We start from the raw sequence: 115343 nt of genomic DNA, 5'->3' as shown, positions 1-115343 counted from the left end.
AGAACGAGAATAAGAACGATTTTTCAAGGTGGCGATCGCACAAATCAGATGTTCTTTAAATTATATGTATGGTGCGTTAATAATGCACCATACCTCTTAAGAAGCGATCGAAATGACAATAATTTACCGTCGCTGCCTCCGTCTGATAATTACAATTATTAAACCAATAACTAGAGCTGCAAGTACAATTTTAGAAACAGGTGCAAGGTATTCCTCTACTATTTGGTAGTGATCTCCCAAGATGTATCCAGCAGCAGTTAAAAGTCCTACCCACAATATCGTTCCGACAGTTGAGTAGATCAGGAACGGTACTACATGCATATCACCGATTCCGGCGGGAAGTGAAATCAAAGTGCGTACCCCAGGAACCATGCGACACAGAAGTACTGCCTTCACCCCATGCTTGTCAAACCAGTGTTTCGATCTGTCGATATCTTTACCAGTAATAGTTATCCATTTACCGTATTTATCTGCCCAAAGCTTCAATCGTTCTTCGCCTAAGAATTTTCCTGCATAGTACCAAGGTAACGCCCCGATGACAGTTCCTATTACACCTGCTGCGATCGCCCCTACAATATTCAACTTACCTTGTGCTGCGGTAAAACCCGCCAATGGCATGATCAGTTCTGAAGGAATGGGAGGAAAAAGGTTTTCTAAAAACATCAACAATCCGATTCCCAAATAACCAAGGGAAGTCATGATATTTACAATCCATTCAGTCATTGAACTGCCTCGACAAGAACGTTGAATATGCAATAGGGTGGGCATTGCCCACCCTACATCCTAGATCCCTAAGAGAATCTCAGATCGATTATGTTCCAGAAGTCCAAGAATTGATGTATTCAACTTGTTCTGGTGTGAGAGTATCAACGCTGATACCCATTGCTTGCAGTTTCAAACGAGCAATTTCTTGGTCAACTTCAACTGGGATGGAATGTAAGCCAGGGGCGAGTTTACCTTTGTTTTTTACTAGATATTCGCAAGCCATAGCTTGGTTAGCAAAACTCATATCCATGACAGCACTGGGGTGTCCTTCTGCTGCTGCCAAGTTTACCAGTCTGCCTTCACCGATGACGACAACTGACTTGCCGCTGTTGAGTTTGTACTGTTCGGTAAAAGGACGAACGTTTTTGACTTCTGCTGCTTTAGATTTTAAAGACTTAAGGTCAATTTCAATATCAAAGTGACCGGAGTTACAAACGATCGCGCCGTCTTTCATTACGTCGAAATGTTCGCTACGAATAACGTGTTTGTTACCTGTAACCGTAATGAAGATATCTCCTTGAGGTGCAGCTTCTGCCATTGGGAGGACGCGGAAACCATCCATTACTGCTTCAATTGCCTTAATTGGGTCGATTTCGGTCACGATGACATTAGCACCCATGCCACGCGCCCGTAGTGCCGTACCCTTACCGCACCAACCGTAACCAGCAACAATTACAGTCTTGCCAGCGAGCAGAATATTGGTAGCGCGAACGATCCCATCTAGGGTAGATTGACCCGTACCGTAACGATTATCAAAGAAATGCTTAGTATCGGCATCGTTTACATTCACTGCTGGGAATGTCAGTACGCCATCCTTTAACATCGCTTGCAAGCGAACGATACCCGTAGTGGTTTCTTCGGTTGTACCGATTAAGTCAGCGATTTGGTTTTGCCGCTCTTGAATTAAAGTTGCAACTACGTCACTGCCATCATCGATGATAATGTTGGGGCGATGATCGAGAGCGATTTGGACGTGTTTGTTATACGTGGCGTTGTCTTCCCCTTTGATGGCAAAGACAGGAATGCCATGATCTACAACTAAGCTAGCTGCTACATCATCTTGAGTAGACAGGGGGTTGCTAGCAATTAAAACGGCATCTGCACCACCAGCTTTGAGGGCGATCGCCAAGTGTGCTGTTTCTGTAGTGACATGACAACAAGCGACCAAGCGAATTCCGGCAAAAGGCTTTTCTTGGGCAAAGCGATCGCGGATCTGCCGTAACACTGGCATCTCGCGCCCAGCCCATTCAATCCGCTGCTTACCTAAGGTTGCTAGAGCAGGATCTTTGATTTCGTACTTTAGTTTATCGAGAGCAACCGTCATGTAGTTAATTCCTAAAGAGTTAATTTAGGTGGTCTTACTTAGCTTAACTGCATTTTTCTAGAAGGGGAATTATTACCTGAACATCTAGTACAGCACGTATACCCCTTGCAAAAATACCAGTCTAGACTATGAAGACCAGCTAACAGCCGTCAACCCATCAATAGCTGTTACGCGCAAAATTTACACTTATTTCATACTTTAGCGAACAAACTTTATGTTTTTTTAATCAGTGGCTAGTAAGTAGTGACTAGTGACTAGAAAAGAACCCAGCCAAAGCGCCACTATAGAGCATTTTGACTCTGCTGTTTTAGCAGCAGCTAATGACAAGAATTGAGTTCAGTCACCAGCCACCAGCCACCAGCCACCAGCCACTCACTACTCACTTCCCAACAACCATCCTTCATCTAGTAATGTGTATAAGTGTGAAAAGTAGGAGGTGTGGACGTGCGCTCTCAAATTCAGGCGATCGCTAAACCAAAAAGCAGACGACGGCTAGTCATGTGTTTCACTTGTGGCATTTTGGGTTCAATCGTGCTGAATGCTTCAGTTATTGCCCCCACTCTAGCCAAGCCGACACAACCAGCGAATTTACAGCAATCGTTACCTATTCCAGGTTTACATTCACTCGATCTCCCAGGAATCGACAATTTTCTATCTGCTTACCAACCAACTCGCGATCGCAATAATCCTCAAAGACAGATCTATACTGACTGGATTACCTTAGATGGTCGTCGTTTGTTTCAGGTTACGGCATCTTCTAGGGAGGAGTTAGCTAAGCGGGTCAATGAGGTGCAGTCAAACTTAGAAAAAATTAGCGAAGATTACTTTGCCAGCAATTCTGAGGAGGAACTGGAAGTCAAATCTCAACGCCAAACGATTACGGATGCAAATAGTCCCACGGGTGTATCTCAAACTCTGCCAGCCATTTCGATTAATCAGCAGTATCTCTTCACTCCCACCGATTTAGATGCTGAGGTTCAAGGAGAAACAAGCGTGCAAAATTTGGCACGCAAATTAGTACAATCTCTGCCACAAGAGCTGAAAGCGGCAAAAGAGGAACGAAAACCTCAAGTTTTGATCCGCCGAGGTGCGATCGCCACTGGAATTTTTGTGGGTATCGTAGTGGCTAGCTGGGGAATTCGCCGTTGGCGCGATCGTTTAGATCGAGTCATACCAATTTCGACGACTCCCACAGATCCCTCAGAGTCAGTCACGACACAATTAACGCAGCAACAGCAAAATAACTTACGAGAAGTCAGGCGAAGAATATTTCAGCTATCTCAAACTGGCGTATGGGTTGGCGGAACGCTGGTAATTTTAGGGTTGTTCCCTTACACGCGGTTTATTCCAGTTTGGATTCTAGCGATACTCCAAATTCCAATCGTCAGAATTCCCGCCGTGATTGGACTTGTCTCAATTGGAGCCTATGTCGCCACTCGCGCCAGCTATGTTGCGATCGATCGCTTTACTCATGCACTGGCGAATAATGCCTTATTAGGCGCTCAAGACTACGTACGCTTGCAACTGCGGGTAATGACAATTTCTGGTGTTGCTAAAAGCGTGACCACTATTAGTATTGTCGCTTTGGGCTTACTACTTGTCCTTTCAACTCTGGGTGTAGATTTAGTTCCAGTGTTAGCTGGTGCGGGGCTACTTGGTGTAGCCATATCTCTAGCATCCCAAAGTTTAATTAAAGATGCGATCAATGGCTTTTTGATTATTGTAGAAGACCAGTACGCCGTAGGTGACGTAATTAACGTCGGTACTTTTGGCGGTTTGGTAGAAAATCTCAATCTGCGAATCACTCAGTTACGCGATGCTGAAGGTAGATTAATTACTATTCCCAATAGTGAAATTAAAATTGTGGCAAACCTTTCTAGTCGGTGGTCGCGTGCCGATTTAAGTATACCCGTTGCTTACAATGCCAATCTCGACCAAGCATTATTTTTAATTGAGGAGGTGGGTGTAGAAATGGATCGAGATCCCCAGTGGCGAGATCAAATTCTAGAAAGACCAGAAGTACTAGGAGTTGATAATTTTGGCGATCGCGGTTTAATTATTCGGGTTTGGATTAAAACCCAACCCCTCAAACAATGGGATGTAGCCAGAGAATATCGCCGTCGATTGAAAAAGGCTTTCGATATCGCCGATATTGCTATTCCCGTACCGCAACAAGCTGTCTGGGTACATACTCCTTCTGTTTTACGATCGCACCTCGATACTAATGACACTTCTAAGGTTGGGAAGTAATTTTTGTGGAGAAGCGCTATAGCGCTTCTCTACCTATTTCCCATAACTGATAACTGATTCCTCACAATTTCCTCAAATTATTTTTATATATTGAACATTGACTCGATTCATCAATAATTACGAATTACGAATTACGAATTGCAAAGGCGGTTGTTATGTTCCAGAAAATTTTGGTTGCAGTAGATACGTCAAAAAGTAGCAAACAGGTGTTCGATACAGCTTTGTCTTTAGCTAAGGCAAACAACGCCAGCCTGATGTTGTTGCACGTAGTATCGGAAGAAGAACTTGGCAGCCCTACACCGATTTTACCGAGCTTGGAATACTATCCATCGGTGTATGAAAAAAATATGGAATTGTACCAACAGCAGCGAGAAGCGTTTACAAAACAAGGTTTGGACATGTTGCGATCGCGCCATCAAGAAGCAATGGCTGCTGGGCTCAACGTGGAATTTCGGCAACTATCAGGTAGTCCTGGGCGGCTGATTTGCGACTTTGCTTTGGCTTGGAAGGCAGATTTAATTGTCACCGGACGCAGGGGACGCAGGGGTTTATCTGAATTTTTTATGGGTAGTGTCAGCAATTACGTCTTGCATCACGCTTCTTGTTCTGTCTTAACGGTACAGTCCCCAGCGCAGCCAGCAGAGAAACTACAGTCGGCTGAACGTGAAGTATCACTCGGATACAAGTCTAGCAATTGAAAATCGCGGCAAGGTTTGTACAGCGGAAACATTGTGGTGAGGCGGTTTCCGCGCCCTGTAGCAACTGGCGAGTCATTTCCGATCGCTAAGGTTTTGATATATTAGGCGATCGGCTTTTCCCATGTAACAAATTCTTGCTACTTGTAAACTTAAGCGATTCCTATAAAGTAGCTTGATTAAAGATCGGCTTGATAGCAATTTTTGGATTGCATTTCCTCTGTATTTTGCTCGTTAATTGCTATCTTCTATCGCCAGGGAAAAGCTAGTTAGCAATGAAAATCTTAGTTGTAGAAGATGACGAGTTAGTCGCCCATGCACTAACTGCCGTTCTCACCAACCACAACTATGCAGTTGAGGTTGCTGTCGATGGTCTTGCTGCTTGGGATTTAGTCCAAGCTTTCGACTATGACTTAATCGTACTGGATGTCGTCATACCTAAACTGGATGGCATTAGTCTCTGCCGTCAAATCAGAGCTAAAGGTTTGTCAATGCCAATTTTATTGTTAACTGGTCGAGATAGCAGCCATGAGAAGGCAATTGGATTAGATGCGGGTGCAGATGACTACTTAATTAAACCTTTTGATGAAGAAGAGTTAGTTGCAAGGGTACGAGCGCTATTGCGTCGTAGCGGTTTAGTTTCCCCGCCAGTACTAAAGTGGGGCGACTTGCAATTAGATCCGAGTAGTTGTGAGGCAACCTATCGTCAAAAGCATTTGTCATTAACTCCCAAGGAATACGCGCTTTTAGAGCTGTTTTTACGTAACAGTCGCCGCGTTTTTAGTTGCGGCACGATCTTGGAACATCTCTGGTCTTATGAAGACCTTCCCAGCGAAGAAGCCGTGCGAACTCATATTAAAGGATTGCGGCAAAAACTCAAAGCCGCAGGAGCTAATAGCGATCTGCTTGAAACTGTCTACGGCATTGGGTATCGTCTCAAGCCTTTGGAGAAGAGAGCTGAGGGGGCTGAGGAAGCTGAGGGAGCTGAGGGGCAGAGGAGCAGGGGAGCAAGACAAGTCACAAGTCACTCCTCATTCCGAATTCCGAATTCCGAATTCCGAATTCTCCCCACTCACCACTCAACACTATCGGCAGTTGCAGGAATTTGGCATAAATTTAAGCCCAGGATTGCAGAACAGATTGGCGTGTTGGAGCAAGCATCTGCTGCTGTCAGCGCAAATAATGCCTTGTCTCCAGAACTGCTCGAATCAGCACGAAAAGAAGCGCATACCCTAGCAGGATCGTTAGGAACTTTCGGCTTGGCGCAAGGATCGAAACTGGCAAAAGAAATTGAGCAGATGCTAAAAGGCGATCGCGCTGTCTTGCTATCTGAGGCAACAAATTTTTGCCGTCTAGTGTTGGCTCTGCGTCAAGAAATTGAGCAGAAAGGAGAAGCAGGTAAGCCACAAGCAGATTCAGAGCAACCATTGCTACTGATAGTCAATCGCGAACGCTCGATCGCCCAACAGTTAACCGCAGCAGCTACAGACAGAGGATTTAGGGTCGCGATCGCTAATAACCTCGATACTGCTAGAAACAAGCTTTACCAAGAGCATCCCAGTATTGTTCTGCTCGATCCTGATATCTGTCCGCGTCATGAAGAGAGTTTGAGCTTGCTAGCGGAACTGAAGCAGCGTCAGCCACCCGTACCAGTGCTAGTTTTGACCGAGCAAACAGACTTGAGCCATCGGCTGCAAATTGCTCGTAGTGGTGGATGCACCTTTTTGCAAAAGCCTATGCCTGCCGCACAAGTACTAGATGCAGTGGCACAAGCATTAGAAAATGCACCCCATGCAGAAGCTCATCTACTTGTTGTGGACGACGATCCAAAAATCCTCGCAGTGTTACCAGCATTGCTCAATCCTTGGGGATTGAAAGTGACAACTTTAGAAGATCCGCGTCGGTTCTGGGAAACTTTAGAAGCCACTGCACCGGATCTGTTGATCCTAGATGTGGAAATGCCCTATGTTAATGGCATCGACCTATGCCAGGTGGTACGTAACGAGCCGCGCTGGAGCGATCTACCAATTTTATTTTTGACAGTCCATCACGATGCCGACATTGTAGATCGGGTTTTTAGTGCTGGTGCAGATGATTTTGTGAGTAAGCCGATCGTGGGTTCCGAACTCGTGACTCGGATCGTCAATCGCTTAGAGCGGATAAAACTACTACACCGGATTAACCAAGTCAGAGCAACGAACACTGTCGAAAGCGAAAATCGCTGCAAGCTGAACGAGCAACTCCAATCAGAGTTAAACGAGCGCCAGCGCACCCAAGCAGCATTACAAAATTCTCAAGCCTTATTTGCCGGAATCGTCGCAATAGCCGATGACGCGATTATTTCAATCGATAGCAATCAACGCATCACCTTGTTTAACTCTGGAGCCGAGAGAATATTCGGCTACTCAGCAGCAGAAGCGATCGGACAACCGCTCGACTTGTTACTACCAATGCGTTTTGCTACCGCACATCGTCAGCACGTAGATGAATTCGGTCAATCCCCAAATTCAGCTCGCCGGATGGGAGAACGACGCGAAATTTACGGTTGCCGCAAGGATGGGACTGAATTTCCTGCCGAGGCGAGTATCTCCAAGTTAAATTTGGGAGGAAAAACAGTATATACGGTTTACTTGCATGATGTGAGCGATCGCAAGCAAATCGAGCGGATGAAAGATGAGTTTATTTCCGTTGTCAGTCACGAACTCCGCACGCCTTTAACGTCGATTCACGGTTCTTTAGGGATGCTTGCTAGTGGTTTACTCCAGCCAGACTCACCGCAGGGACAACGCTTATTGCAAATTGCCACCGATAGCACCGAACGCCTAGTACGTTTGATCAACGACATTCTCGATATCGAGCGGATCGAGTCGGGTAAGGTGAAGATGGAAAAAGAAAGCTGCGATGTTACCGAGTTGATAACTGAAGCAGTGAACGTGATGCAGCCTCTCGCCGACAAAGCTGGAATTACCTTATCTGTTTCTAGCCTACCGATCCAGGTATGGGCAGATCCAGACCGCATCGTGCAAACTCTCACCAATCTACTTTCTAACGCAATTAAATTTTCCCCTAGTGGTAGTACGGTTTGGTTGAGTGTGGAATTAGGAGCGAGGAGCGAGGAGCGAGGAGCGAGAGAAACTGAAGTAGAGAGAACTGGAAGAGCTGGGAACACAGGGGGAGACATCCAAAATCCAAAATTCAAAATCCAAAATTCAAACTTCTCCGATCCCCTCGCTCCTTGCTCCTCACTCCTCACCCCTCATATCACATTCCAAGTGAAAGACACTGGACGCGGTATTCCAGCCGACAAACTCGATAGTATATTTGAACGATTTCAACAAGTTGACTCAACAGATTCCCGCAAGCATGATGGGACTGGTTTAGGGTTGGCAATTTGCCGCAGTATCGTACAACAGCATGACGGGCGCATTTGGGTTGAAAGCGTTCTGGGTGAAGGCAGTACTTTTTACTTTACGCTGCCTATCCTACAAGCTAAGTCTAGTCGCGAGGCAGATAACTCTTTAACTCCTCCCTCAATCCTTACTCCTGACTCGTCTCCCCTCATACTTATCTGTGACGACGATCCTCATGTTGGGACTGAACTACAAACCTTGCTTGAGCATAAAGGCTATCGCACGGTCGTCGTGCATTCCGGGCAAGAAGCGATCGCCTCTACTGCTACCCTACATCCTGATGCAATTTTACTAGATTTGCTGATGCCAAAAATGAATGGCTGGGAGGTGATGGCAAAGCTGAAAGAGCGATCGGATACGAAAGACATTCCCATCGTCATTTGTAGTATTTGCGCTCCTAGTCAGAGTCCGCTCAGTCAAAATTCGAGCGCTTGGGTGAGTAAGCCAGTTGATGAAAACTCGCTGTTTGACTCTCTCAAGCTAGCTCTGGCTAAAAACGCTCGACCAGTCCGGGTATTGCTGGTTGAGGATGATGCCGAGTTAGCCGAACTTTTGCTCGCACTGCTTAAAAGTCATAATATTGAAACTTTTCTTGCCAAAAATGGACGCGAAGCAATTCGTTTAAGTCAAGAAATCAAACCCGATCTACTGATTCTCGATCTAATTTTGCCTCAAGTGGATGGATTTGGTGTCGTTGAGTGGCTGCATCAACACGATCGCCTTTACAGTATTCCTTTAGTCGTCTATTCTGCCAAAGACCTCGACCAGTCGGAGCGAAATCGGCTCAAGCTAGGACATACGGAGTTTCTGACCAAAGGACGAGTCTCTCCTCAAGAATTCGAGCAAAGGGTATTGGAGTTAATCGGACAAATGACTCAAAGCAAACCGCACGACGCTAGCAACGACAAATAAGAAATTTTTGGTACTGGAAAAGCGATCGCCATTGGCATATTTGGTAATAGTAATATGGCGATCGCTCTTTACTCTCTATTTCGTCACTATGCGCGTCATCATTCAGCGAGTTAAATCTTCTTACGTCACCGTTGGCGAACAAACTATTGGCAAAATTGGACGGGGTTTAAACTTGCTGGTGGGAATTGCCGATACTGATACGGAAGCAGAACTGGACTGGATGGCACGTAAATGTTTGGAATTGCGTCTATTTGGTGCTGAGGAAGGGAACGATCGCTGGCAAAAATCCGTCACAGAAATCGATGGCGAACTCTTAGTTGTCAGTCAGTTTACTCTGTATGGCGATTGTCGTAAAGGTCGCCGCCCTTCCTTCGACCGCTCGGCTGCACCAGAAGCAGCGAAAAACCTATACAATCTGTTTGTGGAAAAGCTACGCGACAGTGGTTTAAAAGTAGAAACGGGAGAGTTTGGCGCGATGATGCATGTTTTTATTGATAATGATGGTCCCGTGACTTTGCTACTAGAGCGAGAAGCCATATAAAAAAGTCAAAAGTCAAAAGTCAAAAGTCAAAATTATTGATTCATGATGTTAAATAAAGTTATCGTGAAAAGAATGCAGATATTTTTTGCATTCTTATTTTTGTTTGCAATATTAACAAAATTAGAGACTAATTCTTGGAACGATGCTTCCAGAATGGCAACGATTGAGTCATTGGTGGACTTTCATACTTTTAGTATCGATCGCTCTACTTATATCTGGACTGGCGATAAATATTTCTATCAAAATCATTTTTATTCTGACAAGCCACCAATTATGGCTTTGTATAGTTCGGTATTTTATTTATTTCTAAAATCTGTCTTTAACCTGACTATTGCCACACATCAATCTGTGACTTACTTTTTGTTAACAGTACTAATTATGGGCGTTATGTCCAGCTTAGGACTAGTTTGCTTGTACGAGATTTTTAAATTCTTTCGGATTGACGAGCAGTGGACAAATATTGTGCTGCTTCTGGCGGGGGCGGGAACGCTAGTTCTACCATATTCAATTGTTTTTAACAATCATGCTTTTAGTGGCAGTCTTTTACTCTTCAGCTTTTACTTTTTATTACTCAGACGACACGAAGTAAGAAATGCCGCGATCGCCGGATTTTTTATTGCTTTTGCTGGCAGCACTGATATTACAATGTTCGCCTTAATTCCGTTGTATTCTATTTTGTTATTTAATCAGTGTCATCGAGCTAAGCTTTCTTTCGTTTTGGCTTGTATTCCGATGATATTACTTTATATATGGTTGAATTTTTATACTTCTGGCAGTATCATTCCTCCAGCAATGAATGCTAAGTTATGGGACTATCCGGGGTCTTATTTTGGTGCAGGTAATCTTTCAGGATTGGTAGGACACGATTTACAAAGTTTAGCTATTTATGCTTTTCATATGCTTTTTGGTAGTAGAGGTCTGCTATCCTATACCCCAATTTTATTATTTGCAATTTATGGCTGGAGTAGAGCGATAATGCAACCAGGTTTTAAATATAAAAAAGAGTATTTATTCATTGCTGCGATTTGTTTAGCTTACGTGATGTTTTATATTTTTCGTAGCAATAACTATAGCGGTCATAGTTATGGAGTCAGATGGTTCGCTTCAATTATGTTATTAGCGTGCGTGCCGTTAACTCACGTTCTCGAACCCATCCAAAAATCAAAGCTGCTGCGAGGAATTTTTCTAGCGATCGCCTCAGTTTCAATTCTAATTTCCTTAGTAGGTACGATCGCACCATTTGGGGGAATTAATGTCAACGGTTACAGTTCATTTTTTCTGAATCTAGAACTGTGGCAGAAACAACTGTTATGGGACAAAGTAAAAGTTATCGCAGCTGCGATCTCGGTATACGCAACATTCGCTTGGTTTTGGAGACAATTCATTTCAGATTTGGGTAGGCGATCGCCATCTCTGTAGCGGCAGGTTCGCAACAATTTGTATTGTTTGATTTAAATATATCGGTAAATCCGTTTTGGCGATCGGGCGGGTTTATCAAACATGTTTGTGATTTGCCGATCAAATCGACAAACCCGCCCCTACAAATGCACTGGTCACTGGTTACTGGTCACTGATAACTGTTTTCCTCGTGGCGATCGGGCGGGTTTATCAAGCATGTTTGTGATTTGCCGATCGGATCGATAAACCCGCCCCTACAAATGCACTGGTCACTGGTCACTGTTTTCCTCGTGGCGATCGGGCGGGTTTATCAAACATGTTTGTGATTTGCCGATCAAATCGACAAACCCGCCCCTACAAATGCACTGGTCACTGGTTACTGGTCACTGATAACTGTTTTCCTCGTGGCGATCGGGCGGGTTTATCAAGCATGTTTGTGATTTGCCGATCAAATCGACAAACCCGCCCCTACAAATGCACTGGTCACTGGTTACTGGTCACTGATAACTGTTTTCCCCGGATTGCCAAATCTAACAATTCTATCGGATGCATGACCGAAATCTTTTTCTCTTGTAATTTCAAATGCTTGCTTATTTGCAGGGTACAACCAGGATTGGCAGATGCGATCAAATTCGCACCTGTATTTAATAAATTTTGGACTTTTTGCTGACCTAATTCATCGGCAACATCTGGTTGCAACATATTGTAAACTCCAGCGCTGCCACAACACAAAGCTGCGTCGATTGGTTCGCGCAACTGCACTCCTGGGATTTGTCGCAACAACTGACGGGGTTGGACGCTAATTTTTTGCCCGTGCAATAAATGACAAGCATCCTGATAAACCAGAGTTAAAGGTTTTTCAGATAAGGGTGAAAGTTTTGTCGTTAAGCCGACAGTAGCGAGAAACTCTTGTACGTCCTTGACATTGGCTGCAAATGCTTGTGCTTTTTCCCGATATTCTGGATCGTCTTGCAATAAGTGTCCGTACTCTTTCAAAGTATGACCGCAGCCAGCAGCGTTAATAATGACCGCATCTACGCCTGTATCGGCAAAAGCATCTATCATCTGTCTGGCTAGTGCTTTCGCCTGTTCTTCTTGTCCCTGGTGATGCGGTAGCGCCGCACAGCAGCCTTGAGATTTGGGGATGACGACTTCACAGCCATTTGCTGTTAATACCCTGACAGTAGCTTCATTAATGGGAGAGAAAAATAGCCGTTGGACGCAACCTAAAATTACTCCTACCCGATAGCGCTTTTCTCCCTGTGCTGGAATTATCGTAGGCAAATCGTCCCGAAAAGATTTCAGCGTAATTTTAGGCAATATCGATTCCATCGCCGCCAATCTAGGAGAAATGTATTTCAAGATTTTGGTAGCGCGGACGAGTTTTTGCACGCCTAACAATTGATACAAAAATAAAGGCACTAGCATCCACCGCAGGCGATGGGGATAGGGGAAGAAGGAGAAAATAAGCTTTCTGTAGAGGCGATCGCCTAAACTACGAGGATAGTTGCGTTCTACTTGGGGACGAGTGGCAGAAATTAATTTGTCATACTGCACCCCTGAAGGACAAGTGGTGACGCAAGCAAGGCATCCCAAACAAGAATCAAAGTGTTCTACTGTAGCGGTATTGAGAGCAATTTCGCCTTCGTTAATTGCGTCCATCAGGTAGATTCTACCTCTAGGCGAATCCATCTCTTTGCCAATGACGCGATAACTAGGACAAGTAGATAGGCAAAAGCCGCAGTGAACGCAGGTATCGATGAGTTTCGGATCGGGGGATGTTGTGAATCGAACCCTCTTAAATTCTTAATCGACCCCGTTTCTGGATCTATTAAATGATTATTTAAAGGATTTTCTGAAGTTTGCATAGTGGTTGATGGTTGATAGTTGATAGTTGATGGTTGATAGCGATCGACAATTAACTATCAACAATTAACTAATGTTTATTAAATCTCGCCGACAAACCTTTGCGGACTCAAAACATTTTTTGGATCGAACTGTTGTTTTATGCGTCGCATTAAATCTAAAGCATTGCCTCGATAACCCCAGACATCAAGCTGCTGCTTAAATACTGCTGGGGCTTCTAAAACAGACAAATAACCTCCTTGATTTTGGCAGTGAGTTCTCATACTTAAAACCGTGTTTGCCTTGACACTAGTGTTGTCAAATCTGATAACTCCCAAACCGCTACCAACATGGATTGTACCGATCGCCGATTCTGGAGCAACCCGATCTAAATAGAGCAAAGTTGCAACAGCAGTTGCTGGTAATACTCCTATTTTGCAAGTAACTGCTTGCATTGGTTGAGGAGAACGTATTTGTACTTGTAATTGTTGCCATAAGTCAGCTTCGTCCGCATCTGAGTAGGTGGTGCTTTGCAATCCCAATTGTTGTCCCATTTCTACTAGCCGTGCGGTTTGTTCTCGGACGCTAGCACTCAGGCTTTGAAAGCGAACCATTAATCCTAGTCCTTGACCTATTCCTATGGTAGTGACTAGATGAGAAGATAGCAGGTCGGCTTGGGTGGGAGTTAACGCCGAACTCCTGATTTTAGATGTCGCTTGGGCGATCGCCTCAGCCGTGCCTGTCAGCGTCACCGTCCCGGATGCGGGTGGTAGGGGGTAAACCCGTAGTGTTACCTGGGCGATCGCGCCTAGCGTGCCGTAAGAACCTGTAAATAGCTTCATTAAGTCGTAGCCAGCGACGTTTTTCACGACTCGTCCCCCAGCTTTGGCAATTTCTCCATCAGCACGGACAAAGGAAATACCTAGTAGCTGATCGCGCACGCCGCCGTAACGTTGTCGGAGTGAATTGGTATCAGCCGTGGCGACAATGCCCCCGATTGTAGCTGATTCTGGTGCGGTGGGGTCGAGGGCAAGAAATTGTCCTGTAGGGGCTAACACTGCTTGTAGATCGGCAAATTTCATCCCCGCTTCTACAGTTACGGTTAAATCTCCGACAGCGTGTTGGATGAGTCGGTTTAGGCGTGCGGTACTGACAAGCACTTGGATATTTTTTGCCAGTCCTCCCCAGCTGAGTTTTGTACCGCTGCCATAGACTAAAATTCGCCAGTTGTTGCTGTCGGTATATGCCATGACTGCTGCTAGTTCGGCTGGCGTTTGGGGATAGACAATGCAGCTAGGTGCGATATTGGAGGCGATCGCCCCCTGGATGTGTTCTTGTCGCATCGCATCTATATCTTCCCATTCCAAGACAGATTCTGGGCTGACAATAGCTGCAAGTTGGGTCGCGATCGCTTTCATCAGTAATTTTACTCATCCTGAAAATTTCGGAACTGGACTAATCTAACAACAGTGGTTTTGCTCGTAATCTCTACGAGGCGATGCTAAAAAGCCGCAGTAACTAAAAGTTAACCATGTTACTACCCCCAATTCCTAGACGCTCGTGGTTGCCAATGGCGATTTTGCTATTGGCAGGGTATGCAGGTAATTATTTCAGCTTGCCGCTCTTTTTTGGCGTAGATTTTTTGTTTGGTAGTATTTCTGTTTTATTAGTAGTGCGCTTTTTCGGTATTCGCTGGGGAACAATTGCCGCAGCGATCGCCTCCGTACACACTTTCTTTCTCTGGAATCATCCCTACGCCGCGATCGTTTTGATTGGCGAAGCATTATTTATTGGTTTACTGTGGCGCAACCAAAGACAAAGTTTGGTGCTATTAGATGTCATTTACTGGCTGGTGTTGGGTATCCCGTTGGTGTGGCTGTTTTATTCCCGCTTGTTACACGTCGATTCGGCTCAAACTTGGTTAGTGGTGTTGAAACAGTCTGTCAATGGCATTTTTAACTCTATTATCGCTAGCTTGGCAATTAATTACTTACCTATTTCTAGATGGGTGAGTCGTGCCCAAGTCAGGCATACTCCATCCATGCGACAGGTTTTGTTATCTCTTTGTGCGACTTCCTGTTTTTTACCTGCACTAATTTTAGTTGTTTTAGATTGCAATTTGGTTTCCCAACAGATCCACAACACAATTCAAGTTGAACTTAAAGATACTGCTCAAGAGGTGATAGCTGGTTTGGCAGATCGCCAGCGTGAATATTTAAATGTTTTATCTCAACTCGGTCAATTAGCTACTAATAATACGACCGCTAACGCGCCTTCAACGCAATTACAGCACAGCCTGGAGTTGCTACAGCAAGTTTATCCCGAATTAATTCTATTACAAGTTATTAATGCTACCGATACTATTGTTGCCTCTGCACCCCAAATCGATCCAGCCTTAACTTCACCTGGCAAATTAGATGCACAGCACATAAAGACTTTAAAGCAGATCGAAACTAGTCTCAAACCCACTATAGGCAACGTCCACATCCATCCGAATGAACGAATTCCCCAAATCGATATTGGCGTACCGATACTAACTAACAATCGCTTATCTGGTGTAGTATACGCTCACCTCAACCTCTCCTATTTAGAGAACTTTTTGCGATCGCAGCTTTCTCACAGAGTTCACCAAATTATTCTTCTCGACTCTCATAACCAGATCGTTGCCAGTAGCGATTCTAAATTACAACTGATGCAAAATTTCGATCGCCTGCGTGGGGGAGAAATGCGATCGCTGAGTCAAAAGACAGCCAGTGGAAATATATATTTTGAAAATACATACCTATGGTTACCACCTAAAGGCAAACTTCCGGCGATGGTACGCTGGCGACGCTCTCTATATGTTAAAGAACAGCCGCTGAACGATCGTTCTCAATGGAAACTTATTTTAGAAATTCCGGCTGCACCTTATATCGACCACCTACAGCAAACTTATATTAACGACCTTACTTTCATGCTAGTTACGGTATTGATTGTTTTAATTGGCGGCATACTACTCAGCCGTAAATTAGCAAATCCATTAACCCAGTTAGCTACTGTAACTACAGATTTATCCTCCCAATTGCCAGAAAATAACTTGATGCAATTTCCTACTAGTCAGGTAGTAGAAATTAATTCGTTGATTGGGAATTTTCAGTTCATGACGGTGGCTTTAAATGAAAAGTTTCAAGAAGTGCAGGCAGCAAACGAATCTCTACAACAAAGAGTCCAAGAGCGTACCAAAGAACTATTGCGAACTAATCGAAAATTAGAGCGTGAAATTAACGAGCGTCAGCAAGCTGATGCGGCTCTCCGAGAGAGTGAAGAACGCTATAGAGATTTATTTGAAAATGCTAGCGATCTAATTCAAAGTGTTACACCAGACGGTCATTTAGTATATGTAAATCGAGCCTGGAAAGAAACTTTAGATTATAGTGAAGATGAAATTTCTCGTTTGAGAATTTTTGATGTTATTCATCCCGATAATTTAGAGCATTGCCAGAAAACTTTTCGGGAAGTCATGTCAGGAAAACAGATTTCGGAAATAGAAACGGCATTTATAACTAAACAAGGTGAGAAAGTTTGGGTTGCAGGTAGTATTAATTGTAAAATTATCAATGGTAAGCCAATCGCTACCCGTGGTATATTTCGCAATATCACAGAACGAAAGTTAGCCGAAGCTGAGATGATTTACGCTTTAGAAAAAGAGAAACAGTTAGTAGAACTGAAATCGCGATTTATTACTACAGCATCTCACGAATTTCGGACTCCGCTAACAACAATTCTAATGTCAGCTAAGCTACTCGAACAATTTGGCGATCGCGCTTCAGAAGATAAAAAACGCATGTATCTCGATCGAATTCAAATTGCTACCAAACGCATGACACAATTGTTAGATGATGTTTTACTGATTGGTAAAGCTGAAGCCGAAAAACTCGAATTCAATCCCACACCAGTACCCTTAGAACAATTTTGCCATGACTTAGTAGAAGAAATGCGGATGAGTGCTAGTAGCAAACACTCAATTATTTTTACCAGTCAAGCACAACCGATAACTGCTAATGTCGATGAAAAATTGCTCCGTTATATTTTGAGTAACTTACTTTCCAATGCAATTAAATACTCGCCTAAAGGCGGTGACATCGATTTAAGCTTATCTATTGAAGCCAGAAAAGCTACTTTCTCCATCCGCGATCGAGGAATTGGTATTCCGGCTCAAGATATAGAACAACTCTTCCATTCTTTTCATCGTGGTAGTAACGTAGAAAATATCTCTGGTACGGGCTTGGGAATGTCTATTGTCAAACAGTGTGTAGACTTGCACAGCGGCGAAATTAGCGTCACTAGTGAAGTTGGAATAGGAACGACTTTTGTTGTGACTCTGCCAATATAATCAGTTATCGGTAACTAGTCGCTAGTGACTAGTTACTGAAATTGAATCTAGCCACTAGCCACTAGCCACTCACCAACTACCCATTACTTTTCCATCTGTTGCAAAATCTGCTCTACATAACTTATGCCTGTTGAGTTGTTTTGTGTGGAGTAGAGATCTTTGGCTTTATGCAAAGATGCTTGTGCTTCGGACAAATTTCCTTGACTCCAAAATGCTACACCGAGATTTTGGTAAGAGGTTGGATCGTTGGGTTTGAGTTGAATTGCTTGTCGAAAAGCAGCGATCGCTTCTGCAAATTTGCCTTGACTACCGAGGGCGATTCCTAAATTATTGTAGGTTTCAAAATTACGCGGATTGATGGCAAGAGCATGTTTGAAGGCGTTTTCTGCTTGGATGTACTGTTGCTGATTGCCAAAAGCAAGCCCTAAATTATTGTGAGCGTTTTCGTACTGAGGATAAATTTCAATTGCTTGATTGAAAGCCGCGATCGCTTCTGAGAATTTTCCTTGTTCGGCTAACTCTACGCCTCGATTGTTGTGCGTTGCTGCTACCTGTAGGTTTTCTTGCGGTTTGATTTGCCTTGGTAACGTTTCTATAGCATAACTAGGTTGCATCCCTAGCATCAGTATGCTGACACCGACAAATGCAGCTCGGAATTTTGTCAAGAAAGCCTGTGGTACTCTCATCGCTACCTTCCTAGCAACTTCTCGCCAATTCCATTGTAGGCTTAGACAGTTATCAGTGTAGAGACGTTACGTGTAACGTCTCTACTTGTTGTTACTTAGAAACCTGTGGCTTTTCTACCGAAGTTTGGGCTTTACCGTTCTTAGCATTACCGTGCGTGTGTCCGTTGCCGTTGCGGGGTTGAATTACGCCATATCCACCATGATTGCGTTCGTAAATGACGTTTATTTCTCCAGTTTCGGCATTGCGGAACATATAAAAATCGTGATCGACGAGTTGTAGTTGTTCTAGGGCTTCATTCAGTGTCATTGGTGGCATGGCGAAGTATTTCGTGCGGACGACTTCGCTAGGTAATTCGGGAGTGCGATCGCCAATCAAATCATTAACAACAGGTGGTTCTACTGCCTCTAAGCTAGTTTTTGGCTGAGTTTTCTTGTCTTGCAATTTTTCTTTATACTTGCGTAGCTGTCGGGCAATTTTATCGGCGACTAGATCGATGCTGGCGTATAAGTTCTCGCTACTTTCCTCTGCCCGAATTACAGTTCCGTTGGCGTAAATTGTGACTTCCGCTGCTTGTTTTGGGTTGATCCTGGGATTGCGGGCTACTGACAAATGAACATCTACTTCAGTGGTTAGAGTTTGAAAATGATTGACTGCCTTTTCTATTTTCTGATTCACGTACTCGCGAATGGCATCGGTGATTTCGATGTTTTTGCCATGGATCACAAGCTTCATATTTAATTCTCCCGATGGATACGAACCAAATTTGTGTTAGGTTAAATACAAAGCAGCAACAATTTGCTGTCAGTGTCTACTTACTAAAAGCCCGAATTCTGGTGTTTTAAGTACTCCAGAAATCAATCGATTGGTGCGCTTTTTGTCACCATTTAACCACGCTTTAGTTTATCAACTTCGCTATTTTGCGATGAAAATTTACCAGTCGCACTTCCTGACGAAAAGGGTTTGTTCCTGCTAATAAACTACAGGTATTTCCCAGTTGGAGGGCGATCTGGGATTTTTCCTAGTAGAATCTCGACTTTCACATCGAGTCTGGCGTGGTGGTAAAGCCTTCCTCCCTGCTGTGTTTGTGTTTCTACTTTCAAGTTAGCACTTTGTATTCTGGAAAACAGAGAGGTTTTAGTTCTTTTTAATATCCTTCGCATTCCTTGACATTTCTTGATGTAGTCAATCGCAAATGCAATAAAATTTGGTAAAAAATACGCTTGAACTTTTTTGCGATCGCTTGTAATCATCTCCATGAAACGCCATCAATGCTATCTTTATAATTACGGACTCGTCTGTTATGCTGAGGCTTGGAATTGGCAAAAACATCTGTTGCAACAGCGCCGCCAAGATCCCGATTTACCTGATGTCTTAATTTTGCTAGAACACCCGCCAGTCTACACTTTAGGACACGGAGCTAGTTTAGATTTTCTGCAATTCGACCTTGACAAAAGTGCAGAAAAAGTATACAGGATAGAAAGAGGTGGAGAGGTAACTTATCACTGTCCCGGTCAACTGGTAGGCTACCCGATTTTAAATCTGCAATTCCACCACAAAGATTTGCACTGGTATTTGCGGCAGCTAGAAGAAGTCTTAATTCGCGTATTAGCAGTGTACGGGTTGCAGGGCGATCGCGTCCCTGGTTTAACTGGGGTATGGTTGGAAGGATATAAAGTCGCCGCGATCGGGATTAAAGTCAGTCGCTGGGTGACAATGCATGGTTTTGCTTTGAATGTCTGTCCCGATATGGCAGGTTTCAGTAAAATTGTCCCCTGCGGGATTGCCGATAAACCCGTGGGTAGTTTAGCTCAATGGATACCAGATATTCAACTAGAGCAGGTGAAATTGCAAGTTGCGCGATCGTTTGCAGAGGTATTTGAAGTAGATTTAGTAGAGCAAAAAGGATTGGAAGAAGATATAGATCGATACAGTTTGGTTAAAAACGATAGATCCTCAAAGATTCCCCCTAGCCTGCCTTGAGAAGGGGGAACAATGCCCCCTTTTTAAGGGGGGTTGGGGGATCGAGATCTGAATCTTCAATTGGGTAACTCCCAATCACCTAATCATTTCTCATACCATCAGGTAAATAAACACCTTTAAGATCTGCACCGCGCAGATTAGTTCCTGCTAATTTTGCCCCTTGCAAATTTGCATCTTGTAGAGAAGCATTTCGTAAATCGGCATTTCTTAAGTTTGTATTTCCCAAATAAGCATCATCTAGTACAGCATCTCGGAGAATCGCCCGTTGAAAATTAGCATCTTGAAGATTAGCATTTTCTAATATTGCGAGTTGCAAATCGGCATCTCGAAAATTAACGCCCCTGAGATAAGCAGTATCTAGTTTTGCACCTCGAAGACTGCTACCCTCTAGATTGGCATTTTCCAGGTTTACTTTTTCTAAGTTGGCATTATTCAAGTTAGCATTGTCTAAATCGACAGATCTCAGGTAAGAATTTTCTAATTTCGCACCTCGAAGATTGCTACTTGCTAAATTAGCATTTTCTAAATTTGTATTTTCTAAGTCAGCATTTTCTAAGTTGGCATAACTAAGATCGGCATTTCTCATATTTGCACCTCTCAGTTTTGCACCCCTCAATTTTGCACCTTGAAGCTCGGCATTTTCTAGGTTACATCCTTCACATTCATTAGTAGATAGTAACTGTTCGATCGCGCTATTTTGTTGCTTAACTAATTGAACGCTGCGATCGCTCGATCGGATGCTGGGATTGTAGGGTGCGATCGGTGGATCGTTCGCGTAAGCCAGTAAACTTAGTATAGGAGCTAACATCGCGTATAAAATCCTGAAGCGATCGGTTATTAATTTTTAGTCTAATCTTTTCGGAAATAGACAGTATATTTTTCCCGCCAAATCTTATTTTTACGAGCTTTCGCCTTACTCCAACAATCATTTAGCTTGCATACATAGAAAAAATTAATTAACTCAAAAATTAACAAACTGCGGCTGGGTAGAAGTGATACAATCGACAACCATAGCTAGGGGTGTCTGGGAAACCAGGCTGAGACAGTCCCTTAGAACCTGAGACTGGGTAATACCAGCGGAGGGAAGCTGTTTATGCGAGGAACTCGAAATGCGTACAGAATGGATCGCGAAGCGTCGCGGGCAAGATAACGTGTCTCAAATGCACTTTGCCCGTAAAGGTGTAATAACCGAAGAAATGCATCATGTCGCCCGACGGGAGAATTTACCCGTGGAGTTGATTCGAGATGAAGTAGCGCGGGGACGCATGATTATCCCTGCCAATATCAATCATCCCAATTTGGAACCGATGTGTATTGGCATCGCCTCCAAATGTAAGGTGAATGCTAATCTTGGTGCTTCACCCAACTCTTCCAACCTAGATGAAGAAGTTGCCAAGCTCAATCTAGCGGTAAAATATGGAGCCGATACCGTCATGGACTTATCCACAGGCGGCGGTAACTTAGATGAAATTCGCACTGCAATTATTAACGCTTCTCCGGTGCCAATTGGCACTGTACCAGTCTATCAAGCTTTAGAAAGCGTCCACGGTAGTATTGAAAAGCTCACTGCGGAAGATTTTCTCCACATCATCGAGAAACACGCCCAGCAAGGTGTAGACTATATGACAATTCATGCTGGGATTTTAATCGAGCATTTGCCATTAGTCAAAAACCGAATTACCGGAATTGTCTCCCGTGGTGGAGGTATTTTAGCGCGGTGGATGTTGCACCATCACAAACAAAATCCGCTGTACACGCACTTGCGCGACATTATCGAGATTTTTAAGAAATACGACGTGTCCTTTAGTTTGGGTGACTCTCTACGCCCTGGCTGTCTCCACGATGCATCCGACGAGGCACAGTTAGCAGAATTAAAAACTTTGGGACAACTGACTCGTAAAGCCTGGGAACACGATGTCCAAGTCATGGTAGAAGGACCAGGACACGTCCCGATGGATCAAATTGAATTTAACGTCCGCAAGCAGATGGAAGAGTGTTCGGAAGCACCTTTTTACGTGCTGGGACCACTGGTAACGGATATTGCCCCAGGCTACGACCATATCACTTCTGCGATCGGGGCAGCAATGGCAGGTTGGTATGGTACGGCAATGTTATGCTATGTCACACCTAAAGAACATTTGGGCTTACCCGATGCGGAAGACGTGCGGAATGGTTTGATTGCCTACAAAATCGCCGCTCACGCTGCGGACGTGGCAAGACACCGCATCGGTGCTAGAGATAGGGATGACGAGCTTTCAACCGCCCGTTACAATTTCGACTGGAATCGTCAGTTTGAATTATCCCTCGATCCAGACAGGGCAAAGGAATATCACGACGAAACCCTGCCAGCAGATATTTATAAAACTGCTGAATTCTGCTCGATGTGCGGTCCCAAATTCTGCCCGATGCAAACAAAAGTTGATGCTGACGCGCTGACGGAACTAGAAAAGTTCTTGGCACGAGAAACTGTGAAAGGATAGTGGTGAGTGGTGCGTGAAGAAGGGGTGTAGGGTGTAGGGTGTGGGGTGTGGGAAATTTGTTTTTGGTTGTTGGTTGTTGGTTGTTGGTTGTCGCTCCCTCAACTTCGCGACTCTCCTTCAGCTCCCTCAGCCCCCTCAGCCCCCTCAGCTCTCTTAATTGTGTCTCCTCAGATATAAGACAAGTTTGCCCTCGTCGCTTTAAAATCTTTGCAGAACATAGGGTAGGATTGTCTGTCTCGCCCTAATTGTTGCTCGTTAAATTGACTAAAAATGCTTTCTTTATCCGAACAAGTTGTATTAATTACTGGTGCTTCTACTGGCATTGGGGCAGCACTGGCAAAAATTTTAGCAGAACGATTTAAGACGATTCGCTTAGTCTTGGCAGCTAGAGATGCAGACAAGTTGGAAAAGGTCGCTAGTCACTGTCGGCAATTAGGGGCAGAAGTTCTCATCGTTCCCACAGATTTAGCACAGACTGACCAAGTTGAAGCCCTAGCCCAAGCCGCGATCGCAAAATTCGGTCGCGTTGATGCTTTAGTTAATAATGCTGGCTACGGACAGATGGGACCCATAGAACTCATTCCCCACGAAGCTGCTGCCAGACAATTTCAAATCAACGTGCTAGCACCCTTAGCGCTGATCCGCAGCTTAATTCCGCTGATGCGCGATCGCGGTGGTGGCAGAATTATCAATATTAGTTCGCTGGGTGGTAGGATGGCTTTCCCGTTTGGCGGTTTGTATAGTGGTTCAAAATTTGCCCTCGAGGGACTCAGCGATGCTTTGCGCATGGAACTAGCACCATTCAATATTAAAGTCAGCGTCATCGAACCAGGTCCAGTCAGCACGGATTTTTTTGCCGCCGCCGCCCAAGCTGTAGAATCAACCGTAGCCACTCCCGAACGCACCCCCTATCGCGCTGCTTTTGAAAAATTAAAAGATTTAGAGAAACACACGAGTAGCCGTGCTTGGAGTGCCGAACGAGTTGCAGAAGCAATTGTTAAAGCACTGACAGATTCTCATCCCCGCCCGCGCTATATTGCAGCAACAGGGGGAAATTTTTTGGTGTTTATGATGACGAAAGTTTTATCAACTAAAGTTGTCGATCGCTTTTGGCAGCGATTTTATGGCATTAACCTTGTAGCGCAAGATTGGCAAAAGCATCGTTTAGGCTTGAAGGATGAAGTATAAATGAATTGGTAATTGGTAATTGGTAGTTGGTAGTTGGTAGTTCTCGATCGCTACCCTAATCCCTTAGTGCTAAATCCTAATCCCTCCTGACCCATTACCCATTACCTATTACCTATTACCATCAAAAAATGGATCTACTAGAGTATCAAGCTAAAGAATGGTTTCGCGAGATTGGTATTCCAGTTTTACCTTCCCAAAGAATCGATCGTCCCCGCGATTTGAAGGGGTTGAAGATTCCCTATCCAGTAGTACTCAAATCGCAAGTGCGGACGGGAGGTAGGGGAAAAGCTGGGGGAGTAAAGATCGTCACGAATACGATCGACGCGATCGCTGCGGCACAAACGATCTTCAATTTACCAATTTTAGGGGAATTTCCTGAAGTTTTACTAGCGGAGGCAAAATACAACTCCGATCGCGAGTTTTACCTAGCCATAGTTATCGATGCAGTTGCTCGCCGTCCGTTGCTTCTGGGTTCTACGCAAGGGGGAGTCGATGTTGAATCCAATCCAGAAGCTTTACAACAAGTCATAGTCGAACGAGATTTTTCACCCTTTTATGCCCGCCGATTAGCAGTCAAAATGGGCTTGCAGGGAGATGCACTGGCATCGGTCAGCGCTATCGTGGAAAAAATGTACGGTTTATTCGTGCAGAAAGATTTGGATTTGATCGAAATCAATCCTTTAGGGGTCAGTTCGACTGGGGAGTTAATGGCATTGGATGGTAAAGTTACTGTCAACGACCAAGCGATCGCCCGCCATCCCGATATTTTGATGATGGCAGAAAAAAAAGCTAGCCGTCCTAACGGTTATCCATCAGTCGCTCAAGTTGGCAAGTGGAATGAGGTAGATAAGTCGGGAAATATTGCAATTTTGGGCAATGGTGCGGGGTTATTGATGGCAACTTTAGATTTGATCGCCACAGCCAGTCACCGCAAACCATCTGTTTGCTTAAATGTGGGACATGGAAGAATTGGCGCAAATGGGGGGTTGAATTTTTGCGATCGCGTCGTCCAAGGTCTAGAATTGATCGCTCAAGATAAATCTATCCATGCGATCTTAGTTAATATTCTTTGTAGCGTGCCGACAACTGTAGAAGTGGCTGAGGCGATCGCGACTTTCGTACAACAGCACGACAATAAGACGCACAAAACTCGTTCTCATGCCCAATACCCTAAACTAGTCGTGCGCTTGGCAGGAACGGATTTAGCAGATGCCAAAGCAAAGCTAGATGCGGTACAAGTCTCTTCAATGGAAGATTTAGACGAAGCGATCGCCCAAGCCGTCCGTGTTGCGAAAAGTTCGTTGCCTAAAAGAAGTGAGTGATGAAATTAAAGCCTGATAGTAAAGTTTTAATTCAGGGCATGACAGCATCGCTCTGGTCGCCCTACATTGCTCGTATGCAAGCCTACGGGACGCAGATTGTTGCCGCAGTTAGTCCTGGTCAAACGACATCTATTGACGATTTACCCGTGTTCGATTTGGTCGAACAGGCAGTAGCGGCAGTTGGGGCGATCGATACGACGATTATTTTCGTCCCTCCCTATCAAGCTTTAGATGCTGCGTTAGAGGCGATCGCTTCTGGGATAAAACAAATTATTATCATCTCTGCTGGCGTACCTCCTTTGGATATGGTGCGCTTGTTGCGTAAAGCAGAGGCAAACGAAACCATAATTGTAGGACCAAACAGTCCGGGTATTATCATTCCTGGCAAATTACTTTTGGGAACCCATGCCAGTGAATTTTATACTCCAGGTTCGATTGGTATTGTCAGTCGCAGCACGACTCTGACTTACGAAATTGCCTTGGGATTGACTAAAGCCGGGTTAGGGCAGTCAATTGCTGTCAGTATTGGCAGTGATGCAATTATTGGTTCTTCTTTTCTACAATGGCTGCAAATTTTCGATGAAGACGATACTACAGAAGCGATCGTTTTAGTCGGGGAACCTGGGGGAAATAGCGAAGAAGCTGCGGCGCGTTACATTGCCGAGGCGATCGATAAACCAGTTATAGCCTACATTGCTGGCTGTCATGCACCAGCTGGCAAACACTGGGGGCATACTGGGACGCTAGCAGCCGTGGTTGGCAGAGGAGATAATGTCGGTACGGCAAAAAGCAAGTTAGAAGCTTTCAAAGCGGCAAAAGTTCCAGTTGCAGAACGCCCCTCGCAAATTGCTGAATTGGTGAAAAAGGCATTAAAGAAAAAATAAAAGATGCAGTTTGATACTTCCGAATTGACTCGAAATCTTTGATGAATAGAGAACAGGGAAAAGTCAAGGATATGAAATCTAGATGACTCAACCCACACTAAACACCCAAGGCTTAATGGCGGCTCTATGTGCCGCAGCTACTTGGGGTATGGTAGGTGTATTTGTCCGCTGGCTTCCAGGATGGTCTGCTTTTGCAGTTTTGGCAGGTCGCTTTCTGGTTGCCACTGTTGCAATGCTGCCGATCCTTTTTCTAGCGCCGAGTGTCCGACACGATCTGATTCGCTCCCTTCGCACTTCAACGATCTGGTGGCTGAGTTTGCCAGCTATTGGGGGTTATGTCTTAGGCACGACGGCATTTCAGCTAGCACCTGTGGGAGAAGTGACATTATTATTCACAACCTCACCCTTGTTTATTATTGCCTACAAATATGTTGTGCGCTTACACGTTAAACGAAATGAAGGCTTTGGAATGCTGCTGGCTATGGCTGGAGCCAGTGCGATCGTGCTGCCTCAGCTATCTACCGATCGCGCTGTCTCTTGGGCAACTCTAGCAGGCTACCTTTTGGCATTAGGTGCTGCTGGTTTGATCGCAATTTATACACTTTGGTTTAATGCATTTGCTCAGCAAAACATTGCGCCAAAATCGATAAATGTGGTTTTTCTGACCTGTTTGCTAGGAACTGGAGTTTAGACTAGTTTCCGGTGCGAAACTTAAAAGTCTTACAGTGATTGAGATAGAACTTTTAGGTACTCAATCCGAGTTGGGCTGGTGAGAGGTGTTACGAAAGAAATATCATATCGAGCAAAAATTTAGAACTTTGCTGCAATTAACTGGAAAGATGGATGCTGAAATGGTTGAGATTGACCAGATTCTCGATGATGAGAACCTATTAGAGTTAGTTGAAGCTGACTTATCTCTCGCGTTCTTCTCATGCAACCAAAACCGGCAGAAATTCAACTCCTGTAGAAGTTATACTACGGATGATAGTTCTGAAACACTTACGCTGCCTGAGTTACGAAAAGACCATCAAAAACGTAAGTGAAAGTTTAGTTCTAAGACAATTCTGCCGAGTATATTTTCAGCCACTACCGAACAAGAGTACGCGCTTTTCGTTGGTCGAATCAAATAAGTGAAACAACTTTGAAGAAACTGAATCAACGACTGACGCAAATGGCTATCGAGCTGCAATTAACTAAAGCACAAAAGATGAGAACAGACGGAACAGTAGGAGCCACAAATATTCACTTTCCTTCTGATAATAGCTTATTAGTAGATGGGGTGAGAGTTATGAGCCGTCTGTTGTACAAGGCTAAAGAAATTCTGAGTTCAAACTCAAAAATTCATCCTCGATTATTCCAAAACCGTTACCGGACAGCTAGAAAAATTTCTCGCAATATTGATAGTCTATCTCAAGCTCGAAGCCAGTGGGGTCGTCAAAATAGAGAACAAGCTTATCGCCGATTACTTGAAGTAACTCAAGCTAGTCTTAAACAAGCTCAAAAGGTACAGGTTCTTCTCAAGGATTCAACCGATTTAAAAGCGGCAAAAGTTGGTCGAGCTTTAGCTATTTTTATTCCTCGCGTCACACAAGTTATTGCTCAGTCATCTCGCCGTGTTTTACGTCAAGAAAGAGTTCCGGCTCATGAAAAACTCGTGAGTATCTTTGAAGCTCATACTGACATTATCTGTCGAGGAAAACCTAATTTATCAACAGAATTTGGACATAAAGTTTGGTTAGATGAAGTTGATGGAGGGCTAATCAGTAATTATCGAGTTCTCAAAGGTAATCCTCACGATACGCAACAGTGGGTTGAGAGCCTTGACCAGCATCTACAAATTTTTGGTCGTCCACCCAAGCAAGCAAGCGCCGACCGAGGAGTTTATTCTCACCCAAATGAAAACTATGCTCAAAAATTAGGAGTCAAACAAGTAATCCTCCCCAAGGGAGGCTATAAGAGTAAAGAAAGAGATAATTTTGAAAGAAAGAGAAATTTTCAGAAAGGTCGCCGCTGGCATAACGGGATAGAAGGACGTATAAGTGTTCTCACACATATGCTTTGGATTAGAACGATGTTTATACAAAACTAGTAGAGGTTTTGAACGTTGGGTAGGATGGGGAATCATCGCTCATAATTTGGCTAGCATGAGGAGAAATTTGAGCAAAACTGATAAAAATACTTGAAATATTAACTATTTATTTTGGAATTGCTAGAGCTAGTTAATCACCATCTAAAATAGTTGGTATTATTCAACTATTGAAATATTTATTAATCTTCTCGAAATGAATTCATTCACAAAATCTTATTAACAATATGCAGAGCTACACTAATTTTTTCACTGATACTTTCTCATGTTTTGCACCGGAAACTAGTCTAATCTCCAATTTTGGAGTTACGCGCTTGAAAATTGAGATCTCGATCCCCCCTAGCCCCCCTTTTGAAGGGGGAATGAATGCCCCCTTTTTAAGGGGGTTGGGGGATCGGCTACTGCTGCGGTACGCGCCAAACATCAATTGTGCCATTACCAGTCCCGCTAACTAATGTTTGTCCCCTGGGACTGAAGGCGACGGCATTAAAATAGTCTGCATTTCCTGTCACGTAGCCGATTAAGGTGTGGCGTAACTTGCCTGTCTCCAGATTCCACAGCTTGACAATGCGATCGCTACTGTTACTTGCCAGTGTTTTACCATCAGAGCCGATCGCAACAGAAGTGACTACGCTGCGATCGCTGCTCAAGGTACGAACGAGCTGACCCGTATTCAGATTCCACAGTTTAATTGTCCCATCACTACTGCCACTAGCAATTTGTCCGTTGTTGCTCGTAGCTAGGGAAAACACATTTCCAGCACCACTGATAGTCCGAATTAACTTGCCTGTATCCAGATTCCACAACTTAATCGTCTCGTCGCTGCTACCAGTGGCAAGAATTTGTCCATCGCGGCTGATGGCAACAGCATTGACATCGCCGGAATGTCCGTTGAGGTTATGTCGCAATTGACCTGTATTCAAATTCCACAGCTTGACAATTCCGTCATTGCTCCCACTTGCCAAAGTTTGTCCGTCGGTCGCGATCGCCACTGAATTAACATGGTTTAATCCGCCACTGAGAGTTTGGATCAGTTTACCCGTGTGAGGATTCCACAACTTGATCGTGCGATCGCCACTCCCACTAGCAAGAATTTCTCCATCTGGACTCATCGTTAGGGAATGGACGTGACCTGAATGTCCGGTTAAAAGACGCTGTAGTTTGCCCGTATTAAAATCCCAAATCTTAATTGACCCATCACCGCTACCAGTAGCAAACGTTTGCCCATCAGAGCTGAAAGTGACACAATTATAGTTACTAAAAATCGGCGCGTTTACACTCAGAGGAGCGCGGTGAGCATCAACTGAGCGCCCACCTGCCGATCTTTCTAGTAGCAAGCTGCTCGGTAAACTCCGCATCACCGCAAATACATCGGCTGGAAATACTCCAAATCGACTGTAGGCATAGATTTGAGTTCCAAGCAAAAAAAGTAGAAGAGTTGCACCACCTGCAACTAAAGCACTGAGATTGCGCGGATGTAATCTAATTGGTGGTAGCGATCGCCTGCGGGTAGGAGTAGAACTAAAGCGTTGAAGTTGTTGTAAGTCGTATAGTACTTTGTCTGCTGATTGGTAGCGATCGCTTATTTGGGAACGCACCATCTTGTCTAAAATTGCTGCTAGGTGAGGTGAAACTTGGGCGCGATCGCGCCAGATAACTTCCCCATCTGCATCTTCGCTTAATTCGCTTGGCGCTACTCCAGTCAAAGCTTGAATTGCCGACATTCCCAGCGCATAAATATCGCTAGCATAACGCGGTCTGCCTCTGGCTTGCTCGATTGGCATATATCCCGGTGTGCCGATCGCGCGCGTGAAAGTAACTTGTCCGTTTCCAACAACTATCTGAGTATTAACTTGCTTAACTGCCCCAAAGTCAATTAAGATCGATTTCCCATCTTTGTGTCGTCGAATGATATTACTGGGTTTGATATCTCGATGAATGACTTGACTCTGGTGGACAAAATTCAAAATTTCTAGTACATCTACAAGCAGATTGAATACCTCTGCTTCTGGTAGCTGCTGACCGTCTGCCAGTAACGTACTTAAGGGATAACCTTCAACGAGTTCCTGTACTAAATAAAATTCTTCGTTTTCAATAAAATAATCGAGTAAGTCTGGAGTTTTCTCGTGTCTTCTTCCCAAACTTTCTAAAACTCTAGCTTCAGAATCAAATAATAGCTTTGCTTCTCGTAATGTATTTGGATCGTTGCTTGCTGGTTTCAACCGTTTCACCACGCACTGTCTTTTCATTCTGCGCAGGTCTTCAGCAAGGTAGGTTTCCCCATAGTAGCCGCGTCCCAATTGGCTAATAATGCTGTAGCGCCCGTCTAGCAGTGTACCTAGCATTAGTCGATCTTATCCAGCAGCAGAGCGTCCATATTGTTACCGAGTCAGCGATCGCAGTTAAACTCCAAAGTACGCATTCCTTCTGCCCCTGTCATCTGTCCTCTGCCTTATTTTCACTTTGACGAAGCTAATTTATCTGCAATGCGGGTAGTTTCTGGCAGACGATATTTTGGCGTACATTGCAAAACATAATCGATCGCAGTGGTTAAGCTGACTCGATGCCCGCTAGAAATATAGAGTGGTTTTGTCCCAGTTCTGGTTCTAAGTACTGCACCAATAGTTTCTCCTTTATCGGTTAATAGTTGCCAACTACCTCGTGCTTCTGGGACTTCTTGATGTTTGCCAATCAGTAGAGACTTTGCCACACCTATAGTTGGTATATCCACAATTAACCCTAAATGACAAGCGATTCCAAATCGACGCGGATGAGCAATTCCCTGACCGTCACACAAAATTATATCGGGCGTAATGTTAATTTTTTCCAGAGCATCAAGAACGGCAGGAACTTCCCGAAATGATAAGAATCCTGGGATATAGGGAAAACTTGTCGGACGACGCGCGATCGCTGTTTCTTGGAGTTGCAGACTGGGAAAACTTAGCACGGCAACCGCAGCTCGACTTATCGTACCATCTGCCTCAAAACCCATATCTACACCTGCAACATACTGTACTGGTGTCGGAATTTTATCTGTAGTAATAATTTCACCTCGTAATTTTTCTTGAATTGCGATCGCTTCTGCTGTAGTTAAAGCCCAAGTATGGCGTTGGTTAATTTTCATGAATCAGTTGTCAGTTGTCAGTTATCACTTATCAGTGTAGAGACGTTATATGTAACGTCTCTACAAAGTTATCAGTTATCAGCAACCAGTTATCAATAACTCAGGAAGATGCTTATCTTAAGATTTTTAGCAATTTTCCCCAAATTCTATTATTTGAGCGCTTAATACAATTAAAACCAAACAGTACGGATTAATAATGAATAATTGGTATTGAATAACTAAATGAACAAGTAGACAGCGACTTGACTTTTCACCTAACCACTAGCCAAAGCGCCACTAGCCACTAATTTTATGAGAAACAGCGATTATCTTAAAACAAGTTTGCCCTTTGCTGGCGGGATCGTTCTATTAATTGTTGCATTCATCTTTCGTCCTTTTGCGATCGTTAATGCAGGGCAAAGAGGCGTAATGATGCAATTTGGCAAAGTTCAAGAGGGAATTCTGGATGAAGGATTACATGCGATCGTACCTTTTGTTACCACAGTTAAAACTTTGAGCGTGCGCGTTCAGAAAAGCAGTTTTAATGCTGATGCTGCTTCTAAAGACTTGCAAAAAGTCACCACAGAACTAGCTGTTAACTGGCACATCGATCCTACACAGGTCAATAAGATTTTTCAACGAGTCGGAGATGAAGAACAAATTGTTGACGGGATCGTTACTCCAGCCGTCTCTGAAGTTCTCAAAGCGGCAACTGCAAAAAAAACTGCGGAAGAAATTATTACCAAAAGAACAGACTTAAAAGCAGAAATTGACGATGCTCTAAAATCTCGTCTGGGAGATTATGGAGTCATGGTAGACGACGTTTCTCTAGTGAATTTTTCCTTCTCGCCAGAGTTTAGCAAAGCTATTGAGTCAAAACAAATTGCCGAACAGGAAGCCAAGCAAGCAGATTTTGTTGCTTTAAAAGCGACAAAAGAAGCGCAAGCAGAAGTTAACCGTGCTAAAGGACAAGCAGAAGCGCAAAGATTGCAGCGACTTACTTTGACTCCAGAAATACTGCAAAAACAAGCGATTGAAAAATGGGATGGGCGTTTCCCTACAGTTATGAGCGGTAACAGTAGTCTACCTTTAATAAATATCAATCCTGCCGATTTGAACAATAAGAAATAATTATGAGCGATCGGTTGATGGTTGACTGATAACTGTACGGGCGGGTTTTGACTCTCGAACTACTGTTTTAATGGTTAATCTGTTGGCTAAACCCGCCCCTACAATAACTGATAACTGTTACTTAAACTTTTTGCTTGCATTCATAATATCTCTTGTACTCTTCGTCTAAATTCTCTCCATTGGGAAACTTTTTATACAATTTTTTTTTGCTGGAGTAGCTGCAAGCTCTTATGTTAGTTATTGATATTTAAAAATTACATAAAAACATTTATACTTAACTTTCTTTTGTTCTACGTAAAATGAATGCCTATCTCTAAAGATATAAGCCAACTGGTATAGTGAGACACTTTTTATTTGTGCTAGCTACCTTAATACTAGTTAGTGGATAGAACGTTCTATTTAATAGCACCAGTCTTGGTGGAATGCATTAGTTACTGGGTGCGGGTGCTGTCTTTTAAGCCCCGCTTGCCCATTTCACCTGACTGCGATGCTTCAGAGTGAGTCCATAAGATTGTCCAAATCAAAAAGGAATAAGGCAAAACAATGAAACCGCTGATTTCCCCAGAAGAACTTGCGACTTTAGTGCAGCAGGAGTCAATAGCGATCGTTGACACTCGCGCTCCAGAAGAGTACGCAATTGCCCATATTCCTGGCGCAGTCAATATTCGCGAGATTTTTACTTATTTAGCTGCCTCTACACCTGAAGGATTGAATAGCCTGCACGCGGAATTTGCCAAACTTTTAGGCGTAGCTGGTATTTCAGGTAGAGAAAAGATTGTCATCTACGAAGAGGCGATGAATAAAGGCTTTGGACAATCTTGTCGAGGATACTTTCTGCTGAAGTATTTTGGTTGTCAGCAAGTATCCGTATTGCATGGCGGTTATCAAGCTTGGTTGAAGATGGGGTTACCGACAACTGCGGAAGTTCCTACACCAGAACCAACAACGTTTGTGATGGACATCGATCCGGCAATTATGGTGACTACAGAACAGATGTTGCAGTCTTTGGACGACCCAGCCATTATCAAGTTAGACGTGCGCGATCGCGATGAGTGGATGGGTGACAGTTCTTCCCCTTATGGTGTAGATTTCTGTCCCCGCAAAGGTAGGATTCCCGGTGCGGTTTGGATTGAGTGGTATGACTTCATGGTTCCCAATACTGAAATTCCTACACTCCGTTCCAAAGAAGAAGTTTTAGCGATGTGTGAGAAGGTGGGCATTACTCCAGAATCAACGGTGTATGTCTACTGTTTCAAAGGCTCTCGCGCCTCCAACACCTTAATCGCCCTTCAAGAAGCGGGGATTAAAAACGTGAGAAACTATTTTGCTTCATGGAATGAATGGTCTCGCGATCCATCTTTGCCAATTGAGACAGGCAAACCAGCGACCAGTAACCAGTTACCAGTGAGCAGTTATCAGTAATCAGGAAGCAGGAGTTGTAGGGGCGGGTTTAGCAAAAGGTTCACAGGTTTTGACAATAAATCTTGGTTCAAAACCCGCCCGTACAAGGGTCATTCCGAATTACCAATTACCAATTACCAATTACCAATTACCGCTTGCCTTTGCAACTGGTACATGCGATCGAACAATTGCCAGCAATATTTTTCTGACAAGCCGCAAGTTACTGCACCTCTAAGGACTACATCAAAATACCAGTCGTTAGGGGCATTTCTGTTGCTAGTTTATTCACGACAACGTATGTCCGCACGCCTTTGTACAGACGTTCTCGGCTGTGGACGCTGATTCTTTCGTGACGATACCAATTTTCAGCGACTCCCTCACGGCGATCGAGGGCTTGGCTCAGGCGTTTTGGTAGCATGTACAATACCCCTTCCACGCTAGCTGTTTTATCGGGGACGACATCCAATACACCAGAGTTTCGTAACGGAGAATAGGAATAAAAGCCCAACCTATAGCCTTTGAGAGTCGCAGGACCGATCGCGTATACGTGTGTTTTTTCACCGAGCGATCGCTTTAAATCTACCGGACACATACAAGAGCCGTAAGCAAAATAGTAAAACATCGGTTCGCGTTGCTGTTGCTGACTCAAATAGGCATTGCCGATCGCGTTTTTACCGATAGTTTCATCAGTACTTGCTACCCAGTCTTGTAATTGTCCTAGCCCGCTCATAAGCTGATGGTAGTAAAAAGTCAAAAGTTAAAAGGCAAAAGGCTGAAAGCTACAACACGCTCAAGTTTAGCTCACTGCATGGTGCAAATTAGATGTGCTACAGCTGACTCGCTATGAGCATTATCTTATCAGACACTCTAATTTAAAGCAACGTATCCCGATAAGATAACCGTAGATTATGATTAGTTGTTAGTTGTTGGTTGTTGGCTGTTGGTTGTTAGTTGTTGGTTGTTAGTTGTTGGTTGTTTTTCTCCCTCAGCAACCTTGCGCTCCCTCAGCTCCCTCAGCTCTCTTTCCCCTGTTCCCTTACATAGACAAACTCAGTTGAGAACCATTTTGAGTCTTGACGACTTCGATCCGGGCTTGGAAAGCTTCTTTGAAATAGGGCATGTGCGTCACTGCCAGAATGCAAGAAAAGTCAGCAGCGATCGCGTTGACTGCGGCAATTAGGCGATCGCACCCTTCTTGGTCTTGCGTACCAAACCCCTCATCAACAATCAATAATTGTAAAGATGCTCCTGCTCTTTGGGCTAACAATCTCGCCAGGGCTAGTCTAATGGCAAAATTGATCCGAAATGCCTCGCCGCCAGAGTAGGTTTCGTAAGGTCTGGTTCCCCGTGCATCGGCAATTAAAATATCTAAGGTATCGATCGTTTTGGCATTTTTTTTCGCTGCGCGTCCGCTACGTCCGGTTTTTTGGGTAATAAATTGGACGTGTAACTGGTTGGCAGACAGCCGCGCTAACAATTGGTTGGTTTCTGCTTCCAGTTGAGGCAGCAGATTTTCAATCATCAGCGCTTGAATGCCGTTTTTGCCAAACGCCTGCCCTAATTCTTGATAAACTCGCTGTTGCCGACGAGCAACTTGGAGTTGTTGCTGCTGTTGTTCCTGCTGAGCTTGCATCGCGGCTAATTGCTGAGACTGCTGCTGCAAGCGTCCTAACTGACTGAGGCAATCGTCGAGTTGGCGGCGACGAAACGCCAATTGTGATTCTAGAGTTTGAATTTCAGTTGTGGTATTGGGAGACTGTTCTAACTTTTGAATCACTTCTTCAATTTGAACCGCAAGAACTTGGCGTTCGGCAGTTCTAGCTTGTACGGCTTCAGCTAAATCGCGCGATCGCTGCTCTAGTTGAGGATACTGTTCTTGAGCTGAGAGTAGTTGTTGATAGCTCAATTGCCACACTTGGGCTTGTCGAATTGCCGTTCTGAGGGCGCTGTGTCGATCCGGATCGTAACCGATTTCGTCAATCCGATCGGCGATCGCGGCTATTTGTTTGGCACATTCAGACTCAACTTGGTATTGCTCGATTTGCTGAGACAAATCGTCAATTTGCGTTCTCATCTCCGGTTGTCGGGCGATAATTTGTGCCTGTCGCTTTTGAGCATCTTTAATTTGTGCCTGTCGCACTTCTGCCCATCGCAATTTATCGACCTCACTCCGCGCTAAAGCATGGCTTTCTTCGCTGTAGTTGAGTCGCTGAAGTTGAGAATTGAGTTGATTTAATTCTGCCTGTAAATCGGCGGCGTAGTCTCCCTGGGCTAGCGATCGCTCTAGGTGTTGTTTTTCTGCTGCAATTTGTTCTAAGCGACTTTGCAACTCATCGCTAGCAGATAGTTGCGCGATGACTTGTCCCCGTTGCTCTCGTAAAGCATCGTATTGGGTGAGTTTCTGCGCGACTTCCCGATATCGTCGTCGCAGTTCTTGAATTTCAGTTTCCGTGACTACCAACTGTTCTCGGACAACTATAAATTGTTCTTCAGTATCCCTTTTCTGTTCTTTAGTTTTGTCTACGACGCGATTCCAATGATGTTCGTCCAAAGGACGCTCGCACAAGGGACACACCGCATCTGGTACGGAGAGCATCTGAATTTTTTGCTCGACTTCTCCTAATTGCTTTTCAAATTCTCGTTGTTGCTCTTGCAGGCGTTCTAAAAAATGGCGGCGTTCCTGTCCTTTTTCCCGTACCCGTTCGATATAGACTTTATCTTTCTCTAGCTGCTCGATTTGGACTGCTACGTCTGTTGCGGTTTGTTGTAGCTGTGACTGAGTCGATTGCTGCTGGCTCAAGGTAATTTGTTGCGTTTCCAGTTCTTCTAGTTTGGCAGTTAACCGCGCTTGGACTTTATCAATTTGAGCTTGCAGGGTATTACGCCGCTGGATCAATGGAGAAACTTGGAGTTGCAGCCGATCTAAATTTGCCAAGCGATCGCGGGCGGCGGCGAGTTGTAAGACTCCTGCTTCTACTTCCGCCGATTTGCTCAGAGCTTGTTGAGTTTCCTGTTCTTGCTGTTGTAAAATAACTAGCTGACCTTCAGCACGTTGTAATTGGCGCTGAAGTTCGTTGACTTGCTGTACGAGTTGTTGCTGTAATCGAGTGTGCTGTTGTTGGGCGTGGCTGTATTCCTGAAATTTAGTGCTGAATTCTTCTTCCTGCCCTAAGAGATCTTGATAGTGTTGGTATCCGGCTTGAATTTCCGGCTCTCGATTTAAAATCTCTGCTACAGCTGCCAGTTGAGACTCGATCGCTAAATGCTCTTGTTGGAGGCGATCGCGATCCACCGTTAGATTTTGAGACTGCTGTTTGAGGAAACTTAATTGTTGTTCCCAGTTTTGTTGTTGACTGCGAATGACTTGTAAGCTTTTGAGTTGAATGTCATCAAAAGCTTGTTCCTGCTGCAACTGGTTGACTTGAGCTTCAATTTCTGCTAAATGAGTGGCGATCGCTTCTTGTTGTTGTAGTTGGGTGGCAAGCGATTGCAAAGCCTGTTCTAATTGATCGGCTTGAGCGCGAAAAGATTTCGACAGATCTTTTGCCCGTTCCTCTAGTTCGTCATAACGATGCAGTTTCAGTAACTCCGCCAAAATTTCTTTACGTTCGTTGGGGCGCTTGAGCATGAATTCATCAGCTCGTCCCTGACGCAAATACGCTGAGTTAATAAATGTTTCGTAGTCCAGCTTAACGTGTTCTAAAATTAATGACTGAGTGGCTCGGACTCCCTTTTCAGTTAGCGAGCGAAAGCCTTGTGGCGTTTCGACTTGAAACTCTAGGGAACTGCTTTGTCCTCGGTAACGGGTACGAATCACGCGATATTTGTGGCGATCGCTGTAAAACAGAAAATCAACCCGTACTTCTTTTGCTCCGGCATGAATGATATCATCTTCCGCTACAGCACGACTCTGACCCCAAACCGCCCAGGTAATCGCTTCGAGTAGAGATGATTTACCCGCCCCATTCGAGCCACATATACAGGCAATATGTAGCCCGCTAAAATCGAGAGTTGTCTCGCGATAACTGAGGAAGTTTTTAAGTATAAGTTGGACTGGAATCATTTATACTGCTGCGTCACACCCTCGATCTGGAAATAACAGTACAGATGCACTGTCACCTAGTTTATTGTAGTAAAAAATTGATAATGGTAATTGGTAATTGGTAGTTGGTAGTTGGTTGTCGCTAGCGAGCGACAGCAAATACCTTCTAGTTCACCACCAAAACGATCTGACAAATCGCAAATGATAAATGTCAAATGATAACATTTTTTTAAAACAACGCTATAGAAGATCCCCCCAACTCCTCTTGATAACGGAGATTTTTTGGAGAGTGTCGCAGTTCTCCGATCTTCCAACCCCAATGAGTTAGAAGTTAAGAAAAAAGTTACACATGAGGTAAATTGGTACGCTCGACGACGAATTACCAATTACCAATTACCAATTACCAACTCATAATGGAGGACTAAACCAATGACGGCGAAAAAAATTTTGATGCTGGTTGGTGACTACGTAGAAGATTATGAAGTCATGGTTCCATTCCAGGCGCTACAGATGGTAGGACATACAGTTCATGCTGTCTGTCCTGATAAAACAGCAGGGGAAAAGGTACGCACGGCAATACACGATTTTGAAGGCGACCAAACTTACAGTGAGAAGCCAGGACATAACTTTGCCTTAAACGCCTCCTTCGATGAAGTTAAAGCCGAAAACTACGACGCTTTAGTCATACCAGGCGGTAGAGCGCCAGAATACATCCGTCTAAATCAAAAAGTTTTAGATATTGCACGCCACTTTGCCCAAACCAACAAACCAATTGCGGCAATTTGTCACGGCTTACAAGTCCTAGCAGCAGCCGATGTATTACAAGGTAAGAGTTGCACTGCATACCCAGCCTGCGGACCCGACGTGATGAAAACTGGCGGTTTATACGTTCACATTCCTCCAGACGAGGCGATGGTGGATGGTAACTTGGTTACAGCACCCGCATGGCTCGCTCATCCTAACTGGTTAGCAGAATTTCTCAAGTTGTTGGGAACCAAAATCGAGCATTTATCAGCTACCAATGACCAGTTACCAGTGAGCAGTTATCAGTGACTAGTGGCTGGTGGCTGGTGGCTAGAAAACTGATGAAGACTTCGCGATCGCTCTTACTAAGTGGCACAAGTTAAGCAGTAGCAGCATTATCTGAAGCACCAAAATAGAAAAAGCTCTTGGGAGTCTTGCCGTGTTTCGACCCCAAGAGCTTTTTCTTTAATACCACTCCTCACACACAACTTTAGTTTAGGCTACTCCTCTAGGGGAAAACAGTAGCAAGTGACACTTTGCAAATTGGTTATCGGTTATCAGTGACTGGTGACTGGTGACTGGTGGCTAGTGGCTGAACTCTTTTCTAGTCACTAGCCACTAGTCACTAGCCACTCATCAATGACCATTTTTACAGTACCCTAGAGCAGCACCATACAGCAGCTTGACATGAGTGCTAATGCAATTCGGACTGCTCAACTATGTCGGAGTTTTGGTAATGTTACGGCTTTGGACAACTTATCGCTGGAAGTCCCGCAAGGAATTGTGTTTGGCTTTTTGGGGGCGAATGGTTCTGGTAAAACTACGACAATTAGGCTTCTACTAGGAATTTTAGAGCCAACGGCTGGTCAAGCTGAGGTACTGGGTTTCGATTGCCGTACCCACTCCCATGCCATTCGCCAGCGCACGGGTGCTTTGCTAGAACACCCAGGACTTTACGAACGACTCAGCGCAGAAGATAACTTAGAATTTTACGCTCGGGCTTGGCGCATTCCCACAGCCAAAAGGCGATCGCGGATTCAAGAATTACTTTCACACATGGGTTTGTGGCAGCGCCGCCATCAAAGAGTAGGAGAATGGAGTCGGGGCATGAAACAAAAACTCGCGATCGCTCGGGCGATGTTACATTCTCCGCCATTAATCTTTCTCGACGAACCCACCATCGGACTCGATCCCGTCGCTGCTGCTGCTTTGCGCGACAACATTCAGGAAATGGTAGCGCAGGAAGGAGTGACAGTATTCTTAACAACTCACAACTTGGCAGAAGCCGAAAAATTGTGTCAGCAAGTCGGCGTGATTCGTCAAGGTAAACTTTTAGCAGTAGGACATCCCGAGCGGTTGCGATCGCAAGCTGGCAATCCCAAACTAGAAATTATCGGACGTGGATTTACAGCAAATGCGCTCGATTGGTTAGAGTCTCAACCGCTCATTGCTGAGATTGACATTTCTAAAATTAACAATGAGAGCGATCGCTTAACTATCTCCCTACATCAACTCATCAGTTCTGCTCCCATCGTCAAAATGTTAGTCCAAGCTGGAGTAGAAGTAGAAGAAGTTCGCAAAGTCAGCCCTACGCTGGAAGAGGTTTTTTTAAGCTTGATGGAACAGTAGAGAAATTCGGAATTCGGAATTCGGAATTCGGAATTAAATTCTCCCTCAGCTCTCTTCCCCGACTCCCGACTTCTGTACGGGCGGGTTTATTCGCTCAATTCTGGGTTCTTTCAGGGATATCCTGTAAAAACCCGCCCCTACAACTCCCTATTCGCTTGCTTCTGGTTTCAGTAAAGGAAAGGCGATCGCATCCCGAATACTGGCACAATCGGTTAAGAGCATCACCAGGCGATCGATCCCGATGCCTACACCACCAGTAGGTGGCAAGCCGTACTCTAAAGCTGTGAGAAAGTCTTCGTCTACTCCCTGTGCTTCTAAATCTCCAGCTGCTTTACGGGCTGCTTGTGCTTCTAATCGCTGTCTTTGATCGATCGGATCGCTCAACTCAGAAAATCCGTTGGCGGTTTCGCGTCCAGCTACAAATAACTCAAATCGCTCTACCAAACCAGGCTTTGAGCGGTGAGGCTTGGAAAGTGGCGAAATTTCTACAGGGTAATCGATGACATATGTAGGTTGAATCAGCGTGGCTTCGCAAGATTGTTCAAACGTCTCATTCAAGAGTTTGCCAATCGAAGTACATTCCTCAACTGCTTGAATTCCCGCTTGTTTCGCCGCAACCTTTGCCTCATCTAAACTTGAGAAAGCATGAAAGTCTAATCCTGTTTTCTCCTGTACGAGATCGTGCATCGTCACCCTGCGCCACGGGGTGTGAGATCGATCGCCTCGTCTTGATAGGTGATTTGCAGCGTGCCTAAGACTTCCCGTGTCACAGTAGTGATGATATTTTCTACCAATTGCATCACGTCGTGATAATCGGCGTAGGCTTGGTAAATTTCAATCGAAGTAAATTCTGGATTGTGACGGGTAGAAACGCCCTCGTTCCGAAAAATGCGCCCCAATTCAAATACTTTCTCAAATCCACCCACGACCAACCGCTTGAGATGGAGTTCTGTGGCAATCCGCAGATACAAATCCATTTCTAGGGTGTTGTGATGCGTGATGAAGGGACGAGCATCAGCCCCGCCTGCTTCTGCTTGTAGCACAGGAGTTTCAATTTCAATAAAACCCTGCTGCTCCAAAAAGCGGCGAATTCCTGCCGTAATTTGAGCGCGACGGCGAAAAGTTTGCCGGACTTCTGGGTTGACAATTAAATCTACGTAACGCTGGCGATAGCGCTTAGCTACATCAGTCAAGCCATGCCACTTATCGGGCAAGGGAAGTAAAGACTTGGTAAGAATAGCGTATTGGTTAACAAAAACCGATAATTCACCCTTTTCCGTGCGTTTGATCGTCCCTTTTGCGCCTAAAATGTCCCCTGCGTCTGTCAGTTGCTTCAGATGATTGAAGGCATCTGGATCGATCTCTGCCATCGTAGTATCGATTCTTTTTTTATCTAAATACAGCTGGATCGTGCCAGTCTCGTCTTGCAAGCCGAAGAAAGCCAGTTTGCCAAAAACGCGGCGCGCGATGATTCTACCCGCGATCGCCACTTCTATTTCTACCTCTTCCCCATTGGGTAAGTCGGCATACTTTTCTTGTAATTGAGCTGCATGGTGGGTAGATTCCCAACGATAAGCATAGGGATTTAAACCCAACTGCCGCAACTGCTCGACTTTCTCTAACCGCGTGGCACGGATATCTTCTTCTGCCATGACTACTTTCCTAAAGGGAACGCACTGATAAAGGGACGCAATCTTTGATTATAAAGAATTTGTCATTCGTCATTTGTCATTTGTCATTAGCTATCTCTTCCTTATCTCCCTTGTCTTCCTTGTTTCCCTTGTCTCCCTCACTCCTCACTCCTCACTCCTCACCCCTCTTCTTGATTCGATCGATCTCGCGTTGCAATTCTTCAATTTGACGGCGCAAATCCTCTGTTGCGGCAGATGGGGATGATTCTGTTTGGACGTTAACTGCGTTTTGAGCTGGCGATCGCGAATAATTTCCTTGGCGAATTTGACGATATTCGGCAGAATTTGCCCATTGTTGCAGATAAGTTATCCGTTCTACCGCAAATGGATGCGTTAGAAACAAGTTTTGGGGAAAGTTATTGTAAAGCAGAAATTTATAAACTTGGTTCAAGCTATCTTGGTCGAGTTCTTGGAATCTTTCTGCTTGCCGGATAAACTCGTCTAAACTGCATTCATGACCGTACTGAATGCTACCCCCAGCTAGCTTCATCATCGTTTGCATGACTGGTTTGAGATCGTCCATCACCATCAAGGCTGCTCGATCTGCCGATAACTCGGCTTTCCGCTTCCATTCGTAGAAGGCAAAGATCAATCCACTACTGACTAAATTTCCCAACCCTAGAGTTCTAGCTCCAATATAGTTAGCCGTGGAAATCACCCAAGTTGCCATTTGAATCAAAATTGTATGACCGCATTTGAGATGTCCTAATTCGTGTGCTATCACCGTGCGAATTTCTGTAGGATTCAATAGATCCAACAGTCCAGTGTTGAGAACGATATTAGGTTCCTCCTGACCGAGAGCATAGGCATTGACGACGGGAGTTTGAGACACGAACAAAACTGGTTCTGGAGAAATATCTAAATCTCGAACGCATTCGCGAAAAATTTGGTAGACGCTAGAATACTGGCGCGCTCCCACTTGAATGCTGTTGCCCATGTGATAGACCATTTGGGGGCGTTCGTAGAAAAATTTGATGAATTGTGTCGCTACCAAATCAAAACCTGGTAAACTCCGTAAGGCTTGTTCCGCTTGCCGATCGAGCGGATGGCGAAAAGTTTCGCAAGAAATGTCTGGATAAGTTGGCATTGTGCGAATTGGTAATAGGTTTAGTGATTGGCGAAAAGGGAGGAGCGAGGAGCGAGGAGCGAGGAGTGAGGGAAATTTTGGCTTTTAGATTGGTAATGGGTAATGGGTAGTTAGTAATTGCTCCCAAGCGTGACCTTGTGCTACCTTGCGCTTCCTCATCTCTCTTTTCTCCCTAGTCCTCTAGTCCCCCTAGTCCCCCTTGTCCTCCTTATCCCCCTCGCTCCTCGCTCCTCGCTCCTCAAAAGTTAGTAAAATAAAAGACTCTGAGGGTAAAACCTTCAATCCAGTCGTTGGAGAACAGACAACAAGCAGCTAACAAATACATAATAGGACTGGAATCGGGATGATAACTTCGCGCTAGGTAGAGAATTAGAAGTCAGTGATTGAAGTAGAGGTACATTATTCCCTGCACAACTTCCTGCGATCGCAGGCGGAGGCTGCATGGTCGCATCATTTGACGATGGCGCGACTCGTAGCTAGAGCTTTGCGGCTCGGACGTAGTGCTTTGATTCAGGTGGGTGCTGGTTGCGGCTATCAGGGACGTTATCGCCTGAGCTATCTAGCGCCAGCTCTACTTTGGCAATCTCCGGCGGTGATAGTAGCAACAGAGGAAGTGCAACAGCGTCTGTTGCGAGTAGAAATTCCGCCTCTACAGCAATGGCTGCAAACGAATAAAAGTATTATCGTCGGCGATCGCTGGATTCATCCCGATTTTCAAGGTATTTTACTCATTACCCCTGCGGCTTGGCTGCAAGCTCAATGGGCGGGAACGGGCGATTTTCCGCCCAACATTCCGACACTAATTGATGGGGTGGACGATTTAGAAGACTGGGCGCGATCGCAACTAACTGTTAGCATTCATCCTGGTAATTGGGACGAATTGATGCTGGCTTATCCCGATCGGGCGGAAGTGATTCGGGAAGCGCGAGTCCAACTGACAAAAGCCGTCTTCCGACATCCAGCCAACCCATACGAGTGCTATCTCGTCTCCCCAGCAGAGCGGGATATTCTGGAAAGCCTGTTTACTAGGCTAGGAGATAAGGAAGACAAGGGAGACAAGGGAGACAAGGTAGCATTGAATTCTGACTTCCGACTCCCGATTCCCGACTACGCAGCTAATGTCGGCGAAGACGCTTCGCCGCCCGCTGCTTCCCAACTCCCGAATTCTCTCTCTTTACCGAAGAATTGGTATTTGTTCCAACAGCGATCGCAAACACCAGACTGCTTGTTGTGGATGAGCCTAAACCGCTCTCAAGGCTTATTTTCACTCTACTGCGCTCCCGCAGAGGTGGCTTCGGCTCTTGCACCAATTTGGACTCGACAGCCTGTAGTCTTCATGGGTAGTGCCTTAGATCGAGAAACAGAGGCTACGACTTATCGCAAGCGCTTGGGTTTACCAGAAGAACTGACTTGTTTGAAGTTTGCTGGCGATCGCCACAACGAATCAATTCAACTCTACACGCCAGAACGCTTTCCTTTACCCAATACCCCCCAATATCAACCCGCTTTGATGCGAGAAATTTATGCTTTGATTGGTGCGACGGTATCGCCAGGATTAACAATGATTTTAGTTGGTGATTTGCCTTTAAAACAGCAAATCGGGGCGCAATTAGCCGCAGAGTTTGGTTCGCGGGTACAGGTAGAAAAAATGAGTTTGGATGAGAATAGCATTCTCGTCAGCGGTTGGGACTTTTGGCAGCAGCATCAAGGTATCTTGCCAGTACCGCAACTCACGATTATTACAACATTACCCATACCATCTCTAGAGCATCCAATTGTGGCGGGTCGAGTCGAATACTATAAGCGATCGCGTCAAGACTGGTTTGCCCTTTATCTATTGCCTGCGGCTTTAAATCAATTACAACGGGCGCTCGCGCCTATGCGCGAGCGTCAAGGAGTCGTAGCTTTACTAGATAGTCGCGTATTACACCGCAGTTACGGACAGCAGGTACTTGCAGCTCTTAGCCCTGCCGCTAGATGTAATTATTTAGATGCTAGTTTGTTTGCAAAAGATTAGGGAGTCGGGAAGCGGGTGGAGGCGGAGGTGTCCTCCGCATCGGAATCGCGTAGTCGGGAGTGGTAACAATTTGGATTTATTTCTTCTGAGTTCTGAGTTCTGAGTTCTGGCTTGTAACATACGATATGATTCAGAAATAAGGGGTTTATAGCTTGGAATGGAAGTAGATTATGGGAGAAGCAAAGCGTCGTAAAGCTGCGTTGGGAGATAAGTACGGTCAAGAAGCACAAATCTTTCCCTGGTTTCCCGTGACTAAGAGTCAAGCACAGAAACTTACGCAGTGGAGTACCCGCATTAGTTGGATTGGTATTGGACTATTAGTTGCTTCCTGGGTCACAATTCGATTTATTGGACCCGCCTTTGGTTGGTGGCAAACTGTTGATTAGAATACAAGTAGTAACTCACTCCTGAGACCGAGGAGTGAAACAACTGAATTCAGAGATATTAAGAGGACAGCTAGAGTATTCAGCTAGATCGAGCTAAATACTTAAGTTGTCCTTATAGTTTTCATAATTTATTTCTTTACGATCGCTCGCGAAGTCTTGCCTAGTTTCTAACAGCTATTGCGTCTATTTTTTGGAAGTTGCAGGCATAAATTAGATAATTCAATCTGGAATTTTTCTAAAACAGATTGTTTCAATACCGTAGGAACGGCGCTTTTACTTTAACCTATTCGGTACGTCTAGGAGGCAGATGAATTCGATCGCAAAGAACTGTTACAATCTCTTATTGCGATCGTCAAATTGCAGCAAAAATCTAAAGAAATTCTAAAAAAAATGAAAAAGGTTTACAATTAGATGTGGTGTTTGGAGGAAAAAAGTGTTTCTGAGATTGGCAGAGCAACACCGACAATACGTCCAAGATCTGGTAATGAACCTCCAAGCCTTGGCGATTGTACTAGAGCGGCGGGGATATCCTGCGTCTTGTTATACTTGCGGCGGACAAATGAGCAGTGCCTCATTTATGGTCAGTTTGGCAGATAATCATCTGATTCGGTTTTTGGTGTCCGATTACGGCATTACCTGGACTGAAATGAGAGACGATCGCGAACTCATGAAGTTGGAGGGTGCAGAGGCAATTAGTCAGTTACAAGAACTTGCTAATTTAGTCAAAAACTCCATTTCGCCCAGCGACTTGCCGAAGCTGATAACAAAGCGAGCGTGAAGAATTCGGAATTCGACGCGGCTTTAATGACGAGGAAACCTCGTCATCCGCCTGCTTGACTTCGGAATTCGGAATTAACTAGTCAGCGATCGTAGTGGTTGTTGGTAATTGATTGTTAGTTAGCAGCGTTTAATAATTGATAACTGATAACTGATAACTGATAACTATGAAGTATGAAACTGACTAGAATCGATTTAAATAGCTGGTTATTAGAAATTGCTGGGCTGAGAGTGCTGATCGATCCGTGGCTGATCGATCCGCTAGTTTTTTATGGGCAACCTTGGCTATTTTCCGCGACTCATCTCAAGCCACCAGCATACAACCCGACTACGCTGCCAAACATAGATTTAATTTTAATTTCTCAAGGGTTGGACGATCACTGCCACAAACCCACGTTAGAACAATTAGATCGTCAGATTCCGGTGGTAGGTTCGCCTACAGCAGCGAAAATTGTTCAGGGCTTAGGTTACACTGACGTTCGTTCTCTGATACCGGGACAAACCGAGATTTTTGGTGCTTTAAGCATCACCGCCGTTACAGGCGCGCCAATTCAAGGTCAAGTAGAAAATGGTTATTTCCTCAAAGACGTGGAGAGTGGGGAAACAGTTTACTACGAGCCTCATTGGTTCCAGTCCGAGAAAGTTACAGCTCAATTTCAAGGTAGGCTAGATGTAGCGATCGCCCCGATTATCGGACAGGTATTTCCACTGCTGGGACAGGTGATTATGGGATCGACAGAGGCAATGCATTTGATTCAAACTTTGCATCCCCGCGTTTTCGTTCCTACATCTTTAGGCGAGATCGAAGCTCGGGGAATTTTGCCGATGTTAATTCGATCGATTGGTAGTGTAGAAGAATTTAGCGATCGCTTAGCAGCTTCTGGCTCTAAAACTCAATTACTTCTACCTGCTGCTGGGGAAACTTTGGCAATCGAACCAATTAAATTGTAGATGTAGTTTCCTGAAACGGCACGCCGATAGGGGCGCACAGCTGTGTACCCCTACCAAGAAGAATATATTCGATCCATAGAAAAACAATCGCGCTTCCCATCAACGTGAAGGTCGCCGCCGTTGCAAAAACTCGGGAATATCCAAGCCAGGTTTTTCTTTGTTGTCATTAGCTGATGGCGTTGACGGCGCTGGTGCTGTTGGGGATTTTTTAGCAATTGGTATACCTGGAGTCGGGGTAGTTGGTTGAGAATCAGCTTGATTGAATCCGGTAGCAATGACAGTGATTTTCATTTCCCCTTGTAGTTTGTCATCAATCACTGCACCAAAAATGATATTAGCATTGGGATCGACGACTTCATAAATCGTATCTGCTGCCATATTCACCTCATGCAGCGTCATATCGCTGCCACCAGTAATATTAATGACGACTCCTTTTGCTCCTTCAATTGACGACTCCAGTAAAGGAGAAGAAATAGCTGCGTTTGCTGCTTCTCTAGCACGGGTTTTACCAGAGCCGGTGCCGATCCCCATTAGTGCCGATCCTGCATCTGCCATGACTGCTTTCACGTCGGCAAAATCTACATTCACTAACCCAGGGATCGTGATAATATCGGAGATTCCTTGTACCCCTTGACGCAGAACTTCATCAGCAGTCAGAAACGCATCTCGCAAGGCGGTCTGCTCGGAGATTACCGATAGCAGTTTATCGTTGGGGATCAGAATCATCGTATCAACTCGGTCTTTCAGTGCGTCTATCCCTTGGTGGGCTTGGTTAGCACGGCGACGACCTTCAAAACCAAAAGGACGGGTGACAACGCCTACAGTTAAAATACCCTTTTCCTTGGCGATTTCCGCCACAGTTGGTGCCGCACCTGTACCAGTACCGCCTCCCATCCCAGCGGTGATAAATACTAGGTCTGCTTCTCCTATAGCGTTAGCAATTTCATCTCGCGACTCCTCTGCCGCTTTCTCTCCCATTGCTGGATTGCCACCTGCTCCTAGTCCTCGCGTCAGCTTTTGTCCGATTTGTAGCTTTCTAGGTGCGGCGCTATGGGTCAGCGCCTGAGCATCAGTATTAATTGACCAAAACTCTACACCAGTAACCCCACTCTCAATCATTCGATTGACAGCATTGCCACCACCGCCACCGACACCGATTACTTTGATATTCGCTACCCGACTCGGAAGAATATTGCTATCGCTCAAGTTGTCCTCCCCAGTAGCAACTTCCCTGATGTAGTTTTGTCCGAGATGCAGCCCTGTACTGTTAAAGTCCCCAGTCGAATTCATGCCTAATGGAAAATCCGACCGCCCTGGAGATTGGGAGGTTTTAAGGGTAACGTCTATTTTACTGTTAAGTGTCATTGGAATCTAGGTGTGTACGAACAACTTTTTTTAAGCGTGACAATTTGGATAAGAGTTTACTATAGGTTTTTTCCTATGGCTTATCCTCGGCAATTTCAGTTAAGGCATCAATGCTAACCTGACTTTGGCAGCGAACGGGCGAGCCTACTGCTGTTTTCAAGAGATTAGATAATTGGATGCACTATAGTTAACTTGAAATTGTTCTGTATAAACTGCTCGATCTGATACAAAGCAATTGCGACTGCTGATTTCTCGCTGCAAAGTTGTTTTAACTGAGGCTGCGGCAATTGTTGGCATCTCTAAAGCTGTCTCCTTTGTCTAGAACAAATGGTAAATAACACCGTATATTTTTACGCGATTGAGCAATAAACCGAATGCAATGCTTGTATTTCTTAATTTTTTAACAAAATCGAAGTTTTTTCGGAGATTTTGCTGATATCAGCAAATTTTTTCCTTACCTTTTTGCAAAAAAATCCAGTTATTCCACCGCGATCGCGGTGGAATGACTGAACTCTAGCCAGTAAAATCAATCTTTTTCATACTTGCCCCTATCTGATCGATACATTTTGTGACAGCGAGCGAATAAACTCGCGAATGACATCAGTTTTGGTTCTTTGGTGCTTTTTGCAGTATTGCTCCAATATAGACATCTCTGTGGTGGGAATTCTAATACTTAAGTGATTTTCTGACATAGGTGCTGCAACTTGCGCTACTCCGCAAGCAAGGTAATGCCTGCACCCATGTACATTCAAGCGTGATTCTACTGACAAGTTACAATAAGCTTGTCGATGACTCCAATTTACCTCAGTATAATTACAGAGGATGTCCAAATATATTTAAGTTGTTTATACATATTTCATACATGTTTAAAAAACTTCTAATATATAGCATCAAATCATCTCATAAAAGTGGAAATTACTGTAGATTACTTTTGATTATTTTTGGATTTGTCGGTACGTTCTGGACTGGGCTTGCTTCAGTTTCTTTTTGATACATTTGTACTAAAGGAGCGGCAGGATTTTTCAAGTCTATATAGTCAATTTGGCGAGAATTAATTTGAGTTGAAATCGGACTCATTTGAGCCAAAACATGAAGTTGTTTGGTTAATCGTTCGCTATAAGGACCGAGGTGGACGGTTCCTAATTCAGTTTTGAGAATGAGATTGCTTGGATCTTGACAATCAATTTCCAAAACTTCAATCCCACTTTGACCGATTTTTTGATAAAGGGAACTCCAGTAAGCGCGATAAGTCTCTGGTGAACCCAAAACTTTTAATTGAGGCTTAAGACGCTGCCGAACTTGGGCAGGGTAAGATTCAAATGGAATCCACGCGCCCCGCGAGTCGAGAAAGCCAACAGATGCTTTGGAGTAGGGTGTGGAACTATTGGGAATCAAACGGGCGATCGCTACAGCTACAGGCGTGCGTTCTTGCACTTGGACGACTAAACTAGGAGGAAAGAGTCGGCGAGCCACCTTAGCATCAGCAATTGGAGGGTAGGATTCCAAAGTTTGAGCGATCGCCATTGGCGAAATTTGCAGCAGCGATTGAGGATATGCTAGAGCGAGGCGCGAAAGAATAACTGGCTTAGATAACAAACTGTTACCTTCAATCGCCACTTGTCGATTGTCGCGTAACACCCAACTAGGTCGCGTCATTGCCCAAATTGTAATAGCCAAAAGCCCCGATAGAGATAGTGTCTGCCAAATAGCCTTTAGTACCTGCCCAAAATCGCGGTTTCGTCTCATTTCGCTCTCCCCGTCAACTCGCGCTGACATATTAGCGCAAGTTAGTGAGTAGTGAGTAGTGGCTAGTGGCTAGCATCTGAGTCTTCATCTAGTCACCAGTCACCAGCCACTAATCACCGATTGCTGATAACTGAAAAAGAATCCCCTACATCTAAAGCTTCAGAATGTGATACAAAAATCAACAGTTCCTCACAACACAGCATCATGGGCAATACCTTCGGACATTTATTTCGGGTGACGACTTTTGGCGAATCGCACGGTGGCGGTGTGGGAGTCGTCATTGATGGATGTCCACCACGCTTGGAGATTTCCGTGGAGGAAATTCAGTGGGAACTCGATCGCCGGCGACCAGGGCAAAGTAAAATTACCACACCCCGTAAAGAAGCTGATAGCTGCGAAATTTTGTCGGGGATATTTGAGGGAAAAACACTAGGGACACCAATCTCGATTTTGGTGCGCAACAAAGATACCCGTCCCCAAGATTATGACGAGATGCAACAAAAGTATCGCCCTTCCCATGCCGATGCGACCTATGATGCTAAATACGGGATTCGTAACTGGCAAGGCGGGGGACGTTCTTCAGCTAGAGAGACAATTGGCAGAGTTGCAGCAGGGGCGATCGCTAAAAAAATCTTACATCAAGTTGCTGGGGTAGAAGTTGTTGCTTATGTTAAGCGCATCAAAGACATAGAAGGCGTTGTCGATCCCAGCAGCGTAACTCTAGAACAGGTAGAAAGTAACATTGTCCGCTGTCCCGATCCCGAATGTGCCGATCGCATGATTGAATTGATCGAGCAGATTGGCAGACAAGGCGATTCTGTCGGTGGTGTTGTCGAGTGCGTAACGCGCAACGTACCTAGAGGTTTGGGTTCCCCAGTATTTGACAAACTAGAAGCAGATTTAGCGAAAGCTGTCATGTCTTTACCCGCTACCAAAGGCTTTGAAATTGGCTCTGGGTTTGCGGGAACTCTGATGACAGGTAGCGAACACAACGACGAATACTATACAGATGAAAATGGAGAAATTCGCACTGTTACCAACCGTTCTGGTGGGGTACAAGGAGGAATTTCTAACGGTGAGAATATTATTTTGCGAATTGCTTTTAAACCAACAGCGACAATTCGGAAGGAACAAAAGACAGTCACAAATGCAGGGGAAGAGACACTATTAGCTGCCAAAGGTAGACACGATCCCTGCGTGTTGCCCAGAGCTGTACCGATGGTAGAGGCAATGGTAGCTTTAGTACTATGCGATCATTTACTGCGGCATCAAGGTCAATGTAGCGTATTAAGTTAACAAAAGTCAAAAGTCAAAAGTCAAAAGTCAAAAGTCAAGATTGACCGATGACCGATGACCGATGACCAATGACAAATTATCGCGTGTTACTTGCTTTTACATCCTCGCGACGACCGAGTAGAGTTCGAGTAGCAGCCATAACTTCTGGTGCGGCAAGTATTATCGATACAAGCGAACAAAATGTTGCTACCTGGCAATATTCACAAAGTGCCTTGTTCTCATTCCATTCTTCCCGCGCTAGTTCGAGCGAAAGAACTCCATCGAATAAGAGCTTAACGCCCATTGCGATCGGTAATATAGGATTGCGTCTGGCGCGGTCTATACCCCCAGCAGAAGCTATCCAGGCTGTGAGGGCGTAATTAAGTGTCATCAGGGGTCCATCGGGCGAATTGAAGCGACTGTAGGCATAATTAGAAGCATCTACGCGGTCTGCATCAAAAAGCTGCTGTCCTGGAGGATCGGGTAAATGGCTAACGACTCCAGTTTGGTAGAGTGTAACAAGTTGTCCCATCGCACCGCCTACTGTAGATAAACCAATAATCCAGCGCCGACGAGTCATATCGGGGCTTTGTCCTTTACGCAGTTCTTGGCTTAGTTGTGTTGGTTCCATATGGACGCGATCCTCGGCAAATAAATTGCTTCCCATTCTCAGCAAGTAACTTGGTGCGTACCACATACCATAGAGATAGTTATTATCAGATAGCAATTTTATCTCTCAAGCTTCGTTTCTCACGTTATATTTGAGTGCGTATTCTTGCAGTCATGATAGCTTTTGTTAAAGAAGCTGCATGAAATCACTCTATCTCTATCTCAGTGCAGATAAATTTTATACTCCATCTTTGTTAGATAGAGTCAGCCGATCGCGCAGGCAGATTCGTCAATGACTTCAATAGGATCGCTCGATAACATTTCTGAGGAAGTCTTTGTTTTTCCGGCATCGTTTGCACAACAACGGCTTTGGTTTCTCGATCGCCTATTTCCTGGTACTTCGTTCTATAATGTGCCGACGACGGTTCGTCTATCGGGCGTGCTTGACTTAAAAGCGTTGGAAGAAAGCTTTCATGAAATTGTCCGCCGTCACGAAATATTGCGTACCAACTTCGGAGTGCAAGAGGGGCAACCCGTACAACTAATTACGTCCCATTCAAAGGTATTTCTTAAGATATCCGATTTACAGCAGTTGCCTGCAAGCGAACGAGAAACAGCAGCGCAACAGGCGATCGCGCGGGAGATCCAGCAGCCTTTTAACCTGGATCGAGATTCTCTGCTGCGAGTAACGCTGCTACAACTAGACGAGTCAGAGTATGTTTTGGTCATCAATCTGCACCACATCGTTTTTGATGAGTGGTCGATCGCGATCCTAATTCGAGAATTAGAATTGCTCTACTCTGCTTTTAGTACGGGTAAACCTTCCCCTTTGCCCGAACTGTCAATTCAATATGCTGACTTTGCCCACTGGCAACGACAATGGTTGCAAGGGGAAGTGCTAGAATCGCAACTATCTTACTGGCGATCGCAGTTACACCATTTATCTGTTCTAGAGTTCGAGAGCAATCGTTGCCGTCCAAAAGAACGAGGCGATCGGGGAGCAATTAAGTTACTAGAGTTGCCACAAGACTTATCTCAAGCACTTTTGGCACTGAGTCATCAAGAAGGCGTAACGCTGTTCATGACATTACTAGCAGCGTTCCAAGTCTTGTTATATCGCTATACAGGACAGACCGATATAGCTGTAGGATCGCCAATTGCCAATCGCAATCGGCGGGAATTAGAGGATTTAATTGGCTTTTTTGCCAATAGTTTAGTTCTACGAACCGATCTCTCAGGTAATCCCAGCTTTCGCGAGTTGCTGGCGAGAGTGCGACAGGTGACGGTAGAAGCCTACGCTCATCAAGATTCACCCTTTGAAAAGTTAGTAGAAGAGTTGCACCCAGAACGTCAAGGAAGCCGCAACCCATTGTTTCAAGTGGTATTTGCGCTGCAAAACGCACCTATAGAACAGCTAACGCTACCTAAACTCTCGCTCTCTTCCTTCAAAGTGGAAACAACAACCGCTCGGTTCGATCTAGAGTTTTATCTATGGGAGTGCGCCGAAAACTTTAGGAGTTTGTGGGGCGACGGGTGGCAGCAGTCGGAAGGATTGCGTGGTGTTTTAGTTTACAACACCGAGCTGTTTGAGCCAAGTGCGATCGCCCGGATGCTAACTCATTTCCAAATGTTATTAACTGGAGTAGTTACCGATCCCGACACAAATTTAGCAGATCTACCGATTTTGAGCGCCGCAGAGCAGCATCAATTAGTAGAGTGGAATCAAACTGGACGTAGTTATCCAGAGCGCGGCATTCACCAATTGTTTGAACTTCAGGTAGAACAAAGTCCAAATGCTATTGCAGTAAGTTTTGGCGATAGACAATATACCTATCATGAGTTGAATAGTGGTAGCAACCAACTGGCACATTATCTGCGAAAACTAGGTGTAGGTTGCGAAACGCTGGTAGGTATCTGCATGGAACCTTCTCCAATGGCGATCGCTTCTTTGCTAGGTATCCTCAAAGCCGGAGCAGCTTACGTTCCTCTAGATCCTACCTATCCCCCGAACGGTTGCAGTTCATGTTGGAGGATGCTCAAGTATCTGTACTAGTGACGCAACAAGCATTAGCCCCCTTTTTAAGCTCAGTTGGAGGGATCGAAATTTAAAAGTTGTTTGTTTAGAACAGGATTGGGAAGCGATCGCGCAAGAAAGCGAGCAGAACCCAAGCGGTCGAACAACCGTAGATCGCCTTGCCTACGTAATTTATACTTCTGGCTCGACGGGAACCCCAAAGGGCGTAGCAGTAACTCATCGAGCCGTAAATAGATTAGTATGCAACACCAACTACATCACCTTAGAACCTGGGGATAAAGTCGCTCAATGTGCCAATCTGTCATTTGATGCAGCAACCTTTGAGATTTGGGGCGCACTGCTAAATGGAGCGCAATTAGTGGGGTGCGATCGCGAAGTGATGCTTTCTCCCCAAAAGTTTGCCCAAGCGATTCGACAGCAGGAAATTAGCATCCTGTTTTTGACAACCGCTTTATTCAACCAAGTGGCGCGAGAAGTACCTGAGTGTTTTCGTTCGCTGCGCTACTTGCTATTTGGGGGTGAAGCAGTTGATGTCAGGTGGGTAAAAGCAGTCAAGCAGCACGGCGCACCCGCACATTTGCTGCACGTATATGGACCGACTGAAAACACTACATTTACTTCCTGGTATGAAGTGCAAGACATACCAGAAGCAGCAACATCAATTCCGATCGGTCGTCCCGTTGCTAGCACTCAAATCTACCTGCTGGATACTCACCTAAACCCCGTACCTGTTGGCGTTACCGGAGAAATTTACATTGGTGGCGATGGATTAGCAAAAGAATATTTGAATCGTCCTCAGTTGACGGCTGAACGATTTATTGGTCAAGGGAGCAGGGAGTCGGGAGGAAGAGAGCTGAGGAAGTTGAGGGAGCTGAGGAAGCTGAGCAAGCAAAAAAACACGCACCACTCAATTACCAATTACCAATTACCAATTACCGATACCCGCTTGTACAAAACCGGAGATCTCGCCCGCTATCTTCCCGATGGTAATCTCGAATTTGTTGGTCGTACTGACGCGCAAATTAAGTTGCGGGGTTTTCGGATTGAGTTGGGCGAGATTGAAACAGTCTTGAAGCAGTATCCGATTGTAGAAGAAACTGTTGTTGTGGTGCGGGAGGATGGGAGTAGCGATCGCCGTTTGGTTGCTTACATCGTTCTCAACACGAAGAGATCCCCCCAACCCCCCTTTTTAAGGGGGGCTAGCAAATTTCCCGCTTCGCAAGGGGACTAGGGGAGAGCGAGGCTAGTAAATTCCCCCCTTCTCAAGGGGGTTAGGGGGATCGGCGATCTGCGAAGCTTCCTCAAAACAAAACTGCCAAATTACATGCTGCCTTCCGCTTTTGTAGTCTTGAAGGCTTTGCCACTAACACCTAACGGCAAAGTAGATCGGCAAGCACTTCCCTCACCCGATTTTACTTCTGTCGATCTACCAACCCTTGCACCGCGAACGTCGGTTGAAGCTCAGTTAGCGCAGCTTTGGGCGGAAACTTTGGGACGACAAGTAGGTATAAGCGACGATTTTTTTGAATTGGGCGGACATTCGCTCTTAGCCACGCAATTAGTTTCCCGAATACGCGATCGCCTTGGGGTAGAAGTGCCACTGGGAGTTCTATTTGAAACACCAACGATTGTGGCGATCGCGCAATATATTGATACGCTCCGTGGCGCAGATCGGGTACAAACGGCTGAGGCTGAGACATCCGCTCAAAATCGCGAGGAGGTAGAATTTTGACAAGTATTGAGTTCTTAGCCTACCTACGCTCTTTAGATATTCAGCTTTTCGTTAAGGGAGAAAGCTTGCGCTGTAACGCTCCTGAAGGGGTATTATCTCCCCAGTTACGGGCAAAAATTGTCGATCGCAAATCTGAGCTGATCGCCCTGTTGCACCAGGCAAATGCTCAAATCGATCGCTCTCCCCAGTTGGTAAGAATATCGCGCGATGCCGAAGGCAGTTCGCTACGCGACCATCGCTCCCTACCTCTGTCATTCGCTCAGCAGCGATTGTGGTTTTTGGATCGCTTAGTACCTAACAACCCTTTTTACAACATACCTTTTTCAGTTCGGCTGCAAGGGAAACTTGACTATGTAGCTTTAAAGCAAGCTTTTGGGGCAATCGTCGATCGTCACGAAGCCTTGCGTACCAACTTCGTCAAGCTGGACGGGCAACCAGTTCAGATCGTTGCCCAAAAAGTCAATTTATCTCTGCCTGTTGTGGATTTGCGCCATTTACCCCCAAACGAACGACAACTCACAGCCGAGCAAATCGCTACAGAAGAAGCCCAACAGCCATTTAACCTAGCCACCGATCTGCTACTACGAGTGAAATTGTTGCAGTTAGATGCAGCTGAATACGTCCTGTTGCTAAATCTGCACCACATTGTTGCCGATGGTTGGTCGCTGGGGGTACTGGTGCGAGAACTGGGATTACTCTACACCGCTAAGAGTGAAAGCAAACCTTATCCATTAGCAGAATTGCCGATCCAGTATGCCGATTTTGCCTATTGGCAACGGCAATGGCTGCAAGGGCAAGTATTGGAGTCGCAACTGTCCTACTGGCGATCGCATCTGGCAGATCTACCGATCCTGAATCTTCCCACTGATAGAACCCGCCCTGCCGTACAAACTTATCGCGGTGCAACACAAAGCCTAAAGTTATCAAAAACTCTCACCCAGTCCCTAGAAGCCCTAAGTCAGCAAGCAGGTGTAACTCTGTTTATGACCTTGCTGGCAGCATTTCAAACATTGTTACATCGCTATACCGGACAAGAAGATATTGCCGTTGGATCGCCCATAGCTAACCGCAATCATAGCCAATTAGAGCCATTAATTGGTTTTTTTGTCAATAGCCTAGTGCTGCGTGTCGATCTCTCCGAGAACCCCAGCTTTCGGGAATTGTTGACAAGAGTACGGCAAGTGACATTAGGAGCCTATGCCCATCAAGACTTACCTTTTGAGAAGTTAGTAGAAGAGTTGCACCCAGAGCGCGACTTGAGCCGTAACCCTTTGTTTCAAGTCGTCTTTGCGCTTCAAAATGCTCCGATGCAACCCTTGGAGTTACCTGGGCTAATGTTGAACCCGTTGAAGTTTGACGTGTCTACCACGCGATTCGATCTAGAGTTGCATTTGTGGGAGTGCGATCGCGGGTTGAATAATTTGTGGGAAGGATCGGTAGATGGACTGAGTGGTTTCGTAGCATACAACACCGATTTATTTGATGCATCTACGATCGCTCGAATGCTAGCTCACTTCCAAGCATTGTTAGAAGGCATAGTTACCAATCCCGATACACGCATCGCTAACTTACCCCTATTGAGTGCAGCAGAATACCATCAACTATTGGTGGCATGGAATCAAACTAGCTGCGATTATCCAGATTTGTGCATTCATCAATTATTTCAAGCACAAGCAGCAAGAATGCCCGACGCTATTGCGGTTGTTTTTGCAGACGAGCAACTAACTTACCAGGAATTGGATCGACGGGCAAATCAACTAGCGCACTATTTACAACAATTAGGCGTTTCTTCTGAATCTTTAGTAGGAATTTGTCTCGATCGCTCTCTAGAAATGGTAATAGGCATATTGGGCATTTGGAAAGCAGGCGGAGCTTATATTCCCTTCGATCCAAATTATCCCAGCGATCGCCTAAAGTTCATGCTTGACGATACTCAAGTGGCGATCGTGCTAACCCAGAGTTCTTTAGCCCCCCTTTTTCAGGGGGGTTGGGGGATCGGACTGAGCCTGGAAACGAAGAACCAGAATTAGCCCCCTTTTTCAGGAGAGTTGGGGGAATCGGACTGAGCCTGGAAACGAAGAATCAGAATTAGCCCCCGTTTTTCAGGAGAGTTGGGAGGATCGTCTAATCTGCCTAGATACTGACTGGAAAACCATCGCCACATACGATGATGAAACACCCAACAGCAACGTAACAGCCAATAACCTAGCCTACGTCATCTACACCTCTGGCTCGACCGGAAAACCGAAAGGAGTTTTAGTAGAGCATCGAGGATTATGTAATGTCGTCCAAGCTCAAATTCAAGCATTCAAACTACAACCAAAAAATCGGATTCTACAATTTAGCTCCCTCAGTTTTGATGCGTCTGTCTTTGAGATGTTACTAGCGTTTGGGGTTGGCGCTAGCCTTTACATCCCACCCAAAACAGCCCGTTTACCTGGACCCGAACTAGTTCAGTTCTTGCAAGACAAGGCGATCGATACTACTATTCTCCCCCCTGCGGTTCTAGCAATTTTACCAGCAGCAGAACTGCCCACTCTTCAAACAGTAATTTCTGGCGGTGAAGCTATTAAACACGAAATCGTGCAGCAATGGGCTGTAGGTCGTCGCTTTTTTAACGCCTACGGACCAACAGAAGCAACAATCTGGGCGACAGTTGCTCAGTTAAGCGCTACTGGTAATAATGACAACAAGCCATCCATTGGTCGTCCCATTTCTAACACCCAAATTTATCTTTTAGATTCTCACCTCCAGCCCGTACCAATTGGAGTCGTTGGCGACTTGTACATTAGCGGTGATGGGTTAGCACGGGGCTATTTAAATCGTCCCCAGTTGACGGATGAACGGTTTGTCTGTTTAGGCAGCAGGGAGCAGGGAGTAGGGACGAGCTGGGAGCAGGGAGCAAGGGAGAGTAATAACCAACCACCGATTACCAACTACCAACTACCAATTACCGATCGCCTTTACAAAACCGGAGATCTCGCCCGCTATCTTCCCGATGGCAATCTTGAATTTGTCGATCGCATCGATAATCAGGTAAAAATTCGGGGATTTCGGATTGAATTAGGCGAAATAGAAACACTATTGCTTCAACACCCAACAGTGCGAGAGACTGTGGCGATCGCCCATGAGAATGCTACAGATAAGCGTATAGTCGCCTACATCGTATTGAATCGGGACAGCACTCAGGAACTCCCAAATTTGCAGGACGAGCAGGTTAAGCAATGGCAAAATCTTTACGACCAGACTTATCATCAGCCTGCTACAAATAACGATGCTACTTTCAACATCATAGGCTGGAATAGTAGCTATACAAACCGACCAATTCCAAAAGAGCAAATGCAACAATGGGTAAGCGATCGCACCCAGCAGATTTTGAGTTTGCAGCCTCAGCGGGTATTAGAAATTGGTTGCGGTACGGGTTTATTGCTGTTTCAAATTGCGCCACACTGTACTCAGTATTGGGGAACTGATTTCTCATCTGCATCCATTGAATACATCGAGCAACAGTTAGCAACTCAACCATTGCCTCAAGTCAAGTTACTTCAGAGGGTGGCAACTAACTTTGAAGGTCTAGAGGCAAATAGCTTTGATGCAGTGATTCTTAATTCGATCGTGCAGTACTTTCCTAGCGTAGATTATCTCCTGCAAGTGCTGGAACAAGCAATTCATACTGTTGCCCCTGGTGGCTTTGTCTTTATTGGAGATGTACGGAGTCTACCCTTGTTGTCAGCTTTTCATGCTGCGGTTCAATTGGAGCGGGCAGATAATACCGCGAGTCGAGAGCATCTGCAACAGCAGGTACAGACGGCGATATTTCAGGAGACGGAACTGGCGATCGATCCTGCTTTCTTTCATGCCTTGAAACAGCACTGGGAACGAATTAGTCATATTCAAGTTCAGCTCACACGCGGTCGATATTGTAATGAATTAACTCAGTTTCGCTACAACGTAATTTTACATATCGAGGCAGATCCCCCTCGCTCCCCCCTTATCAAGGGAGGTTAAATAAATCTTCATGCCCCCCTTTCCAAGGGGAATTAGAGGGATCTTCATCCCCCTCTTGCCAAGGGGAATTAGAGGGATCTTCATGCCCCCTTTCCAAGGTGGGTTGGGGGGATCGTCCCAACGGAATTGGACTCAAGACAATGTAAATCTTGCCCAAGTACGCCAGCAACTAGCTGAAAAGCCAGCAGCACTGAGTATTACAAAAATTCCTAATGCCCGTGTCGTAGGAGCAGTCAAAACGGCTCAATGGCTAGTAGAAGGAACGCAAGCACCCAAAACCGCAGGCAAAATGCGTGAAGCATTGGAGCAGGTGACATCGGGTATTGAACCGGAAGATTGGTGGGATTTAGTGGCAGAACTGCCCTATACCGTTGACGTGAGTTGGTCAAATGCAGATAATACGGGATGTTATGATGTGACCTTTCAGCATCAATCCGCCACAAAAAATAGTGCGATATTGCCTTTTCAAAAGCAAGTGAATCTAACTCGTCCTTGGAAAACTTACGCAAACGATCCTTTACAGACACAGTTTGCCCGTCATCTGATTCCCCAACTACGAAGTTACTTAGAGCAAAGCTTGCCCCAGTACGCGATCCCTTCTGCCTTTGTGGTATTAGAAGCACTACCCCTGACACCGAATGGCAAAGTCAACCGTCGCGCACTTCCAGCGCCTGACACGATCCAGCAATGGGGGACTGATGACACGCCGCGATCGCCCATCGAGCAGAAACTTGCGAATATTTGGGCTGAACTGCTAGGACACAAGCGTGTAGGGATTCACGATAACTTCTTCCAGTTAGGGGGGCATTCGCTGCTAGCAACTCAACTAACTTCCCGTATCCGCGATGCATTCGGTGTAGAGTTACCTTTACGTAACGTGTTTGAGTCACCCCAAGTCGCCCAACTTGCCAAAGCGATCGCCCATTTACAGAGCAACCAGCCGCAACAAACGCCCCAGATTGTTCCTCTTTCTCGCGCTGCTCATCGTCGCTTGCGATCGTCCCTCAACCGCGATACAGAGGAAGGCGATCGTTGAATACCAATCCTGTCTCGAACGCTGAATTTGTCTTTCCGGCATCGTTCGCCCAGCAGCGATTGTGGTTTCTTCACGCCTTAGCGCCTGGAAATCCTTTCTACAACATCTCGGCTGCGATTCGCTTGCACGGACACCTCAACATTACTGCCTTAGAGCAAACATTTAACGAAATCGTGCGCCGTCACGAAGTTTTGCGAACAAGATTTGAAATGTCAGAGGGACAATTGCATCAAGTTGTGGTAGAGAGCGTGAGTGTACCTCTCGCTATTGTAGACTTACGTACTTTACCTGCAAGCGATCGCGAAGCAGCTGCAAGACAACAGGCGATCGCCCTATCTCAGCGCCCCTTTGACCTGAGCGCAGATTTGCTATTACGGTTGACAATTTTTCAATTAGATGCACTTGAATACATCCTACTATTGAATCTGCACCACATTATTGCCGATGGTTGGTCGATCGGCGTACTGGTACGAGAACTCGGCACGCTCTACACTGCCTTTAGTAGTAATAAATCTTCTCCTCTAGCAGATTTGCCCATTCAATATGCTGACTTCGCTCATTGGCAGCAGGAGTGGTTGCAAGGGGAAGTACTAGAGTCGCAACTGTCGTACTGGCGATCGCAGTTAGCCGATCTTGCAGTTTTAAATCTTCCCACTGACAGAGCGCGATCGCCCATTCAAAGCTACAAAGGTGCGACACACAATTTTCAGCTATCAAAAAATCTCACGCAGTTCCTAGAAGCTTTCAGTCAGCAAGCAGGCGTAACTCTGTTTATGACCTTGCTGGCAGCATTTCAAACGTTGCTACATCGCTATACCGGACAAGAAGATATTGCTGTTGGATCGCCCATAGCTAACCGTAACCGCCCTGAAATAGAGCCATTAATCGGCTTTTTTGTCAATAGCCTGGTGCTGCGAACAGATTTATCTGGCAATCCTACCTTTTGGGAATTGTTGGGACGAGTGCGGGAAGTAACGCTAGGAGCCTATGCACATCAAGATTTACCCTTCGAGAAGTTAGTGGAAGAGTTGCGCCCAGAGCGCGACTTGAGCCGACATCCTTTGTTCTCTGTGGCGATCGCACTGCAAAACACGCCGATTACAGCTTTAGAATTACCTGGACTCGCTTTAAGTCAGTTTGAGTTTGACAGGGGTACGAGCAGATTAGATTTAGAGTTTCATTTATGGCAAACTCCAGCAGGATTGCAAGGGCAGATAATTTACAGTACCGATCTATTCGATCGCAGTACGATCGTCCGAATGCTAGGACATTTTCAAACCTTACTCGCAGGAATTGTTGCCGATCCACATCGACGACTAGCAGACTTACCAATTTTGACAGTAGTAGAACGACAGCAGCTATTAGTGGAATGGAATCTTACTCAGCAAGATTACCCGTTGCAGTGCATTCATCAATTATTTGAAGCTCAGGCAGATAAAACGCCAAACGCGATCGCTGTTGTCTATAAAGACGAGCAATTAACTTACCAAGAATTGAACTACCGTAGCAACCAACTTGCCAGCTATTTGCAAACACTTGGAGTTGCGCCAGAAGTCAAAGTTGGTATTTGCGTAGAGCGATCGTTCTTGATGATGGTGGGCATTTTAGGAATTCTGAAAGCTGGCGGAGCCTATGTCCCTTTAGATCCCGCCTATCCCTCAGAACGTCTCAAGTTCATGTTAGAGGATGCCCAAATAACTATCCTACTAACACAACAATCCTTAGCCCCCTCTTCGGAGGATTGGGGGGATCGTCAATCCTTAGCCCCCTCTTCGGAGGATTGGGGGGATCGTCAATCCTTAGCCCCCTCTTCGGAGGATTGGGGGGATCGTCAATCCTTAGCCCCCTTTTGAAGGGGGGTTGGGGGGATCTTCAACCACTCTACCTCGATCGCGATTGGGAAATCGTTGCTCAACAGAGCGGGGAAAACATAAACAGTGGTGTAACTGCCGCAAATCTTGCCTATATAATTTACACTTCCGGCTCGACCGGACAACCCAAAGGGGTTTTAGTCGAACATGGCGGACTGTGCAATCTAGCCCAAGCGCAAATTCACACCTTCGATCTCAAACCAGAGCATCGAATTCTCCAATTTGCTTCCCTTAGCTTTGATGCTTCTATCTTCGAGATTGTCATGGCATGGGTAATAGGAGCAACCCTATATCTAGTGCCAAAAGCAGCACGTCTAGGATCGGAGTTGATTTCGTATCTACGGCATCACGCCATCACTCATGCTACCCTTCCGCCTGCCGTACTGAAGACTTTATCACCCACTCAATTGCCAGCTTTGCAAACTCTAATTTCTGCTGGAGAAACTTGTTCGCCGGAAATTGCAGCCCGTTGGGCAAGCGATCGCCATTTCTTCAATGCTTACGGGCTGACGGAAACAACAGTTTGGTCTACGATCGCTGAAGTCAGTGGTAGTAAAGATACAACTATTGGTCGGGCGATCGCTAACACTCAAATCTACATCCTCGATGCCCACCTCCAACCCCAACCCATCGGTATTCCAGGTGAAATATACATTGGCGGAGTCGGTTTAGCAAGAGGCTACCTCAACCGTCCTGAATTGACTGCTCAACGGTTTATTTGTCAAGGGAGCAAGGGAAGAGAGCTGGGGGAGTTGGGGAGGCGGGGGGAGCTGAGGGAGAAAGAACCCAATTACCCATTACCCATTACCAACCGCCTTTACAAAACCGGAGATCTTGCCCGCTACCTAATCGATGGTAATCTTGAATACCTCGGACGCATCGATCGCCAAGTGAAAATTCGCGGCTACCGCATTGAATTGGGAGAAATTGAAAGCCTGCTATTACAACACTCAGCAGTAGAAGAAGCTGTAGTTTTGGCACAGGAAGATCGATCGAGCAATTATTGTTTAGTTGCTTATATTGTTCCTGATGTAGAGACTAATTTATCAAATTTAAAATTAAAAATCCAAAATCCAAAATCAAATGACTTGCGCTGCTTTCTCAAGCAAAAATTACCAGACTACTCGATCCCTTCAGCTTTTGTAGTGCTGCCATCCCTACCACTAACTCCTAATGGTAAAGTGGATCGAAATACCTTAATGAAGTCTAATATCAGTAGTCCAGAGCGTCCTTTTGTTACTCCTAAAACTGCCATTGAAGCAACCTTAACAACACTTTGGGCAAATATCCTGAAGCTTGAGCAAGTGGGTATTGAGGACAACTTTTTTGAATTAGGTGGAAATTCCCTGCTGGCAGTCCAGTTATTGGAGCAGGTAGAGCGGCAATTCGAGCAAAAACTACCATTGTCCGATCTCTTTGGTGCGCCAACTGTTGAGCAATTCGCGCCTCTGATTCAGAAATGGGAAAAGCCTAAACGTAATTCTAAGCGATCGCCCCTTGTGCCACTCCAGCCTTTAGGTTTTAAGCCGCCATTCTTCTGTATTCACCCAATTTTCGGTGTTGTTCTGCCCTACTACGAGTTGGCGCGTCATTTAGGAACCGAACAGCCCTTTTACGGACTGCAACCTTTTGGGATGGACGGTTTGCATCCACCATTAACCAGCATTGAGGAGATGGCAGCTGGCTACATCGAAGCACTGCGTCAAATTCAGCCGCACGGTCCTTATCAGCTAGGTGGTTGGTCTTTTGGCGGTTTAGTTGCCTATGAGATGGCGCAACAGTTACACCAAGCAGGAGAGCAAGTGAGTTTCTTGGCAATCCTAGATACGATCGCTCCTATTTCTAGCAATCGAGTTTCCTGGGGCGATGGTTTGAAATTTCTCCTGACAACCGTACCTGGTTCTATTTATCCTTTTGTTCGGGATTACTGGTCGCTGCTTCGCGATCGCCTGGCGCGTTCTAGAAACGATAATAGCGATCGCCTACGCACTTCAAATCCAATTTCTACAATGAAAAAAATTTTGACTCCTCACGCATGGCTATCTTCCCTAGAACGAACAACTATTAGCCATCTCCTTCCACGATCGGCTGTTTTAAGAATGCTGGACGAGTTAACCATTCATCGACTGATGAAGATTTTTTCTGCCAATAGCCGAGCTACCTTGAAGTATACACCTCGACCTTACCCTCTAGCGATCGCCCTATTTAGAACTACCGAATTGCAAAAAAAATCTCACGACCCAACTTTAGGTTGGAGTCAATTGTCAAGATCTGGCGTGCAAGTTCACTACATTTCTGGTAACCACTTGACTATGCTGCAAAAGCCTCACGTCCGAGTGCTTGCCGAACACTTACGCAGATATCTGGCATAACGCCAAACGAGATCGACGAATAGCTTTGTCTATGCTGCTGAGTGATGTTGACTTTCCCCAGTCTATATCGATTGTTTCGGTTGGGAGAAGCGCTCGCGCAAGAGACTGAGTCAGGCGATCTCGCTAGAATCGCCCGTGTCCGATGTCCTTGAGCGCCGCCAGAGCAGCCCGATCCTTATCCATTTCCCAATCTCCATGAATGCTAAACATGCTGAAGAACAGAACGTTGTGGAGTTTCTTGCGCCGAGCGTAGGCAGCCATGTCCCGCAGCCATAGCGCCCGCGCCTCTCGCCCGTGCTTCCCCTTCCACTCTCCATCTGAGCCGCCTGGGTTGAACCAGTTAGGGTCTGACCCACACTCGCTAATCGCCACCGGCTTGTTGACACCGAACTCCGCCATCCATTTGCGCAGTGTCGCGATCGCATCTTCCCTGAGCTGACCGCCGTACATGTGAGTGCCGATAAGATCGGCATATTTTCCAATACCTGCCTTGAGGAGAGCGCGGTTGTATTCGGTGTTCGGTCTGGTCGCGGGTGCAGACTCGACGAGTATTCCTGGGTCTACCCGCTTGATTGCCTCGTAGCAGGCTTTTTGCATACGGACGACGGTTGCGGGTGTCTCGGGACCTCGCTTGGCATCTCGACCGCGAATATCTGGTTCGTTATCCACTATGTAGTAGCGCACCGTATCCTTCCAATGGTGAGCCACTTGACCGCATTTCCAGGCATAGTTCTTCGTCCACTGGATGGGTTCGTATCCGGCGACATCGAGTTCCCACCTGAAAGCGATGACCATGTGAAGGGCTAACCCTTTAGCCAAGTGTTCTTGAATTACTACGTCGCGCCGAGAGAAATCGCACGGCTCCCCCTCCCGCTCGCACTTCATCTTGTCTGCTCCGGTGCGGACTGCGGTGAGCCCAAGGGCAGAGATGCGCCCTGACACCATCTGGCTGAACTCCTGGGAGTCGTCGTACCCAGTGCCGTCGTTCACGCCGAAGATGACATTCCCGCCTCCTCGCTGCGGCACGTCGGTCTTCAAGTCGGCGCAGGCGAAAGAAAATGGCAGAATCGCACTGAGGATAAACGCACAGCAGAAGAATAAGAGCTTCGGATGTTTCTTTGGATGAACAGCGGCAACGAGGCGACCGATTGTGACGCGGTAAAGATCGGGTATGTGCATAATTTCTCATGCGGTAAAGTTCGCTCGGGCGGTTATGTATTTATTCCTGCCAGACATTACATGCTTATGTTCTTTTGGATCAAACCAAATCATCTTCATAAAACACCAGCGCCTTTTTTAGAATTAAGCTTCAATACTTCTGTCATATGACTTCTACCTGCTGAAGACTTTTTGCTTGACTTTTGAAGCAACTACAATAACTACTCTCAAATTTCCGCAAACAAGTTAGAGCAATTTTTTCGATTCTGCAAGCGAAACTTTTTCAGAAAAATAGCTACAGATTGAGCGCAACGGATTAGATAGCAATTCCAAAAATTTGAGAGCCTTACCTGAGAGAAGCCTATATAATTTGTCAATCTAGTCAAGTCGAGAATAAAATTTTGTAAAGTAGGAACGTGCAATTTAATACTGAATCTTTTGTTACGCCTCTATCTAAAGAAAGAGTTTTTGATTCGGTATCTGAAGTAGCTTGCGTGACTTGAGCAAATATAACTATTCTTTGGATGAATTTCATAGCTACGCTCTCGGTTAGTTCCTTGATACTTTACCGATGTGAAGTGACGAGTTCCGCTCGGTCTGTTTGTCGCATCCGAGGCGGTGTACCAACAAGTCTAGCTGTAGCGGCTGCTAGTCACGAATGAGTTGACCAAAAAGCCCAACTGATGGAGTTTTATGCAACAGTCAAGTCCGCTCGTTGGCTTAATCACTCCACCGTTCCAACAGCAATGGAAGCGTCGCGCGCAGCTGCCAGAACACAGCGAAGTTTTATGGCGGATCGAATCAGGTGTCGTCTGTAGTATGACTTGGACTGCTGAAGGCGAGCTAGTTTGCTTGGGCTATTGGGGAGTGGGAGATGTGGTGGGACACCGATTGTCACGAGTGCGACCTTACGAAATCCACTGCCTCACAGATGTCGTCATCAGCTGCTGTTCCTACACTCAGCGATCGCATTTCACCGATGCCATCATTCACCAGCAGCAGCAAACCGAAGAACTCCTGAGCATTATTCATCTCAATCCCCTATCTCAGAAGTTATGGCAGCTCCTCATGTGGTTGAGTCAAAAATTCGGTTGCGACGTGGAAAACGGTCGCTTGCTCGATCTGCCGCTCACCCATCAGCAGTTGGCTCAGACGCTGGGGACGAATCGGGTCACGGTGACCACAATCCTTCAGCGGTTAGAAGCAGAGGGAAAAATACATCGGCAGCAACGGCGGCTCGTTGTCGCACGGCAGGAAAACCACGCTCGTCAGTCAAAAGACGTGCAATCTAGAGAGCGAGCAAACAGGGCGCGCCACCGGGCTAACATCATCACGAGCGATCGCTCCTGAACTTTTCCGTACCTGTGTGCAATTGACAAGCTTTTAGTATGAGTAGAGAATAAGCCAAAAGCAAAGATGCCGAAAGTCAGATTCAGAGCGCTTGTAACATTCGCTAGCAGCGCTCGACGTGCGAGAGCGATCGTGGCGATCGAGAATCTCTCAAGCGAGCCGCTGCAAAAGATGGAGCGCATGACCGAGAACTTTCTCGGCTCGACTCAAATTTCTGCGGTGGTCGCTCGATAACGTTCGCGATTGAGGTGTTTTATGGTGGTGACTCAAACTAACGTCTACTGTAATGAGATCGAGCTGTTGATTTCTTACTATCAAAAGCCTTCGCTCTGGTTACGCAATCGACTGGTGAGAAGGCACGCTGGGTTAGTACGCCAGATGGCGCGTCAACTGTACCATCGCTCTCCCGAACCTTATGAAGATTTAGAGCAGATTGGATACTTCGGTTTGATTCGCGCGATCGAGCGCTTTAATCCCGATCGAGGATATGCTTTTAGTTCTTTTGCAATTCCTTATATTCGCGGTGAAATTTTACATTTTATCCGCGATCGCGCCGGAGTGGTAAAAATCCCCCGCCGCTGGCAAGAGCTTCACGCTCGCGGGCAAAAAGTTTGCCAACAATTAACTTCTTCTCTCGGTCGTCTTCCGACAGATTTAGAGATTGCGCGATCGCTGCACGTCTCGCTGTCAGAATGGAGAGAAAGCCAATTAGCCATTCAAAATTGCCGCGTCTTCAGTTTAGATAGTACGTTGGTTCGAGAGTCCGATGGTCAGATTCAACTAGCCGATACCATAGCAGAGCGACGTTCTTGCACTTTACAGCCAGAAGAAGAGCGGCAACAATTGCGCTTCGCTATGAACCAGTTGGAAGAAAATACTCGCAAGGCAGTTGAATTGGTCTTCCTCCAGCAATTTTCTCGCAAAAAAGCAGCTCAATACCTTGGTGTGAGTCCGATGACTGTCACTCGATATCTACAAAAAGGCAAACAACAGTTGTTTGAGCTGTTGCAACCCTAGAATTTTGGACTCGACTGAACCCAGGGGCTAGAAAACTATGAGACGTTTTTTGCTTTGGATGTTACCGCTCGCTGTCTGTTTCCTCTTATCGAGTTGCAATACTGTCATGGCAGGAGCGCGAACGAGTAAATTGAGCCAACTGCGTGTCAGTCACAACGGTCGGTTTTTGGTGAAAGAGGATGGTTCGCCTTTCTTTTGGCTGGGCGATACGTCGTGGGCAATTCTTCAGAAGGCAACGCGCGAGGATGCGCACAATCAACCTTCCGTGTTACGCTATCTCGAAGATCGCGCCGCCAAGAGATTCAACCTGATTCAGTGTCGTTTGGTTAGGAACGCCGAGAGTACAAATGCTTACGGTCAAGCGGCGTTTATCCGAGGCAACTTTGCCCGACCTCAAATTGCTAACGGTGCTAACAACGATTATTGGGACATGGCTGACTGGTTTGTTGCCCAGGCTGAAGCGCACGGACTCTATCTGGCTCTGCTGCCGATTTGGGCTAACAACGTGCCGAATCACGACCCAATAGTTCAGAACCCTGCGATTGCTTATCGCTACGGACATTTCCTTGGCAACCGTTGGCGGCATAAATCGCACTTGATTTGGGTGATGGGCGGAGATCCGGTGCGCGAGCGGGACGTTGACAATCCAGAACGACTGAGAATGACCCGCGCCATAGCCGAGGGAATTGCGGATGGTACGAACGGCGACGCGCGATTTGACGGGCAAGCAGATTACAGCACGACATTGATGACTTACCACCCTCGCGGTGGCGGTCGCTCGTCTTCGCGCCATCTGCACCAGGAAAAGTGGCTCGACTTTAACATGATTCAAACCACAACTTCTTTCGAGTTTCGTAACTACAAAACGATCGCCGCAGACTATGCAAAAGAACCGCCGAAGCCAACGCTGGATGCCGAAGTTGCATACGAAAACTCACTTTCTCTGAGCAGGAATGCGCCACCGGACAAGCGAATTCAGCCTTGGCACGTTCGCAAAGCGGCATACTGGGCTGTGTTTGCTGGTGGCTTCGGTCATACCTACGGTCATCGTAGCTTTATTGGTTGGGTTCGTGAAGGCGAACATCTGGGGAGAGGTGCGGACATCCCGTGGTTCAAATCCCTCGATGCGCCAGGTGCGGGTCAAATGACATATTTACGCAATCTGATGGAGTCGCAACCGTTTCTAACGCGGATTCCAGATCGCTCCTCGATCGCAAACGGGCAGAGAGAGCAACTCAATCGCATTCAGGCGACACGGAATGCTGATGGCAGCTATGTCATGCTCTATCTTCCAACTAGTAATGCTGTAACAATTCAAATGGATAAAATTTCAGGCGAGCGGGTGAAAGCACGCTGGTTTAACCCGCGTCAAGGGACTTGGCAGGCGATCGGCGAATTCGCTGCGGCTGGCACGAAACGCTTCGTTCCGCCATCCCACGAGCGCGATCGCGACTGGGTACTGGTACTAGAGCGGGCGGATTAGTTTTATCGCGTGCGTTCAATCAGCGATTCTTGTAGATGTAGTACAGTTTTTGACAGCAATTCTCAATTAATTAAAAGAAATTATACACGATGACAAGCGATCGCGTCTGACGCGAAACGGATTTTTTCTATGGCAAACGGATCTCTTAGTTTCAGCTTAATGTTTTGCTTGAGGGCGATCGCGTTTAGCAACGCCCTCAAGCAAATTGTATCGGGCGATCGCGTTCTAATTTATTGAAATTTATTATCATCAAATCTAACAGATCTCCCATTTGCTAGCTATGACAATTACCCTGACGATGTACGAGGATTGGGAACTATGGGCAGAAGCTAACCCCAACAGTCTACAAAAACCAAAACCAGAGCCATTTGAAATCGTCCGCGAAATGCCTAAGCAACTGGGTAAAGGCTATGCGCGACTTATTGAGGTGTATCCCCACTTTTGGCTAATGATTGTGGACTATAAATATCGCGATGATATATTAATCAAAATCCCTGAGTGGGATCACCCATTGCAATTCTTAGTTTACCTTTCAGGTAGAATCACAGACGAATACGGGGGGCAGTTAGGAGAAGGATATACGTGTATCTCTGGTAGTGGCGTTCAACGCCAAATGACTACGCAGTTACTCAAAACTCGATATGTGGGTATTGATATCGAGATGCCTCCTGAGTTGCTGGCAACTTTTTTCCCTGATGAAGCTGGGGAAATTCCCCACCAGTTGCGTCTGTTGGCGAAGGGTAATGATTGGCAGACTTTGCTTTACCCCGAAACTACAACGGCTATTCAGGGAATAGCACAGCAAATTATCAACTGTCCTTACGAGGGCATGACAAAGCGGATGTATTTACAAGGGAAGGTGTTGGAACTAATGGCGTTGCAATTAGCTCCTATATTATCTGCTCAAGATGGAATACAACCATCGCCGCGCCTGAAAGCAGATACTATTAGCCGGATTCATTACGCTAGAGAAATTTTGTCGGCACGTTTGGAAAATCCACCGTCATTGTTGGAATTGGCGCAAATTGTTGGAGTGAGCGATCGCAATCTGCGGCGCGGATTTAAGGAGATGTTTGGCACAACGGTGTTTGGCTATCTCACCAATATACGTATGGAGCAAGCAGAACAACTTTTGCGTTCTGGTAAGCTGAGTGTTGCAGAAGTTGCCAATTTGAGCGGTTATTCTCAGCAAGGACACTTTGCGGCTGCCTTTAAAAGAAAATTTGGCATTACACCTAGAGAATGCTTATCAGGAAAGAGAAGTATTTTACCTTCGTAATGCCGTTTTGCGACTGTAATGCCGTTTTGGAATAGACTCTAACCCTAGTGCTTCTTTACACTATGCTTTATTGCAATTAACAACTATACGCAATAAGCCAAATTTTTATTGAAATTTCAACAACTGTGGTGTGATGAGCAAGATCGAAGGTTGGATAGTTCTGCCCAAACAAAATTCGTGGCTAGTGCTCGGCTTGATAGGATATGTTTTCAGCATTGCTGTTGGTCAGCCTGTCGTGGCTCAAGTTGAATCAGATCACCAAAAATTCACTACACCTATTCCTCGATTAAGTGAAGTTAGATTTCCAGCCACTAATATTGAAGGTTTGCTCTCGCAATCATCGACACCAACTAACAGCCCTTCTGTCCCTCCTTACCAAGGGGGGAAACAGGGGGGTGTTACACAAGTGACGGGAGTGCAGGCTAATTCCACCGATAAAGGTGTAGAGGTGATTTTACAAACCACCCAAGGCGAACAACTGCAAATCAGCGATCGCAGTCAAGGAAATAACTATATTGCTGATATTCCTAACGCCCAATTGCGCTTATCAACTGGCGATGCCTTTACATTCAGTTCCCAAAAACCTGTTGAGGGTATTACTGAAATAACAGTTATAAATCTGGACGCTAATACTATTCAGGTGACGGTGACGGGTGAGGCGGGTGTCCCAACTGTCGAATTGTTGGACAGTCCAAACGAGGGATTGATTTTTGGCATTACAACTACTGCAACTTCCGCACAACAGCCGCAACAACCAGAACAAGAACAGCCAAATCAACCATCAGCAGCGGATGATGAGTCAATTGAGATAGTTGTGACGGGCGAGCAAGATGGGTATCGCGTGCCAAATGCTAGTGTGGGAACCAGAACTGATACACCTTTGCGGGATATTCCTCAGTCGATTCAAGTCATCCCCCAAGAGGTTATCCAAGACCAGCAAGCTACTCGTCTAGTAGAAGTACTAAAGAATGCACCTGGTGTTGTGCTAGGTGGTCGAAGTCCTCGCGATCCTCTCAATATAATTAACATTCGAGGATTTGATGCGTCTAATGATATTCTAATCAATGGTTTGCCAGATCCCACAGCTTCAGAAATAGCATTTGGGTCTAACATTGAACGGGTTGAAGTTCTCAAAGGACCTGCCTCAGTTCTATTCGGTCAAGGTGGGCTAGGCGGTAGCGTTAACTTGGTCACGAAGCAGCCATTACTCGATCCTTTCTATTCCGTAGAGGCTTCTGCTGGCAGCTACAATCTTTATCGTGGTGCGATTGATTTATCCGGTCCATTGAATGAAAGCAAAACGGTACTGTATCGCCTAAATGCTTCGGCTCAAACCAGGGAAAGCTTTATTGATTTTTATGAACACCGAGACTACTTAATTGCACCAAGTTTGGCATTTAAGCTCGGCGACAAAACCAAGCTGACATTAGCAACAGAGTATCTCCTGTCAGAGGGAACCTACGACTTTGGAATTCCTCCACGGGGCAGTGTTTTGCCTAACCCTAATGGTAGGATTCCTCGTAACCGTTTTGTGAGTGAGCCTGACTTTAATCAAGTTTCAAATGAGGTATTTCGTATCGGCTATGATTTGGAACATCGCTTTAGTGAAGACTGGCAAGCAAGAAGCGTTTTTCGGACTTCCTTATTTCGCCTAAGACGAGATACTGTATTTCCACTAGCATTGCAGAGTGATGGACGTACCCTAAATAGAGGACAAGAGGATGATACTGAATACAATGCAAATACCTACAATCTTGACAATTACATTGTTGGTAACTTTGCTACGGGTAGTATCAAACATCAACTAGTAGCAGGATTTAATCTCAGAAGAACTGATATTGATTATAAATCTAATCTCAGCTTAAATTATGCTCCCCTTGATATTTTTAACCCTGTGTATGGGCGTACTCCAATCAACCCGACTTTTACACCGCAGGCTAACAAAGATAGAGTGCAGCAATTCGGTATTTATCTCCAAGACCAAATTACCTTAGCCGAAAACTTGAAGCTACTTTTGGGTGGACGCTTTGATATTGCTAATCAAAAATATCAGGAACCATTTGAACAAATAGATGACTTTAAACAAACAGAGGCTTTTAGCCCCCGTTTTGGAATTGTTTACCAGCCTATTCAACCGATTTCGCTCTATGCTAGCTACAGCCGTTCATTCAACTATTCAACATCCAGTGGATTCGCTCCTGCGGAGACCGATCCAGAACGAGGTACACAGTATGAAATTGGTATCAAAGCCGATCTCACTGACCAATTGGCTGCAACACTAGCATTTTATGACTTAACTCGTTCCAATCTCCCAACACCCGATCCTAATAATCCGAACCGAAGTATTTTAGTTGGAGAACAGCGAAGTCGTGGGATTGAGTTTGATGTTTCCGGTGAAATCTTGCCAGGATGGAATATTATTGCAGGCTATGCTTTTACCGATGCAGAAATTACTGAAGACAATGACTTTCCAGTTGGTAATCAACTGAGTAATGTGCCGAAACACGCGCTCAACCTATGGACAACTTATGAAATTCAGTCCGGCAGCTTAGAAGGATTGGGCTTCGGTTTAGGAGTCTTTTACTATGGAGATCGTCAAGGTGAGTTAGGAAATACATTTACGTTACCAGGTTATACACGCAGCGACGCTGCGATATTTTACGAACGAGACAACTTCCGAGCTTCGCTTAATATCCAGAATTTGTTCGATGTTGATTATTTTGTCTCTGCTCAAAACATAAATCGTGTTATCCCGGGCGATCCATTGACATTCGTAGGTACAATTTCTTGGGAATTTTGAATGATACATACCCATGAGAATTTCTTTGCGTCGCTTTATCTATTTATTGCTATTGGCAGTTTTGGTATTTACATTGACTTCGGCTTGTAGCAGAAACATTAATTCTAGTGTTACAAACTTAAAACAACTGCGAGAAGATTGCCAAGTTGTACTACATGCAATGGGTAAAACGTGCATTCCTCGCCATCCTCAACAAGTAGTAACTTTGTGGATGGCTACTTTTCGTAGCACCTTAGCATTAGGTACTAAACCTATTGCAACTGCTTGGTATGCAGGCGATTCTTTTCCAGAACATCTTCAAGACAAAGCAGATGGAGTAGAAAATATTGGATTTCAGCCAAACTTAGAAAGAATTTTGTTACTAAAACCCGATTTAATTCTATCTACTACTCGGTTTAAAAATATTTATAAACAGCTATCTGATATTGCGCCTACTGTTGTATTGGATAATCCTAGTCCCCCTCCTCCTTGGCAAAAGCATTTAGAAGACGTTGCTCAAATTTTAGATAAAGAACAGGAGAGTAAACAGTTAATTAAAGACTATCGGCAACGAATTGAACAACTTAAACAAGCGTTGGGCGATCGCCGTCTCCAAATGCAAGTATCAGTTGCCACTGTAGATAGAACTTATGGAATATACACCTATGGAATAAAACATCCTACTGGCGCACTTTTAAATGACGTTGGATTACAACGTCCGCCCGCACAAAGCGGAGATTTTTTCACAAAAGATCGGATTTCTCAGGAGAATTTGTCTGATATTGATGGTGATGTTTTATTCCTTTCCTATAGAGAAGAGGCAGGTAAAAAAGCAATAGAAAGGTTACGAAAAGATCCACTGTGGCAAAAGCTGAAGGTAGTTCAACGAAATCGGGTTTATCTTGTCGATTCTGCTCACTGGTACGCTTTTGATATTTTGGCAATGAATGCGGTGATTGATGACTTATTCAAATACTTAGTCAACTAATTTTAAAATAAGATTAATATCTAAAACACTCTTTGAAGGTTGTGGTAATTAAAAAAACACTAAAAAAGCGATCGCCAACTACTGACTTCTCGATCGCAAATATTGCTGTGCGATAGGAGAACAGTTAGCTCTCAAGCGCTTCCAACCAGGCTTGTAAATCGGTTATGCTGGTAAAATCAAGCAAAGCTTCACCAAGATTTTCTAACTGTTCCAAACAAAGAGATTCAATGCGCGATCGCGCCTCTTGCGGCAATTCTCCCACCCGTCGAGATAATTGACGCAAAACGAGAGATTTTTCGCCTTCCTCTCGTCCTTCTTCCTTAATTTCTCTGTAAACCCGTGTTTCTTTGAGTGTAATGCCTAACATTTCCTCTACCTCCCGTTGGCTCTTATTTTCAAATTTGTACACCATGATCGTTGTTAATAAGTCTATTATGGCGCGATTTGCTGCTTGAGGTTGTTGCTGCTGACTCCTTAAGAGTAAATACCTTGCCTCCTCAGTAGCTTGCGCTTCATCCACCGTAGTCAGAACCATCAATGCCACCCATACAGGTAAGGAGCGAATATCACCTAACTCGTCCAAATATATCCGATTTACCTGTGGGCTGTTGAGCTGACTTAAGTAGGGGAGAAGATCGCTTTGTTCGAGACTGCGGGACGGATATATTATGACTATTTGTAAGTTACTAAACCTGTCACGATTGCGGTAGAAATATAAATAGGATTCCGCAAATACCCTTTCATAGAGCCTTTCATCCTTCTGGAATTGCACCTCACAAAAATACACCACACCAGGACTTTCCTCAACTGGTGGTAGAAATACGCCATCAATTTCAAATTTCGGTTCTTTAACAGCGACTGAATCAAACCTATATTTGTCTGCATTTGCTGGCGGATTTGTCAAGAGTTCAAATAACAAACTAGGCGATTGTTGAAATAGTTTGTAAAATATCGAATCTCGACGCATGAAAAGTCTGCCAAAATCGGTACGATCGTCTAAGACTTGCTATTAATTATCTTAACTCCGAAGTGCTTTCAACCAAACTTGCAAACCAGCTAGATTTTACAATCAATCCTAACGGTACTCGTTGACTCGCACAAAATTACCGCAACTATTGAAAACAAACAATCCAAAAGCGGTAATGTCCCCAGCGCGTGTTGCTCCTTCAACTCTAAAATTGCGCTCTAAATTGAATGCCATAAGTTGCAGGCGTGCCATATTGACCCGTTGTTGAGCCAGAAAGCCCAAAGGCAGCAGTAAGATACTCGCGATCGAAAATATTGTTGCCAAACAAATAAATGCCGTAATTCTCAAATTCGTATCCCAATCGCACGTTGATAACGATCGCTCGTCCAAGCGATCGTCTAGAAATATGTTACTGAAATATCCATCTGCCGATCCATAGCTGCCCGCCAACCGATAAAACAGCCGATCTTCAACGAGTGGTCCGCCGACACTTGCTCGTAAATTTAAATCGTTATAGGTTCCGTAACTTACCATTCCATTCAACTCAAAAGACAGTCCTCGAATGCTGTAGTAACTGAAATAGCGATTTCCGGTGGCGTTGAAAACTGAAAAGTTAGGGGTACTTTGAGCGATGTCCTCCAAGGTGATGATATCTGCATCTTCAATTTCTTCTTTTGTCAAGACTCTGATGCTGATGGGGACATCCTGTACGTCTTCTTCGGTTCGTTGAGCCGTGACCACCACTTCGATCTCCTCATTCGCTGGAGAGTCTCATTTGCCGTATCCAGCCTTTGCCCATCTGGGGCGGTAATTCTAGAATTGTTTCAGATGAGTTTACCTGCAAAGATGCTTCAGTCCTCTGACTCCACTCGGCAAACAACTCGTCGATATTTTGGGCAGAAAAGCCGATCTGCATGGCAATAGACTCTCAGACATAGAGCTTGTACGAAGCACGAGCTAGCGCACGTTGAAATATCATAATCTTATTGCTATTAATTCTCAAGGTCAGTCTTGAGTGCCAGCATGAGATCGGATTCATCATTCGCAGACATCGATCCAAGCTAATCCGATCCGCTACGATCTAAGTCTCGCAGGGAGTGACAGGCGTATCCACCTAAACCCACTAGCAACAAACAGGTTGAAGTGGATACATACATAACTGCCATCCCCGCACCAGGATGAGTCCCAAATACACCACCAAGTAATCTAGCTAAGTTGCCTCCTGGCTGCATTGCTGGTTCAAACACATCATCGGCTAGCGGTTCAGCAATTAAAGATGCTATCGCAGAAACGAGTTGAAACATCAGCGATCGCGCCGCGAAAACCCTTCCTTGAATCTCAGGCGCTACCTGAGCTAACAAAATCGCAGTCTGGGAACTTTCTAGCAAAGGAAAATTGAGCGAAGAACAAAATTGTGCTGGTAGCCAAATCTGGGGGGATTGACCTAAACCAAATATTGCTTTACTTACACCTGCTCCTACCATACCCAAAAGATAGCCGTGAATGCGTCGTTTCGGACCACCCCAAACACTCAACAGCACTGCTCCAGTAACACCCCCAATTCCAGCAATTGAGAAGATAGAGCCTAATATTTGCCCATCATTTTCCGTACGAGCCAGAATCATCGGTGTAGCTACTGAACCGCCTAAGTCGTGAGCAAACCAAAACAAAGAAGCGGATACTACAAGTGCTAGCAACCCAGGACGTTTGATGATGTAGTGAAATCCAAAGGTGAGTTGCTGCCAGATACTAGCGTTCTTGTGGTGTTCTGTAGTATGAACTGCTAGTTGCGGGATCGGTACTAACAACACTGTAGCGATCGCCACGCTAAATGTCACAATGTCCATCAGCGCGATCCCAGCTAGACCAATGATGTAGAAACGAGTTGACCGAGCCAAATAGTAATAAAATTACGCATATAACTGGGGAGTGGGAAGTCGGGGGACAAGGGAGACAAGGGAGACAAGGGAGAGAGAGCTGAGGGAGCGATCGGGAGCTGAGGGAGCAAGTGAATAACTACCAACTACCAACTACCAACTACCAACTACCAATTACCAACTCACTTCAAAATTTCGCGCATTCGATTGACAAAAGTTTCAGCTGCAATTGGTCCCCGAATGCGAGTTAGTTGAAAATCAGTAAAGTAGACTTTTCCACCCCTGTCAGCACTGAGCGATCGCAAAATCGGATTTTCACTCCACTGTTGCTGGGCGTTTGCTATGGTGTTATTACCAGAAGGAAGGATGAGAATCGCATCCGTTTCAATTTGCGGTAGAACTTCGAGCGAAAGACTAAATCTCTCTTGTTCTCTCGATCCAACAGTAATAATCTCAAACCCAAGTTCTTGAAGTATGCCACAAACAAATTCCTCAGGATCGAGTACAAAAGAATCGGCAATTAATCTACCAAACCCCAGCACCAATATCCGGCGCTGTTGTGCTGCGATGGGTGCTAGTGCAGCTTTAGTTTGGGCAATTTGTTGTTTGTATTCGGCAATGACTTGTTTTGCTCGTTCTTCGCGTCCCAGTGCGCGTGCGATCGCCGAAATATGCTGTTGCCAATCATCTTTTTCTTGAATTCTAAATAGTAAAGTTGGGGCAATTTTGGCAAGTAAATGGTAATTATTTTTGTTATACTCTGGTTCGCCCAAAATCAGATCTGGTTTTAGCCACAGCAACAATTCTTGTGAGGGGCGATCGCGACTGCCCAAGTTAATCGGTTTGGTCGTTATATACTTGCCTAAAAAGGGAATTTGTGCTTCTGGTTTGTCAAATTTGCGCCTTGTAAACAAATCTACTTCAGCATAAGCTAGCGGTTGTACCCCAAGTGCTAACATGATATCTAACAACGGCGGACTGAGTGCAACCACTTGTTGGGGTTGACCGCAAACTTGGGTTTTACCGCTAATATGTTGAATGACTTGGCATGAGGATGTCGAGGCTTGAGCGCTGGTAAAAGCCATCTGCTGAGTAGTCCTGCCATAACAAGCTGCAATCGTCAGAAAGGTTAAGATAACAAGCAGGCAAAACTTGAATGAATGGTAGAACCGTTCAATCACGATCGCATTCCAATTGAGTCAAATTTTTGACATAGAATTTGGGCAATTTTTCGACTTCTGTACCATTACAGTCTCCAATTAGATATAAAGCTTTGCTCCGATCTTCAACTACATCTGCTCTATAACGAGCGATCGCGCCATCCGGTGTTGCAAAAGTTAATTCAACACAGTTGAAACTGGCATCTTCATTTTGCTCGACAATTCGACTAGCAACTTTGTATTTAAACCAATCCCAACTATATCGCAGCATCAGCTCTTGTTCTACGAGTTGCGCTGGAATTGGGTAATCGGAACCAGATAAAATACCCCAACCCCGATAAACCGATTTTAAGTCTTGGATATCGCCGTTATAAGTCAAAATTGAGGTAAAAGATTTAGCATCCAGCCTGCCATAACAACGACCTGAAGGAAAATCTAATGCTGTAGGTGCAAAGCGATGTCCGCCAAAATGACTCGATTGCCAAATGCGAACGTTCTCTAAACCGAGACTAGTCACAGTAGCTATGGCTTGCCGATAAAAAGGAATACCATACTTAGCACAACATTTGTCGTGGCTGCCGTGGGTACAAATTAAGATGTCTCTAGTTAGCGGTGGCGGATCTTCTGTCTGAATCGGGTTAGCCAAATAATCTTGTAAAACCAAAGCAATATCGTTGATGCAATTAACTTCAGTTTCCTGCTTGCTGTATCCATCACAAAGACCCGATTTTTGACGAAATATCAGCAATTTGGTAGGGTCTTTCCTTGTCAGAATGTGACTGTAAATCAACAGTACCATCGCCGCAGGCTCAGCTCGATAAATCTCCTCCACTAAAACTTTTAAATTAGCGGGTATAGATTGGGAAGCAAACTCATCTCCTGTCCACGGCGGCGGACATTCTATTAATATGTAAAGTTGACAGGGAGCCGCCCAACCGATGGGGTTTTCTTCAGCTTGACGCGATGCTTCAGCACAAAAGAATTTGTCCATATGTCATAGAGATTACCACTCAATTGAGTAGCCAAGGCGAACCGTTCTACCTCTAGCGGCAATATTACTGATCTCGTCGATTCCGCCAAAACCGCCAAAATACTGATTCACAACTGGTATATATTGTTCGTTCAGCAAGTTCTCAACACTGAGGGCGAGCCTGCCACCAAGTAAGGGAATGCTGCTAATGTAGTCTAACGTGGTGTAGCTCTCGATGGGTAAGGGATCGGAGCCGTCTTCAAACCCAGCGTCGCGATCGCCAACAAAAAGCAACTGCAAGCGATTCAGCCAGCCACCGTCAGTTTTGTATTGCACATAAGCAGTTAGCTTCGGTGGAAAGGCAACATTACTACTGGCATTCAAGTATTCGCCATCTTCATCTTCAAATTCGCCTTTAATCAAACTGGCTGTTCCACCTAATCCCCAACCGCCGCCTACTTGCCAGTCAAGCGTAGCTTCTAAGCCATAGAACCGCTGTGGTTGTCGGACAATCTCAAAACCAACTGGGCTATCTACAAAATCTATACCCAATTCTGAGGTACTGTAAAAACCAGCTAGGGACGCTTGGATATTAGACCAGTTACCGCGCACACCCAGCTCGAAACTATCTACTTTTTGGGGACTGGTAACTTCGAGATCGTTTTCTACCGAAGTCAAAGCATCGGGAGGAGTACGTAAGATGTTGCCGAAATCTGGCGCAGAGAAGCCTTGAGCAAAGCTAGCAAATAGGCTAATTTCATCTGTAATGTTGTGAATCGCCCCAAGATTAAACAAAACATCGTCAAAGTTGATGTTACCACCTTCGATCGCCCGATCTGGGATCTGCCCGAAACCGATCGCCGTATAGTCGTCAACATCTAAGCCAAAACGCTCGTATCGCGCTCCGCCATTTACAGAAGTGCGATCGCTGACTTCCCATTGCAACTGAGCAAATAAACCGAGACTATTAAAGTTGTATGGAGGAGTATAAGTGACATCGCGCGTTTTTTGAAAAATTCGCCTACCGCTGGCATCGAATACTTCTGGATCGAAAACTTCAATCGTCTGGGAAATATCCTCATCAAAATAGTCAGCTCCCCAGAGCAAACTCAAAGCTGGCGATAAAGGAGTTTCAGCCTGAAGTCTGCCGCCAAACGCTTCTTTGTCCACATTGGTTTGGTAAACTCCTGGGTCTACAAAACCAAACGGTCGTAGATCGTCGGGTGTAGTTACTATGGGGCTGTTACGAAAGTACGCCTGCGCTTGTACCCGACTACCAAATAAATTTTCGTGGCTGTAGTTGAGATTAACTATTGTATTGCGGTTGCCAGGTCTTTTACTACCAATGAGTTCTGGATTATCGAGTTGCAGCGCCCGTGCTTTTTGAATTCCTGGAAGATCCGCCACAATTGGATCGGAAATAAATCCAAAGTCTTCGTTTGCATCAAAATGTTCAAATGTCAATTGCAGGCGTTGCTCGTCGGTGAGGTCTACCCCTACCTTAGCCAGCAAGTTTAAAGTTTCAGTATCGGCAGTTGGTGCGAATTGGGGAATGCGATCGCCTTGGGCATCAAAGAAACCGCCTGTCTGCTTGCGCGAGAGAACCGCCAAAAAGTCAGTATTTCCCTGCCGTCCTGATAGCGAATATTCCAAATAGTTACCAAAACTATCTGCTGAATTTGTTGTTGAGAAATCAACTCCAACTTCTGCCCTCGAAACGATCCCTTCTTCATCTGGTGGTCGTCTGGTAATAATATTGATGACACCCCCCGTTCCACCATCACCGTAAATCGCGCTGGGACCTCGAACCACTTCCACGCGATCGACAGACGCGGGATCGATGCTTCTCAAGTCTCTAGGTTGGGCAATAAAATTCGATCTGACAGGAACACCATCAATTAAAACTTGAGGTGTCCGCCCCCGCAAAGTTTGATTGCTATTGATGCTACTTTGAGTTGAAGGAGCCAAACCAGGCACTAAGTTAGTAAGAATATCTTGTAAGTTACGCGACGGCGAGACGTTAGCCTGTTGCTGAATTTGTTCGCGCTCTATAACCGTCACCGATCGCGGCACGTCTTCTAAAGCTTGTGCTACACGGCTTGCCGTGACTACAATATCTACCTCTTCTGCTGCTTCTGGAGTTTCAGGAGTCACGCTTAAAACTAAACCACTGGCACTTTGAACGATCTGTGCTGTTGGTGCTGCTGTTTCTCCCGTGACGGTGACTCGAATATTATTGGCATTCACCTGAGTCACGGTGACAGAAGTAATACCCTCGGTAGGGTTTTCAGCGCGAAAACTTTCTTCTGGTAAGGCTAGCTGAGTATTAGGAATGTCAGCAATTAAAGCATTGCCCTTACTGAAAGTCTGGGCTGGTAGCGATCGCCCTGTTGGAGTTTCTAAAATGATTGATAAACCTTGGGCAGTGGGTTTTAGCCTCACACCTGTTACTTTTATGATTTCTGCGGCTTCTGTTGTCAGTGGCTGTTGTGTGAGCAAATCGGTGCTAATCGGTGACTGAAGTAATGTTTTTTCTTCTGCCCTAACTGGTTGAGCTACGACGATCGCGATCGCTGCCAGACATAAACTGCTAAGTAATTGCTCTTGTTTACGCATATCTCCCCACGTCCCAACTGCCCCTGCTTGGCGTACCACCGAGACAGTCAAGATGGTAGTAACAAGACTGGACAGATGTTTTGAGCGCTAATTAAAAATCTTCTCAATAAGCATACACGAACTTGCTAGCCCTCTTGACAGAAAAATGGCTCGCAGACGGATTTTTTCGATCCCTAAACGGATTATTGTCACTGCTTCGATAAGTAAGTCTTGGGATTAACGCCAAACCTGCGCTTAAAAGCTGTGGCAAAATGCCCTCGGTTAGCATAACCTACTGTCCGCATGACTTCGCCAACGCTCATCTGCCCCGTTTCTAATAATTGGCGCGATCGCTCCAGTCGATAAGTATGTAAATAACCAAATACAGTAGTACCAAAAACTTGTCGAAAGCCGAGCTTGAGCTTGTAGTCATTCAGCCCTACCTGTCTTGCTAACTCCATTAAAGACGGTGGGCGATCGCATTTGCAGATTAAAATTTCCCTGGCTTGGTGAATGCGATCGATATCGTTGCCTTTAAGAACCTGAGAGCGATCGCACTTTTGCGGTGTCGCTAATTGTTCTAATTGTAGTGCTATCAGTTCCAGACACTTACTTTCAAGATAGATTTGTCTGGTTAATCCCTGATAAGGGCAGTGCAAAATCTGTTCTAGAGGTAGTTGCATGGTAGTTGCAATCGTGCCAATTTCTTCGTAGGTTTCATGAGTGACACCCTCAATGAGTTGTTTCAATTGCGTAGGGAGTTGTTGGCGATCGCTGGTTATAAAACTTATCAACTGGCTGGGAGATTCGAGGTGAATATCGACTTTGACAATTTTTTCTCCTGCTAGAGCTTCCCATGTTCCGCCAGTCCCCCAACCCCAAGCAAGAAAGTTTTGCCCACCGCGCATACCATGACGCGCACCCGAAATTTGAAACCCAAATTCACATTCAGCAGTGCTAGAGGGCTGAAATTGGACGCTCAAATCGTCATGCAAGTTATAGTTGTGAATTTCTAGCAGTATACCCCGCAGCTGAATCACCCGTTTATACCCAATACCCAACTGATGCGGAAACTTCCAGATCGTGTCAGCAGGATCGGTGTGCGGAGAAATATTGCTACACAGCATCTCCTGCCACAGTTGTTGATAATCCTGGTCTGACAAGGCGATTGTCATAAATCTTAAGTTGAGTATCTCTATGTGACTGGAAGCACTTATGTAGCGAAAAGATACCAAGTCGATCGCCCCAAGCAACGCTCCCAGATAAAATAGTATCAGGCGATCGCGATAGAATTATTGAAATTTACTATCATTGCTTAAGTGTAGAGCATCGCTAGCTACGATCGTCATTCTGACAATGGAACAGGAGTCAGAAATTGCGATCGCTAGCACTCCTGTTTTTCCTTTGCCTTCTGAGTCTTTGGCTGCGACTGGTTGACTATGGAGGAGCGATCGCGTTTTATTTGTGTGTTGCATTCTTGTTTCAGATTGGTATGAGGCGTTTTGGGTTTCGGGGCGATCGTGGTACACTATTGCAAATTATTATCACTCAAGTTAATTTGCGATCTTGATGTAGCGCCAGCATGACCCTGATTTTCACCCAATCCGACTGGGATGGACTGCACGAGCAGGCTCCTGTTACTTGTCCTGACAATATAATTTTGGATGAGTTTGAGGAAATAACGGGAGTGCCAGACTACCTGGGACAGGGCTACGGTTGGGGAACAGAATTGTTGCCTGGCGTGTGGTTAAATTTCGAGGATATTGAATATCGCCAAGATTTAGGGGTGAAGGTATCCGCTCACAAGCATCCGATTCAGATGACAATTTTTCTGTCAGGTTTTCTAGACTGTAATATCCATCCCACATTCGACTGTACTCGCAGCTATTTGTCGGGAAGTGGGATTTCGCCTGCATATCTGGAACAATATCGAGATCCACAGCATTTAACCTTTGTCAATATCGAGATTGAGCCAGACGTGATGGAATCGTTTTTCCTCAACGATCGCCAGCGGCAGTCCGATCTGGTGAAGCAATTGTTCAAAGGGGAAGATTGGAAGGTGTCGTTTTATCCTAGAGTCACCCCAGCAATGCGATCGCTAGCTCTCCAAATGTGGAATGCGCCTTATCGGGGTGCGGCAAAACGGATGTATCTTCAAGGCAAGGTGTTTGAACTGTTGGCAATGTACCTTGACCTAATTGCAGAAGATGCAACACGGAATCAATCTGCACCGAGTTTGAAACCAGAGACGATCGCACGGTTGCACTATGCAAGGGAGATTTTGACGACACAATTTGCTCAGCCTCTTTCGTTGCCCCAGTTAGCACAGCAGGTCGGGTTAACCCATCGTTCTCTGCAACGTGGGTTCCAAACTTTATTTAGCATGACAGTGATGGACTATTTGCAGCAGCGACGACTGGAGCAGGCAAAACAGTTATTGCGTCAGGGCGATCGCACGGTGGCTGAGGTGGCGATGCGAGTTGGTTACGGGCATTTGGGGAATTTTGCCAGCGCGTTTAAGCGGCGGTTCGGGATTACACCGAGCCAATGTCTGGCGGGAAAACGGGCGATTAAAGCAGACTGAGGATCGCGATCGCGCTTCGATTGTCGTTTTTTCGATCGCCGCTGTCGCTTTTTTGATAGACAAGGCGAGAGCAACTTCTCTACACTACTTTTCACAACTTATTAAAAGTGATTTGCAATAGAGCATTTCAGTAGGTGGAAGGAGTTGGCGATGAGCCTAGGGCGGTTGTCGGTGCGGTTATGGTTGGCAATTGTGGTAGTAGGTGGTGCGATCGCGCTTTTGCTTGGTACTCCTGCGAAAGGCGAGGAAGTAGGAGATATTCGAGAAGCTAACAAAAATCTTCCCCAACTGAGCGAAATCGAGAGTCTCGCGACCAGCGCTCAAACACTCGTACAAACACCGAGCGACCCCTCTTCTGTTGCCCCTGACCAAGGGAACCCCTCTTCCGTCCCCCCTTACCAAGGGGGGAAACAGGGGGGTGTTGTATCAATTACAGGAGTGGTAGCGAATCCTACCGACAAAGGTGTAGAGATAATTCTACAAACCACTCAAGGAAAAGCACTCCAGCCTGTAACTCTGGTTTTAGGCAAAACCTATATTGCAAATATTCCTAATGCCGTGCTAGCACTTCCCCAAGGGGGATTTCGTCAAGATAATCCCGCCAGTGGCATTACTCTTGTGAGAATGACTCAGGCTACTACCAACAGTATACGAGTCGCTGTGACAGGGGAAGCCGCTTTGCCACAAGTGCAGTTGTATGACGCTCCAAATGAAGGATTAATTTTTAGCTTTACACCAGGTACATCTGCCGCCCAGACTCCGCCAGCGCCAGAGGGTGAAACCCAGCCAGAAAAACCATTGGTTGACGAGCAGGAAATTGTGGTGACGGATGAGCAAGATGGGTATAATGTGCCTAATGCTTCTACGGCAACGCGGACAGATACACCGTTGCGGGATATTCCCCAGTCGATTCAGGTCGTGCCGCAACAAGTTATTGAAGACCGCAATGTGAGAACTGTAACTGAGGCACTGGAAACCGTCAGCGGTGTAACTCCTGGAAGCAGAAGCTATGGTGGTGCGCCGATTACAAACAAAATTATCAGAGGATTTGACCAAGCGGGAACGGGCGTTGTAAATTTTCGAGATGGCTTTCCAGACGGTGATTTCTATGTCCTGTCACCCATTGAGACGGTCGAGCGAGTGGAAGTCCTCAAAGGACCTGCTTCAGTCTTGTTTGGTGCTGGGGAGCCAGGTGGTATTGTTAACACGGTGACTAAAAAACCCCTGAGTGACCCCTACTACAAGCTCGCGTTTGAGGCAGGAAATTATGGATTTTATCAACCCAGCATCGATTTATCAGGACCCTTGAATAATAACAAAACGGCACTGTATCGATTTATCACCAGCTATCAAGGTTCAAGTGATTTTCAAGATTTTGCCAATAGAGGACTGACGACGATCGCGCCTTCCCTTACCTTCAAGATCGGCGAAAAGACAAATCTGAATCTTTACTATGAGTACACTCGTCTTTCTGGCTACCCTGCTTCTGGTCTCGGTAATGCTGTATTTCTAAGCGATGGCAGCTTAACACCTAGAGACTTTGCCACCTACTATCCGAGCTTAAGCCAGGTCGATACCACTTCTCAAAGGTTTGGATACATCCTAAATCACAAATTTAACGATAACTGGCAGATTCGGAATAATGTTGCCATAAATATTACTCGTTTTGGAGAGGATGTAGCTTCTGGTACAACACTAATAGACGACCGCTTTTTGGATGAGTTCAATGTTTCCACAGCTGTCTTTGAGAGAAACAACTATTTCGGACAGATTGACTTGCTTGGCAAGTTTATAACTGGATCGATTTTACATCAGGTCTTAGCGGGTTTTGATTTTAATCGCTTTAGCAATGTTGGCGATCGCATCAGTGCCGATACACCTCTGCCTCCTCTAGATATCCGCAATCCAAATTACGATATCCCAAAACCAACATATTCGACACGTCTGACATTCTCTGATTTCGATCTTGTCAGGAGATCCTACGGCGTTTATCTCCAGGATCAGATCGCTTTGGGCGATCGTTTGAAATTCCTAATCGGCGGTCGCTATGATTGGGCTTCAACTGACTTTGAAGCAGATACCGATACAGGGGGAGAAGTAATTCGCTTTCCAACAAGGAATGATGGTGCTTTCAGCCCGCGTGTCGGCTTGGTCTATCAGCCCAGCGAAGAAGTTTCTCTCTATGCCAGCTACACTCGCTCTTTTGCCCCTCTCTCTGGATTCGACAACACAAGTGTAGATGAAGATGTCACCTTTGAACCGTCGAGAGGCACTCAGTATGAAGTCGGTGTTAAAGCTGACTTTCTCGATGGTAGGCTTTCAGCAACTTTGGCAGCCTATCATCTCACTAGGACTAATGTTCTTACACCCGATCCAGATGACCCTGATTTTTCTATTCAGACTGGGGAACAGCGTAGTCAAGGCATCGAGCTAGACCTTACGGGTGAGATTTTGCCTGGTTGGAATGTAACTGCTGCCTATGCTTACACGGATGCAGAAGTCACTGAAGATAACGCCACTCCGGTCGGCAATCGATTACCAAACGTGCCAGAAAATCAAGCTAGCCTCTGGACAACCTATGAGATTCAAACAGGGGATTTAGAAGGTTTAGGCTTTGGTCTGGGGTTGTTTTATGTCGGTGCGCGACAAGGAGATTTGGATAACTCGTTTGAAATGGGGGATTATTTTCGTACTGATGCAGCCCTTTACTACCGGAGAGGTCGTTTTAATGCGGCGATTAATATGCGTAACATATTTGATATAGACGCTGCTGCATTTGCCTATAGCCCCACAAACGTTGAAAGAACCGAACCGTTTACGATCGTTGGTTCCATCAGTTGGGAGTTTTAACTGGCTTTGCAGTTAATCATTGATTGATTTTTTTTAAAATCAACACAAAGTATGATGAAAAACTCAATGTATTGTTTGGTAAAGCCATTTCTCCTAATCGCTTTATCCTTTCTTGTGACTACAGCTTGCTATAGTCCAGTTATCCAGAAGTATAATATTCCAATAACTAGTTCTCCTGGCTGTCGAATCGTTCAACATAGGCTAGGAGAAACCTGTATTCCAGTAAAACCGAAACGCATAATCGCATTAGACCCTAGATATCTAGTCGATCCTGTACTGGCTCTTGGGATTCAACCGATTGGAATGGCAACCTCTATCGTTCGAGGAAAAGAATCACTCGATGGATTAACCCCAGATGATACTAAATCGATCCTAAATGTTGGAGATGCGTTCAATCCTTCCTTAGAAAAGATTCTCAAACTTAAACCAGATTTAATTTTAGCAATGGATTTTGCCCATAAAAACATTTACAAAAAGCTATCAGAGATTGCGCCCACAGTTTTAGTTAATTATGAAGAAAACACTTCTTTTAAAAAGAATTTACTTTACCTCGCTCAACTTCTTGATAAAGAAGTAGAAGCAAATGAATTACTTTTACAATATCAAACTCGGATTAAAAAATTAAGAAAACAATTGAGTTGCAAGCCACAAGAAATAGAAGTCACTGTACTTATATACTACCAAGGTGCATTTGTAATTACAAAGTCCGCACATACTTCTCATGAGATTTTTTCTGACATCGGCTTAACGAATAAGATTAATTTAAATAGCAATGAAGTAATTAGTGTTGAAATCCTGAATCAATACGATGCTGATATCTTATTTATCATGGATTATGATGGCAAGTCAAAACCACTCTTTTTGAAACACCCATTAATAGCCTCTCTCAATGCCGTTAAAAATAATCGAGCTTACTTCGTCGATGCAATTAAGTGGAGCGCCAACGGACCTTTAGGAGTAAACAGAATGTTAGATGATATTTTTAAGTACCTCCCACAAAAATCATATGCAGCACCTCACCAATTTAGGGTAAAGTAACTCAACACCTCATAAATACATAGCTAAACCCACCATCTTTATCCGAAAATCTAGCGATCGCTTTTGGTTTTCATGACACTTCTAATAAATTTACTGAGTCATCAGGAGAGGCGATCGCTGACATCCTTCACTCAGGCATCTGTACTCGAACCGTAATCTCGTCTCCCAGGCGTGTAAAATCTTTAGGATTTAATATCAAAATGCAATCGGCTTCAACCTTTAAAGCAGCCTGAGCAATGACTGCATCAAAAATACCCCCACCTCCGAGCTTTTGCGTCGTCATCAACGCAATTGCCTTCTGATACTCTTGCGTCAATAACGGCACAGGCTCTAGATATTCTAAAAGGTCTGCGATCGCTACCTCTGCTTCAGCAGGCAACACTCTTAAGGGTTGAGGCAAACGAGTAATTACAGCATAAATTTCCGCCAAACTATGAGTTGAAATGTAACCCTTTACCTCTCCCCGTCGCGCTAGTTCAAGTTTAGGAAAAGCTAAATTGTGACTGGTATGTTCGACCAACAAAGCTGCAATTAACACAGATGTATCATACAAAATTTTCATGTATCAGCTTGCTCAATCTGATTCTGAAACCGCTCCTCTCTTACTTCATTAATGAATGCATTGATGTCAAACCCATGCAAATGTCCAGTTTCAATGACTAAAACCCCTTGCTTGCGATGCAACCGACTAGGCGCTTCCTCCACTGTTGCCATCTCTGGTTCTCGTGGTGCTGACCTTGCTGCTTCAGGCGATCGCTGCCGCTGCAATACCTTTAACAATTCTAAAAGTACCCCAACCAGATCGTCGGGCAATCGCTCAATTGCTTGAATCAGTTCCTCTTTTGGAGTCATTCTCATGCTATCTACTCACGACTCGCAGACTTGCTATTCTCATTTTATAGTTTTGGAAGATACTAGCAGCGATGCAGATAAATTAGCGGGCGATCGCCTCTACAACTACCTCGTCAACACACCCTAAATCTATGTTCAAACACCCATATTCAGTTATAAAACTTGCGATCGCACTTCATTTTTTATGGGCGATCGAGTTGTTGAAGCGGTGGGGGAGTGAGAGCCGAGGGCGATCGCTAGCATTGCAGCTCTTACCTTTAGAATAGTCATAATCTTTACCCATAAAAATAACGGCAAATGACAACAACCACAGTAGATATTGGCACTTTGATCGACCGCACCCCAGGACTCCACGGCGGTGTCCCGCACATTTCAGGTAAAGGCGTAACGGTTCGACGCATAGTTTCCTGGTACAAGCGGGGGCTAGCGGCTGAGGAAATTGGCGATCGCATCGGAAATATTACGCTTGCCGAAGTTTACGCCGCTCTTGCCTATTACCACGCTAATGTTGCCGAAATCGAAGCTGATATTGCTCATCAAGCAGCAGAAGACCAACGCCTTGAAAAGTTAGATCGATCTTCTACAAGATCGATGGCATAGGCATGATTCGCCTCTATCTCGACGAAGATTCTCAAGATCGCTCGCTCCTAAGAGCGTTGCGTGCCCGTAACATTGATGCGATCGCAGTCCAAGAACCTCAAACCGAAGGCTTAATTGATGTTGAACAGTTACGTTTAGCAACTAAGCAACGGCGAGTTCTCTACAGTCATAACATTGGAGATTTTTACCAGCTCCATACTGAATTCATTGCAAGTGGAGAAAAACACTCAAGAATCGCCCTCCTTGCCCAAAATTACTCAGTCGGGGAGCAAGTTCGAGCGATTCTGGAATTCATCTCAAACAAGACAGCTGAAGAGATGGAAAGCCAACTGGAGTTTCTCAGCAAATACTTGAGAAGCTAAAAACTTTCAGTGATAACACAGGCACTCAATACTCTAAAAGGTCTGCGATCGCTACCTTGATGCAGATAAATCAGTAGGCGATCGCCTCTACAACTAACTCGTCAATATTCACTAAATTCTACCTAAATACACTTTACTATTTCACTTATAACCCACTGCATAATCACTCATTTCTCGCATAAAAGGAGGATAAAACCCCAGCACGATATCTTGCTTCGGCACGCCCAAGCTCACTAAATCGGCAGCAATATCATGCTCTGTTGAGTTGTAAAAAATCCAGATCTTCCCATTCCGAATATCGAGATGCATTACGCAATGATGTACCCACCGATTATGATGCCAACCCAAATGCACAATCTGATAATGATTTCGCTGCGTATCAAAGATAGTTTCAACCTCAATATCACCGTAAGCAGGCTTATTTTTGGCATAGCTCTCATTCATCAATCAAACTTGATTCTTTCATCCTAAATAATGGCAAGCTCTACTCACCCTTTACTGCGTCTACTAAGTTATGCCAAACCCTATCGAACTCAAATAGGGAGTGCGATCGCCTGCTCGATTCTTCGCACTTTGTTCGATCTTGCCCCTGCCTATTTAATTGGCGTTGCCGTTGATGTGGTTGTCGAGCGCCAAACTTCGTTCATTGCTCGCTTTGGCATTCCAGATGTCGCGACTCAATTGCTGCTGCTGTCGCTGCTGACAATTGCTACTTGGGGCTTAGAATCGCTGACTCAATACGGAGCCGACAAGTTGTGGCGCAACTTAGCTCAAACCGTGCAACACGAACTGCGAACCGATGCCTACAGCCATTTGCAACAGCTAGAACTGGGTTACTTTGAAGATCGCAGTACCGGAATGCTGCTATCGGTCTTAAACGACGACATCAACCAGCTAGAACGCTTTCTTAACTTTGGCGCTCAAGATCTGCTGAGCTTTTTCACGCGGGTATTTGCTGTAGGCAGCAGTTTTGTCATTCTGACTCCTGGGATCTTCTGGCTTGCCATGCTGCCCATTCCATTAATTTTGTGGGGGACGTTTGCTTTTCAGTCGCGTTTGGCTGACCGTTACGACGCAGTACGCGATCGCGCTGCCATCATTAGCGATCGCCTAGCTAACAATCTATCGGGCATCGCAACAATCAAAAGCTTCACTGCTGAAGATTACGAACGCAGTCGAGTTTACCAAGAAAGCGATGCCTACCGCAAAAGTAACACGAGGGCGATCGCCCTTTCTGCTGCCTTTGTGCCGCTAATTCGATTTCTGATTTTGCTGGGTTTTGTCACCACGCTGTATCTAGGTGGTATGGAAGTATTGGGCGATCGCCTCAGCGTTGGCACTTACGGCTTTATGGTGTTCATCGTTCAAGATCTGCTATGGCCCTTTACCGAATTGAGCGAAATTCTGGACGAATATCAACGGGCAATGGCATCGATTCGGCGAGTCATGGGATTGATGCAGACACCAATTACAATGGCGGCTGGAACGCGATCTTTGCCGATGCAGCAGGTGCGCGGCGAAGTGCAAATCGATCGCGTGAGTTTCACCTATGACGGCTTTACTCCAGTACTCAAAAACATTTCACTGCACATTCGGGCTGGCGCAAGCATCGGTATTGTTGGCGCGACCGGATCGGGCAAAAGCACGCTAGCCAAGCTGCTACGCTTTTATGAGGTGCAACAAGGCAGCATTCAAATCGATGGTATTGACATTCGATCGCTTCAGTTGCGCGATTTGCGAAGTTGCATAGGTTGGGTAAGTCAAGATGTGTTTTTATTTCACGGTACGGTAGCAGATAATATTGCCTATGGTAGCTTTAGCGCTAGTCATGAAGCGATCGCTGATGCTGCCAAGTTAGCCGAAGCCCATGAATTTATTCTGGAATTACCACAAGGGTACGATACAATCGTTGGAGAACGGGGACAGAAGCTTTCTGGCGGACAAAGACAGCGAATTGCGTTAGCGAAGCTTAACGAAGTTATCGCCCGTGCCATTCTCAAAAACCCGCCAATTCTAATATTAGATGAAGCAACATCTGCGGTGGACAACGAAACCGAAGCCGCAATTCAAAAATCCTTAACCAAGATTACCCAAAATCGCACGACAATAGCCATTGCTCACCGCCTTTCCACAATTCGCCACAGCGATCGCATTTACGTCATGGACAAAGGTGAGATTGTCGAGCAGGGCAAACATGAGGAGTTACTGGCACTCGATCGCATTTATGCCAGTCTTTGGTGGGTGCAATCTGGGAGCAACTGACAATCGCTAGGTCGTTTATCTGTACAATTATTGTCAATGATTTGCAGTTATAATTAAGATAGAGTGCAGCTAGATTTAGGTTCTAGTACCGAAAGATGTGAAGGTTCATGTCCTTTTATTCGCATTTCCTTACTTTGCCAACTTTCTAAGCTTTTATAGACTGTCGATCGAGAAAGCCAAGCTGACAATAAATCGTTGATTTTTGTCTGAAAATGAGCGCTGATAACCAAAATGTAACTGCTACCAAACCCAAGCAGAAAGGGAAATCTCTACCACCCAAGTTAATTATCTGGTTGGGCAAATTTGTTTGGACGACACTTTGGCAGTTGATGATGTCGCAGCTTGCACCCCGTGGTAAATCGGGGGAATATCTTCGTCCTAGCAGTCAGTTTCGCGACTCTATTGGTATAGACAGTCCTTACCCACCAGCAACAGGACGCTACCAACTTTTCGTCGGACTTAGTTGCCCTTGGGCGCACAGAACGCTCGTGGTACGATCGCTCAAGGGTTTAGAAGATGCCATCTCAGTTGCGATCGCCACACCCGATCCAATTCAAGGCGGTTGGGTACTACCTCAGCAAGAAGAAGGCTGTCGCAGCCTAGCAGAGTTGTATCAGTTGGCGAAATCAGGATATCAAGGACGCTGTACAGTTCCCGTCTTATGGGATAAACAAACAAAGGCGATCGTCAATAATGAGAGTGCAGAAATTATTGTCATCTTAAATAATGCCTTTAACGAGTTTGCCCAGCATCCAGAGTTAGAGCTTTATCCTGAAGATTTGCGAGAAAAGATTGATTGGTGGAATGAAAAAATTTACCATGCTGTCAATAATGGGGTATACCGCTGCGGTTTGGCTCAGACACAAGCGGCATACTTAGAAGCTTACAACGAATTATTCGCAACATTAGACGAAATCGATGCAGCCTTGGCAAACAGTCGGTATCTATGTGGCGATTGCGTAACTCTAGCAGACATCCGGCTATTTACCACTCTATTTCGGTTTGATATCGCCTACTACGGCATATTTAAATGCAACCGCCGCCGCATTCAAGACTATCAACACTTAGGATCGTATCTGCGCGATTTGTATCAATTACCTGGGGTGGCTGATACTTGCGATTTAGAAAGTGTCAAGCAAGATTACTACGGCAATCTATTTCCCTTAAATCCTGGTGGGATTATTCCCGCAGGTCCAGATATGTCAAGCTTACTTGTACCGCATGGGAGAGAAAATATAGGGAAGTCAACTGCTAATAGCTAAGCATGGATTTACCCCTGGTCTACCATCCCGATTACGTCGTTCCCTTACCCGATACTCATCGCTTTCCCATGCCGAAGTTTCAGTTGCTTTACGAGTTACTGATAGCTGATGGCGTAGCGTATCCAGAACAATTTCAGATTCCCGAACGTCCGCCGCAGGCTTGGATTGAGTTGGTACACCTACCAGAATACGTCCAGGCTTATTGTACCGGGACGCTAGATGCTAAAGCACAGAGGCGCATTGGATTACCTTGGAGTCCAGCTTTAGCCAACCGTACTTGTGTTGCAGTCGGAGGAACTGTTTTAACCGCCAAGTTAGCGTTAGAGTGCGGATTAGCTTGCAATACAGCAGGAGGAACCCATCATGCTTTTCCCAGTTATGGTTCTGGTTTCTGTATTTTTAACGATTTAGCGATCGCCACTCGCGTATTACAAGAATTAAATCTCGTCCGCAAAGTTTTGATTGTAGATTTAGACGTACATCAAGGAGATGGCACTGCTTTTATTTTTCAAAATGACCCCAGCGTGTTTACGTTCTCGATGCATTGCGAAATTAATTTTCCTGGGACAAAACAGAAAAGCGATTTAGACGTGCCTTTACCCGAAGGCATGGAAGACGATGAATATTTGCAAACGCTAGCTCAATATCTACCAGATTTACTATCAAGGATTCAGCCAGATTTAGTATTATACGATGCCGGAGTCGATCCGCATATAGGCGATCGCTTGGGGAAATTAGCTTTAACGAATACTGGTTTATTTCGCCGCGACATGCAAGTTTTGAGTACCTGTGTTGCGGCTGGCTATCCTGTTGCCTGCGTCATTGGTGGCGGGTATGCAGAAGATATGACATCTCTCGTTTACCGTCATTCCCTCGTCCATCGCGCCGCTAGCGAGGTTTTTCATCAATATCGGCTTTAATGTTTCTCTAAATTAACTTGTGGGAATAATAAACTTAACTCCAATTAGTTTTTATCCCAAAATCAAGAGATTTAGGAGCATTCATGCCAATTTTCCAAGCAGATCCAACAAATTTTTTTCGTTTACTACAAATGGTTGGTGATGGTGACGAACTCAGCTTAGTGGCTGGACAATACAAAGGACCATTTCAAATTGAGCGAAAAATTAAGATTTGTGGTTCTGGAGTGAATACAGAACTTTTTGCAGTTGATGAACCTGCCATAGTAGTTAAAGTTCCTGGAGTGCGGCTAGAAAATTTAGCAATCTCCCGTTCGATAGGAGGAGATAAAGGTGAGGTTGTACTTTTGGCGGAGGCAGATACAACACCACTTTTAAAGCAAGTCAATTTGCTCGGTTCAGCAGAGAGAGTGCAGTGGGAAGGTGTTAGTTGGGATATTCCAACAATACTAGATTTTGGAGTAGTAGAAACAAATCGCCAAGTTGAGCTTTCCTGTCAGTTACAACTAGCTACATGTTGTAAGGTAACAACTAATTTTACTTGGATGAGTGTACAGCCAAAGTATTTATCTGCGGGATTGCAGTATCTAAAAGTATATCTGGATTCTACCGCTTTACTACCTGAAACAGTATTACTCGGCTCTATTTTATTGGAAGCGACTGATGAAAAACGTGAAATTGCGATCGCCGCTAAAATTATTGCTTCTCAGCCGAATAATTTGAACTCGCATCAGCATAATCCTTTAGGCGCTGAAGTGCTAATACCAAGTATCAATACCTCTCAAGATTGGGGATATAAATTTTTTGGGGAGTCAACGAACAGGTTAATTATTGATCTTGAAGGTAAAAGTGCCTTAGCAGCATATCCAGAATTTCGAGATCGTCTACGCTGTGCTGAAGATTTAATATTTAATTTATTGGGTAACAAACCAAAACTTTTTTACGTGCGTCGTCAGGAAGAAAAAAGAGAACCTAGAGAAGATAAATTAGAGCTAACAATAGCTACAGATCGAGATGATATCGAACTATCTTCATTACTTCACGAGCGTGGCAAAACCCTACGCTTAGTAGGAATTGTATCTGCTAATAGCTATAGTGGTTTTCGAGTAATTTCAGCTCGATTACTGCCAAAAGCAGAAGGACATACAAATGAATTTGCTACACCTTGGTACATTCGTTTGTTACCCAATCATCGTTATCGAATTGGAGTACCGCAATCGTCACTGGAACGTATAGCGACCTTACCAATTTACAACAGATATCTACCTACAGAAGCACAACTAGAAGTTTGGCATCAGTTTTTACAGGTTGAAGAACGAATTGCTGAAGCACGCCAATTTTGTATTCCTTTCACTAGTCAGAACTTTGGTACAGCTATAAAACGAATTACTTTTAAAGTGAATGCTACTTTAGCAACTCTTGATGGCTCTGATGAAAATTCGTTAGAGCTAGAAGACTTTTGGCAACGAGCTACAAGGGCAAAAAACGAAGACATTTATCTGTTAGAATCTGGTGACAATCACAGAGGTAGGAAAAATAGACGCTTATTGGGATGTATTGAAAAAGTCGATCCCGAACATAGCATTATTAGAGTTGAGCTAGATTCTGACACAAGTGAGTCTATTACTGAAGGATTCTATCAGCTACCAGTAACAGGCTGTTTATTTTTTGAAGCTTCTGGTGATGTTAGCCAGATCAGGCGTAAAAAAGAAGCCTTATATGACTTGCAAAAAGGGAACACTCAAAATCCATATTTAGGGGAGTTTTTCTTTGATGCTTCTAAAGCTAGACCAGCTCAAACAAGTATTAAGCTGCAACAGCAAGATTTGTTACTAAAAACTGCCAACGCCGATCAAGTAGCGGCAGTAGAAACAGTGCTTTCAGCTCCAGATATGATTTTAATTCAAGGTCCACCAGGCACAGGTAAAACAACAGTTATTGCTGAAATTTGTTATCAAGTTGCTCTGCGTGGCGGGAGGACTCTAATTGCTTCTCAAGCGAATTTGGCAGTAGATAACGCGCTCAGCCGATTGATTCACAATCCGGCAATTCGTGCCTTACGAAAGGGACGAGCTAATAGAGTTGAGGAAGAAGGTTTACCATTTTTGGAAGAGCGGGTAATTGGTACTTGGTTGCTAAATACTGCTAACGATTGTGAAAGTCGCCTAAAAACGAAGCTCGAAACTGTACAGGTGTACCGTCAACTCCTAGCAACATTAGAGCAATTTCCAGCATATTTTGTAGCAGAAGAATCATTCAGGCAAGAACAACCTCTGTTGCAGCAACACAAAGCAGAATTGGAGTCAAAGTACGAAGAACAGATTGTTACCCATCAACAAATTTTGGCTCAGCAACAAAAAACCGAAGCTTTAATTATCAAGGTAGATAATGTACTTAAGGATTTACCCTCAGTAAATTGGGAAGACGCGACATTTGTAAATCTGCTAGTAAGTTTACAACCTTATACAAGCACAAAGATTTCAGTAAATCAGTTTGAGACAAATGTGAAGGCAGCAAGTCAGATTGCTTGTCAACTAGGTCTAATTCCACCTACTAGTAATTCTTTTAGTGTAGCCGCTTGGTTGTGCGATCGCATTCCTACATACGTTGCTGAAGTTCGTCAAGCGATCGCAGTAGCCAAAAATGCAGCGAAAGCAATATCTGACAGTATCCCAGTCATTCAAGCCTATAGAGAAAATCTAACGTCTCTGACTCAACTCAAAAACACTTATCAGCAAAAATTACAAAGCCAAGCAAGCGATCGACAAGAAATAGAGAAGCTACAGAAATCTCTTTTGCGAATTGCCTCTGTCAAGCTTGAGCTTGATAGCTGGTTTTCTACAAGCTATTTTGATGTGTATCAAATTGTAGAAAAATGCGTACAAGAGCGCCGATTGCTCACTATAGATTTAATTCCTCTACCATCTCAATTACACGCTATCACTAATAAATCTGTTTCCACACTATGGCTGAAGTATCTAACTGAACTCTGTATAAAAGTGAACAATTTAGTTCATAAATATCGAGAATGGGACGCAGTTCAGAATATTTTACTTCATCTAGAGAGTTTGCTCTCTCAGATGTCACATACTCTAACTACTCAGTCGCCTACTAAAGAGGTAGTTTATCGCGCAGCCTGCGAACTTGGAATTCAAGAACACAATTCATTACAATCTCTATACTGGCTATATCAGCTAGCTCTTCTTACTCAAGAGGAAATGAAACGACCACCAGGAATTATAAGTTGGACAGGCGAAATTCTTTTTGGTCGTAGTCATTTATATTATATAGCAGCAAAATTTGAGGCAATTAGGAATCAGTTTCAAAGTATCATCCAGAAGAATAAGCCAAATACGATTGAAAATAGCTTAAGGGAAATCACTAAAGAAGTTATAAATCATATTTTTACAAATGTAGAAGAATATTTAAGTCAAAGAAGAAGTTATGTAGAGCAAAAAATTGAACATTTACAGCAAGAGATAGAACGAACTGCAAATCTACCAAGACAGATCTCTACTGCTCAAAAGCAAGTAGAAATATCTCGCAATAACACTAAAGACAACACCAGTCTAATTTTAAACTTTCTACTAGAAACTATTCATTTGTCAAAAGTGCCTAAAGAATTATGCACTTTAGCCGAACAATATCGTCACACATTAATGGAAGTTACGTCAGAGCAAGCAGCACTTTTCTCTGCTAAAGTAGGTACTTGGGTGAATTCTACAGAGCAGTTAATTCATCAGATTGAAAGTTTGCTAACACTCCTGGATTCTGTAACTATATTAACCAAATTCAAAGCCTCAATTAATCAGGAGCTTTTATCATGGCTACAAAAGGCAAAAAATTCATCCGCTCAATTAGAAGAATACTCTACAAAACTACATGAAATTCAAATTCAGATTCAACAGCAATTAGAAGAAATCGAGTCGAAGCGAGCATGGTGGCAATTGGCAGGAAGAACTGTTGCCGATCGTTTTGAGCTACAAGTAGCCAACGAGAATTTATTTGATTTTACCTTTTTAGAAAATGTAAAAGTACAGTTTGAAAGTTGGCAAGAACAGATCGAGCAAGAAGAAAATTATCTCGATCGCTATCAAAATCTGAGCCAAGATTGGATTACTAGAATTCGCCATCCTTCAGAACAAGACCGAAATGAATTAAAGCAAATTTATTTAGATAACACTAATGTCATTGGTATCACTTGCGTACAAGCAGCAAGTCGCAGTTTCTCTGACGAATTTAAAAGCTTTGATGTTGTCATTATCGATGAAGTTAGTAAATGTACACCTCCAGAATTACTAATTCCTGCTCTTAAAGGTAAAAAACTAGTTTTAATTGGGGACTATCGGCAATTACCTCCCATGTTAAATGAAAATACTATAGAAGATATTGCAGAAGCAATGAGCAGTACGCCAGGAGATCTGAGCTTTTTAGAAGAATCGCTATTTAAAAGCCAGTTTACTACTGCTGACGACAGTATCAAGCAAATGCTAACATTTCAGTATCGTATGCACCCTCAGATTATGGGTGCAATTAATCAGTTTTATGACCATCGTTTACAATGCGGTTTATTAGATCCCGATCGACAACGCGCACATAATTTATCTACCTCCAATATTCAAGTAGAACACCACATGATTTGGGTAAATACACCAACTGGTAAAGGTTTTGAGGAAAAGCAAGAAGGAACTTCATTTATTAACGAACAAGAAGTTGAAGCGATCGCTAAATTATGCGAACAGATGGATCGAGCCTGGATACATAATATTCAGCGTGGTGAGCTTAAAAAAGAGATAGGTATCATTACGTTTTATGGTAGTCAATTAAGACTGATAAACAAACGAATTGAGCCAAAAAACTTTCCTGCACTTCATATCAGAACTGGTACAGTTGACAGATTTCAAGGCATGGAAAGGCAAGTTGTTATTGTTAGTTTAGTTAGGAATAACAATATTAGAAAAGTAGGGTTTGCTAGAAAACTAGAACGAGTCAATGTTGCTTTTTCTCGCGCTCAAGAATTACTTATTATTGTAGGCAGCTCCGACTTATTTACACAACAAGCCAGTACTGTTAGTAAGATGTATTCTGAAGTTTTGAATATTGTACGCCGTCATGGAGGACTAATTGATGTTTCTCACATCCTCTAATAAACCAATAGAGCCTCAGTTGAGCGAACAGGTAGATAAGATTGAACAGCAAAGTCCTAGTTTGTCAGTTCTAGCGGCACGTCAATTTCGATACAAGGTGTATCAGACAGAGCTAGAGGTAAAGCTCAGTAAACGCCGTCAATTTAATGTTCTCGAAGAGTTTGTTCTTCGTGCCGGAATCGAACTTATACCACCTCCGGCAATAGATGAGATAGCTACTGTACTCGGTTTAGATTCTATCTTTGTACAAAATACAGTAGCAACTCTTAAAACTCTAAAAATAATAGAAAACCAGCCTGTAGATAAGATTATTTTAACTCCTCAAGGACGAGAATCTTACGCACAAGGTTCGCTGCTTCAACCAGTAGAAACTAAAATAATTTATGTAATTGCCGATCCGTTATTAGGAAATTTATTTCTTCGAGCTTCTCCTTTGGAAATGGTGCAGGTAGCGTTACCAAATTTTACAGATTTTGTCTCGCTCGATTGCAGAATACCCAATCGTCTACCTTCTTCTCTTGAAGAATTAAAACAACTTTTTCAAAATGCAAAGTTAGGAAGTAGTGAATCTGTTACTTCTGGGGAAGCGTTTGACACTCAAGAAATTTGGCAAACTATTTCAGTCTTTGCAATTTTCGATCTTCTCGAAAAGAAGTTAAAATTTCAGCTTAGACGAGGAAAGCAAACTTTAGCAGATGCTTCTAGCTGGTTAGAAACACTAGAGCTAGAAGGTAAAGTTTCGTTACACTCTCTATGCCAACTGTCAGCAGAAGTACTTACGTTAGAGTGTGAAGAAATTCTGAAACATAAAAACTGCGAGGTTGAAGACAGGATAGAAAAGATTCAGCAACAAGCAATTGACAATATCAAAGATATTAGTAACAAAGAGAAAAATTCTTTAGATGTAAACAGTGTTATTGTTTTACGCGATCGCCAGATTCGTCAGGAATTTTTAAAGACTCTAAAATCTGCTAATTCAGAAATATTTATTTATTCTCCTTGGGTAAGTGAGGCAGTTGTAGACCATGAATTCATTCACATACTTCAAGAACTAGCTGACCGTGGAGTTTGGATCTTGATTGGACATGGATACTCTCGCAAACAAGAAGATGAAGATAGACCAATACCACCAGCAGTTGAAGCAAGTCTTCTAGCAGTTAAAACACCTGAAGGATTACCTGCTGTACAAATATTTTGGCTGGGAAATTCTCATGCAAAAGAAATAGTAGTCGATCGAAAAGTTCACTTAGCTGGTTCTCATAATTGGTTATCCTATCGTGGAGATAAGCTACCACGAGGTGAAACTGTTCATAAAGTGACAATTCCGACTCTAGTTCAAGAGGCATATGAATTTCTAGCTGAACGATTTCAATCTCACGCTCAAAAGCTGTGGGAAGAAGCTTTATTAAAACGAAATTCTCAACTAGCTACTGTTCCTCTCTGTGTATGGGGTGCGCTAGAAATGTATGATGAGGCATTGATTCAAATACAGCATAACAGTTGGCTGGAAGTTTTACCTTTGTGGTTAGATGTAGAGTGTCAAAGAATCAGATCTCACAAAGATTTATCTACTCCAACAAGTCTGAAAAATGCAATTTCGCTGTTGCACCAGCTTTCACCAGAAGACTCTATTGTGAAACCTTTATGGGAGAGATGGCAGAAAATAGTAGGTGCGATCGCAGCTTATAACCGAGATGCTGCCATAAAACTCTTGAATGAAGCATGGACAGAGTTTATTCGTCTTGGCATTGTCCAGCCACTCATCGATTCACCCCAAGAGCTTCTTGTCAAGTGTAGCGCAGTAGTCCAGCAGCAACAGGCGATCGCACTTCAACACCAAAAATCTGCTACTCAAAAACTCCAAATTCGTTCGCCACAACATATTAGAAATAAAAGGAAACAAAAGCATGGAAAGTTCTGACTACCTAACTTTATCTTAGTCTAGCTGCTAGATTAGACTATGTTAGGATTCAATACTTAAGTTTATCTGCGTACTCTAGAAAAGACTGCGCCTATATGCTGGTTCATCGCGTTCAAATCAAACTATCCTAAAATTATCCCAGTCTGTTTATTGTCAACCTGATGCCAACTAACTCTCAATCCGATCGCAGCTTAGAAACCACCAGCGATGTCGCCGTCACAGAATCATCCTCGCTGACAGCAGAACAGTATCGCCAAAAAATGCAGCGCCGCCAACAGGTACAACACGATCGCGTTGCTAAAGCCTCAAAAGAAAAAGGCTTAATTATTGTCAATACGGGTAACGGTAAAGGGAAAACCACAGCAGCTCTAGGTATGGTACTGCGATCGCTCGGTCATGGCTATCGAGTGGCGATCGTGCAATTTATTAAAGGTGCTTGGGAACCTGCGGAAAAAGCTATTTTCAGTCAGTTTGGCGATCGCTTAGAATTTCATGCTATGGGAGAGGGTTTTACTTGGGAAACCCAAGATCGCGATCGCGATATCCAAAATGCTAAGGCAGCGTGGCAACAAGGATTAGCATACATCCTCAACTCAGATTTTAATCTAGTGTTATTAGATGAAATTAACGTAGCACTTAAACTTGGATATTTAGAAATAGGAGAAATCTTAACTGGATTGGAGCAAAAGCCAGTCAATAGTCATGTTATTTTAACGGGAAGAGGCGCACCCATCGCGTTAATCGAAAAAGCAGATCTTGTCACAGAAATGACTTTAGTTAAACACCCATTTCGCGAACAAGGTGTCAAAGCTCAACCAGGAATTGAATATTAGCAGTGATTAGTGGCTAGTAACTAGTGACTGGTGAGTGGAATCGAGCCACTAGCCACTCACTATTACCAATTACTACTTCTTAGAAAGAATGATCCAAACAGCATGAACAATACCAGGAACGTATCCCAGTAGCGTTAACAGAACATTAATCCAAAAATCAATTCCCAAACCCACTTGTAAAAAAACGCCTAGTGGTGGTAAAAAAATGGCACACAGCAAACGAATAATGTCCATTTCATCCTCCCATATAGTAATTGTGTAAAAGTACCTTACTGGCTGCAATAAGCACAGACAAGCTACCGTATTCCACCACTATAGGTTGACATAATGGTTAAAACTGTGACATCACCATTGAGATAGATTTGATTCTAGCGATCGTCTAAAATCCAAAATATAACATCTTCTCAGCCGCCACTAATCTTGACTTTGTAACCGATTTGAGTCAAAACTTGCAATAATTTTTGCTTGTGGTCGCCTTGAATTTCAATTTCATTTTCTTTCACCGTACCGCCAGCACCACACTGAGATTTGAGCTGTTTGAGCAATGCTGTTAGAGTTTCTGGCTTGGCTTGAAAACCAGTGATGACAGTGACAGTCTTTCCCTTACGTCCAGCGCGAGAAGATTGGACGCGCAGGTTTTGCTGAGAGGGTGGTAAGTCTGGAACAGCTCTTTCTGTAGCCGCCGAGTTGTCGCCACCAAATTCACGGTAGACGACTTTTTCTTGTTTGTTAGAATTAGACGATTTACGCTTTTCGGTTGACATAAATGCGATCGCTCTATGGGTAAAGATTTTTGTAGTGTCTGTAACTATTCCACTGTAAAACAGTCTTGATGCAGAAATAAATATCATCATCCAAAAGAGTGACATAAGCGAGCAGGGAGCGATCGAGCAGGGAGAAGAGAGCAGGGGAGCGGAGGAGCAGAGGAGAATCACAACCAATTACCCATTACCAACTACCAACTACCAATTACCCATTACCAATTACCAATATTTACACTTCAATGGAAATCAGGGTTTGGAAAACGAGAGCTTTACTAATATTTGTTCTATCTTTATGCGTTGCTGTAGCACTTGCTCTATTTCCTCAAACACCAGAGTTACAACAAATAGATGCATCTGTTTTACCTGCTGTCCCTGTATCCTACGAGGAGACAGTTGTGCCTGCGCCTGAAGCTCCACAGCAACAAAAGCCACAAAAGGTTGACAATTCTTCCCAAGAGTCACGGGTAGCTAATGCTACTACTGCTACTAGATATAAACCAAGATATCAGATTGCCTGGGCGCATCCGCTCAATTATGGCGATCGCTTCGCCACAGATATTTACGGCAAACCAGTCTACAACCAACCAATTATCGTTTTGCACGAGACTGTTTACTCCGCCGCTTCTGCAATCAATACCTTCCGAACTCCACACCAGCAAGACGATAAACAAGTTAGCTACCATACCCTAATTGGGTTAGATGGTACGGTAATATACATAGTCCCGCCAGAAAAACGAGCTTTTGGAGCAGCAAATTCTGTTTTTATAGGTAGTAATGGAGCTGAAACCGTCAAAACTCATCCCAACCTTGCATCTTCAGTCAATAACTTTGCCTACCATGTCTCGCTAGAAACTCCAGTAGACGGACGCGATCGCGATCGCCGTCACAGTGGTTATACTCAAGCTCAATATAAATCTCTCGCTTGGTTAATTGCTCAAAGTAAAGTTCCTGATGCAAGAATTACTACTCATAAAGCAGTCGATCGCTCTGGTAGTAGAAGCGATCCGCGCTCTTTCGATCGCCGGAAGTTTCTCAGTTTGTTGCACGCTTATAGAGGAATAAGTCGTAAGTCGTAAGCCAAAAGTTAAAAGTCAAAAGTTAAGAGTCAAAAGTTAAAAGTTAAAAGTCAAAACCGATCGCTACTCACTACTTACTTGCTACTAATAATTGATAACTGAAAAAAATGGCTTTAAACTCCGATGAATTCAAACATCGCCTTTTGCCTCAAGCAACAACCTTGGTTGAAAAGGCAGTAGGAACGGCTAATTCAGTCGTACTTGAAGCCCTACTTGATGCCTGCTATCTTTTAGAAAATAGCTCGAATAGCAATGCACCCATAGTCGCGATCGAGCGAGATGTCCGCACTGAAACGGGAACTTATCATCTATTCGTCCGCCGCCTCAGTACAAGCGTTCCTGCGGGTAAATTCCAAATTTTGATCGTCCGCGAACTAGCATCTGGCTTAATTCAGTGAGCAGTTATCAGTTATCAGTTCTTTTGACTTTTGACTTTTGACTTTTGACTTTTAAATTAATGCTCGAATAAATCTTTGAATTGCAACAAATCAAGCGCAACAATGGTTGGCAAAGTTTGAAAACAGGTTTGCGCGAGTTCCCAGCGTTCTTCTCGTTTGAGCATTTCTGTGAGTTTTTGCCGCAATGAGATTAAATAGCGGACATCATTAGCGGCATAGCGGAGTTGTTCTTCAGATAAATTGGCTGCATTTCCCCAGTCGGAACTTTGAGCGCTTTTATCAAGTTCTACCAGTTCTAATTCTTGGACTAATTCTTTCAAACTGTGGCGATTTGTGTATGTCCGCACTAATTTACTAGCAATTTTTGTACAAAAAATCGGTGCGACTTGAATACCGAGATGATGTTTTAGGGTGGCAAGATCGAACCGTGCAAAATGAAAAATTTTCTCGATATCTGCTTCTAATAATTGTTTTAAATTAGGTGCGTCCGTTTGTCCTTTGGCAATGCGGACAACCGCAACTCTGCCCCGATTATCGCACAACTGTACCAAACAAAGGCGATCGCGGTGGACGAGCAAACCCATTGTTTCCGTATCTACTGCAATTGCCGTAGCATCCATGAATTGAGCCAAAGCCTCATGGCTCAAGTCGCGATCGCAAATCTGAAAATCTTCCCCTACCATTGCCCTACCTAACTCGATCCTTCGTTACTAAAATACTACAAGGGAGCAGGGAGCAGGGAGCAGGGAGTAGTCAGTTTTGATTTTTAACTTTTGACTTTTGACTTTTGACTTACATACGACTTACAAAAGAGCCTACTTTACTCAACAATTCAGGGGTCGTAAATCCTTTGGTGAGGTAATCTGTTGCACCGACGCGCTGCGCTTCGTTGCTCCACTCTTCTGATAAACGGGAAGAAATGACAAGAGCAGGTAATTTCATGCCTGCTTGCCGACAGCGATCGATCAGGGTGAAACCGTCCATCCCTGGCATCTCAATATCGGTAATTAACAAAGCTGGTACGGAATGGCTAGAGAGCCAAGTCCATGCTTCTAAACCGTCGCGACAAGTCTCAACTGTGTAACCGTTTGCAGTCAAACTTGCTTCAATTCGCCGCCTCACCAGCGCTGCGTCATCAACAACGAGAATAGTACGACTAGCAGCAGGAGGCTCGGCAAATATTTCTGCTAGATCGAAGCTAGGAATGACAGTTCGATCGCCATCTCCAGTGGGATTCATCCACAGATGTGCTGCCAGAGATGCAGGTTCTAAAACCGCGATCGACGTTCCATCAGTTTGTAAAGTTACCCCCATCATCCCTATAGGTGAAATTAACGGACTGGGTAAAGACTCGATCAACAATTCTGACTGTTCTAGCAAGTCATCTGCTAGCAACCAAGCGTCTCGTTCAGCTGCCGTGGAGGAGAAAGTAGAACGCACCCGCAAGCAAATGGCTGTATCTGACAACGGACGGTTGGCTCTCGCTCCTGGTTGCCAGTATTCTAATAAGTCAAGACATGGTATTGAAGCTTCATCTTGAGTTACAAACCAGTTAGGAGCGCTAGACATCGGGTCGCGATCGCTGGGCGTTGCTGATAAATTACTCCAAAGAGTCGTGGTGACGATCTCCTCGGCAGGAATGGCAAAGTTGCGATCGCCTGCCTGTACCAAGACGCAGCGTACTAATAAGTGCGGGACGGGAACCTGCATCTGAAAAGTCGTCCCTGCTCCCAGTACCGTTTTCAAGTTGAGATGTCCGCCGATGCTAGCAATTTGGGTGGCAACTACGTCCATCCCTACCCCGCGTCCAGAAATATCACTCACTTCGCTGCGAGAGCTAAAGCCAGATTGACAGAGAACGGCAAGCAAATCGGCGGGGGTATCGGTACGAGTCAGGGGTAGTCCTCGCGCTTGGGCAAGTTGGGAAATCTTGCTGGCATCAATGCCACCTCCGTCATCTTGCAAGGATAGCAGGTAAAATTTACCTTGGCGGCGTAGCGATAAGATAATCGTGCCTTGTTCCGGTTTCCCTAATGCTAGGCGATCGGCAGCAGACTCTAAAGCATGGTCGTAGGCGTTACGCATTAAGTGTAATAGAGCTGGCTCTAGGTGTTGTACCGTACCAGCATCGAGTTCCAAGTGTTCCCCCTGTACGATTAACTGAGCTGGCTTACCAAAGCGATTGATCAGATCGCGGAGAATACCTTTCGCCCGAAAACCCAAAACCTTAAACGGGATCAGCCGACTTTCTTCTACTGTTTGTTGGAGGTTGAGGACATTGCGATCTAACAATTGCAAACTATCTGCTGTTAGCCGCGAACTTGTCGCTGCTTCTGCGCCCAATTCTGACAGGCGCAAACTCACTTCTAGCAGGCGATTGACAATCGTATAACCTTGACGATATCGCTCTAAAACTGGAGCCGTTGACACACTCGAGCGCTGTTGCTGTAAGTTGTCTAAAAGGGCGTAATCGTCTTGAACTTGTCGTAACTGCGTCAGGTATTGCACGCTATCTTGCGCCAGCGACAGCAGTTGTCCGATTTGCGTCTGCAACGATTGATAAAATCCTTGCACTGCCCTTGCAGATAATAGCGTCTCCACCAAACGCTGAGACGATCGCTCCAAGCGTTCTAGAGGGACGGGGACTTGGATATTTGTTTCGGTAGTTGGTTGTTGGTAATTGGTAATTGGTAATTGGTAATTGGTAGTTGCTCCCTTGTCCCCCTTGTCCCCCTTGTCCCTTCTGCTCCCAGCTCGTCCCTGCTCCCTGCTCCCTTCCCCGCAGGCAACTTCCCACCTTGTCTGGCGCTGTCTTTTAACAGGGGGAGATATTTAGACCATTGCGATCGCCAGAAATCGGATTCGGGGCGGTTGAGTAAAGCTTTACTGTAACGTAGCAAGTCTAACCAACCAGCCTCAAATTCTAAATCGTTGCCAATTTGTATGAGTTGCTGAAGCGTTTGTTTTGCTATTTTGATAACTTCTGGAGGAACTTGACCGCGATCGGGCAGGTCTTCTATTGCCATTTCCAAGTCCAGCACGACGAGATCGAAGCCTTGTTCGGCAAACTCTTGAAATAATTTTGTCTGTTCGTTGGCTTCCGGTAAGTAGAGTTGCTGAATTTCTTGGCGCAGAAATGCGATGCGATCGATGCTAGGTTGGACGGCAGCGATCGCCGCTTCTCCTGTTGCCTCAACTTGCAAACTTGCAGTCAGAAGTTCTCCCGCCTCTGCTAGCATTTGTGATAGCTGACCGTCTTCTAGCGGAGGTGCAATTTGCAGATAGCGCAAGTCTGAAAGTAAGTCCTCTAGAATAGTTGAGACATAAAGAATCCCATCAGCACCCACCGTCACGGCTCCACCCTTGATCGTGTGGACGCAGCGATAAGTTTCTTGAATATCTGCCGTCCAAGTTTGAGGCTGAAGCTTTTGGACGAGATTTATGTATGTTTGCAGATAAGTTTGAGTATCAACAGCAAACATACTGCGCAGCTCTTGCTGTAATTGCAGCTCGGCTACGTCAACAAAATCTAACTCAGCAGCAGTGGAGCTATGTTGTTCCAACATAATCGGGTATATGGGTGTAGTATATATTTACTGATAACTAGTTACTGTGTAGAGGTGTTACATGTAATGCCTCTACACTGCTCCCTGCTCTCTGCTCCCTGCTCCCTGCACCTCTTCAGAAATACGGAAGAAACTGACTTTTTCTAATAACGTCCGTGCCATGTTGTCAATTAATCCGGCTTGTTCCTGGGTGAAACTAGATTGCTGTTCTGTCTTAGCAGCTACCGTCGCAATTTCTTCAATCGATCGCAGCGTCGTTTGTGCTTCTGCGGCGATCGCTTGGCTAGATGCTGTTACTTGTTGTCCTACCTGAGCCACGCGATCTGTCACGTCTTTAATCAGCTCGAATACGTACTGCGATTGTTCTACACTACCAACGAATTGATTCACTGAATGGCTGATGCCTTGCACGTCTTGGTTAATCCCAGACACTACAGTTTGAATTTGAGCTGCTTGCTGCTGCAACATTAGCAAACCTTGGTTTGTTTGTACGGCAAGATCGTTCACTTGAGTCGCGATGGTTTCAAACTCGCGGGCAACACTAGCAAATTGGTCGGGGTCTTGCTGCCCAGAGGCACGAGCGGCAATCATAGAAGCATTTAACGCAAGTACCCGTGTTAGGGCAGCAACTCGTTTTTGGTCTTTGGCAAACTGAGCAGCTGAGGTCACGAAGTTAGTCAAAATTTGGGCGCGTTTGACGATTTGCTCCGTACCTGAGTGGAGAACTTTAATTTCTTCGGTTAGTTTTACCATTTCCTCCTGTCCTTGGGTAACAGCGATTTGTGCCTGTTGCACGGCTTGGTCTGATGCCAATGCTTGTTGTGCTGTTTGTTGGGACAAATCCGAGAAAGTGACAACTGAGGCTTGCACGGCGTTAACTGAGTGTGCCTGTTGCTGTGCTTGTTGGGCTGTTACTGCTGCTAGTTGTTCTAGCTCTGTCGATCCCTGAGTCACTTGTTGGGCAGTAGATAATACCGTTGCCATAATTCGAGCCAGTTCTTCAATCAGGCGGTTGAGGGTATCTGCTACGAGTCCAGTGGCGCGATCGCTCACCGGTGCTTGTACCGTCAAGTCTCCGCTCTCCAATGCTGCGACTGCATCGAGTAGATGACTCACATCTGATTGTAAGACGTGGCTCTCCTGTTCGATCGCCTCTTTCAATTGCTTAATTTCAGCAGTCCCTTTTAAGTTCTCCAATAGGTCTTGGATTTGGTCAGCCATCTGATTAATATTGGCTCCTAGCATTGCCAATTCGTCACTACCTTTGACTGCAAGACGTACATCCAGATCGCCCGCTCCCAACTTTTGGACGGTTTTAGTTGCTGCCTCAATTGGTTGGAGCGATCGGTTGACTAATAAGACTGCGATCGCGCTTACTGCAATTGCTGCGGCTAGAGTACCAAAGGCAAAAATTTGCGCCAAGCGATTGTTAACTGCAAAAGCAACGTTTCGGTCTGACAGAATAAAGGCATCCCAACCTAAATCGGGTAGTCCTTGTGTTGGCTCGAACGGAGCATATCCCCCAACTACATATCGTTTTTCTAATGGTTCGTAAGACTCTGTCGGTGCAGCTTTTCTAACCTGGCGCAGTTGCGGAAAAGGAGTGAGGTGTTCGGCGGCATCCATGCCTAAAGTCTCAGTGCCATCATTGGTGACAAAAACCTTGCCTGCTTTATCGACCAAATGATAAGTTCTGTCATTTTCACCATAGCTCTTAACCAGAGCGTCCAGAAATCGAACTGGCATTTGGGTACGCACGACACCAATTATTTTATTAGTGACTGAATCTCGTACGGGTGCGGCAAGGTAAATAACAGTTTTACCCGTAGATGGTGCAACCCTGGGTTGAGAAACAAATCGCTTTCCAGTGGCAAGGACGGCTTGAAAGTAATCTTCGCTTTTATGACTGCCAAGTTTAGCCCCTTGGGAAATTAAGAGATTGTTGCCGTTTAAATCGATGAAGGCGATATTCTCATAGACTTCATAAGCTTTGGCGTAATTGGTTAGTACCTGCGTACGGTCTTTTACAGAAACAACTTGCTTAACTTTCTCATTGCGCAAAATTGGCAGATTACTGAGAGCTTGAATATCGCCGTAACGCTCAAACAGAAAACGCTCAACTTTGTCCATCATTGTCACAGTTTCTTCCTGCTTGGCAAGCTCAATTTGCGCGTCTAACATATTAGCTGCGATGAGATTGGCTGCGATCCCAGTAACGACTACAGGTAGCGTACCAATTGCTACTGCTGCCAAAGTGGTTTTTAAACGCAAACTCAACCCTTTTTTGATAGAGCGGTTGGCATTACTTGAAGGTGATGGAACTGCATTGTTAGGAGCAGATGGCAAGCCGATGTCTGATGAATTCATTGTCATAAGAGCAGGAAAAATGACTGGATAAGCAAGTCAAAAGTTAAAAGTCAAAAGTCAAATATTCGTAGGGGCGGGTTTAGCTAGGCGAGCGAGCGATTACAGAGTTTTTTTTCCAAAACCCGCCCGTACAGCCATCTATAGGAACGATATGCCGCAGAGCGTTAAGTTGTTGTCAGTTCAATAGCAACAGTATCTTCAGCCTCAGATAATAAATCCAAGTCTGATAAAACTGTATTTTGCTTCAAGGCAGTTTCTGGTAAGCGGAAGAATTGAATGCTGCTGAGTAACTTGCGCGATAGCTGTTGCATTTGTTCCGATTGCAGGCGCGTACTCTGAGTCAGCAGCGCGGTACGTTTGGCGAGGTCGGCAATGTCATTCATCGCTTGAGCTGTAGATTGGGTAGCGTGAAGAATCTCATCGCTAGAACGAGATACCCCTAGTCCAGCCTGTACGACCTCTACGGTACTGCTGCGGACGTTACTAAACACTTGGTTCGACTGTTCCACACCCGTCGTAAAGTCGCTCACCAATCCACCCAAGCTTTGTACTTCACCGTCAATTGCCGATACTACACTATGAATTTGGTCGGTACGCTGTTGTAGAGTGAAGAGTCCTTCGTTTGTCTGCTGCGCTAGAGTACTGACTTGAGCCGCGATCGCCTCAAATTCTCGCGCTACAACTAAAAACTGTCTGGGGTCGCGCTGTTCGGAGGCGCGGGCTGCTACCAGGGTGGCGTTTAAAGCCAGTACTTGAGTCAAAGAAGCAATCTGGCTTTGGTCTTGCACGAATTGATCTGCTAGACCGACAAATTCACCCAGAGTTTTCATTTTCTGAATAATTCGGTCAGTACCTTGACTGAGAACGTCAATACCTTTAGTCATTGCTTCCAGCGCCACTTGACCTTGTTCTACTGCCGATTGTACTTCGGTGAGAGATTGATTCGAGCGATCGACCGTTCCCGCAGAGTCTTGTGCTGATTCACCTACCTGTTGGGTTAACTGTAATACCTGTTCTACTTCTTGAGCTTGGGTTGCCGCGTTATTTGCTACAGTTTCAGCTAGCTGTCCCAAGGCACTAGAACCCACGGAGACTTGTTCTGCTGCGGCATATACCTGAGCCAGCACTTGTCCGAGTTTTTCTAACAGGCGGTTGAGGGTGTCTGCCACTAGCCCGGTAGCGCGATCGCTTACATCAGCTTGTACCGTTAAATCTCCTTCTTCTACTGCCGACACTACGTCGAGGATGTGGATCACCTCCATCGACAGCGCTTCCCCTTCTTGTTGGTTGAGTTCTGCTTGTTTTAGCTGTTCCTGGGTAGATACCGACCGCGATACTTCATCCCGAATCCGATCTTCGTTAGCCGCAACCTGTTTCAACAAGTTGAAAAATGAAGTTGACAACCGACCGATCTCGTCTTGCTGCTGCATCTGCATTTCGGTTTGGGCATCCGCTTGCGCTAGCTTGTTACATTCATCTAGAATCGGACGCAGGCGACGATTGAGACTACGCACGAAGAGTAAAACTACGGCTGCTAGCAATAAACCTGCACCTAACGCACCAGCGATCGTAATTGTCAAAACTGGACCGAGAACAACTCCTTCCGGTACTGCTGCCATCATTAACCAATTGGTGCTGGGAACTCTTTGATAAGCCCAGAATTTACCTCCCGTCCACAATAGTCCCGATCGCTCTTTTTTGTCCGGCGATGATATTTTCGACCAGATGGCTTTGAGTTCTGGAACTGTCTCGTAACCGCTCTGATTTTTAGCGCGATCGGGTGCGGGTGGGTAAGACATGAGTTTACCCTGTTCGCTGGCGAGGACAAAATAGCCCTGGTTACGAATCACGGATTTGGAGATCTGGTCGCTCAAAGCCCCTAAGTTTACGTCGATCGCGGTAATACCAAGAATTTTATTGTTGCGATCGCGTATTACCTTACTAAAACTGGTCATGGGGATGTTATACCAGGAGTAAGGCTCAGTCCAGCTTTCACTTCCCTGTGCTATGGGATCTTTAAAGTACGATTGAGTCGGGTAATTGTCCTCCTTGAACAAATCCATTTGGAATAGTTGGTCGTAAGGTGCAGTTAGACGCTTACCTGGCTGCTTGGGGTCTTTTTGGTCTATGTAGAAATATGTTCCATGCCATTGACGGTCTGGAAGAATTGCATAAGCCGTTTGTTCCAATGCCATACCCATAGCCAAAGTAGGGCGATGGAGAAAGGATCTTAGCAGTAAAGCATCAAGTAGGTCTGCATTGACCGCTTTCTTGCTGCTCAATAACTCAGATGCACCAGTTAAATCGCGCATCGATTGCTTAACAGGTTCTAACTTACCTTCAATTGAGGTTATCTCAGTGTTTAAGTTATCGCCGATCTGAGCGAGGATTTGTTGTTTTAAAGACTGATAGAAGAAAAAACTAATACCACCGAGACTAACTAACGCACCGCCCATGACGGAGATAAACAGTACTGTACCGATGGAATTAAACCGAATTTTTCGCCCAGGACTGTTTTGCGGGGCAGACGAGGAAACGGTAGGTTGATTAGTAGTCATATGATTGAGAATATTGTTTACAAAAAAGGGAGTCGGGAGTCGGGAGTCGGGAAAGAATTCAAAATTCACTACACCCCACACCCCACACCCCACACCCTATTTACTGGTCACTGGTCAGGAGTCACTGGTCACTGATAACTGCTCCCTTTATCAAGTCGATCGCCATCTCAGGGGTTTCCACAATGCATCTGCTAAGAGTTCCGGTTTGAACAGTCGCATGTTTGGTTCAGTATTTGACTGCGCGGCATCAAATAAATCTGGTGGCAATTGGGAATGCGATCGCATCCCCAGGGTGCGATCGACAACTAACCCCAGTCCTGCTTGTTCCGCCGCCGCAGCGCTTAATTGCACCACTGTCAGTTTTTCTGCGGCAAAACCCTTAGCAACACCCAAGAGTTGACGCAGAGAAACCAAGGGGATAACGTGACCTGCATGATGGAGTACTCCCATCATCACTGGCGAGTAGAACGGCATCACCAGGATCTGCGATCGCTCGACAATTGGAATTTCTGCCACTAGAGTCAGCGGTAAGACAAAAGTAAATTGTTCGACTTGGGTGAGGATATATCGCTGTTGCTTTTCCTCAAGCTGGATCGATGCATCACTTTGGGCGATCGCGTCAGGAGAGGGATTCATTAGCGTACCTTTTGTAAAGCTTGCTCAACGGTTTCCCGCGTCACGGGTTTGATCAAATAATCATCGGCTCCAGCCCGTTTCATGCCATAGTCAATCTCCAGAGGAGTCTTTTTAGTCGAACAGAAAATGACGTGCTGCTTTGCAGTTTTTTGGTTAGAACGCACCTCGCGCAAAAACTTGTAGCCGTCCTGTTCTGGCATCACAATATCTAGAAATACAGATGCATAGTCTCGATCTGTAAGCATTTGCATAGCTTCCTTCGAGTCGGAACAAGCATCGACTTGATGCCCTAAACCTTCTAATAAAGAAGTGAGTAAGTGGCGATCGACCGAGCTATCATCAACAACTAAAAATTTCATGAGTTTGTCGTCCTTTCGTGTGGTTTAGTTGACCTTAATATTTAGAATTCCCATTAACAGTTGTCAGTTATCGTAGGGGCGGGTATGAAGCGCAGATGACTGCTGAAGTCATAATTTTTTTGCTAAACCTGCCCGTACTGGTGCATAAAGAAAGGGTATAGGGTATATAATTTAATCGTGAATTGCGCATAAAATTACACAACCATATCTTTAGTGGTGGG

At 44.9% G+C, this 115343-nt stretch carries 89 protein-coding genes, 4 pseudogenes and 1 riboswitch (2 of these 94 only partly in view); of the genes and pseudogenes, 52 read left to right on the top strand and 41 right to left on the bottom strand.

The window, feature by feature from the left end; translation table 11 throughout:
• From M5J74_RS13700 to ahcY, 3 genes are all read right to left on the bottom strand, one after another.
• Positions 1 to 27, bottom strand: the 5' portion of a protein-coding gene (locus tag M5J74_RS13700) for an ABC transporter ATP-binding protein (RefSeq protein ID WP_250016982.1). 1710 nt of this gene lie to the left of the window's left edge; 27 of the gene's 1737 nt are visible here — the first part of the coding sequence; its start codon is at positions 25 to 27; its stop codon lies beyond the left edge, outside the window.
• A gap of 96 nt (positions 28 to 123) precedes the next feature.
• Positions 124 to 723, bottom strand: a complete 600-nt coding sequence (locus tag M5J74_RS13695; RefSeq protein WP_106166068.1) for a DedA family protein — start codon at positions 721 to 723, stop codon at positions 124 to 126.
• Between the two features lie 88 nt (positions 724 to 811).
• Positions 812 to 2089, bottom strand: a complete 1278-nt coding sequence (ahcY, locus tag M5J74_RS13690) for an adenosylhomocysteinase (RefSeq protein ID WP_015154644.1) — start codon at positions 2087 to 2089, stop codon at positions 812 to 814.
• Between the two features lie 444 nt (positions 2090 to 2533).
• On the opposite strand from ahcY, the gene M5J74_RS13685 reads away from it, so the two are divergent.
• From M5J74_RS13685 to M5J74_RS13665, 5 genes are all read left to right on the top strand, one after another.
• On the top strand, positions 2534 to 4339 hold the full coding sequence (locus tag M5J74_RS13685) for a mechanosensitive ion channel family protein (protein WP_250016981.1): 1806 nt from the start codon (positions 2534 to 2536) through the stop codon (positions 4337 to 4339).
• Between the two features lie 155 nt (positions 4340 to 4494).
• A complete protein-coding gene (locus M5J74_RS13680) occupies positions 4495 to 5037 on the top strand; it encodes a universal stress protein (protein WP_015154640.1) in 543 nt (180 codons plus the stop codon).
• 272 nt (positions 5038 to 5309) lie between these two features.
• Entirely contained in the window at positions 5310 to 9356 is a 4047-nt protein-coding gene (locus M5J74_RS13675; RefSeq protein ID WP_250016980.1) for a response regulator, read from the top strand.
• Positions 9357 to 9444: 88 nt separating this feature from the next.
• Positions 9445 to 9897: a D-aminoacyl-tRNA deacylase gene (dtd, locus tag M5J74_RS13670; protein ID WP_106166070.1), complete on the top strand. Its 453-nt coding sequence runs from the start codon at positions 9445 to 9447 to the stop codon at positions 9895 to 9897.
• 42 nt (positions 9898 to 9939) lie between these two features.
• On the top strand, positions 9940 to 11316 hold the full coding sequence (locus M5J74_RS13665) for a hypothetical protein (RefSeq protein WP_250016978.1): 1377 nt from the start codon (positions 9940 to 9942) through the stop codon (positions 11314 to 11316).
• A 462-nt stretch (positions 11317 to 11778) separates the two neighbouring features.
• On the opposite strand, the pseudogene M5J74_RS13660 reads toward M5J74_RS13665, so the two are convergent.
• Positions 11779 to 13163 (bottom strand): annotated as a pseudogene (locus M5J74_RS13660) ((Fe-S)-binding protein).
• A gap of 78 nt (positions 13164 to 13241) precedes the next feature.
• Entirely contained in the window at positions 13242 to 14558 is a 1317-nt protein-coding gene (locus M5J74_RS13655) for an FAD-binding oxidoreductase (RefSeq protein WP_015154635.1), read from the bottom strand.
• 113 nt (positions 14559 to 14671) lie between these two features.
• On the opposite strand from M5J74_RS13655, the gene M5J74_RS13650 reads away from it, so the two are divergent.
• On the top strand, positions 14672 to 17512 hold the full coding sequence (locus M5J74_RS13650; RefSeq protein WP_250016977.1) for an ATP-binding protein: 2841 nt from the start codon (positions 14672 to 14674) through the stop codon (positions 17510 to 17512).
• 83 nt (positions 17513 to 17595) lie between these two features.
• On the opposite strand, the gene M5J74_RS13645 is transcribed toward M5J74_RS13650, so the two are convergent.
• From M5J74_RS13645 to M5J74_RS13635, 3 genes are all read right to left on the bottom strand, one after another.
• The gene (locus M5J74_RS13645) at positions 17596 to 18198 is read right to left on the bottom strand and encodes a tetratricopeptide repeat protein (protein ID WP_250016976.1); all 603 of its coding nucleotides are present in this window, start codon (positions 18196 to 18198) and stop codon (positions 17596 to 17598) included.
• 91 nt (positions 18199 to 18289) lie between these two features.
• Positions 18290 to 18931: a ribosome hibernation-promoting factor, HPF/YfiA family gene (hpf, locus tag M5J74_RS13640; protein ID WP_015154632.1), complete on the bottom strand. Its 642-nt coding sequence runs from the start codon at positions 18929 to 18931 to the stop codon at positions 18290 to 18292.
• A gap of 245 nt (positions 18932 to 19176) precedes the next feature.
• Positions 19177 to 19455 carry a hypothetical protein gene (locus M5J74_RS13635; RefSeq protein ID WP_106171161.1) on the bottom strand — a complete coding sequence of 93 codons (279 nt, stop codon included), beginning with the start codon at positions 19453 to 19455 and terminating at the stop codon, positions 19177 to 19179.
• Here M5J74_RS13635 and lipB point away from each other — a divergent pair.
• The gene (gene lipB, locus M5J74_RS13630) at positions 19454 to 20179 is read left to right on the top strand and encodes a lipoyl(octanoyl) transferase LipB (protein ID WP_015154630.1); all 726 of its coding nucleotides are present in this window, start codon (positions 19454 to 19456) and stop codon (positions 20177 to 20179) included. The genes M5J74_RS13635 and lipB overlap by 2 nt on opposite strands.
• Positions 20180 to 20258: 79 nt before the next feature.
• Here lipB and M5J74_RS13625 read toward each other — a convergent pair whose 3' ends face one another.
• Entirely contained in the window at positions 20259 to 20987 is a 729-nt protein-coding gene (locus M5J74_RS13625) for a pentapeptide repeat-containing protein (RefSeq protein WP_106216063.1), read from the bottom strand.
• A gap of 198 nt (positions 20988 to 21185) precedes the next feature.
• Positions 21186 to 21281: riboswitch (TPP riboswitch) on the top strand.
• A gap of 7 nt (positions 21282 to 21288) precedes the next feature.
• Between M5J74_RS13625 and thiC the strand changes: the two genes are divergently transcribed.
• From thiC to M5J74_RS13595, 6 genes and pseudogenes are all read left to right on the top strand, one after another.
• Complete coding sequence (thiC, locus tag M5J74_RS13620) at positions 21289 to 22659, top strand: phosphomethylpyrimidine synthase (RefSeq protein ID WP_015154628.1); 1371 nt, start codon at positions 21289 to 21291, stop codon at positions 22657 to 22659.
• A gap of 270 nt (positions 22660 to 22929) precedes the next feature.
• Positions 22930 to 23847, top strand: a complete 918-nt coding sequence (locus tag M5J74_RS13615) for an SDR family oxidoreductase (protein ID WP_015154627.1) — start codon at positions 22930 to 22932, stop codon at positions 23845 to 23847.
• Positions 23848 to 23975: 128 nt separating this feature from the next.
• Positions 23976 to 25169, top strand: coding sequence for a succinate--CoA ligase subunit beta (locus M5J74_RS13610; RefSeq protein ID WP_015154626.1), 1194 nt, complete (start codon positions 23976 to 23978; stop codon positions 25167 to 25169).
• Complete coding sequence (locus tag M5J74_RS13605; RefSeq protein WP_015154625.1) at positions 25169 to 26053, top strand: CoA-binding protein; 885 nt, start codon at positions 25169 to 25171, stop codon at positions 26051 to 26053. The genes M5J74_RS13610 and M5J74_RS13605 overlap by 1 nt, the downstream gene beginning before the upstream one ends.
• A gap of 82 nt (positions 26054 to 26135) precedes the next feature.
• Complete coding sequence (locus M5J74_RS13600; RefSeq protein ID WP_250016975.1) at positions 26136 to 26744, top strand: EamA family transporter; 609 nt, start codon at positions 26136 to 26138, stop codon at positions 26742 to 26744.
• 85 nt (positions 26745 to 26829) lie between these two features.
• Positions 26830 to 28236, top strand: a pseudogene (locus M5J74_RS13595) (ISNCY family transposase).
• A 301-nt stretch (positions 28237 to 28537) separates the two neighbouring features.
• Here the strand turns inward: M5J74_RS13595 and M5J74_RS13590 are convergent.
• Together M5J74_RS13590 and nfi are read right to left on the bottom strand one after the other, a co-directional pair.
• Positions 28538 to 30484, bottom strand: coding sequence for a serine/threonine-protein kinase (locus tag M5J74_RS13590; RefSeq protein WP_250016974.1), 1947 nt, complete (start codon positions 30482 to 30484; stop codon positions 28538 to 28540).
• 113 nt (positions 30485 to 30597) lie between these two features.
• Complete coding sequence (gene nfi / locus M5J74_RS13585) at positions 30598 to 31263, bottom strand: deoxyribonuclease V (RefSeq protein ID WP_106216062.1); 666 nt, start codon at positions 31261 to 31263, stop codon at positions 30598 to 30600.
• A gap of 291 nt (positions 31264 to 31554) precedes the next feature.
• Between nfi and M5J74_RS13580 the strand changes: the two genes are divergently transcribed.
• A complete protein-coding gene (locus M5J74_RS13580; RefSeq protein ID WP_106168425.1) occupies positions 31555 to 32373 on the top strand; it encodes a prohibitin family protein in 819 nt (272 codons plus the stop codon).
• A gap of 543 nt (positions 32374 to 32916) precedes the next feature.
• A complete protein-coding gene (locus tag M5J74_RS13575; protein WP_127022505.1) occupies positions 32917 to 33795 on the top strand; it encodes a sulfurtransferase in 879 nt (292 codons plus the stop codon).
• A 113-nt stretch (positions 33796 to 33908) separates the two neighbouring features.
• On the opposite strand, the pseudogene M5J74_RS13570 reads toward M5J74_RS13575, so the two are convergent.
• Positions 33909 to 34396 (bottom strand): annotated as a pseudogene (locus M5J74_RS13570) (gamma-glutamylcyclotransferase).
• 414 nt (positions 34397 to 34810) lie between these two features.
• Positions 34811 to 37837 carry an exonuclease subunit SbcC gene (sbcC, locus tag M5J74_RS13565; RefSeq protein ID WP_250016972.1) on the bottom strand — a complete coding sequence of 1009 codons (3027 nt, stop codon included), beginning with the start codon at positions 37835 to 37837 and terminating at the stop codon, positions 34811 to 34813.
• Positions 37838 to 38245: 408 nt separating this feature from the next.
• On the opposite strand from sbcC, the gene M5J74_RS13560 reads away from it, so the two are divergent.
• Both M5J74_RS13560 and M5J74_RS13555 read left to right on the top strand, forming a co-directional pair.
• The gene (locus M5J74_RS13560) at positions 38246 to 38869 is read left to right on the top strand and encodes a DJ-1/PfpI family protein (RefSeq protein ID WP_106216058.1); all 624 of its coding nucleotides are present in this window, start codon (positions 38246 to 38248) and stop codon (positions 38867 to 38869) included.
• A gap of 378 nt (positions 38870 to 39247) precedes the next feature.
• Positions 39248 to 40189 (top strand): ABC transporter ATP-binding protein, encoded by a 942-nt coding sequence (locus M5J74_RS13555; protein WP_250016970.1) that lies wholly within the window; start codon positions 39248 to 39250, stop codon positions 40187 to 40189.
• Positions 40190 to 40336: 147 nt separating this feature from the next.
• Here the strand turns inward: M5J74_RS13555 and lysS are convergent.
• Both lysS and M5J74_RS13545 read right to left on the bottom strand, forming a co-directional pair.
• Positions 40337 to 41841: pseudogene (gene lysS, locus M5J74_RS13550) on the bottom strand (lysine--tRNA ligase).
• Positions 41842 to 41992: 151 nt separating this feature from the next.
• Positions 41993 to 42967, bottom strand: coding sequence for a M48 family metallopeptidase (locus tag M5J74_RS13545; protein WP_106216057.1), 975 nt, complete (start codon positions 42965 to 42967; stop codon positions 41993 to 41995).
• Positions 42968 to 43346: 379 nt separating this feature from the next.
• Here M5J74_RS13545 and M5J74_RS13540 point away from each other — a divergent pair, with 379 nt between their 5' ends.
• The 4 genes from M5J74_RS13540 to M5J74_RS13525 all read left to right on the top strand — a co-directional run bounded on the left by M5J74_RS13540 (position 43347) and on the right by M5J74_RS13525 (position 47098).
• Positions 43347 to 44984, top strand: a complete 1638-nt coding sequence (locus M5J74_RS13540) for a helicase C-terminal domain-containing protein (RefSeq protein WP_250016969.1) — start codon at positions 43347 to 43349, stop codon at positions 44982 to 44984.
• Between the two features lie 170 nt (positions 44985 to 45154).
• Positions 45155 to 45370: a DUF2839 domain-containing protein gene (locus tag M5J74_RS13535; protein ID WP_106168095.1), complete on the top strand. Its 216-nt coding sequence runs from the start codon at positions 45155 to 45157 to the stop codon at positions 45368 to 45370.
• 433 nt (positions 45371 to 45803) lie between these two features.
• Positions 45804 to 46148 carry a DUF1815 family protein gene (locus M5J74_RS13530; RefSeq protein WP_015154611.1) on the top strand — a complete coding sequence of 115 codons (345 nt, stop codon included), beginning with the start codon at positions 45804 to 45806 and terminating at the stop codon, positions 46146 to 46148.
• Positions 46149 to 46321: 173 nt separating this feature from the next.
• Positions 46322 to 47098 carry an MBL fold metallo-hydrolase gene (locus M5J74_RS13525; RefSeq protein ID WP_250016968.1) on the top strand — a complete coding sequence of 259 codons (777 nt, stop codon included), beginning with the start codon at positions 46322 to 46324 and terminating at the stop codon, positions 47096 to 47098.
• 99 nt (positions 47099 to 47197) lie between these two features.
• On the opposite strand, the gene ftsZ is transcribed toward M5J74_RS13525, so the two are convergent.
• Both ftsZ and M5J74_RS13515 read right to left on the bottom strand, forming a co-directional pair.
• Entirely contained in the window at positions 47198 to 48463 is a 1266-nt protein-coding gene (gene ftsZ, locus M5J74_RS13520) for a cell division protein FtsZ (protein WP_015154609.1), read from the bottom strand.
• A 915-nt stretch (positions 48464 to 49378) separates the two neighbouring features.
• The gene (locus M5J74_RS13515) at positions 49379 to 50209 is read right to left on the bottom strand and encodes a cell division protein FtsQ/DivIB (RefSeq protein ID WP_015154606.1); all 831 of its coding nucleotides are present in this window, start codon (positions 50207 to 50209) and stop codon (positions 49379 to 49381) included.
• Positions 50210 to 50413: 204 nt separating this feature from the next.
• Between M5J74_RS13515 and aroC the strand changes: the two genes are divergently transcribed.
• Positions 50414 to 51505 carry a chorismate synthase gene (aroC, locus tag M5J74_RS13510; protein ID WP_015154605.1) on the top strand — a complete coding sequence of 364 codons (1092 nt, stop codon included), beginning with the start codon at positions 50414 to 50416 and terminating at the stop codon, positions 51503 to 51505.
• A 76-nt stretch (positions 51506 to 51581) separates the two neighbouring features.
• Here the strand turns inward: aroC and M5J74_RS13505 are convergent, their stop codons facing one another.
• The gene (locus M5J74_RS13505; RefSeq protein ID WP_106168098.1) at positions 51582 to 52115 is read right to left on the bottom strand and encodes a vitamin K epoxide reductase family protein; all 534 of its coding nucleotides are present in this window, start codon (positions 52113 to 52115) and stop codon (positions 51582 to 51584) included.
• Positions 52116 to 52385: 270 nt separating this feature from the next.
• Here M5J74_RS13505 and M5J74_RS32710 point away from each other — a divergent pair, with 270 nt between their 5' ends.
• The 8 genes from M5J74_RS32710 to M5J74_RS13470 all read left to right on the top strand — a co-directional run bounded on the left by M5J74_RS32710 (position 52386) and on the right by M5J74_RS13470 (position 65147).
• Positions 52386 to 54146, top strand: a complete 1761-nt coding sequence (locus tag M5J74_RS32710) for a condensation domain-containing protein (protein WP_256498786.1) — start codon at positions 52386 to 52388, stop codon at positions 54144 to 54146.
• The gene (locus M5J74_RS32705) at positions 54085 to 55359 is read left to right on the top strand and encodes an amino acid adenylation domain-containing protein (protein WP_371934038.1); all 1275 of its coding nucleotides are present in this window, start codon (positions 54085 to 54087) and stop codon (positions 55357 to 55359) included. Before M5J74_RS32710 ends, M5J74_RS32705 begins: the two co-directional genes overlap by 62 nt.
• A 93-nt stretch (positions 55360 to 55452) precedes the next feature.
• Complete coding sequence (locus M5J74_RS13495; protein ID WP_250016966.1) at positions 55453 to 55860, top strand: phosphopantetheine-binding protein; 408 nt, start codon at positions 55453 to 55455, stop codon at positions 55858 to 55860.
• Positions 55857 to 57890 (top strand): condensation domain-containing protein, encoded by a 2034-nt coding sequence (locus M5J74_RS13490; RefSeq protein ID WP_250016965.1) that lies wholly within the window; start codon positions 55857 to 55859, stop codon positions 57888 to 57890. Before M5J74_RS13495 ends, M5J74_RS13490 begins: the two co-directional genes overlap by 4 nt.
• Positions 57886 to 59868 (top strand): amino acid adenylation domain-containing protein, encoded by a 1983-nt coding sequence (locus M5J74_RS13485; RefSeq protein WP_371934037.1) that lies wholly within the window; start codon positions 57886 to 57888, stop codon positions 59866 to 59868. Before M5J74_RS13490 ends, M5J74_RS13485 begins: the two co-directional genes overlap by 5 nt.
• Before the next feature lie 82 nt (positions 59869 to 59950).
• Complete coding sequence (locus M5J74_RS13480) at positions 59951 to 60904, top strand: phosphopantetheine-binding protein (RefSeq protein ID WP_250016964.1); 954 nt, start codon at positions 59951 to 59953, stop codon at positions 60902 to 60904.
• Positions 60901 to 62757 carry a condensation domain-containing protein gene (locus tag M5J74_RS13475; protein ID WP_250016962.1) on the top strand — a complete coding sequence of 619 codons (1857 nt, stop codon included), beginning with the start codon at positions 60901 to 60903 and terminating at the stop codon, positions 62755 to 62757. The genes M5J74_RS13480 and M5J74_RS13475 overlap by 4 nt, the downstream gene beginning before the upstream one ends.
• Entirely contained in the window at positions 62754 to 65147 is a 2394-nt protein-coding gene (locus tag M5J74_RS13470; RefSeq protein WP_250016961.1) for a non-ribosomal peptide synthetase, read from the top strand. The genes M5J74_RS13475 and M5J74_RS13470 overlap by 4 nt, the downstream gene beginning before the upstream one ends.
• A 123-nt stretch (positions 65148 to 65270) precedes the next feature.
• Here the strand turns inward: M5J74_RS13470 and M5J74_RS13465 are convergent, their stop codons facing one another.
• Positions 65271 to 66326: a hypothetical protein gene (locus tag M5J74_RS13465; protein WP_250016960.1), complete on the bottom strand. Its 1056-nt coding sequence runs from the start codon at positions 66324 to 66326 to the stop codon at positions 65271 to 65273.
• Positions 66327 to 66998: 672 nt separating this feature from the next.
• Here M5J74_RS13465 and M5J74_RS13460 point away from each other — a divergent pair.
• The 7 genes from M5J74_RS13460 (at position 66999) to M5J74_RS13430 (ending at position 75201) form a co-directional block, all read left to right on the top strand.
• Positions 66999 to 67655, top strand: coding sequence for a Crp/Fnr family transcriptional regulator (locus M5J74_RS13460; RefSeq protein WP_015154597.1), 657 nt, complete (start codon positions 66999 to 67001; stop codon positions 67653 to 67655).
• A gap of 66 nt (positions 67656 to 67721) precedes the next feature.
• Positions 67722 to 67889 carry a hypothetical protein gene (locus M5J74_RS13455; protein ID WP_158266024.1) on the top strand — a complete coding sequence of 56 codons (168 nt, stop codon included), beginning with the start codon at positions 67722 to 67724 and terminating at the stop codon, positions 67887 to 67889.
• 21 nt (positions 67890 to 67910) lie between these two features.
• Positions 67911 to 68672 (top strand): sigma-70 family RNA polymerase sigma factor, encoded by a 762-nt coding sequence (locus M5J74_RS13450; RefSeq protein WP_250016959.1) that lies wholly within the window; start codon positions 67911 to 67913, stop codon positions 68670 to 68672.
• 37 nt (positions 68673 to 68709) lie between these two features.
• Positions 68710 to 70155: a glycoside hydrolase family 140 protein gene (locus M5J74_RS13445; protein WP_250016958.1), complete on the top strand. Its 1446-nt coding sequence runs from the start codon at positions 68710 to 68712 to the stop codon at positions 70153 to 70155.
• Between the two features lie 280 nt (positions 70156 to 70435).
• Positions 70436 to 71434 (top strand): AraC family transcriptional regulator, encoded by a 999-nt coding sequence (locus M5J74_RS13440; protein WP_250016957.1) that lies wholly within the window; start codon positions 70436 to 70438, stop codon positions 71432 to 71434.
• A 133-nt stretch (positions 71435 to 71567) separates the two neighbouring features.
• Positions 71568 to 74234, top strand: a complete 2667-nt coding sequence (locus M5J74_RS13435; protein WP_250016956.1) for a TonB-dependent receptor — start codon at positions 71568 to 71570, stop codon at positions 74232 to 74234.
• A gap of 13 nt (positions 74235 to 74247) precedes the next feature.
• A complete protein-coding gene (locus M5J74_RS13430; protein ID WP_250016955.1) occupies positions 74248 to 75201 on the top strand; it encodes an iron-siderophore ABC transporter substrate-binding protein in 954 nt (317 codons plus the stop codon).
• 124 nt (positions 75202 to 75325) lie between these two features.
• Here M5J74_RS13430 and M5J74_RS13425 read toward each other — a convergent pair whose 3' ends face one another.
• The 9 genes from M5J74_RS13425 to M5J74_RS13385 form a co-directional block, all read right to left on the bottom strand.
• Positions 75326 to 76168, bottom strand: a complete 843-nt coding sequence (locus M5J74_RS13425; RefSeq protein WP_250016954.1) for a DUF2887 domain-containing protein — start codon at positions 76166 to 76168, stop codon at positions 75326 to 75328.
• Between the two features lie 108 nt (positions 76169 to 76276).
• Complete coding sequence (locus M5J74_RS13420) at positions 76277 to 76819, bottom strand: hypothetical protein (protein ID WP_371934036.1); 543 nt, start codon at positions 76817 to 76819, stop codon at positions 76277 to 76279.
• Positions 76820 to 76922: 103 nt separating this feature from the next.
• Positions 76923 to 77084, bottom strand: a complete 162-nt coding sequence (locus tag M5J74_RS13415) for a hypothetical protein (RefSeq protein WP_015154590.1) — start codon at positions 77082 to 77084, stop codon at positions 76923 to 76925.
• Positions 77085 to 77229: 145 nt separating this feature from the next.
• Positions 77230 to 78066 (bottom strand): hypothetical protein, encoded by an 837-nt coding sequence (locus M5J74_RS13410; protein ID WP_250016952.1) that lies wholly within the window; start codon positions 78064 to 78066, stop codon positions 77230 to 77232.
• 161 nt (positions 78067 to 78227) lie between these two features.
• A complete protein-coding gene (locus tag M5J74_RS13405) occupies positions 78228 to 79130 on the bottom strand; it encodes an iron-siderophore ABC transporter substrate-binding protein (protein ID WP_250016951.1) in 903 nt (300 codons plus the stop codon).
• Positions 79131 to 79218: 88 nt separating this feature from the next.
• A complete protein-coding gene (locus M5J74_RS13400; RefSeq protein ID WP_015154588.1) occupies positions 79219 to 80196 on the bottom strand; it encodes a sucrase ferredoxin in 978 nt (325 codons plus the stop codon).
• Between the two features lie 12 nt (positions 80197 to 80208).
• Complete coding sequence (locus tag M5J74_RS13395; RefSeq protein ID WP_250016950.1) at positions 80209 to 82842, bottom strand: TonB-dependent receptor domain-containing protein; 2634 nt, start codon at positions 82840 to 82842, stop codon at positions 80209 to 80211.
• A gap of 137 nt (positions 82843 to 82979) precedes the next feature.
• Positions 82980 to 83945 (bottom strand): response regulator transcription factor, encoded by a 966-nt coding sequence (locus M5J74_RS13390; RefSeq protein ID WP_015154586.1) that lies wholly within the window; start codon positions 83943 to 83945, stop codon positions 82980 to 82982.
• Between the two features lie 117 nt (positions 83946 to 84062).
• Positions 84063 to 84245 (bottom strand): hypothetical protein, encoded by a 183-nt coding sequence (locus M5J74_RS13385; protein WP_127022530.1) that lies wholly within the window; start codon positions 84243 to 84245, stop codon positions 84063 to 84065.
• A 107-nt stretch (positions 84246 to 84352) separates the two neighbouring features.
• On the opposite strand from M5J74_RS13385, the gene M5J74_RS13380 reads away from it, so the two are divergent.
• The 3 genes from M5J74_RS13380 (at position 84353) to M5J74_RS13370 (ending at position 89242) form a co-directional block, all read left to right on the top strand.
• Positions 84353 to 85354, top strand: a complete 1002-nt coding sequence (locus tag M5J74_RS13380; RefSeq protein ID WP_250016949.1) for an AraC family transcriptional regulator — start codon at positions 84353 to 84355, stop codon at positions 85352 to 85354.
• A gap of 150 nt (positions 85355 to 85504) precedes the next feature.
• On the top strand, positions 85505 to 88204 hold the full coding sequence (locus M5J74_RS13375; protein ID WP_250016947.1) for a TonB-dependent siderophore receptor: 2700 nt from the start codon (positions 85505 to 85507) through the stop codon (positions 88202 to 88204).
• 114 nt (positions 88205 to 88318) lie between these two features.
• A complete protein-coding gene (locus M5J74_RS13370; protein ID WP_250016946.1) occupies positions 88319 to 89242 on the top strand; it encodes an iron-siderophore ABC transporter substrate-binding protein in 924 nt (307 codons plus the stop codon).
• 127 nt (positions 89243 to 89369) lie between these two features.
• On the opposite strand, the gene M5J74_RS13365 is transcribed toward M5J74_RS13370, so the two are convergent.
• Together M5J74_RS13365 and M5J74_RS13360 are read right to left on the bottom strand one after the other, a co-directional pair.
• The gene (locus M5J74_RS13365) at positions 89370 to 89804 is read right to left on the bottom strand and encodes a PIN domain-containing protein (protein WP_250016945.1); all 435 of its coding nucleotides are present in this window, start codon (positions 89802 to 89804) and stop codon (positions 89370 to 89372) included.
• Entirely contained in the window at positions 89801 to 90100 is a 300-nt protein-coding gene (locus M5J74_RS13360) for a hypothetical protein (protein WP_041462455.1), read from the bottom strand. The genes M5J74_RS13365 and M5J74_RS13360 overlap by 4 nt, the downstream gene beginning before the upstream one ends.
• Here M5J74_RS13360 and M5J74_RS32700 point away from each other — a divergent pair.
• From M5J74_RS32700 to M5J74_RS13350, 3 genes are all read left to right on the top strand, one after another.
• Positions 90099 to 90221, top strand: coding sequence for a hypothetical protein (locus M5J74_RS32700; RefSeq protein WP_015154579.1), 123 nt, complete (start codon positions 90099 to 90101; stop codon positions 90219 to 90221). The genes M5J74_RS13360 and M5J74_RS32700 overlap by 2 nt on opposite strands.
• Positions 90222 to 90391: 170 nt before the next feature.
• Positions 90392 to 90694 (top strand): DUF433 domain-containing protein, encoded by a 303-nt coding sequence (locus M5J74_RS13355; protein ID WP_015154578.1) that lies wholly within the window; start codon positions 90392 to 90394, stop codon positions 90692 to 90694.
• A 2-nt stretch (positions 90695 to 90696) separates the two neighbouring features.
• Positions 90697 to 91056, top strand: a complete 360-nt coding sequence (locus M5J74_RS13350) for a DUF5615 family PIN-like protein (RefSeq protein ID WP_015154577.1) — start codon at positions 90697 to 90699, stop codon at positions 91054 to 91056.
• A 141-nt stretch (positions 91057 to 91197) separates the two neighbouring features.
• Here M5J74_RS13350 and M5J74_RS13345 read toward each other — a convergent pair whose 3' ends face one another.
• Positions 91198 to 91500 (bottom strand): XisI protein, encoded by a 303-nt coding sequence (locus M5J74_RS13345; RefSeq protein WP_250016944.1) that lies wholly within the window; start codon positions 91498 to 91500, stop codon positions 91198 to 91200.
• A 30-nt stretch (positions 91501 to 91530) separates the two neighbouring features.
• Here M5J74_RS13345 and M5J74_RS13340 point away from each other — a divergent pair, with 30 nt between their 5' ends.
• The 6 genes from M5J74_RS13340 to cobO all read left to right on the top strand — a co-directional run bounded on the left by M5J74_RS13340 (position 91531) and on the right by cobO (position 103398).
• A complete protein-coding gene (locus tag M5J74_RS13340; RefSeq protein WP_250016943.1) occupies positions 91531 to 93318 on the top strand; it encodes an ABC transporter ATP-binding protein in 1788 nt (595 codons plus the stop codon).
• A 212-nt stretch (positions 93319 to 93530) separates the two neighbouring features.
• Entirely contained in the window at positions 93531 to 94580 is a 1050-nt protein-coding gene (locus M5J74_RS13335) for a glutathione S-transferase family protein (protein ID WP_250016942.1), read from the top strand.
• Between the two features lie 2 nt (positions 94581 to 94582).
• Positions 94583 to 95500 (top strand): histone deacetylase, encoded by a 918-nt coding sequence (locus tag M5J74_RS13330; protein WP_015154573.1) that lies wholly within the window; start codon positions 94583 to 94585, stop codon positions 95498 to 95500.
• Positions 95501 to 95583: 83 nt separating this feature from the next.
• A complete protein-coding gene (locus M5J74_RS13325) occupies positions 95584 to 100644 on the top strand; it encodes a DEAD/DEAH box helicase family protein (protein WP_250016941.1) in 5061 nt (1686 codons plus the stop codon).
• On the top strand, positions 100625 to 102565 hold the full coding sequence (locus M5J74_RS13320) for a hypothetical protein (RefSeq protein ID WP_250016939.1): 1941 nt from the start codon (positions 100625 to 100627) through the stop codon (positions 102563 to 102565). The genes M5J74_RS13325 and M5J74_RS13320 overlap by 20 nt, the downstream gene beginning before the upstream one ends.
• 161 nt (positions 102566 to 102726) lie before the next feature.
• A complete protein-coding gene (gene cobO / locus M5J74_RS13315; protein ID WP_106167073.1) occupies positions 102727 to 103398 on the top strand; it encodes a cob(I)yrinic acid a,c-diamide adenosyltransferase in 672 nt (223 codons plus the stop codon).
• A 72-nt stretch (positions 103399 to 103470) separates the two neighbouring features.
• On the opposite strand, the gene M5J74_RS13310 is transcribed toward cobO, so the two are convergent.
• Complete coding sequence (locus M5J74_RS13310) at positions 103471 to 103632, bottom strand: YqaE/Pmp3 family membrane protein (RefSeq protein ID WP_015154571.1); 162 nt, start codon at positions 103630 to 103632, stop codon at positions 103471 to 103473.
• A 170-nt stretch (positions 103633 to 103802) separates the two neighbouring features.
• A complete protein-coding gene (locus tag M5J74_RS13305) occupies positions 103803 to 104162 on the bottom strand; it encodes a translation initiation factor (RefSeq protein WP_015154570.1) in 360 nt (119 codons plus the stop codon).
• A gap of 239 nt (positions 104163 to 104401) precedes the next feature.
• Here M5J74_RS13305 and M5J74_RS13300 point away from each other — a divergent pair, with 239 nt between their 5' ends.
• Together M5J74_RS13300 and M5J74_RS13295 are read left to right on the top strand one after the other, a co-directional pair.
• Complete coding sequence (locus tag M5J74_RS13300; RefSeq protein ID WP_250016938.1) at positions 104402 to 105238, top strand: peptidoglycan recognition family protein; 837 nt, start codon at positions 104402 to 104404, stop codon at positions 105236 to 105238.
• Positions 105239 to 105345: 107 nt separating this feature from the next.
• Positions 105346 to 105636 carry a hypothetical protein gene (locus M5J74_RS13295; protein WP_015154568.1) on the top strand — a complete coding sequence of 97 codons (291 nt, stop codon included), beginning with the start codon at positions 105346 to 105348 and terminating at the stop codon, positions 105634 to 105636.
• Between the two features lie 56 nt (positions 105637 to 105692).
• Here M5J74_RS13295 and M5J74_RS13290 read toward each other — a convergent pair whose 3' ends face one another.
• The 5 genes from M5J74_RS13290 to M5J74_RS13270 all read right to left on the bottom strand — a co-directional run bounded on the left by M5J74_RS13290 (position 105693) and on the right by M5J74_RS13270 (position 114127).
• Positions 105693 to 106319: a ribonuclease H-like domain-containing protein gene (locus M5J74_RS13290; RefSeq protein ID WP_015154567.1), complete on the bottom strand. Its 627-nt coding sequence runs from the start codon at positions 106317 to 106319 to the stop codon at positions 105693 to 105695.
• Positions 106320 to 106428: 109 nt separating this feature from the next.
• The gene (locus tag M5J74_RS13285) at positions 106429 to 108261 is read right to left on the bottom strand and encodes a response regulator (protein WP_250016937.1); all 1833 of its coding nucleotides are present in this window, start codon (positions 108259 to 108261) and stop codon (positions 106429 to 106431) included.
• A gap of 5 nt (positions 108262 to 108266) precedes the next feature.
• On the bottom strand, positions 108267 to 109202 hold the full coding sequence (locus M5J74_RS13280) for an Hpt domain-containing protein (RefSeq protein ID WP_250016935.1): 936 nt from the start codon (positions 109200 to 109202) through the stop codon (positions 108267 to 108269).
• 72 nt (positions 109203 to 109274) lie between these two features.
• On the bottom strand, positions 109275 to 111575 hold the full coding sequence (locus M5J74_RS13275) for a methyl-accepting chemotaxis protein (protein ID WP_250016934.1): 2301 nt from the start codon (positions 111573 to 111575) through the stop codon (positions 109275 to 109277).
• Between the two features lie 158 nt (positions 111576 to 111733).
• Entirely contained in the window at positions 111734 to 114127 is a 2394-nt protein-coding gene (locus M5J74_RS13270) for a methyl-accepting chemotaxis protein (RefSeq protein ID WP_250016933.1), read from the bottom strand.
• Between M5J74_RS13270 and M5J74_RS32695 the strand changes: the two genes are divergently transcribed.
• The gene (locus M5J74_RS32695) at positions 114128 to 114262 is read left to right on the top strand and encodes a hypothetical protein (RefSeq protein ID WP_256498785.1); all 135 of its coding nucleotides are present in this window, start codon (positions 114128 to 114130) and stop codon (positions 114260 to 114262) included.
• A gap of 15 nt (positions 114263 to 114277) precedes the next feature.
• On the opposite strand, the gene M5J74_RS13265 is transcribed toward M5J74_RS32695, so the two are convergent.
• The 3 genes from M5J74_RS13265 to M5J74_RS13255 form a co-directional block, all read right to left on the bottom strand.
• Positions 114278 to 114763, bottom strand: a complete 486-nt coding sequence (locus M5J74_RS13265; protein WP_106218190.1) for a chemotaxis protein CheW — start codon at positions 114761 to 114763, stop codon at positions 114278 to 114280.
• A complete protein-coding gene (locus tag M5J74_RS13260) occupies positions 114763 to 115122 on the bottom strand; it encodes a response regulator (protein ID WP_015154562.1) in 360 nt (119 codons plus the stop codon). The genes M5J74_RS13265 and M5J74_RS13260 overlap by 1 nt, the downstream gene beginning before the upstream one ends.
• Before the next feature lie 194 nt (positions 115123 to 115316).
• Positions 115317 to 115343, bottom strand: partial view of a response regulator gene (locus M5J74_RS13255; RefSeq protein ID WP_015154561.1) — the final stretch only. It continues 1164 nt past the right edge of the window; 27 of the gene's 1191 nt are visible here — the last part of the coding sequence; its start codon lies off the right edge, out of view; the stop codon is at positions 115317 to 115319.

The sequence above is a fragment of the Chroococcidiopsis sp. CCNUC1 genome, from assembly GCF_023546805.1.
GTDB lineage: Bacteria > Cyanobacteriota > Cyanobacteriia > Cyanobacteriales > Chroococcidiopsidaceae > Chroococcidiopsis > Chroococcidiopsis thermalis.
This window is presented reverse-complemented; position numbering and strand designations above follow the sequence as displayed.

Bases quoted from the DNA above. Each gene is read 5' to 3' on its own strand.
- M5J74_RS13695 (WP_106166068.1), bottom strand. From the start codon at position 723: ATGACTGAATGGATTGTAAATATCATGACTTCCCTTGGTTATTTGGGA.
- ahcY (WP_015154644.1), bottom strand. From the start codon at position 2,089: ATGACGGTTGCTCTCGATAAACTAAAGTACGAAATCAAAGATCCTGCT.
- M5J74_RS13680 (WP_015154640.1), top strand. From the start codon at position 4,495: ATGTTCCAGAAAATTTTGGTTGCAGTAGATACGTCAAAAAGTAGCAAA.
- M5J74_RS13675 (WP_250016980.1), top strand. From the start codon at position 5,310: ATGAAAATCTTAGTTGTAGAAGATGACGAGTTAGTCGCCCATGCACTA.
- dtd (WP_106166070.1), top strand. From the start codon at position 9,445: ATGCGCGTCATCATTCAGCGAGTTAAATCTTCTTACGTCACCGTTGGC.
- M5J74_RS13665 (WP_250016978.1), top strand. From the start codon at position 9,940: ATGATGTTAAATAAAGTTATCGTGAAAAGAATGCAGATATTTTTTGCA.
- M5J74_RS13655 (WP_015154635.1), bottom strand. From the start codon at position 14,558: ATGAAAGCGATCGCGACCCAACTTGCAGCTATTGTCAGCCCAGAATCT.
- M5J74_RS13650 (WP_250016977.1), top strand. From the start codon at position 14,672: ATGTTACTACCCCCAATTCCTAGACGCTCGTGGTTGCCAATGGCGATT.
- M5J74_RS13645 (WP_250016976.1), bottom strand. From the start codon at position 18,198: ATGAGAGTACCACAGGCTTTCTTGACAAAATTCCGAGCTGCATTTGTC.
- hpf (WP_015154632.1), bottom strand. From the start codon at position 18,931: ATGAAGCTTGTGATCCATGGCAAAAACATCGAAATCACCGATGCCATT.
- lipB (WP_015154630.1), top strand. From the start codon at position 19,454: ATGAAACGCCATCAATGCTATCTTTATAATTACGGACTCGTCTGTTAT.
- M5J74_RS13635 (WP_106171161.1), bottom strand. From the start codon at position 19,455: ATGGAGATGATTACAAGCGATCGCAAAAAAGTTCAAGCGTATTTTTTA.
- M5J74_RS13625 (WP_106216063.1), bottom strand. From the start codon at position 20,987: ATGTTAGCTCCTATACTAAGTTTACTGGCTTACGCGAACGATCCACCG.
- thiC (WP_015154628.1), top strand. From the start codon at position 21,289: ATGCGTACAGAATGGATCGCGAAGCGTCGCGGGCAAGATAACGTGTCT.
- M5J74_RS13615 (WP_015154627.1), top strand. From the start codon at position 22,930: ATGCTTTCTTTATCCGAACAAGTTGTATTAATTACTGGTGCTTCTACT.
- M5J74_RS13610 (WP_015154626.1), top strand. From the start codon at position 23,976: ATGGATCTACTAGAGTATCAAGCTAAAGAATGGTTTCGCGAGATTGGT.
- M5J74_RS13605 (WP_015154625.1), top strand. From the start codon at position 25,169: ATGAAATTAAAGCCTGATAGTAAAGTTTTAATTCAGGGCATGACAGCA.
- M5J74_RS13600 (WP_250016975.1), top strand. From the start codon at position 26,136: ATGACTCAACCCACACTAAACACCCAAGGCTTAATGGCGGCTCTATGT.
- M5J74_RS13590 (WP_250016974.1), bottom strand. From the start codon at position 30,484: ATGCTAGGTACACTGCTAGACGGGCGCTACAGCATTATTAGCCAATTG.
- nfi (WP_106216062.1), bottom strand. From the start codon at position 31,263: ATGAAAATTAACCAACGCCATACTTGGGCTTTAACTACAGCAGAAGCG.
- M5J74_RS13580 (WP_106168425.1), top strand. From the start codon at position 31,555: ATGAGAAACAGCGATTATCTTAAAACAAGTTTGCCCTTTGCTGGCGGG.
- M5J74_RS13575 (WP_127022505.1), top strand. From the start codon at position 32,917: ATGAAACCGCTGATTTCCCCAGAAGAACTTGCGACTTTAGTGCAGCAG.
- sbcC (WP_250016972.1), bottom strand. From the start codon at position 37,837: ATGATTCCAGTCCAACTTATACTTAAAAACTTCCTCAGTTATCGCGAG.
- M5J74_RS13560 (WP_106216058.1), top strand. From the start codon at position 38,246: ATGACGGCGAAAAAAATTTTGATGCTGGTTGGTGACTACGTAGAAGAT.
- M5J74_RS13555 (WP_250016970.1), top strand. From the start codon at position 39,248: ATGAGTGCTAATGCAATTCGGACTGCTCAACTATGTCGGAGTTTTGGT.
- M5J74_RS13545 (WP_106216057.1), bottom strand. From the start codon at position 42,967: ATGCCAACTTATCCAGACATTTCTTGCGAAACTTTTCGCCATCCGCTC.
- M5J74_RS13535 (WP_106168095.1), top strand. From the start codon at position 45,155: ATGGGAGAAGCAAAGCGTCGTAAAGCTGCGTTGGGAGATAAGTACGGT.
- M5J74_RS13525 (WP_250016968.1), top strand. From the start codon at position 46,322: ATGAAACTGACTAGAATCGATTTAAATAGCTGGTTATTAGAAATTGCT.
- ftsZ (WP_015154609.1), bottom strand. From the start codon at position 48,463: ATGACACTTAACAGTAAAATAGACGTTACCCTTAAAACCTCCCAATCT.
- M5J74_RS13515 (WP_015154606.1), bottom strand. From the start codon at position 50,209: ATGAGACGAAACCGCGATTTTGGGCAGGTACTAAAGGCTATTTGGCAG.
- aroC (WP_015154605.1), top strand. From the start codon at position 50,414: ATGGGCAATACCTTCGGACATTTATTTCGGGTGACGACTTTTGGCGAA.
- M5J74_RS13505 (WP_106168098.1), bottom strand. From the start codon at position 52,115: ATGGAACCAACACAACTAAGCCAAGAACTGCGTAAAGGACAAAGCCCC.
- M5J74_RS32710 (WP_256498786.1), top strand. From the start codon at position 52,386: ATGACTTCAATAGGATCGCTCGATAACATTTCTGAGGAAGTCTTTGTT.
- M5J74_RS13495 (WP_250016966.1), top strand. From the start codon at position 55,453: ATGCTGCCTTCCGCTTTTGTAGTCTTGAAGGCTTTGCCACTAACACCT.
- M5J74_RS13480 (WP_250016964.1), top strand. From the start codon at position 59,951: ATGCCCCCTTTCCAAGGTGGGTTGGGGGGATCGTCCCAACGGAATTGG.
- M5J74_RS13465 (WP_250016960.1), bottom strand. From the start codon at position 66,326: ATGCACATACCCGATCTTTACCGCGTCACAATCGGTCGCCTCGTTGCC.
- M5J74_RS13460 (WP_015154597.1), top strand. From the start codon at position 66,999: ATGCAACAGTCAAGTCCGCTCGTTGGCTTAATCACTCCACCGTTCCAA.
- M5J74_RS13455 (WP_158266024.1), top strand. From the start codon at position 67,722: ATGCCGAAAGTCAGATTCAGAGCGCTTGTAACATTCGCTAGCAGCGCT.
- M5J74_RS13450 (WP_250016959.1), top strand. From the start codon at position 67,911: ATGGTGGTGACTCAAACTAACGTCTACTGTAATGAGATCGAGCTGTTG.
- M5J74_RS13445 (WP_250016958.1), top strand. From the start codon at position 68,710: ATGAGACGTTTTTTGCTTTGGATGTTACCGCTCGCTGTCTGTTTCCTC.
- M5J74_RS13440 (WP_250016957.1), top strand. From the start codon at position 70,436: ATGACAATTACCCTGACGATGTACGAGGATTGGGAACTATGGGCAGAA.
- M5J74_RS13435 (WP_250016956.1), top strand. From the start codon at position 71,568: ATGAGCAAGATCGAAGGTTGGATAGTTCTGCCCAAACAAAATTCGTGG.
- M5J74_RS13430 (WP_250016955.1), top strand. From the start codon at position 74,248: ATGAGAATTTCTTTGCGTCGCTTTATCTATTTATTGCTATTGGCAGTT.
- M5J74_RS13425 (WP_250016954.1), bottom strand. From the start codon at position 76,168: ATGCGTCGAGATTCGATATTTTACAAACTATTTCAACAATCGCCTAGT.
- M5J74_RS13415 (WP_015154590.1), bottom strand. From the start codon at position 77,084: ATGCAGATCGGCTTTTCTGCCCAAAATATCGACGAGTTGTTTGCCGAG.
- M5J74_RS13405 (WP_250016951.1), bottom strand. From the start codon at position 79,130: ATGGCTTTTACCAGCGCTCAAGCCTCGACATCCTCATGCCAAGTCATT.
- M5J74_RS13400 (WP_015154588.1), bottom strand. From the start codon at position 80,196: ATGGACAAATTCTTTTGTGCTGAAGCATCGCGTCAAGCTGAAGAAAAC.
- M5J74_RS13390 (WP_015154586.1), bottom strand. From the start codon at position 83,945: ATGACAATCGCCTTGTCAGACCAGGATTATCAACAACTGTGGCAGGAG.
- M5J74_RS13385 (WP_127022530.1), bottom strand. From the start codon at position 84,245: ATGCAACACACAAATAAAACGCGATCGCTCCTCCATAGTCAACCAGTC.
- M5J74_RS13380 (WP_250016949.1), top strand. From the start codon at position 84,353: ATGACCCTGATTTTCACCCAATCCGACTGGGATGGACTGCACGAGCAG.
- M5J74_RS13375 (WP_250016947.1), top strand. From the start codon at position 85,505: ATGAGCCTAGGGCGGTTGTCGGTGCGGTTATGGTTGGCAATTGTGGTA.
- M5J74_RS13365 (WP_250016945.1), bottom strand. From the start codon at position 89,804: ATGAAAATTTTGTATGATACATCTGTGTTAATTGCAGCTTTGTTGGTC.
- M5J74_RS32700 (WP_015154579.1), top strand. From the start codon at position 90,099: ATGCTATCTACTCACGACTCGCAGACTTGCTATTCTCATTTTATAGTT.
- M5J74_RS13360 (WP_041462455.1), bottom strand. From the start codon at position 90,100: ATGAGAATGACTCCAAAAGAGGAACTGATTCAAGCAATTGAGCGATTG.
- M5J74_RS13355 (WP_015154578.1), top strand. From the start codon at position 90,392: ATGACAACAACCACAGTAGATATTGGCACTTTGATCGACCGCACCCCA.
- M5J74_RS13350 (WP_015154577.1), top strand. From the start codon at position 90,697: ATGATTCGCCTCTATCTCGACGAAGATTCTCAAGATCGCTCGCTCCTA.
- M5J74_RS13345 (WP_250016944.1), bottom strand. From the start codon at position 91,500: ATGAATGAGAGCTATGCCAAAAATAAGCCTGCTTACGGTGATATTGAG.
- M5J74_RS13340 (WP_250016943.1), top strand. From the start codon at position 91,531: ATGGCAAGCTCTACTCACCCTTTACTGCGTCTACTAAGTTATGCCAAA.
- M5J74_RS13335 (WP_250016942.1), top strand. From the start codon at position 93,531: ATGAGCGCTGATAACCAAAATGTAACTGCTACCAAACCCAAGCAGAAA.
- M5J74_RS13330 (WP_015154573.1), top strand. From the start codon at position 94,583: ATGGATTTACCCCTGGTCTACCATCCCGATTACGTCGTTCCCTTACCC.
- M5J74_RS13325 (WP_250016941.1), top strand. From the start codon at position 95,584: ATGCCAATTTTCCAAGCAGATCCAACAAATTTTTTTCGTTTACTACAA.
- M5J74_RS13320 (WP_250016939.1), top strand. From the start codon at position 100,625: ATGTTTCTCACATCCTCTAATAAACCAATAGAGCCTCAGTTGAGCGAA.
- cobO (WP_106167073.1), top strand. From the start codon at position 102,727: ATGCCAACTAACTCTCAATCCGATCGCAGCTTAGAAACCACCAGCGAT.
- M5J74_RS13310 (WP_015154571.1), bottom strand. From the start codon at position 103,632: ATGGACATTATTCGTTTGCTGTGTGCCATTTTTTTACCACCACTAGGC.
- M5J74_RS13305 (WP_015154570.1), bottom strand. From the start codon at position 104,162: ATGTCAACCGAAAAGCGTAAATCGTCTAATTCTAACAAACAAGAAAAA.
- M5J74_RS13300 (WP_250016938.1), top strand. From the start codon at position 104,402: ATGGAAATCAGGGTTTGGAAAACGAGAGCTTTACTAATATTTGTTCTA.
- M5J74_RS13295 (WP_015154568.1), top strand. From the start codon at position 105,346: ATGGCTTTAAACTCCGATGAATTCAAACATCGCCTTTTGCCTCAAGCA.
- M5J74_RS13290 (WP_015154567.1), bottom strand. From the start codon at position 106,319: ATGGTAGGGGAAGATTTTCAGATTTGCGATCGCGACTTGAGCCATGAG.
- M5J74_RS13280 (WP_250016935.1), bottom strand. From the start codon at position 109,202: ATGTTGGAACAACATAGCTCCACTGCTGCTGAGTTAGATTTTGTTGAC.
- M5J74_RS13275 (WP_250016934.1), bottom strand. From the start codon at position 111,575: ATGACAATGAATTCATCAGACATCGGCTTGCCATCTGCTCCTAACAAT.
- M5J74_RS13270 (WP_250016933.1), bottom strand. From the start codon at position 114,127: ATGACTACTAATCAACCTACCGTTTCCTCGTCTGCCCCGCAAAACAGT.
- M5J74_RS32695 (WP_256498785.1), top strand. From the start codon at position 114,128: ATGATTGAGAATATTGTTTACAAAAAAGGGAGTCGGGAGTCGGGAGTC.
- M5J74_RS13265 (WP_106218190.1), bottom strand. From the start codon at position 114,763: ATGAATCCCTCTCCTGACGCGATCGCCCAAAGTGATGCATCGATCCAG.
- M5J74_RS13260 (WP_015154562.1), bottom strand. From the start codon at position 115,122: ATGAAATTTTTAGTTGTTGATGATAGCTCGGTCGATCGCCACTTACTC.